Origin of the sequence: Halococcus sp. AFM35, assembly GCF_051195015.1 — an archaeon.
Taxonomy (GTDB): Archaea; Halobacteriota; Halobacteria; order Halobacteriales; family Halococcaceae; genus Halococcus.
Window position 1 is genome coordinate 1 of the sequence record NZ_JBNTJU010000006.1, and the last position, 109,910, is coordinate 109,910.

Annotated in this window: 108 protein-coding genes, 2 tRNA genes and 6 pseudogenes; 52 read left to right on the top strand and 64 right to left on the bottom strand. The window is 64.1% G+C overall.

What is annotated here, in order from left to right:
- The 5 genes and pseudogenes from ACQUQO_RS06285 to ACQUQO_RS06305 form a co-directional block, all read right to left on the bottom strand.
- A pseudogene (locus tag ACQUQO_RS06285) lies at nucleotides 1-203 on the bottom strand (betaine-aldehyde dehydrogenase); the annotation flags it as partial.
- 127 nt (nucleotides 204-330) lie between these two features.
- Nucleotides 331-906, bottom strand: coding sequence for a hypothetical protein (locus ACQUQO_RS06290; RefSeq protein ID WP_435077118.1), 576 nt, complete (start codon nucleotides 904-906; stop codon nucleotides 331-333).
- Nucleotides 907-1,142: 236 nt separating this feature from the next.
- The gene (locus ACQUQO_RS06295) at nucleotides 1,143-2,810 is read right to left on the bottom strand and encodes an acyl-CoA synthetase (protein WP_435077119.1); all 1,668 of its coding nucleotides are present in this window, start codon (nucleotides 2,808-2,810) and stop codon (nucleotides 1,143-1,145) included.
- Nucleotides 2,811-2,870: 60 nt separating this feature from the next.
- Nucleotides 2,871-3,659, bottom strand: a complete 789-nt coding sequence (locus tag ACQUQO_RS06300) for a CoA-transferase subunit beta (protein WP_435077120.1) — start codon at nucleotides 3,657-3,659, stop codon at nucleotides 2,871-2,873.
- Complete coding sequence (locus tag ACQUQO_RS06305) at nucleotides 3,649-4,545, bottom strand: CoA transferase subunit A (RefSeq protein ID WP_435077121.1); 897 nt, start codon at nucleotides 4,543-4,545, stop codon at nucleotides 3,649-3,651. Before ACQUQO_RS06305 ends, ACQUQO_RS06300 begins: the two co-directional genes overlap by 11 nt.
- A gap of 114 nt (nucleotides 4,546-4,659) precedes the next feature.
- Here ACQUQO_RS06305 and ACQUQO_RS06310 point away from each other — a divergent pair, with 114 nt between their 5' ends.
- Both ACQUQO_RS06310 and ACQUQO_RS06315 read left to right on the top strand, forming a co-directional pair.
- Entirely contained in the window at nucleotides 4,660-5,211 is a 552-nt protein-coding gene (locus tag ACQUQO_RS06310) for a gamma carbonic anhydrase family protein (RefSeq protein WP_435077122.1), read from the top strand.
- Nucleotides 5,208-6,014: an enoyl-CoA hydratase/isomerase family protein gene (locus ACQUQO_RS06315; RefSeq protein ID WP_435077123.1), complete on the top strand. Its 807-nt coding sequence runs from the start codon at nucleotides 5,208-5,210 to the stop codon at nucleotides 6,012-6,014. The genes ACQUQO_RS06310 and ACQUQO_RS06315 overlap by 4 nt, the downstream gene beginning before the upstream one ends.
- Before the next feature lie 41 nt (nucleotides 6,015-6,055).
- Here the strand turns inward: ACQUQO_RS06315 and ACQUQO_RS06320 are convergent, their stop codons facing one another.
- Both ACQUQO_RS06320 and ACQUQO_RS06325 read right to left on the bottom strand, forming a co-directional pair.
- On the bottom strand, nucleotides 6,056-7,648 hold the full coding sequence (locus ACQUQO_RS06320) for a long-chain-fatty-acid--CoA ligase (RefSeq protein WP_435077124.1): 1,593 nt from the start codon (nucleotides 7,646-7,648) through the stop codon (nucleotides 6,056-6,058).
- A gap of 121 nt (nucleotides 7,649-7,769) precedes the next feature.
- Nucleotides 7,770-8,216, bottom strand: a complete 447-nt coding sequence (locus ACQUQO_RS06325) for a MaoC family dehydratase (RefSeq protein ID WP_435077125.1) — start codon at nucleotides 8,214-8,216, stop codon at nucleotides 7,770-7,772.
- 330 nt (nucleotides 8,217-8,546) lie between these two features.
- On the opposite strand from ACQUQO_RS06325, the gene ACQUQO_RS06330 reads away from it, so the two are divergent.
- From ACQUQO_RS06330 to ACQUQO_RS06340, 3 genes are all read left to right on the top strand, one after another.
- A complete protein-coding gene (locus ACQUQO_RS06330; protein WP_435077126.1) occupies nucleotides 8,547-8,948 on the top strand; it encodes an acyl-CoA thioesterase in 402 nt (133 codons plus the stop codon).
- Nucleotides 8,949-9,047: 99 nt separating this feature from the next.
- A complete protein-coding gene (locus ACQUQO_RS06335) occupies nucleotides 9,048-10,220 on the top strand; it encodes a thiolase domain-containing protein (RefSeq protein WP_435077127.1) in 1,173 nt (390 codons plus the stop codon).
- Nucleotides 10,217-11,632 (top strand): zinc ribbon domain-containing protein, encoded by a 1,416-nt coding sequence (locus ACQUQO_RS06340; RefSeq protein WP_435077128.1) that lies wholly within the window; start codon nucleotides 10,217-10,219, stop codon nucleotides 11,630-11,632. The genes ACQUQO_RS06335 and ACQUQO_RS06340 overlap by 4 nt, the downstream gene beginning before the upstream one ends.
- Nucleotides 11,633-11,656: 24 nt before the next feature.
- Here the strand turns inward: ACQUQO_RS06340 and ACQUQO_RS06345 are convergent, their stop codons facing one another.
- From ACQUQO_RS06345 to ACQUQO_RS06365, 5 genes are all read right to left on the bottom strand, one after another.
- Complete coding sequence (locus ACQUQO_RS06345) at nucleotides 11,657-12,505, bottom strand: acyl-CoA thioesterase (RefSeq protein ID WP_435077129.1); 849 nt, start codon at nucleotides 12,503-12,505, stop codon at nucleotides 11,657-11,659.
- Between the two features lie 213 nt (nucleotides 12,506-12,718).
- Entirely contained in the window at nucleotides 12,719-13,759 is a 1,041-nt protein-coding gene (locus tag ACQUQO_RS06350; RefSeq protein ID WP_435077130.1) for a tyrosine-type recombinase/integrase, read from the bottom strand.
- Nucleotides 13,749-14,138 (bottom strand): DUF5805 domain-containing protein, encoded by a 390-nt coding sequence (locus ACQUQO_RS06355; protein ID WP_435077132.1) that lies wholly within the window; start codon nucleotides 14,136-14,138, stop codon nucleotides 13,749-13,751. Before ACQUQO_RS06355 ends, ACQUQO_RS06350 begins: the two co-directional genes overlap by 11 nt.
- 137 nt (nucleotides 14,139-14,275) lie before the next feature.
- A complete protein-coding gene (locus tag ACQUQO_RS06360) occupies nucleotides 14,276-14,896 on the bottom strand; it encodes a hypothetical protein (protein WP_435077133.1) in 621 nt (206 codons plus the stop codon).
- Nucleotides 14,893-15,174, bottom strand: coding sequence for an HNH endonuclease (locus tag ACQUQO_RS06365; RefSeq protein WP_435077134.1), 282 nt, complete (start codon nucleotides 15,172-15,174; stop codon nucleotides 14,893-14,895). The genes ACQUQO_RS06360 and ACQUQO_RS06365 overlap by 4 nt, the downstream gene beginning before the upstream one ends.
- 363 nt (nucleotides 15,175-15,537) lie before the next feature.
- On the opposite strand from ACQUQO_RS06365, the pseudogene ACQUQO_RS06370 reads away from it, so the two are divergent.
- Nucleotides 15,538-15,897 (top strand): annotated as a pseudogene (locus tag ACQUQO_RS06370) (amino acid permease); the annotation flags it as partial.
- A 98-nt stretch (nucleotides 15,898-15,995) separates the two neighbouring features.
- Here ACQUQO_RS06370 and ACQUQO_RS06375 read toward each other — a convergent pair.
- Nucleotides 15,996-16,364, bottom strand: coding sequence for a cupin domain-containing protein (locus ACQUQO_RS06375; protein ID WP_435077135.1), 369 nt, complete (start codon nucleotides 16,362-16,364; stop codon nucleotides 15,996-15,998).
- 206 nt (nucleotides 16,365-16,570) lie between these two features.
- Here ACQUQO_RS06375 and ACQUQO_RS06380 point away from each other — a divergent pair.
- From ACQUQO_RS06380 to ACQUQO_RS06395, 4 genes and pseudogenes are all read left to right on the top strand, one after another.
- A pseudogene (locus ACQUQO_RS06380) lies at nucleotides 16,571-17,727 on the top strand (low temperature requirement protein A).
- A 475-nt stretch (nucleotides 17,728-18,202) separates the two neighbouring features.
- Nucleotides 18,203-18,448 carry a hypothetical protein gene (locus ACQUQO_RS06385; protein ID WP_435077136.1) on the top strand — a complete coding sequence of 82 codons (246 nt, stop codon included), beginning with the start codon at nucleotides 18,203-18,205 and terminating at the stop codon, nucleotides 18,446-18,448.
- A gap of 187 nt (nucleotides 18,449-18,635) precedes the next feature.
- Entirely contained in the window at nucleotides 18,636-18,920 is a 285-nt protein-coding gene (locus ACQUQO_RS06390) for an AbrB/MazE/SpoVT family DNA-binding domain-containing protein (protein ID WP_435077137.1), read from the top strand.
- On the top strand, nucleotides 18,913-19,380 hold the full coding sequence (locus tag ACQUQO_RS06395; protein WP_435077138.1) for a type II toxin-antitoxin system VapC family toxin: 468 nt from the start codon (nucleotides 18,913-18,915) through the stop codon (nucleotides 19,378-19,380). The genes ACQUQO_RS06390 and ACQUQO_RS06395 overlap by 8 nt, the downstream gene beginning before the upstream one ends.
- 573 nt (nucleotides 19,381-19,953) lie before the next feature.
- On the opposite strand, the gene ACQUQO_RS06400 is transcribed toward ACQUQO_RS06395, so the two are convergent.
- Both ACQUQO_RS06400 and ACQUQO_RS06405 read right to left on the bottom strand, forming a co-directional pair.
- Nucleotides 19,954-20,124 carry a hypothetical protein gene (locus ACQUQO_RS06400; protein WP_435077139.1) on the bottom strand — a complete coding sequence of 57 codons (171 nt, stop codon included), beginning with the start codon at nucleotides 20,122-20,124 and terminating at the stop codon, nucleotides 19,954-19,956.
- 164 nt (nucleotides 20,125-20,288) lie between these two features.
- A pseudogene (locus tag ACQUQO_RS06405) lies at nucleotides 20,289-20,446 on the bottom strand (DUF1931 domain-containing protein).
- A 161-nt stretch (nucleotides 20,447-20,607) separates the two neighbouring features.
- On the opposite strand from ACQUQO_RS06405, the gene ACQUQO_RS06410 reads away from it, so the two are divergent.
- Entirely contained in the window at nucleotides 20,608-21,228 is a 621-nt protein-coding gene (locus tag ACQUQO_RS06410; RefSeq protein ID WP_435077140.1) for a ParA family protein, read from the top strand.
- 360 nt (nucleotides 21,229-21,588) lie between these two features.
- Here the strand turns inward: ACQUQO_RS06410 and ACQUQO_RS06415 are convergent, their stop codons facing one another.
- From ACQUQO_RS06415 to purH, 5 genes are all read right to left on the bottom strand, one after another.
- A complete protein-coding gene (locus ACQUQO_RS06415) occupies nucleotides 21,589-22,680 on the bottom strand; it encodes a TraM recognition domain-containing protein (protein WP_435077141.1) in 1,092 nt (363 codons plus the stop codon).
- 173 nt (nucleotides 22,681-22,853) lie between these two features.
- Complete coding sequence (locus tag ACQUQO_RS06420; protein ID WP_435077142.1) at nucleotides 22,854-23,348, bottom strand: monooxygenase family protein; 495 nt, start codon at nucleotides 23,346-23,348, stop codon at nucleotides 22,854-22,856.
- Nucleotides 23,349-23,474: 126 nt separating this feature from the next.
- Nucleotides 23,475-25,571 carry a PQQ-dependent sugar dehydrogenase gene (locus tag ACQUQO_RS06425; RefSeq protein WP_435077288.1) on the bottom strand — a complete coding sequence of 699 codons (2,097 nt, stop codon included), beginning with the start codon at nucleotides 25,569-25,571 and terminating at the stop codon, nucleotides 23,475-23,477.
- Between the two features lie 67 nt (nucleotides 25,572-25,638).
- Nucleotides 25,639-27,666 carry a PQQ-dependent sugar dehydrogenase gene (locus tag ACQUQO_RS06430; protein WP_435077143.1) on the bottom strand — a complete coding sequence of 676 codons (2,028 nt, stop codon included), beginning with the start codon at nucleotides 27,664-27,666 and terminating at the stop codon, nucleotides 25,639-25,641.
- Nucleotides 27,667-27,810: 144 nt separating this feature from the next.
- Nucleotides 27,811-29,397 (bottom strand): bifunctional phosphoribosylaminoimidazolecarboxamide formyltransferase/IMP cyclohydrolase, encoded by a 1,587-nt coding sequence (gene purH, locus ACQUQO_RS06435; protein WP_435077144.1) that lies wholly within the window; start codon nucleotides 29,395-29,397, stop codon nucleotides 27,811-27,813.
- A gap of 122 nt (nucleotides 29,398-29,519) precedes the next feature.
- Between purH and purB the strand changes: the two genes are divergently transcribed.
- Complete coding sequence (gene purB / locus ACQUQO_RS06440) at nucleotides 29,520-30,902, top strand: adenylosuccinate lyase (RefSeq protein ID WP_435077145.1); 1,383 nt, start codon at nucleotides 29,520-29,522, stop codon at nucleotides 30,900-30,902.
- Nucleotides 30,903-31,072: 170 nt separating this feature from the next.
- Here purB and ACQUQO_RS06445 read toward each other — a convergent pair whose 3' ends face one another.
- Genes ACQUQO_RS06445 through dapA form a run of 7 tightly spaced genes read right to left on the bottom strand, consistent with a single transcriptional unit; the run spans nucleotide 31,073 to nucleotide 37,257 of the window.
- A complete protein-coding gene (locus tag ACQUQO_RS06445; RefSeq protein ID WP_435077146.1) occupies nucleotides 31,073-31,534 on the bottom strand; it encodes a ferritin-like domain-containing protein in 462 nt (153 codons plus the stop codon).
- A 25-nt stretch (nucleotides 31,535-31,559) separates the two neighbouring features.
- Nucleotides 31,560-32,657 (bottom strand): M20 family metallopeptidase, encoded by a 1,098-nt coding sequence (locus ACQUQO_RS06450; protein ID WP_435077147.1) that lies wholly within the window; start codon nucleotides 32,655-32,657, stop codon nucleotides 31,560-31,562.
- The gene (gene dapF / locus ACQUQO_RS06455) at nucleotides 32,657-33,517 is read right to left on the bottom strand and encodes a diaminopimelate epimerase (protein WP_435077148.1); all 861 of its coding nucleotides are present in this window, start codon (nucleotides 33,515-33,517) and stop codon (nucleotides 32,657-32,659) included. Before dapF ends, ACQUQO_RS06450 begins: the two co-directional genes overlap by 1 nt.
- A complete protein-coding gene (gene lysA / locus ACQUQO_RS06460; protein WP_435077149.1) occupies nucleotides 33,514-34,764 on the bottom strand; it encodes a diaminopimelate decarboxylase in 1,251 nt (416 codons plus the stop codon). The genes dapF and lysA overlap by 4 nt, the downstream gene beginning before the upstream one ends.
- Nucleotides 34,761-35,588 (bottom strand): 2,3,4,5-tetrahydropyridine-2,6-dicarboxylate N-succinyltransferase, encoded by an 828-nt coding sequence (locus ACQUQO_RS06465; RefSeq protein WP_435077150.1) that lies wholly within the window; start codon nucleotides 35,586-35,588, stop codon nucleotides 34,761-34,763. Before ACQUQO_RS06465 ends, lysA begins: the two co-directional genes overlap by 4 nt.
- Complete coding sequence (gene dapB, locus ACQUQO_RS06470) at nucleotides 35,585-36,349, bottom strand: 4-hydroxy-tetrahydrodipicolinate reductase (protein WP_435077151.1); 765 nt, start codon at nucleotides 36,347-36,349, stop codon at nucleotides 35,585-35,587. Before dapB ends, ACQUQO_RS06465 begins: the two co-directional genes overlap by 4 nt.
- The gene (dapA, locus tag ACQUQO_RS06475; protein WP_435077152.1) at nucleotides 36,346-37,257 is read right to left on the bottom strand and encodes a 4-hydroxy-tetrahydrodipicolinate synthase; all 912 of its coding nucleotides are present in this window, start codon (nucleotides 37,255-37,257) and stop codon (nucleotides 36,346-36,348) included. Before dapA ends, dapB begins: the two co-directional genes overlap by 4 nt.
- Before the next feature lie 293 nt (nucleotides 37,258-37,550).
- On the opposite strand from dapA, the gene ACQUQO_RS06480 reads away from it, so the two are divergent.
- Nucleotides 37,551-38,051, top strand: a complete 501-nt coding sequence (locus ACQUQO_RS06480; protein WP_435077153.1) for an NYN domain-containing protein — start codon at nucleotides 37,551-37,553, stop codon at nucleotides 38,049-38,051.
- Here the strand turns inward: ACQUQO_RS06480 and ACQUQO_RS06485 are convergent.
- Nucleotides 38,048-38,233 carry a hypothetical protein gene (locus tag ACQUQO_RS06485; protein ID WP_435077154.1) on the bottom strand — a complete coding sequence of 62 codons (186 nt, stop codon included), beginning with the start codon at nucleotides 38,231-38,233 and terminating at the stop codon, nucleotides 38,048-38,050. The two genes, ACQUQO_RS06480 and ACQUQO_RS06485, sit on opposite strands and share 4 nt — an antisense overlap.
- Nucleotides 38,234-38,318: 85 nt before the next feature.
- Between ACQUQO_RS06485 and ACQUQO_RS06490 the strand changes: the two genes are divergently transcribed.
- Nucleotides 38,319-38,780 carry a PUA domain-containing protein gene (locus ACQUQO_RS06490; RefSeq protein ID WP_435077155.1) on the top strand — a complete coding sequence of 154 codons (462 nt, stop codon included), beginning with the start codon at nucleotides 38,319-38,321 and terminating at the stop codon, nucleotides 38,778-38,780.
- A 5-nt stretch (nucleotides 38,781-38,785) separates the two neighbouring features.
- Here ACQUQO_RS06490 and pan1 read toward each other — a convergent pair whose 3' ends face one another.
- Both pan1 and ACQUQO_RS06500 read right to left on the bottom strand, forming a co-directional pair.
- A complete protein-coding gene (gene pan1, locus ACQUQO_RS06495) occupies nucleotides 38,786-39,997 on the bottom strand; it encodes a proteasome-activating nucleotidase Pan1 (RefSeq protein ID WP_435077156.1) in 1,212 nt (403 codons plus the stop codon).
- Between the two features lie 73 nt (nucleotides 39,998-40,070).
- Nucleotides 40,071-41,288: a cytochrome P450 gene (locus ACQUQO_RS06500; protein ID WP_435077157.1), complete on the bottom strand. Its 1,218-nt coding sequence runs from the start codon at nucleotides 41,286-41,288 to the stop codon at nucleotides 40,071-40,073.
- A 204-nt stretch (nucleotides 41,289-41,492) separates the two neighbouring features.
- Here ACQUQO_RS06500 and ACQUQO_RS06505 point away from each other — a divergent pair, with 204 nt between their 5' ends.
- From ACQUQO_RS06505 to ACQUQO_RS06525, 5 genes are all read left to right on the top strand, one after another.
- Complete coding sequence (locus ACQUQO_RS06505) at nucleotides 41,493-42,497, top strand: transcription initiation factor IIB (protein WP_435077289.1); 1,005 nt, start codon at nucleotides 41,493-41,495, stop codon at nucleotides 42,495-42,497.
- A gap of 64 nt (nucleotides 42,498-42,561) precedes the next feature.
- The gene (locus ACQUQO_RS06510) at nucleotides 42,562-43,251 is read left to right on the top strand and encodes a metal-dependent transcriptional regulator (RefSeq protein WP_435077158.1); all 690 of its coding nucleotides are present in this window, start codon (nucleotides 42,562-42,564) and stop codon (nucleotides 43,249-43,251) included.
- A gap of 65 nt (nucleotides 43,252-43,316) precedes the next feature.
- Nucleotides 43,317-44,450 carry a thiamine ABC transporter substrate-binding protein gene (locus tag ACQUQO_RS06515; RefSeq protein ID WP_435077159.1) on the top strand — a complete coding sequence of 378 codons (1,134 nt, stop codon included), beginning with the start codon at nucleotides 43,317-43,319 and terminating at the stop codon, nucleotides 44,448-44,450.
- Complete coding sequence (locus tag ACQUQO_RS06520; RefSeq protein ID WP_435077160.1) at nucleotides 44,423-46,234, top strand: ABC transporter permease; 1,812 nt, start codon at nucleotides 44,423-44,425, stop codon at nucleotides 46,232-46,234. The genes ACQUQO_RS06515 and ACQUQO_RS06520 overlap by 28 nt, the downstream gene beginning before the upstream one ends.
- Nucleotides 46,231-47,319 carry an ABC transporter ATP-binding protein gene (locus tag ACQUQO_RS06525; protein WP_435077161.1) on the top strand — a complete coding sequence of 363 codons (1,089 nt, stop codon included), beginning with the start codon at nucleotides 46,231-46,233 and terminating at the stop codon, nucleotides 47,317-47,319. The genes ACQUQO_RS06520 and ACQUQO_RS06525 overlap by 4 nt, the downstream gene beginning before the upstream one ends.
- A 9-nt stretch (nucleotides 47,320-47,328) precedes the next feature.
- Here ACQUQO_RS06525 and ACQUQO_RS06530 read toward each other — a convergent pair whose 3' ends face one another.
- Together ACQUQO_RS06530 and ACQUQO_RS06535 are read right to left on the bottom strand one after the other, a co-directional pair.
- Nucleotides 47,329-47,985, bottom strand: a complete 657-nt coding sequence (locus ACQUQO_RS06530; protein ID WP_435077162.1) for a nucleotidyltransferase family protein — start codon at nucleotides 47,983-47,985, stop codon at nucleotides 47,329-47,331.
- Nucleotides 47,982-49,202: a molybdopterin molybdotransferase MoeA gene (locus ACQUQO_RS06535; protein ID WP_435077163.1), complete on the bottom strand. Its 1,221-nt coding sequence runs from the start codon at nucleotides 49,200-49,202 to the stop codon at nucleotides 47,982-47,984. The genes ACQUQO_RS06530 and ACQUQO_RS06535 overlap by 4 nt, the downstream gene beginning before the upstream one ends.
- Before the next feature lie 91 nt (nucleotides 49,203-49,293).
- On the opposite strand from ACQUQO_RS06535, the gene ACQUQO_RS06540 reads away from it, so the two are divergent.
- Together ACQUQO_RS06540 and ACQUQO_RS06545 are read left to right on the top strand one after the other, a co-directional pair.
- The gene (locus ACQUQO_RS06540; protein ID WP_435077164.1) at nucleotides 49,294-49,971 is read left to right on the top strand and encodes a helix-turn-helix domain-containing protein; all 678 of its coding nucleotides are present in this window, start codon (nucleotides 49,294-49,296) and stop codon (nucleotides 49,969-49,971) included.
- A complete protein-coding gene (locus ACQUQO_RS06545; protein ID WP_435077165.1) occupies nucleotides 49,971-50,336 on the top strand; it encodes a TetR/AcrR family transcriptional regulator in 366 nt (121 codons plus the stop codon). Before ACQUQO_RS06540 ends, ACQUQO_RS06545 begins: the two co-directional genes overlap by 1 nt.
- Here the strand turns inward: ACQUQO_RS06545 and ACQUQO_RS06550 are convergent.
- On the bottom strand, nucleotides 50,333-52,351 hold the full coding sequence (locus ACQUQO_RS06550; protein WP_435077166.1) for a PQQ-dependent sugar dehydrogenase: 2,019 nt from the start codon (nucleotides 52,349-52,351) through the stop codon (nucleotides 50,333-50,335). The two genes, ACQUQO_RS06545 and ACQUQO_RS06550, sit on opposite strands and share 4 nt — an antisense overlap.
- A gap of 444 nt (nucleotides 52,352-52,795) precedes the next feature.
- Between ACQUQO_RS06550 and ACQUQO_RS06555 the strand changes: the two genes are divergently transcribed.
- Nucleotides 52,796-55,114: a polysaccharide deacetylase family protein gene (locus ACQUQO_RS06555; protein WP_435077167.1), complete on the top strand. Its 2,319-nt coding sequence runs from the start codon at nucleotides 52,796-52,798 to the stop codon at nucleotides 55,112-55,114.
- A 3-nt stretch (nucleotides 55,115-55,117) separates the two neighbouring features.
- Here the strand turns inward: ACQUQO_RS06555 and ACQUQO_RS06560 are convergent, their stop codons facing one another.
- The 3 genes from ACQUQO_RS06560 to ACQUQO_RS06570 are packed head-to-tail and all read right to left on the bottom strand — an operon-like array spanning nucleotide 55,118 to nucleotide 58,587.
- Nucleotides 55,118-56,158 (bottom strand): zinc-binding dehydrogenase, encoded by a 1,041-nt coding sequence (locus tag ACQUQO_RS06560; RefSeq protein ID WP_435077168.1) that lies wholly within the window; start codon nucleotides 56,156-56,158, stop codon nucleotides 55,118-55,120.
- A 47-nt stretch (nucleotides 56,159-56,205) separates the two neighbouring features.
- Nucleotides 56,206-57,480 (bottom strand): MgtC/SapB family protein, encoded by a 1,275-nt coding sequence (locus tag ACQUQO_RS06565; protein WP_435077169.1) that lies wholly within the window; start codon nucleotides 57,478-57,480, stop codon nucleotides 56,206-56,208.
- A 42-nt stretch (nucleotides 57,481-57,522) separates the two neighbouring features.
- Complete coding sequence (locus ACQUQO_RS06570) at nucleotides 57,523-58,587, bottom strand: hypothetical protein (protein ID WP_435077170.1); 1,065 nt, start codon at nucleotides 58,585-58,587, stop codon at nucleotides 57,523-57,525.
- Nucleotides 58,588-58,698: 111 nt separating this feature from the next.
- Between ACQUQO_RS06570 and ACQUQO_RS06575 the strand changes: the two genes are divergently transcribed.
- Together ACQUQO_RS06575 and ACQUQO_RS06580 are read left to right on the top strand one after the other, a co-directional pair.
- Nucleotides 58,699-59,232: a cob(I)yrinic acid a,c-diamide adenosyltransferase gene (locus ACQUQO_RS06575; RefSeq protein WP_435077171.1), complete on the top strand. Its 534-nt coding sequence runs from the start codon at nucleotides 58,699-58,701 to the stop codon at nucleotides 59,230-59,232.
- 39 nt (nucleotides 59,233-59,271) lie between these two features.
- Nucleotides 59,272-59,346: transfer RNA gene (locus ACQUQO_RS06580), tRNA-Val, on the top strand.
- A gap of 210 nt (nucleotides 59,347-59,556) precedes the next feature.
- On the opposite strand, the gene ACQUQO_RS06585 is transcribed toward ACQUQO_RS06580, so the two are convergent.
- From ACQUQO_RS06585 to ACQUQO_RS06630, 10 genes are all read right to left on the bottom strand, one after another.
- A complete protein-coding gene (locus ACQUQO_RS06585) occupies nucleotides 59,557-60,621 on the bottom strand; it encodes a type I restriction enzyme HsdR N-terminal domain-containing protein (protein WP_435077172.1) in 1,065 nt (354 codons plus the stop codon).
- Nucleotides 60,622-60,677: 56 nt separating this feature from the next.
- The gene (locus ACQUQO_RS06590; protein WP_435077173.1) at nucleotides 60,678-62,342 is read right to left on the bottom strand and encodes an ATP-binding protein; all 1,665 of its coding nucleotides are present in this window, start codon (nucleotides 62,340-62,342) and stop codon (nucleotides 60,678-60,680) included.
- Nucleotides 62,339-63,028, bottom strand: coding sequence for a hypothetical protein (locus ACQUQO_RS06595; RefSeq protein ID WP_435077174.1), 690 nt, complete (start codon nucleotides 63,026-63,028; stop codon nucleotides 62,339-62,341). Before ACQUQO_RS06595 ends, ACQUQO_RS06590 begins: the two co-directional genes overlap by 4 nt.
- Nucleotides 63,025-64,254: a DNA double-strand break repair nuclease NurA gene (locus ACQUQO_RS06600; protein WP_435077175.1), complete on the bottom strand. Its 1,230-nt coding sequence runs from the start codon at nucleotides 64,252-64,254 to the stop codon at nucleotides 63,025-63,027. Before ACQUQO_RS06600 ends, ACQUQO_RS06595 begins: the two co-directional genes overlap by 4 nt.
- A complete protein-coding gene (locus ACQUQO_RS06605; protein ID WP_435077176.1) occupies nucleotides 64,254-66,977 on the bottom strand; it encodes an AAA family ATPase in 2,724 nt (907 codons plus the stop codon). The genes ACQUQO_RS06600 and ACQUQO_RS06605 overlap by 1 nt, the downstream gene beginning before the upstream one ends.
- A complete protein-coding gene (locus tag ACQUQO_RS06610; RefSeq protein ID WP_435077290.1) occupies nucleotides 66,974-68,428 on the bottom strand; it encodes a metallophosphoesterase family protein in 1,455 nt (484 codons plus the stop codon). Before ACQUQO_RS06610 ends, ACQUQO_RS06605 begins: the two co-directional genes overlap by 4 nt.
- A gap of 198 nt (nucleotides 68,429-68,626) precedes the next feature.
- Entirely contained in the window at nucleotides 68,627-69,379 is a 753-nt protein-coding gene (locus ACQUQO_RS06615; protein WP_435077177.1) for an ABC transporter permease, read from the bottom strand.
- Nucleotides 69,379-69,594 (bottom strand): hypothetical protein, encoded by a 216-nt coding sequence (locus tag ACQUQO_RS06620; RefSeq protein ID WP_435077178.1) that lies wholly within the window; start codon nucleotides 69,592-69,594, stop codon nucleotides 69,379-69,381. Before ACQUQO_RS06620 ends, ACQUQO_RS06615 begins: the two co-directional genes overlap by 1 nt.
- Nucleotides 69,591-70,445 carry an ABC transporter permease gene (locus ACQUQO_RS06625; protein WP_435077179.1) on the bottom strand — a complete coding sequence of 285 codons (855 nt, stop codon included), beginning with the start codon at nucleotides 70,443-70,445 and terminating at the stop codon, nucleotides 69,591-69,593. Before ACQUQO_RS06625 ends, ACQUQO_RS06620 begins: the two co-directional genes overlap by 4 nt.
- The gene (locus tag ACQUQO_RS06630; RefSeq protein WP_435077180.1) at nucleotides 70,442-71,683 is read right to left on the bottom strand and encodes an ABC transporter substrate-binding protein; all 1,242 of its coding nucleotides are present in this window, start codon (nucleotides 71,681-71,683) and stop codon (nucleotides 70,442-70,444) included. The genes ACQUQO_RS06625 and ACQUQO_RS06630 overlap by 4 nt, the downstream gene beginning before the upstream one ends.
- 375 nt (nucleotides 71,684-72,058) lie before the next feature.
- On the opposite strand from ACQUQO_RS06630, the gene ACQUQO_RS06635 reads away from it, so the two are divergent.
- Nucleotides 72,059-72,484 carry a helix-turn-helix domain-containing protein gene (locus ACQUQO_RS06635; RefSeq protein ID WP_435077181.1) on the top strand — a complete coding sequence of 142 codons (426 nt, stop codon included), beginning with the start codon at nucleotides 72,059-72,061 and terminating at the stop codon, nucleotides 72,482-72,484.
- Nucleotides 72,485-72,739: 255 nt separating this feature from the next.
- Here ACQUQO_RS06635 and hcsS read toward each other — a convergent pair whose 3' ends face one another.
- From hcsS to ACQUQO_RS06650, 3 genes and pseudogenes are all read right to left on the bottom strand, one after another.
- Complete coding sequence (hcsS, locus tag ACQUQO_RS06640; RefSeq protein ID WP_435077182.1) at nucleotides 72,740-72,931, bottom strand: halo-CC-star protein HcsS; 192 nt, start codon at nucleotides 72,929-72,931, stop codon at nucleotides 72,740-72,742.
- Nucleotides 72,928-73,296, bottom strand: coding sequence for a halo-CC-star protein HcsL (gene hcsL, locus ACQUQO_RS06645; RefSeq protein WP_435077183.1), 369 nt, complete (start codon nucleotides 73,294-73,296; stop codon nucleotides 72,928-72,930). The genes hcsS and hcsL overlap by 4 nt, the downstream gene beginning before the upstream one ends.
- A pseudogene (locus tag ACQUQO_RS06650) lies at nucleotides 73,293-74,097 on the bottom strand (ArsA-related P-loop ATPase); the annotation flags it as partial. The pseudogene ACQUQO_RS06650 and the gene hcsL, both read right to left, overlap by 4 nt.
- Before the next feature lie 2 nt (nucleotides 74,098-74,099).
- On the opposite strand from ACQUQO_RS06650, the gene ACQUQO_RS06655 reads away from it, so the two are divergent.
- Nucleotides 74,100-74,486 (top strand): hypothetical protein, encoded by a 387-nt coding sequence (locus tag ACQUQO_RS06655; RefSeq protein WP_435077184.1) that lies wholly within the window; start codon nucleotides 74,100-74,102, stop codon nucleotides 74,484-74,486.
- Between the two features lie 119 nt (nucleotides 74,487-74,605).
- Here the strand turns inward: ACQUQO_RS06655 and ACQUQO_RS06660 are convergent, their stop codons facing one another.
- Together ACQUQO_RS06660 and ACQUQO_RS06665 are read right to left on the bottom strand one after the other, a co-directional pair.
- Entirely contained in the window at nucleotides 74,606-75,952 is a 1,347-nt protein-coding gene (locus ACQUQO_RS06660; protein WP_435077185.1) for an alkaline phosphatase family protein, read from the bottom strand.
- Nucleotides 75,949-77,226 carry an inositol-3-phosphate synthase gene (locus tag ACQUQO_RS06665; protein ID WP_435077186.1) on the bottom strand — a complete coding sequence of 426 codons (1,278 nt, stop codon included), beginning with the start codon at nucleotides 77,224-77,226 and terminating at the stop codon, nucleotides 75,949-75,951. Before ACQUQO_RS06665 ends, ACQUQO_RS06660 begins: the two co-directional genes overlap by 4 nt.
- A gap of 519 nt (nucleotides 77,227-77,745) precedes the next feature.
- On the opposite strand from ACQUQO_RS06665, the gene ACQUQO_RS06670 reads away from it, so the two are divergent.
- From ACQUQO_RS06670 to ACQUQO_RS06695, 6 genes are all read left to right on the top strand, one after another.
- Entirely contained in the window at nucleotides 77,746-78,546 is an 801-nt protein-coding gene (locus tag ACQUQO_RS06670; protein ID WP_435077187.1) for a TatD family hydrolase, read from the top strand.
- Nucleotides 78,543-79,373 (top strand): sugar phosphate isomerase/epimerase family protein, encoded by an 831-nt coding sequence (locus tag ACQUQO_RS06675; protein WP_435077188.1) that lies wholly within the window; start codon nucleotides 78,543-78,545, stop codon nucleotides 79,371-79,373. Before ACQUQO_RS06670 ends, ACQUQO_RS06675 begins: the two co-directional genes overlap by 4 nt.
- Nucleotides 79,364-80,290 carry a UbiA family prenyltransferase gene (locus tag ACQUQO_RS06680; RefSeq protein ID WP_435077189.1) on the top strand — a complete coding sequence of 309 codons (927 nt, stop codon included), beginning with the start codon at nucleotides 79,364-79,366 and terminating at the stop codon, nucleotides 80,288-80,290. The genes ACQUQO_RS06675 and ACQUQO_RS06680 overlap by 10 nt, the downstream gene beginning before the upstream one ends.
- A gap of 44 nt (nucleotides 80,291-80,334) precedes the next feature.
- Nucleotides 80,335-81,183 carry a sugar phosphate isomerase/epimerase family protein gene (locus ACQUQO_RS06685; protein WP_435077190.1) on the top strand — a complete coding sequence of 283 codons (849 nt, stop codon included), beginning with the start codon at nucleotides 80,335-80,337 and terminating at the stop codon, nucleotides 81,181-81,183.
- 109 nt (nucleotides 81,184-81,292) lie between these two features.
- Nucleotides 81,293-81,835 carry a peptide-methionine (S)-S-oxide reductase MsrA gene (gene msrA / locus ACQUQO_RS06690; protein WP_435077191.1) on the top strand — a complete coding sequence of 181 codons (543 nt, stop codon included), beginning with the start codon at nucleotides 81,293-81,295 and terminating at the stop codon, nucleotides 81,833-81,835.
- A gap of 58 nt (nucleotides 81,836-81,893) precedes the next feature.
- Entirely contained in the window at nucleotides 81,894-82,931 is a 1,038-nt protein-coding gene (locus tag ACQUQO_RS06695; RefSeq protein ID WP_435077192.1) for a DNA-methyltransferase, read from the top strand.
- Between the two features lie 125 nt (nucleotides 82,932-83,056).
- Here the strand turns inward: ACQUQO_RS06695 and ACQUQO_RS06700 are convergent, their stop codons facing one another.
- Both ACQUQO_RS06700 and ACQUQO_RS06705 read right to left on the bottom strand, forming a co-directional pair.
- A complete protein-coding gene (locus ACQUQO_RS06700) occupies nucleotides 83,057-84,070 on the bottom strand; it encodes a TIGR04024 family LLM class F420-dependent oxidoreductase (RefSeq protein WP_435077193.1) in 1,014 nt (337 codons plus the stop codon).
- A complete protein-coding gene (locus ACQUQO_RS06705) occupies nucleotides 84,070-84,840 on the bottom strand; it encodes an SDR family NAD(P)-dependent oxidoreductase (protein WP_435077194.1) in 771 nt (256 codons plus the stop codon). Before ACQUQO_RS06705 ends, ACQUQO_RS06700 begins: the two co-directional genes overlap by 1 nt.
- 161 nt (nucleotides 84,841-85,001) lie before the next feature.
- Here ACQUQO_RS06705 and ACQUQO_RS06710 point away from each other — a divergent pair, with 161 nt between their 5' ends.
- Together ACQUQO_RS06710 and ACQUQO_RS06715 are read left to right on the top strand one after the other, a co-directional pair.
- Entirely contained in the window at nucleotides 85,002-85,694 is a 693-nt protein-coding gene (locus ACQUQO_RS06710) for an HAD family hydrolase (RefSeq protein ID WP_435077195.1), read from the top strand.
- 33 nt (nucleotides 85,695-85,727) lie between these two features.
- A complete protein-coding gene (locus ACQUQO_RS06715; protein WP_435077196.1) occupies nucleotides 85,728-86,930 on the top strand; it encodes an alpha-hydroxy-acid oxidizing protein in 1,203 nt (400 codons plus the stop codon).
- Here the strand turns inward: ACQUQO_RS06715 and ACQUQO_RS06720 are convergent, their stop codons facing one another.
- From ACQUQO_RS06720 to ACQUQO_RS06730, 3 genes are all read right to left on the bottom strand, one after another.
- A complete protein-coding gene (locus tag ACQUQO_RS06720) occupies nucleotides 86,931-88,100 on the bottom strand; it encodes a CaiB/BaiF CoA transferase family protein (RefSeq protein WP_435077198.1) in 1,170 nt (389 codons plus the stop codon).
- Nucleotides 88,101-88,177: 77 nt separating this feature from the next.
- Nucleotides 88,178-88,459, bottom strand: coding sequence for a BtrH N-terminal domain-containing protein (locus ACQUQO_RS06725; protein ID WP_435077291.1), 282 nt, complete (start codon nucleotides 88,457-88,459; stop codon nucleotides 88,178-88,180).
- A 54-nt stretch (nucleotides 88,460-88,513) separates the two neighbouring features.
- A complete protein-coding gene (locus tag ACQUQO_RS06730) occupies nucleotides 88,514-88,990 on the bottom strand; it encodes a peroxiredoxin family protein (protein ID WP_435077199.1) in 477 nt (158 codons plus the stop codon).
- A gap of 73 nt (nucleotides 88,991-89,063) precedes the next feature.
- Between ACQUQO_RS06730 and ACQUQO_RS06735 the strand changes: the two genes are divergently transcribed.
- Nucleotides 89,064-89,309 carry a glutaredoxin family protein gene (locus ACQUQO_RS06735; protein WP_435077200.1) on the top strand — a complete coding sequence of 82 codons (246 nt, stop codon included), beginning with the start codon at nucleotides 89,064-89,066 and terminating at the stop codon, nucleotides 89,307-89,309.
- A gap of 48 nt (nucleotides 89,310-89,357) precedes the next feature.
- Nucleotides 89,358-89,816, top strand: a complete 459-nt coding sequence (locus tag ACQUQO_RS06740; protein ID WP_435077201.1) for an HVO_2922 family protein — start codon at nucleotides 89,358-89,360, stop codon at nucleotides 89,814-89,816.
- Nucleotide 89,817: 1 nt separating this feature from the next.
- On the opposite strand, the gene ACQUQO_RS06745 is transcribed toward ACQUQO_RS06740, so the two are convergent.
- The 3 genes from ACQUQO_RS06745 to ACQUQO_RS06755 are packed head-to-tail and all read right to left on the bottom strand — an operon-like array spanning nucleotide 89,818 to nucleotide 92,277.
- The gene (locus tag ACQUQO_RS06745) at nucleotides 89,818-90,216 is read right to left on the bottom strand and encodes a cupin domain-containing protein (protein WP_435077202.1); all 399 of its coding nucleotides are present in this window, start codon (nucleotides 90,214-90,216) and stop codon (nucleotides 89,818-89,820) included.
- Between the two features lie 30 nt (nucleotides 90,217-90,246).
- Nucleotides 90,247-91,023 (bottom strand): SIR2 family NAD-dependent protein deacylase, encoded by a 777-nt coding sequence (locus ACQUQO_RS06750; protein WP_435077203.1) that lies wholly within the window; start codon nucleotides 91,021-91,023, stop codon nucleotides 90,247-90,249.
- A 42-nt stretch (nucleotides 91,024-91,065) separates the two neighbouring features.
- Nucleotides 91,066-92,277 (bottom strand): acyl-CoA dehydrogenase family protein, encoded by a 1,212-nt coding sequence (locus ACQUQO_RS06755; RefSeq protein ID WP_435077204.1) that lies wholly within the window; start codon nucleotides 92,275-92,277, stop codon nucleotides 91,066-91,068.
- A gap of 242 nt (nucleotides 92,278-92,519) precedes the next feature.
- Here ACQUQO_RS06755 and ACQUQO_RS06760 point away from each other — a divergent pair, with 242 nt between their 5' ends.
- The 5 genes and pseudogenes from ACQUQO_RS06760 to ACQUQO_RS06780 all read left to right on the top strand — a co-directional run bounded on the left by ACQUQO_RS06760 (nucleotide 92,520) and on the right by ACQUQO_RS06780 (nucleotide 96,186).
- Nucleotides 92,520-93,587 (top strand): phosphotransferase family protein, encoded by a 1,068-nt coding sequence (locus tag ACQUQO_RS06760; protein WP_435077292.1) that lies wholly within the window; start codon nucleotides 92,520-92,522, stop codon nucleotides 93,585-93,587.
- Between the two features lie 52 nt (nucleotides 93,588-93,639).
- A pseudogene (locus ACQUQO_RS06765) lies at nucleotides 93,640-94,815 on the top strand (3-hydroxyacyl-CoA dehydrogenase); the annotation flags it as partial.
- Nucleotides 94,816-94,832: 17 nt separating this feature from the next.
- Nucleotides 94,833-95,285, top strand: coding sequence for a PaaI family thioesterase (locus tag ACQUQO_RS06770; RefSeq protein WP_435077205.1), 453 nt, complete (start codon nucleotides 94,833-94,835; stop codon nucleotides 95,283-95,285).
- Nucleotides 95,282-95,722 (top strand): MaoC/PaaZ C-terminal domain-containing protein, encoded by a 441-nt coding sequence (locus ACQUQO_RS06775; RefSeq protein ID WP_435077206.1) that lies wholly within the window; start codon nucleotides 95,282-95,284, stop codon nucleotides 95,720-95,722. The genes ACQUQO_RS06770 and ACQUQO_RS06775 overlap by 4 nt, the downstream gene beginning before the upstream one ends.
- Before the next feature lie 41 nt (nucleotides 95,723-95,763).
- A complete protein-coding gene (locus ACQUQO_RS06780) occupies nucleotides 95,764-96,186 on the top strand; it encodes a universal stress protein (RefSeq protein ID WP_435077207.1) in 423 nt (140 codons plus the stop codon).
- Here the strand turns inward: ACQUQO_RS06780 and ACQUQO_RS06785 are convergent, their stop codons facing one another.
- The 3 genes from ACQUQO_RS06785 to ACQUQO_RS06795 are packed head-to-tail and all read right to left on the bottom strand — an operon-like array spanning nucleotide 96,187 to nucleotide 98,688.
- Nucleotides 96,187-96,714, bottom strand: a complete 528-nt coding sequence (locus tag ACQUQO_RS06785) for a winged helix-turn-helix domain-containing protein (RefSeq protein WP_435077208.1) — start codon at nucleotides 96,712-96,714, stop codon at nucleotides 96,187-96,189.
- Nucleotide 96,715: 1 nt separating this feature from the next.
- Entirely contained in the window at nucleotides 96,716-97,555 is an 840-nt protein-coding gene (locus tag ACQUQO_RS06790) for an alpha/beta fold hydrolase (RefSeq protein WP_435077209.1), read from the bottom strand.
- Nucleotides 97,552-98,688 (bottom strand): acyl-CoA dehydrogenase family protein, encoded by a 1,137-nt coding sequence (locus ACQUQO_RS06795; RefSeq protein ID WP_435077210.1) that lies wholly within the window; start codon nucleotides 98,686-98,688, stop codon nucleotides 97,552-97,554. Before ACQUQO_RS06795 ends, ACQUQO_RS06790 begins: the two co-directional genes overlap by 4 nt.
- Before the next feature lie 136 nt (nucleotides 98,689-98,824).
- Here ACQUQO_RS06795 and ACQUQO_RS06800 point away from each other — a divergent pair, with 136 nt between their 5' ends.
- The gene (locus ACQUQO_RS06800; protein WP_435077211.1) at nucleotides 98,825-99,886 is read left to right on the top strand and encodes a zinc-dependent alcohol dehydrogenase family protein; all 1,062 of its coding nucleotides are present in this window, start codon (nucleotides 98,825-98,827) and stop codon (nucleotides 99,884-99,886) included.
- A gap of 492 nt (nucleotides 99,887-100,378) precedes the next feature.
- Nucleotides 100,379-102,340 carry an AMP-dependent synthetase/ligase gene (locus ACQUQO_RS06805; RefSeq protein ID WP_435077212.1) on the top strand — a complete coding sequence of 654 codons (1,962 nt, stop codon included), beginning with the start codon at nucleotides 100,379-100,381 and terminating at the stop codon, nucleotides 102,338-102,340.
- A gap of 8 nt (nucleotides 102,341-102,348) precedes the next feature.
- Here ACQUQO_RS06805 and ACQUQO_RS06810 read toward each other — a convergent pair whose 3' ends face one another.
- Nucleotides 102,349-103,416 carry an NAD(P)-dependent glycerol-1-phosphate dehydrogenase gene (locus tag ACQUQO_RS06810; protein ID WP_435077213.1) on the bottom strand — a complete coding sequence of 356 codons (1,068 nt, stop codon included), beginning with the start codon at nucleotides 103,414-103,416 and terminating at the stop codon, nucleotides 102,349-102,351.
- A 245-nt stretch (nucleotides 103,417-103,661) separates the two neighbouring features.
- On the opposite strand from ACQUQO_RS06810, the gene ACQUQO_RS06815 reads away from it, so the two are divergent.
- From ACQUQO_RS06815 to ACQUQO_RS06835, 5 genes are read left to right on the top strand one after another with little or no spacing between them, the layout of a single operon-like run.
- Nucleotides 103,662-104,411 carry an NRDE family protein gene (locus ACQUQO_RS06815; RefSeq protein ID WP_435077214.1) on the top strand — a complete coding sequence of 250 codons (750 nt, stop codon included), beginning with the start codon at nucleotides 103,662-103,664 and terminating at the stop codon, nucleotides 104,409-104,411.
- Between the two features lie 24 nt (nucleotides 104,412-104,435).
- On the top strand, nucleotides 104,436-104,780 hold the full coding sequence (locus ACQUQO_RS06820; RefSeq protein ID WP_435077215.1) for a helix-turn-helix transcriptional regulator: 345 nt from the start codon (nucleotides 104,436-104,438) through the stop codon (nucleotides 104,778-104,780).
- Between the two features lie 42 nt (nucleotides 104,781-104,822).
- On the top strand, nucleotides 104,823-105,692 hold the full coding sequence (locus ACQUQO_RS06825; protein WP_435077216.1) for a DUF5791 family protein: 870 nt from the start codon (nucleotides 104,823-104,825) through the stop codon (nucleotides 105,690-105,692).
- Nucleotides 105,689-106,576 carry an SDR family oxidoreductase gene (locus tag ACQUQO_RS06830; protein ID WP_435077217.1) on the top strand — a complete coding sequence of 296 codons (888 nt, stop codon included), beginning with the start codon at nucleotides 105,689-105,691 and terminating at the stop codon, nucleotides 106,574-106,576. The genes ACQUQO_RS06825 and ACQUQO_RS06830 overlap by 4 nt, the downstream gene beginning before the upstream one ends.
- 48 nt (nucleotides 106,577-106,624) lie before the next feature.
- Complete coding sequence (locus tag ACQUQO_RS06835) at nucleotides 106,625-107,416, top strand: helix-turn-helix transcriptional regulator (RefSeq protein ID WP_435077218.1); 792 nt, start codon at nucleotides 106,625-106,627, stop codon at nucleotides 107,414-107,416.
- Here the strand turns inward: ACQUQO_RS06835 and ACQUQO_RS06840 are convergent.
- On the bottom strand, nucleotides 107,400-107,699 hold the full coding sequence (locus ACQUQO_RS06840) for a transcriptional regulator (protein ID WP_435077219.1): 300 nt from the start codon (nucleotides 107,697-107,699) through the stop codon (nucleotides 107,400-107,402). The genes ACQUQO_RS06835 and ACQUQO_RS06840 overlap by 17 nt on opposite strands.
- Nucleotides 107,700-107,791: 92 nt before the next feature.
- Here ACQUQO_RS06840 and ACQUQO_RS06845 point away from each other — a divergent pair, with 92 nt between their 5' ends.
- The 4 genes from ACQUQO_RS06845 to ACQUQO_RS06860 all read left to right on the top strand — a co-directional run bounded on the left by ACQUQO_RS06845 (nucleotide 107,792) and on the right by ACQUQO_RS06860 (nucleotide 109,909).
- Nucleotides 107,792-108,181, top strand: coding sequence for a nascent polypeptide-associated complex protein (locus tag ACQUQO_RS06845; protein ID WP_435077220.1), 390 nt, complete (start codon nucleotides 107,792-107,794; stop codon nucleotides 108,179-108,181).
- A complete protein-coding gene (locus ACQUQO_RS06850) occupies nucleotides 108,178-108,912 on the top strand; it encodes a methyltransferase domain-containing protein (RefSeq protein ID WP_435077221.1) in 735 nt (244 codons plus the stop codon). Before ACQUQO_RS06845 ends, ACQUQO_RS06850 begins: the two co-directional genes overlap by 4 nt.
- Before the next feature lie 291 nt (nucleotides 108,913-109,203).
- Nucleotides 109,204-109,788: a 2Fe-2S iron-sulfur cluster-binding protein gene (locus ACQUQO_RS06855; protein ID WP_435077222.1), complete on the top strand. Its 585-nt coding sequence runs from the start codon at nucleotides 109,204-109,206 to the stop codon at nucleotides 109,786-109,788.
- A gap of 48 nt (nucleotides 109,789-109,836) precedes the next feature.
- Nucleotides 109,837-109,909 (top strand) — tRNA-Arg (locus ACQUQO_RS06860).
- Nucleotide 109,910: the final 1 nt, after the last annotated feature.

The window sequence follows — 109,910 nt, forward strand, 5'->3', positions numbered from 1 at the left end:
CTGTTTCCTGCCTGTGCTTCGGCGAGCACCTCACCCGTCGTGGGGTCGCGCGTCTCGAAGGTCTCGCCCGAGGCACTTTCGACCCACTCGCCGCCGATGTAGAGTTTGTCCGGTTCGTCGGCAAGCAGTTCCTCGCGCGCCTCGCGGTGGCGCTCTCTGATCTCGTCGCGGCTCTCGTCGGTCACCGCTGGTTCGGTTGACATACACACCCTCGTTTGAGACCACGAGGTAAAAAGCAATCGTGACACCAACATCGTAGCCAGCCACAGTACGCCTCGAAACGCATTGTTGTGCTAGGCAAGAAACCGTTCGTCGAGCCGGAAAACAGTACTACGAAGTCTCGGACACTTCCATCTGAGTGTCGCTCGGTTCGGGTGGGGTCCCGATTTCCAGAATGTCCTCGACCGCGAGTAGCCAGACGAACAGCGCCGACACCCACGCGAACACGCCGGCAACCAGACCGAAGATACCGTTTGCGAGCACGAAGTTCAAACCCGCAAAGACGACGAGCAAGAACAGCGCGACGAACGCACCTCGGATTGGCCATCCCATTCCGTTTTTGAAGGCTGGAATGGCGAGCAGGGCGATGGGAATGAGAAGAACCAAGAAGTACGTTGCCAGCGTCGGCGGTGTAACCAATCCCAACACGCTACCCAGGGTTTCGAGCAAGAACAGCCCGAGTAACCAGATGCCGAACGTGGTAACGATGGTTCCGATGTATGTCTCTCCTCGTGCGAGTTCCCAGAGTCCTCCAACGGTCTCACCGACCGCTGCGACGAAAATGGCGAACGCCAGCGCGCCTGCTGCGGCGGGCGTAACGAGAAGCTCGACCCCCAACACGGCGAGTGAGTACCCGAACAGTAGTAAGGGGAAGATACCAGGGTTGACTGAATCGTCTCGTGACATGGCTTGTGTACCCACACCACCCCACATATCGGGCACTATTAAACCTATTGGTGAACGAAGAACGGGTGACTATCGCCCGTCGGTCGATGGTGCTGTTGTGAAGCCCCCGATTCGTTGTATAGCCTCCTTGCTGACTCAGCTTGAGAACCGCAGTTGAAGTCGAAAAGCTAGTCCTGCCGGATACAGCGAAGAGACAGTTCGTACGTCCAGCAGTTACCGGATTCGTATTCGTCCGCTCAGTCGCCCGCGGATTGCTCGGCCTGCTCGGCCGCTTCCTGTTCGCGCTCGCGGAGCTTGATGCGCTGAATCTTGCCGGTTTCGGTCCGCGGCAACTCATCGACGAACTCGATTTCGCGCGGGTACTTGTACGGCGCAAGCGTGTTCTTCACGTGGTCCTGTAGCTCGTCAACCAGCTCTGCGCCCGTGTCAGCGCCCTCGCTCGGGACGACGAACGCCTTGACGATTGTTCCTCGGTCCTCGTCCGGCGACCCGACGACGGCGACCTCCCCCACGGACTCGTGTTCTTCGAGTACTGCCTCGACCTCCGGCCCGGGGATGTTGTACCCGCTCGAAATGATGAGGTCGTCACGGCGGGACTTGTACTCGAATCTCCCGTCCTCGCGGTGGACGAAGATGTCTCCGGGCAGGCTCCAGCCGTCGGCCACGACCTCGTCCTGTTTGTCGGGGCGGTTCCAGTAGGTCATGCCGGTCGGCCCGCGGACCGCGAGCAGGCCGGCCTCCCCCCGAGGAAGTTCCTCGCCGGTATCGGGGTCGATGACTTTACACTCGTAGCCCGGCACGGCAAATCCCGTCGCATCCGGTGCGACCTCCTCGTCGTGACGATGGCTGACGAAGATGTGGAGCATCTCCGTCGTGCCGATACCGTCCAGAATCTTCATGTCGTACTCCTCCTCGAAGCGCTCGTAGGTCGTCGGCGTGAGCGGCTCGCCCGCGCTCGCCCCGACACGAAGCGAGGAGACGTCGTACTTCTCGGGTCCGTCCGGATGCTTCGAGAGGATCTGGTTGTACGCCGTTGGAATCGACGAGAAGACGGTGATGCCATGCTTGTCGATGGCCTCCAGCAACGTCTCCGGTGTCGCGTCCTCGACGAGGCTCACGCTCGCACCGAAGCGCAGCGGGAACGTGACGAGCGCGCCGTACCCGTACGCGAACGGTAGCGGCGGATTCCCGCCGAAGACGTCCTTCTCCGTGGGTTCGAGGCAGTAACGAGCATACGTGTCCGCCGTCGCAAGCAGCTGCCGGTGGGTGTGGAACGTTCCCTTCGGCTGACCGGTCGTCCCGGAGGTGTAGAGCATCAACGCGAGGTCGTCGCGCTCGGTCTCGTACGCATCGAGTTCGTCACTCGCTTCCTCCACGAGTTCGTCGTAGCTGTGATGGTCGTGTTCGACGCCCGTGCGCTCGACGACGACCACCTCTTCGACCGTTTCGAGGTCGGGAAGCGCGTTTTCGATCTCGTCGAGGAGGTCGTCATAGACGATGGCAACGGTCGCCTCCGCATCATTGAGGATGTAGGTGAGTTCCTTCGCCCGGAGCAGTTTCATCGATGGTAGCGCGACGGCACCGATCTTCTGAACCGCGAGACAGGAAACGACTGCCTCGGGCCGATTCGAAAAGCGCACGAGCACGCGGTCGCCCGGCCCGACCCCGAGGTCGAGCAAGGCGTTGCCGAGACGGTTGACCCGTTCTTGGAGTTCGGCGTAGGGTATCGTCTCGTCCCCAAAGTGGATGGCGGCGTTGTCGCCGCGGCCCGCTGCGACGTGGCGGTCCACGAGTTCCGTGGCGACGTTCACTTGCGGGAGATAGTGGACTTCCGGCACCGAATGAACGAACTCCGGGGTTTCACCGTCCCCGGGTAGGCGTTCCTGTGGGAGATGTTCTTGCATACACAGGGTACTCATAGTTCATAGATATATGTTTTTCGGTGGCGAACGCGCGATCCCGGCTCAGTGCGTCCAGAAGCCCTCGGGGTCGAACGTTCGGACGAGGTCGAGTTCCTTGCCCGAGGGCTCTGACGTTCGTTCGACCTCATCCCCGCCGACATCGACGGCGGTCTGGAGATCCCACGGGAAGTCATCGTGGATGTCATCGACCGCGACGCCGGGATGCACAGTCCGAAGGTAGAGTTCGCCGTCCCCGTCGAAGCCGAACGTTGCCTTCGAGGTGACGAGCGCGGACGGACCGCCGCCGGGGAGTTCGTTCTCCTGTCGCCAGTCTCCACCGGAGCCGTGTCCCGGACTCGTGTTGTAGTGAACCGACTCGACGAACCGCCGGGGTTCGTGGGCCATCAAGATGACCGTCCGTCCGGACATACAGGCGATATCGCACGCACCGCCGCTTCCCGGCAGTCGAATCTCGCGGTCGCCAGCGCTCATCCGCGTCGTGTTGAGGTTCCCATACCTATCGATTTCGGCCCCGCCGAGGAATCCCACGTCAACGTCGCCGCGCTGGAGACGGCTCATGATATCTATCATTCCAGTCGTCGAGACGGCGCGGTTGAGGTTCGGCAGGTCACACATCGTGTGGAGGAAGCCGTCGGCGGGGTCGTCACGGACGACGCCGCTCTCATAGACCGCCATCGCGTTCGGCGCGTGCGTGCTCACCGCGAGTTGGAACGCGATGAGCGGCAGGCGCATCCCGACGAACGCCGTGTCGCCGTCCTCGATTTCGGCGGCCGCGGCGCTCACCATGAGTTCGCGGTCGGTGTACTCCCGCTCGGTGTTCTCACTGGCCATAGGTCACCTCCGCGGCGACCGTGGGCTCGGTAATCTCCGGAATCCCATCGAGCAGTTCGAGATAGTCCGAACGGTCGGCGACGCCGTGAACCCACTGCTCGGCCCAGTCGTCGTAGTCGTCCAGCGTTTTCGTCCACTCGTGATAGTCGAGGTAGTAGTCGTTGTCCCGGTCGTAACGGCCGGCCAGCGGCGAGGGATGTGCGCCGTAGGGGCACTCCACGACGGCGGCGACCTGCTCGCGGGTTGCGAACACTCTGCTGGGGTCGCTTTTGATTAGTTCTGGCTCGACGACCTCTTCGGCGACGACGAGGACGTTCTCGGCGGCTCCAACGGCAGGCTCCATCACACCTGAACTGCCCCAGAAGTGTGCGTCGCCGTACGGGTCCGCGCGCTGGACGTGGATGATGGTCCAGTCCGGTTCGATGGCCGGCACCAACACGAGTTGGTCGCCCGAAAACGGGTCCTCAGCCTCGCGGAACAGGTCACTTTCGACGAGTATATCGCTGCCGTGGAGCGAGCGCGTCGGGAGATACGGAACGCCCATCTTTGCCGCTTGTAACGCGAGCGCGATGGAGAAATTCGAGTGATTCTCCGTTGCGATTTCGTCGTTTTCGACGGCTTCGCGGAACCGATAGCCCGTTCCGGCGCTGACGTTGCCAACCCACGCCGCCCGGACGCGCTCTGCGAGACCGGCTCCGACGAGTTGGTCGAACAGGAGATCACTGATGGGGCCGATGAGCGTGAGGTCGTCGGTTCCCTGTCGGATGAGTTCGTGACCGGCCGCGAACGGAATCGCATGTTCGAGCGCGAGTCCCGCAGCAATCGAATCTCCGGACTCGATGCGCCCGATTGCGTCGGCCATCGTCGTGGTCTTCGAACGTGGCATGCAGTCGGTTCCGACACGGGTGACTGTATAAAGTGTTACTCCGGACCGCGTGTTCCTGTTGTCCTTCGTCACCGCCGGAAGAGCTATGTTCATGCCGGTGGATGCCGTGGACACATGATTAGAACGTTCCGGGAGCACACCCCTCTGGTTCCCGACTCGGCGTTCATCTCGGAGATGGCCTATCTGGTCGGCGACGTGACCCTCGGCGAGCGGACGAGCGTGTGGCCGTTCTGCTGTCTCCGTGGTGACTTCGAACCGACGACCGTCGGCGACGAGACGAACGTTCAAGAGTTCACGATGCTCCACGGAGCCGACATCGGCTCGCGCGTGAGTATCGGCCACGGCGTCGTCGTGGACGAAGCAATCGTCGGCGACGAAACCCTGATTGGGATATCGAGTGCGGTGCTCGGGGATGCAGTCGTCGGCTCGAACTGCATCGTCGCCGCGGGGGCGCTGGTTCGGGAGGGACAAGAGATTCCCGACGGGCACATCGCCTACGGCGTCCCGGCGGAAACCCAGCCACTCACCGACGACCACCGGGAGCTGATTTCATGGATCTGTGACGAGTATCTCGGAATGATGGAGCAGTACAAATCCCACGACGGACTGGCCGCGCGTGATTCATCGCCAACTGCGCCGGCTAACCACGGCGGACAGAGCCAATGAGTACAGCCGAGCGGTATCACGAGCACGTTCGGGTAGAGTGGCCGAGCGAAAGCGCACGTGTGGCGTGGCTCGTCATGGAGTCGGACGACAGACCGAGCAATTCGTTCACGCCATCGATGGTCGATGCGATGACCGAAGCAGTCGAAACTATCAATGGGGAAGTAGATGCGGTGGTGCTGTACGGGGAAGGACAGTTCTCGGTCGGTGCCGACCTCGGGATGGTGCGCGATGCGCCGGCCGAGATGCGTCCAGCCGTCATCAACAATATTGCTACAGCATCAAATCGATTCATCCGTGCGCTCCGTCTGCTCGATGCGCCAGTGGTCGCGGCTGTGTACGGGACTGCCGCTGGCGGTGGCTTCGGATTCGCGCTTTCCTGTGACCTCATCGCACTGCACGCGGATGCAACCCTCGATACTGCATATGCTCGCATCGGATTGACGCCCGACAACGCATCGCCGTATTTTCTCACACAGACCGTCGGTCCGTACCGTGCACGTGAACTGTTCTTCGACCCAGAAGCGCTCTCCGCCGAGGAGGCGAGTGCTCTCGGATTGACGAACGTCGTCTTCGATGGCGAACCGGACGACTTTCGTAAACGAGTGAGTGAGTACGTGGCCGGCTTCACGCAGTATCCGACGGGCGTCCACGCACGGACGAAGTCCCTCGTCGACACCGCGCTCGAATCCGGATTGACCGAGCATCTCGAACACGAGCGTGACGCCATCAAGCGCATCAGCGATTCGGCGGCGTTCGACGAAGGACTGTCAGCGTTCTTCGAGAACCGCCGCCCCGAGTGGTGAGATGACTGACGATAGCTGTGACGGAAATCTAGAGCGGTGGGTCAGCCGACGTTGCGCTCTGCGTCCTCCCAGTACTCCTCGCGCAGTTCGTACTTCTGAATCTTTCCCGTGGCGGTCTGCGGGAGGGCGTCGCGGAACTCCACGCTTGTCGGGCACTTGTAGCCCGCGAGATGCTCGCGCGTGAACTCGATGAGTCCCTCTTCAGTGAGATTTGAGTCTTCGTGTGTGACCACCAGCGCCTTCGGCGTCTCGCCCCATCTCTCGTCGGGAACGGCGATGACCGCCGCGACTCGTACAGCAGGATGGTCGTAAATCACGTCTTGGACTTCGATGGAAGAGATGTTCTCGCCACCGCTGATGATGACGTCCTTTTTCCTGTCCACGACAGTGAGCATGTGGTTTTCGTCCATCGTGGCGATGTCGCCGGTGTGAAACCAGCCGTCGGCGCGGTCGTGGAAGGCTCTCTCGGTTGCTTCGGGTTTGTTCCAGTAGCGGTCGAGCATCTGGTTGCCGCGGGCGACCACCTCGCCTTTGGTTTCGTCGTCGAGCGGAACGTCCTCGCCGTCTTCGTTCACGACTCGAACTTCCGTGTTCAGCGTGGCGAATCCGGGCTTGTTGACGATATCGTATTTGTCCCCCTGTTCGATTTTGCGTTTCGAATTGCTGGTGGTCACAATCGGGCCCGTTTCCGTGAGTCCATAGGCATGGAGGGTTCGCCAGCCGAGCTCGTCCTCGACGCGCCTGATGGTCTGTTTCGGCGGTGGACTGGCGGCGACCTCAACGCGAACGGGCTTTTCTCCCGATGTCGGTACATCGGCGTCCTCGTAGTATTCGAGCAGCATATTCAACACGGTGGGTGCGCCGCCGAGAAAGGACACGTCGCATTCACTGACCCGCTCGAACACTGATTCCGGGTCGAACTGGCGTTGGATGACGTGTGTCCCACCAATTCCAGTCAATCCATAGATATGTCCCCAACCGTTGATGTGGAACATCGGAGAGGTCCAGAGGAGGGTATCGTCGTCTTCGAACTCCATGTGGTGGGCGTGGAGCAGTGCGTGGTAGTGCTGAATTCGGTGGGTGTGGACGACGCCCTTCGGGTCGCCGGTCGTCCCGCTGGTGTAGAGGATGGTCGCGTCGTCGGTTTCGCTGAGGTCCGGTCGGTCGGGTTGGTCGGGTGAGGACTCCGCGAGAACGGTCTCGTAGTCGTCCCACCAATCCGCAACATCCTCAGTATCGTATGCGACCCAATGCTCGACGGATGTCTCACCGCGGAGCGGTTGAACCTTCTCTGCGTACTCATAATCTGCGATGAGTACCCTCGGAGACGAGTCAGTGAGTAGGTACTCGTACTCGCCGGGCTGAAGCCGAAAATTCAGGGGCACGAACAGCGCGCCCAGTTGCATCGTCGCGTACAGCGTCTCGATGAAGTAATGAGAATTTGGCGACAGCAGCGCCACGCGGTCGCCCTTCTCGATACCCCACTCGTGGAGCGCGTTCGAGAGGCGATTGATTCGCTCACCGAGTTCCGCATAGGTATATTCGGTGCCATCGTCAGCAACGACGCCGGTGTCGTCGCCGTACAGTTCGACTGCTCTGTCCAGATAATCGGTCGTGAGTAGGGGTCGATGCATGAGTGGATTTTGGTTTGTCAGGGTCGTACACTGGATTGAAACGACCCATGCGACCTGCCTTCTGATACGACTACACATACCACTGTTTACCGCTCAATTTAATCTTTCGGTGAGCGGAGAATCACGGTCGCTTCCCGAAGATGTTCGTCGCACGCCAGAAGACGACCTCCTCGCCGTTTTGGTTGTGAGCGGTCAGTTCGTTCTCGACGTATCCGCGGTCGTCCCGACTCTCCGATTCGCGCTTGTCGGTGATCTCGTTGCGAACGGTTATCGTATCGCCCGGACGGACCGGCGCTCGCCACCGGAGTTCGTCGAGTCCGAACGACCCCATGCTCGCCGCGTCGTTCAGGAATCCATCCACCAGCAGTCGCATACAGACGCTGGCGGTGTACCAGCCACTGGCGATGATACCATCGTGAATCGACTCGCGTGCCGCCGCCTCGCTGACGTGGATGGGCTGGGGGTCGTATCGCTCTGCGAATGCCATGAGTTCGTCCTCTGGTGCGCGATAGCTTCCGAGGTCCCGGACCTCGCCTACCTCGATGTCTTCGTAGTGGAGTTTCGCCATACTGTGTAGTGAGGCTCGGCGGCAATACCAAAAACCTGTAGTTCCTACATGGAAGACGAACGGCACGAAAGTCCTTGCCGAGCCGAGTGAAACAGCATGAGAATTACGGCATCCAGGCAAATGTGTTTGCATATAACCAATCGACTCGTAGTTGGTGGGTACTCCACTATCGCGTTCAGGGACTGGTGATTCACGGCACCATCCGCGAGGGAAGAACCTGCCGCCGAAAGTGATTACAACACCTTCTGCGTAGTGTCGGTATGACACACGACGAGCTGTTCGACCCGGTGTCCATCGCAGCCACTGTCCACCTGGGGTTTGGGAACTGAAATGTTCGAACACGAGTGGACAGTTCGGTTTTCGGATACTGATCCGTTCGGTATCGCCTTCTATCCGGATATCGTGAACACTGTCCACGAGACCGCAGACGTGTTCATGCAGGACATCGGATTCCCTCTCTGGGAGCTGTCACAGGACCACGGTATCGGACTTCCCATCGCCGAAATCGACCTCTCGTTTTCTCAACCGCTGCGAGCGGGCGATGTTGTTCGTATCACCCTGACGACCGAGGTCGGTCGTCAGAGCGTTCGCTTCGATTACGTCGGCGAATGCGATGGGGTGAAAGCGTTCTCCGGGTTCGAACAGCGCGTCTGCGTGCCTGTCGGCGGCGATAGTGCTATCGAACTCCCCGAGGACCTCCGCACGGCGATGGAGCGGGGTGGGGACGGCTGAGCGATGTCTCCAGCCGGTCGCTGTGGCCGACCAACCTGAAGTGGGCGAGAGATCGACCGGAATCCCCACCTTTACTAGCTCCCATCGCTATCACGAGGTATGACCGATGCATATATCATCGGGGCTGGACAGTCCGATTTCGGCTCCTTTCCGGGGGAGTCCTATCGGTCGCTGTTCGATGCCGCGTTCGACGAGGCGGTAGACAGTATCGACGCCGACTTCGACACCGAAAAAATCGACGAGGCGTTTTTGGGGACGCTCGGCGTCGGCGGCCGCCAACTCGGCCTAAGCGGTCCCGCCGTCACCGAACACCTCGGACTCCACGGGGTGGCGACGACGCGCGTCGAGAACGCCTGTGCCGCCTCGGGATACGCGCTCAGAAACGCCGCCATGGCTGTGCGCGCCGGCATGGCCGACGTGGCGCTGGCGGGCGGCTACGAGGTGATGACCGACATGAGCGGCGACCACACGAAGTGGTGGCTCGGCGTCTCCGGCGAGACCGAGTGGGAACGGCTCTCGGGCACCACATTTGCGGGCGTCTATGCCCAGATGGCGAGTGCGTACCTACAGGAATTCGACGCCACCGTCGAGGACCTCTCCCGGGTCGCGGTGAAGAACCACGGCAATGGAGCGAAGAACCCCCACGCACAGCTCGGCTTCGAGTGTACGCTCGACGAGGCGGTGAACGCACCCGACGTAGCCGCCCCCCTAAATCTCTATCACTGCTGTCCGACGACCGACGGCGCGAGCGCGGTGCTGGTCGCCAACGAGAGGGTCGCCCGCGAGCTATCCGACGCGCCGATTCGTGTCGCGGGCGCGGGTGCGGCGAGCGGGCAGGTCGGACTGTTCCAGCGCGACTCGCTCACCAGTATCCCGGCCACTCGAACTGCGGCCGAGCGGGCCTACGAGGAGGCCGGCGTCGGTCCCGCGGACCTCGATATCGCGGAGGTCCACGACTGCTTCGCCATCGCGGAACTGCTCGCCTACGAGGACCTCGGGTTCTGTGACCGTGGCGAGGCCGCCCGCTTGCTCCGCGAGGGTGCTACCGACCCCGAAGGACGGCTCCCGGTGAACACCTCCGGAGGGCTGAAATCGAAGGGCCATCCCATCGGAGCGACGGGAACGGGACAGGTCGTCGAGATGTTCGACCAACTCCGTGGCGAGGCACACGTCCAGGTGGATGACGCTCGCGTCGGTCTCACTCACAACGTCGGCGGCTCCGGCGGTGGCGTGGCGGTTCACGTCTTCGAGCGCGAGGGGGGAGCGACATGAGCGCCGACCGCGGCATCGTCTCGACCGGCGTGTACGTCCCCCGCCAGCGTCTCGACAGCGAGGAAATCGAAAGCGCGTGGGACACGTCGCCGCCAGTCTCGCGAGTAGCCGTTCCGGTCGCCGACGAGGACGCCATCACGATGACGGTCGCGGCCGCACGTGACGCGCTCGAAGACGCCGCCGTGGACCCCTCGACTGTGCGCCACCTCGCCATCGGCACGACGACGCCACCGCTTGAGGAGGAAGCGCTCGCGCCGCGTGCCGCCGATGCCCTCGGTCTGGACGACCCCCGACTCCTCTCAGCGACGCAGAGCACCGTCGCCGGCGCTGACGTGCTCCTCGCGGCCGCCGAGACCGATGGTCCGGCCCTCGCTGTCGTCGCCGATACTCCCCAGAGCGATCCGGACGAAATCGGTCGTCGTCTCGGCGCGGGCGCGGCGGCGTTCCTGTTCGACACCGATGGTGCAATCGTTCTCGACGACGCCACGACGCGCTCGCGGGACGCGCCGGGACTCAGGTTCCGCGAGCGCGGCAGCGACAACGTGGCCGAACTCGACATCACGACCTACGAACGCGACACCACCCGCGCCCTCGTGTCCGGTGCAATCGAGGCGCTCGATGGAGACGCGAGCGCCGCAAACGCCGCCGTGTTGCATCAGCCCACGCCGGACATTCCACATCGTATCGCCCGCGCGCTCCCGCTCGACGGCGAGGTCATCGAGCGCGGAAGCGTCGTGGACGATATCGGTGACGCGGGAGCGGCGACGCCGGCCATCGGCCTGCTCGCCGCGTTGGATGCCTGCGAGTCCGGCGACACCACCATCGCAGGTTTTTTCGGAAGCGGTTCGACCGCCGTTGCGCTATCCTTCGAGTCGCGGCGGGAAATCGAAACGGGCGTCGCCGCCGCGCTCGACGATGGCGAACTCGTTTCGTATCCGGACGCACTCCGCGAGCGCGGAACGCTCGGCGAGCCGGCGGTCGCGGGCGGTGGCGCACACGTGAGCCTCCCCTCGTGGCAGCGGACCCTTCCCCAGCGCTATCACCTCATTGCAGGGAAATGTCCCGACTGTGACGCGGTTTCCTTCCCCCCTGAAGGAGCGTGTGGGAACTGTCGCAAGCGCGTCGAATTCCAGCGTTTCGAACTCCCGTCGACGGGTGAAATCGTCGCCAAAACCGTCATCGGGCAGGGCGGTGCGCCGCCGGAGTTCGTTTCCCAACAGCACCGGGATGGACCCTTCGCCGTCGCAATCGTCGAAATCGTCGTAGAGGGTGAATCGGTGCGTCTGCCAGCCCAACTCACCGACTGCGACCCACAGAAACCAGCCGTGGGCGACGCCGTGACCGCGACCTTCCGTCGTATCTACGAAATCGAGGGCGTCACGCGCTACGGACTGAAGTTCACGCCCGAGTAGCGGTCGTTCGGCTGAATGTGGCGCTCAGTCCGCGGACAGTGCCTCACGGATGCACTCCGCGAACGCGACTGGTTCGCCGTCCGCATCGAAACAGCCGTACTCCGTTACCCCTTCGATCAATGCTCGTCCCTCCTGTTCGAACGTGTGCGCGACGAGAACCCTCTCTTTCGAAATATCGACGACCTCCGCGTTCACAGTGAGGACCGTCCCGTAGGAGACGGGCGCATTGAAACTCCACTCCCATCGCCGGAGTCGGAAGGGGTGTCGATTGTCGTCGATTGCAGGGAGCGAGACGCCCTGTCCGTCGAGATATCGCTCCAGCGCGATGGTGGCAAACCGAGGATACTCCTCGAAGTAGGCCAGCGCCGACCCCTCGATGAGCGGCCGACGAATCTCGAACGAATCGCTGTACGTTGGGTCGGCGTTGCCCGGCTGTTCAGCACCGAACTCGAACCCGAGACCCTCGGTATCAGTAGTGGCGTCTTCGCTCGCCCGCGTCCGTACAGCCTCCGGAAGTGGCTTTGCAGTTCCATCAGGGCTAATGGTGACATGGGTAATGCGACTATCGCCGTATGATTCGCCCGTGCCGTCGAGAAACTCGTAGCGGAGAACCATACGATGCTCGCCGACCTGAAGTGGGGTCGTCTCGACAGCGATACGGTCGCCGACACCGGGATATCGGTCGATGCGTGTCTGGACAGAGACAGGTGCGTAGGGGATTTCATCGGCAACAAGTAACTGTTCGAACGAATAGTCGATAGCCGAAGCGAATTCCTGCGTCGAGAGTAGCTGCCAATCAAAGAATACAGACCCCTGAACGAGTGGGCCGGCGAGCTCGCCGAAGCGGACAGCACGTGTATCGAGTGTGCGCATACGAACTGCATCCTCACTGGCCCGATATAATGATTGTGAATGGGATGTCATCAACGAGTCGCGCGATTCGCGGCCTAGCGATTTCTGAAATATATCTCTTGGAGGGTCATGGCCTTCGTGTCATTCCGAGATGAAACGGCGATATCAGTCCCTGACCGATATTTCAGTATAGCGGATTAAAGTTTATAGATTCGGCATATGACAATCACGCTTTCACGAGAGCTCGTAGATATGTTCGAGATAGCGCTCACGAACACGGTCTCCCCAGTTGTGAGTGTAGGTGTCGATGATATCGTCGGCGACGTCGCCACGGAGATACTTCACGACGCCGCGGTCGCCGGTGCGGTCGCGGAGATGTGTCGTGAAGAAGTGCCGAAAGTAGTGCGGCGTGACGTTTTCGGCCGCATCGCCACCCGAGTGGTACCATCCCATCGAGCGGGCGTATTTCGTGACGAGCGAGCGCACCATCGGTGGTGTGAGACGCTCACCCCAGCCGTCCCTCGTGCTGAGAAATAGCGGCTCGGCAGCCGAAATGGTGTTCGGACGAACAGCAAGCCACCGGTAGAGCGCGTGACGAAGCTCTGTATCGACGGGAACGACCGTCGGACGCCGTCGTTTGTTCGATGCGTGGCGTCTCTCGCCGTTGACCACGCTACCGCGATTCACGTCGCTTGCGACATACAACGAATCTGCGCGTCCGCTCAACTGGCCGCGAGTGCCGAGCGGATACACCGCTTCGAGGTCCTCTGCATCGAGTGTGAGGTCCCGCAGGTCGAGGTTACAGAGTTCGCCGACGCGCATGCCCGTTTTCAGCAGCAGTACGACCACCCCTCGGTCGAGTGGGTGGACGATCTGTCCCACGAACTCGCGCATAGCAGTTAGCGAAACTTCTCGCCGTTGCGGGTCCTTCTCGATGGTTTCGTCCATCTCCTCGACGACGAGCGCCATTGGATTCGATTCGAACGCCTCGACCTGCATCATGTAGGCATAGAACCGATGCAGATAGGATGCGTAGGTCGCCACCGTACTTTGGCTGTGTGCGTCCCGAAGCGAGTGAACCCACGCCATGCACTCGCGCTGGCCCGCCTCGGCGGGCGTGAGCGCGCGCTCGCTTGGGCATCGAGGCCCATCAAGGAACGTCTCGAATCTCCGGAGAACACGCTCGTAGGCCTCGCGCGTGCGCTCCGAGCGACCGTGGTACTCGAGGTCCTCGACGAAGTACGCAATCGCGTCGTCGGTCGCCTCAGCGGTCATCTTCCTGGATGGTGTACCCTCCGTGCCGACCGCTGTAGCGGATGCGGTTCCCGCGTTGGAGGCATTGAAGAGTATTTTCGAGCCGCTCCTCGATATCGTCGGTGAGCGCTTCGACGAGTTCGTCCCACGAACAGTAGTCGTCGTCGAGAACGTCGAACACACGGTCTTCGAGGTCGTCGACCCTTGGGGTTTCGTCCTCAGTATCGGCTTCCGCCGCTTCATCGCCGAGGTCGAAATCGCGCCGGCCAGCCTGTATCATCAGCCGTACGAACTCGCTTTGGCTCATTTCCAGCTCGTCGGCGTGTTCGCGCCACCGCTCTTTTTGGTGTGCTGGAACGTACGTTTTGACGACTTTCCGTTCGGTATCGCTCTCGCCCATCCTCAGCCGAACGACCGCCCTCACCATCAACGTTCTCCTTCACTCTATAAGCGTTCTTATACCGCAGTAAAGACCGCCATTCTCGATGTGTTTTCGTAGACTCAGTATATATGGTCCCCTAGATCTGATGCAACAGTCTACTTGGATGGATAAGGATTGAATACAGGATAGATGTTGTCCCGGTAGTGGGCCACCAGTTGCTCGAACGAGAACGTCGTCGACACCCCTTCGAGTATATACTTACGGACGGCTGGCTGGCCCGGGAACCGCTCGGTGAAGAAGTATCGAAGTGTGTATGGTGTGAAGTTGTTCAACTCGGACTCTCCGTCAGCAAATCCCAACGCTGTGGCCCGCGATTCGACCAGATTCCCGACGGCAAGCGGAGACAGCTGTTCGCCCCACGAGTGCGTACTGACGAACAGTGGTCGAGACCGTCGTCGTGTATCGGGACGGACAGCCAACCAGCGCTTGAGAACTCGACACGTCGGATCGTCGAGCGGGACGAGGGTCGTTTCGATACGCTCTCTCCGTTGAGAGTACGGTTCGTCTCCCTTGACGCGGATTCGAAGCGCACGGAGGTCGTTTTTCACCCACTCGAACTCCCTGTCGCTGTACGCTTCGGAAACGTCCTCATCGTCGAGAAAGACATCCCCCATACAGAGATTACAGAGCTCGCCGACACCGATTCCCGTCTTAGCAAACAATCCGAGGACTGCTCGTTTGAGCGGATGACGAGTCGTCCGGACCAGCCTGCTCACTTCCCCGACCGTCGGAGCCAGCGTTCGTTCTCGGTTTCGCTGTTCGGGTCATGCACGTTCTGCTCGTGAGAACCTGCATGGCACGACCGACAGACCGTCACCAGGTTCGTCGGTCTGTTCGTCCCACCTCGATGGAGCGGCACGACGTGATGCACTTCGAGGTTCGTCTGCGCACCACAGTTGACACACTGGCGGCCGTCTCGGGAGAGGATTTCCTCTCGCAATCGATTCCACATGGCGGAGTCTAAACGCTGACCCGGAGTCGTCTCCTCGTCCATCTGCCTGCTACTGAGTGCGCCGGATGTCACTTATCGATACCGATGCGACACCCGGCAGCGGACATCGTCGTTCGATGCGCCCAGCCGACTGCAACGCAAAAGTGGTCCGTTCTCCCAGCCTCGAATGGACTCGTATCGAAATCCGAACGGAAGACAGTTCCAATCCAAACTTATAAATTCTATTTCGCTATATCATATCGCGATTCACACCTCCAGAACTTCGGCGTTTGGATTTCTACAAACCACCTGTTCGATTATAAGTCGATTTCAAAAGATTTTCTACGCCGAGTCGCCGGTAGTGATGGTCAGGTCGTGAGTCCGGGTGTTCCGAACATACAGCACGGTCCCGTCGGGTGTTGGGTAATGGCCGATGACAAGATCGGGCTGATGGAGTCGATCTCGATGGCTATCGAGGGGATGGTGGGTGGAGGAATCTTCGCCGCGCTCGGAATCGTCGCCGTTACTGCCGATACGCTTGCGTGGCTCGCGTTCGTTGCGGCCGGGATCATCGCTCTCTGTGCAGGGTACTCCTTCGTCCGTCTCAACCGCCTGCTCGATGACCACGCGGGACCGATGACCTATGTCAAACAATTCACCGGCAATACCACGCTCGCCGGGATGCTCGGCTGGACGTTCATCATCGGGTACGTGGGCACGATGGCACTGTACTCGTATGCTTTCGGCGGGTATTTCACCGGCCTCATCGGCGTTGAGACGGTCGCAGGATTCCACTTCGGCCGGTCGTCACGATGGGTCGATGAATGACGAATCGAGCCGGCCGACTTCAGGCTGACTGTAGGAAAATCGTTTTTGCTGTTCGGTCAGACTTCGTCAGGCTTGGTGATTTCATGCGTCCCGGATGATCCTTGGTCCCCGGCTGATCTGGCGGGAGCGATCAGACACGTCGTGTTGGCGGGTTCGTTCCCAACCACTTCGAACATGTGCTCGGTCTCAGGCGGAGTGACGACCGTGTCACCGGCTTCCGCGTGGAATTCTTCACCGTCGACTTCCCAGCGCATCTCGCCGGTACGCACGAAGATGATGTGCGTCTCGTTGTGAGAGTGTGGTTCGCTGGCTTTGTCTGCACCGTGAGCGCGTATGTCCATCTCACAGTCTGCAAGCACCATGTGTTCGTCCTCGTCTTCGCTTCCGATGAACGGGTGGTACTCTGTTATGTCGGATTCAGTCATTGTGTCTTCCTGTATGACCGCAACTGCTCATCAGAGTCCGCGTTGTGGGCTGTTAACCCTTCTACTGAACCGAATAGTCTCGACACTGGGATCGGAATGAGTCTGAAGACTCGATGAGCCGGGAGGTGGAGCGTACGGTCCTCGGGCAGAAGACAACCGTCTCTGATGACAAAATTTGAAGCCCCTACTATTCTACGGAAGAGTTGATGAGTACAAACGAATCGGCGTTTACAGAACAAGACGCCGCCGAACAAGAACAGGATGTCACTCCTTTAGAGCTGTTTTTCGACCTCGTGTTCGTGTTCGCGTTCACCCAGGTCACCGGCTTCCTCGTCGAGCATCTCACGTGGGCTGGCATGGCGCGCGGCGCGGCGTTGCTCGCAGCGCTATGGTGGGCGTGGGTCACCTACTCGTGGCTCACAGGTGCTGTGCCCGCCGAGGAGGCTCTACCTGCACGATCGGTCATTCTCACTGCAATGGCCGCCATGCTCGTCGTTGCGCTTTCTGTGCCCGGCGCGTTCGGCGACGACGCGGTACTCTTCGGGGTCGCCTACTTCGTGGTCCGGCTGTTGCACGTCGCACTCCACGCGGTCGCCACCCCGCCCGAAACGCACGACGCGGTCCTCCGAGCCGCGCCGGGTTTTTTAGGTGGTCCGGTGCTGCTCATCCTCGCCGGTCTCTTCGATGGACCGCTCGAAGGGGTACTCTGGATTGCGGCACTCGCAATCGATTACGGTATCGTGTTCATCCGCGGCGTCGAAGGGTTTCACGTCAACGTTGGACACTTCGTTGAGCGCCACCGCCTCGTCCTTATCATCGCGTTGGGCGAGTCGATTGTAGCGATTGGCGTCGGGGCAGAGGGCTTGGAACTCGGTTTCAGTGTCGTCCTCGCCGCCCTGCTTGGCATCGTACTCGTCATCGCGCTGTGGTGGCTCTACTTCGACTACGTTGTGCTTGCCGCAGAACGCACGCTCGCCGCAGTCAGCGGTCACGAACAAACACGGATGGCGCGCGATTCGTACAGCTACATCCACCTCCTGATGGTCGGGAGCATCATCTTCGTCGCGCTTGGTATCGAGCAGACCTCGCACACACCGGCGAGGCGCTCGGGATAATCGCTGCCGTCGCTCTATTTGGTGGGGGTGCGCTCTATTTGCTTGGGCACAACGCCTTCCGATACCGCGACCACGGCAACATCAGCGTCCTCCGGCTCGTCGTGGCAATCATTGCTCTCGCATTGATTCCAATAGCAATACGAGTTCCCGCGATTGCTGCTCTCGTGGTTCTCACGACGTTGTTCGTTGGACTTGCGACCTACGAGACGGTACGATCTGAAGACCGGAACGCACTCCGTGGTGGCTGAACCGCTCGCTGTGTTGAGCGGACTACCGTTTCGAACCGCATGTCGTCATACTCACGAACGAACCCACCTGCTATGTATTTCACCAGTAACTCGATGACGACTGGAGTACTCGTTCTTTCTCTCGATACCGCTGCGATGGAACGGCCGTCACCTGTCCATGGCACGGCTCACAGTTCGATATCACCTCCGTTGAGGTACTCGAACCACCTGTCGATGATCCGGAACCGGGGTATGAAGTCCGTATCGACGGTGACGAGGTCCTAGTCGGCGTTTGAGTCACACTCGATATTTGGAATTTCAAGAGGAGTATGAGTCGTCCACCAAACTGGTTCCGTTTCTGGGAGAAACAAGCGTCTTTTCGTGACTTGCGGATTTTCGTTTCTGTACAGCCCAAAGCGACCTCACGCTGATGTAGGTAGAACATCCATCACGTCCAATGGCAACACGGACCAGGAATCGAGTACTGGAATGTTCGATGTCGACCCGAGAGTCCTCACACTCGCGCTGGCGCGGTGGTCGACTCGTTCGGCAATTCGTTCCTGATCGTGGTGCTGCCGCTATACATCGCCAGCGGCGCGGTCTCGGGACCGCCATCGGCCCGCTCTCGTCGGGCTTTCTGATTCGGTTCGGCTTCGTCGTGCCGTCCGCGTTCGGCGCGGCGCTTGCGGCTGTCGCGGTGGTACTCGTCTACACAGGTAAAGGAGACGGTCGAGACCGGTGAGGAGCCGATTCGAGAGCGCGAGAGCGACCAAGACAGCGATCATCACGCCTGTCGGTCGGTTATGAGTCACGAAGGCTGAGCCGATCAATCATCAGTAAATAGTAATACAATCTCTCCACTCAGAGTAAGGGCTGGAAACGGTGGTCTAAGCAAAACGGTTATATCTACTCCCACACTTGGTGGGAATATGGCGAAGGTGGATTCAAAAGGGCGAATCGTTCTCCCGCAGGAGGTGCGAGAGCAGCTCGGTATTACTCCCGGTACAGAAGTAGCCATCCACGAAGAAGAGGGGAAGGCGGTGGTTGAACCTGAAGATGATCCCGAACAAATCATCGAACGCATGGAGCGACTCATCGAAGAAACGTCCTCAGAGCGTGGGGAGACGACTCCGCTCGATGAAGGGACCGACCCAATTGCCCAGAAGCATCGAGACGCTATTCGGAGAGGAGCGGAGAAAAGCAGCGATGAGTGACGCTGGTGGCCCGTATCTTTTCGATGTCGGAGTGATTGCCCTTGCACACACGGAGGCCCCTGTTCGTGATGCTGCACTCTCGTACGTCCGAGAGGCCATCGTTGGCGATATTGATGCTGTTGTTCCGTATCCTGCGCTGTTCGGAGCGCACACCGTCTTGACGACGTACTACGGACGCTCAAACGCAGACGCCTCTCGGCTCCTCCAGAATTTTATGGGCGCGAAGCGAATCCATTGGTACGACGGGGTATCCGAAGACGTAGTTCGAGGTGGGTTTTCTCAGGCGAGCGAAGCAAATGTCAGTGGCTGGGATGGATACTATGCTCAGGTAGCGATCGTCGAAGGAGTGAATACTGTTTTGACGATTGACGACGACTTCGAACGGTTTGATGCGTTCGATACCGAAGTCATTCTCTCTATCGACGATTTTAGCGAACTGAACCGTTTTCTGGGGTGCTGATCTCGCCTCACATTCTGAATGATTTGCTCTGTTGATCGCCGGTTCCGTCCGGCGATTCTACCGATGAGTTCAGGGGAATTGGACGCCTTCGTGCGATATGGAACGTTTACGACAACGCGCCAAGAAATACTGAGAACTCGGGAAAGAACATACGGACGATCCAGACGCGCCTGCTGTCGCCGACGAAGCCGGCGACAGTGAGCACGCTGAGTGGAACAAAATCGCGTTACTGCTCCTGCGTGAAGACATCGGAAGCCGCTTCGCCATCTTGAAGATCAACTCAACGAGATACCTTGGATTCTCGACGTGTTCGGACTGGAGAAATCGCTAGATTTCACCTCGTTCTGCAAGTGGGACAAAGAGATATCGATGCGGACGCCAGCCTGCTCCTTTTCTGCCCGTATCGAGGAGAGCCATCGCCAGCGACTGATTCGGAGAGTTACCGATTCTTACCGAATCTGTCAGGATTGACCTGATTATCGCGCTATCAGTTGCATCGCCTGTCCCAGCGAATCAGCATCGAGAGCCGCTACAAGATGGGTTCACGCACCCCACCCCGCTGTCGTCTTGCGATCAACAGAGCAAAATATCACGCTCGTCAGACATCGAGTACCCATAGATGCTCACCGGCGACCCTTCGCCAACTGACCGTCCACAGAGCGCGTGTTCGCCATCGCTGATCGTGGCTTCGGTGACCGCACGTTCGATAGGCACGGTGATCGAGCGGTGCGTCTCGACGTTCATCGATTGCCTCCGCTTCTATGGGCCCTACTCGTTACACTCGGCCGTCACCCCACCGGCTACCGCTGGCTATTGCTCGCTGGCAGTCCGGTCGGCCGTCACGCTGTTTCGGAAGAAGATGCCCGCTATTTGCTCAGTTCGGTTCGCTACTGGTCTTGGCGTGCTGCCTACAGGTCGCGCGCCTGTACTGTCTTCCGCTCGCTCGCCGTGCGGCATCTTCGAGCAATTCGCTCACTTCTTCGTCGAGAGCGTCGTAGAAATCGCTGGACACGTTCATCTCGTTCAATTCGTTCTTCACAGCCGCCTTGACAATGGTATCCGTCACAGACTCCCTCTCACATCCATTTCCTTCAAACTGTCCATTTTCACCACTCTCGCAGGTGCCCGCAGGTCCATTACACTCGGAATCTGGTGTGGTGTCTGACGTAGAACTAAGTAGTTCTCCTATGAAAACCAGTTGAGAAAGGAGAACCTATTATACTTGCAGTGAGCAACCAGAAGGATAGTGTCGGAAAAGTAACTATTGCAGTGAACGTGGCCGGCGCGTTGAACCAGCGCGGGCGCGACGTACTATTAGTTGACCTCGACCCGCAAGGTAATGCTACGGAAGGCCTTGGATTCGCCGATGCGTACGATGCAGAGCCACCTAGCCTGTTCAACGTGTTGACGGACTCGGAGCAGCGCGGAGAAATCAAGCGCCTCGTGAGAGAGCACCCGGAGATGGACGTCATACCCAGCAACGTCGACCATCACCACACGGAGCGGGAGATGACCCACGTCCGTCGGCCCACGGAGCAGCTGGCGCTCGCGCTTGAAGACATCGGCCAGCACTATAACTACGTGCTGATTGACTGCCCACCGTCGCTGGGCCACCTGACGGACAACGCGCTCTACGCTGGATGGTTCGCCCGCGCGTTCGATGACATACCTCGTTTCGAGGTTCGGAAACGGGTTGCCCTTCAGCGCGCTCACAGCGCCGGCAGTTCGCTCTTCGAGTATGACCCGGAGATCGACATGTGCGATGTCTTCCTGGAGATCGCCGCCGCGCTCGATGAGCAGTTTGGACTGTCCCCGGCAGAAACAGCATCCACCCGAGAGGTCCAGTAATGGGTGACCGCGCTGATAGACTCAGCAGTCGTCGGAAGGGCCGCTCGTCAGAAGAAAAACCGGAACAACCAGCAGAACAAGAACAACAAGAGGACCCCAGAGCGCCAAGGACCTCTATCAAGGAACGTATATGTACCTGCCTGAAAACCTCCGTCAGGAGTTCGACCTCGTCGCCAGTGAGGTGGACACACAGCGTCAGCGTCGGAACGGAAAACAGGCCGAGAAGACACCTCTCGCTCGAAGTGATACTCGGGGATGAACGGCCGGTAGACGGGTACGTACTTGTCGCGCTGGTCATCGGGCACGACCTCGCTCGTCGCCGGGTACTTTTTGGGCTGCTCGAAGACCGCCTCGGCACTCTCAGAGCAGTCGCGCTTCGTCCGGGTGGCCGGGGTCGTAGGCGATGAGCGAATTGCAATTGCCGAGAATCGCGTCTTGGGCATCTTGGTCCAACTGCCGCAGCTGCTGGGTGGCAATGGTCAGACCCAGCCGCTTCGAGCGTGCCTTCGCGAGCATCTTCTCGACCTTGCTCCCCTCGGTGAGCACGTCGTGGACCTCGTCGATAACGAGGAAGTACGGCGTGTAGTCAGCGTCGAGCGAACCACCTTCCGCCTCGTGCTCTCGCACAGCCTCGTCCACGGCCTCCTCGGCGAACTCGCCCACGCCCCCGTCGTCGGCGTCGGCCATGTCCTGCATCAACTGGTCGCGCTGGGAGGGCCGCGAGTCCACGGCGGTCCAAATCTGCCGGAGGATGGCCGTGACGACTGCCTCATTCGGCTCGTCGGGGAGGTTGTTGTTCACGAGAATGATTTTCTCGTCTTCGACGGCTTGTGGAATGGAGATCGTGGCGTCGCGCTGGGCGACGATTTGGCGCATCGTTGGCTCCTCCACCCAGCCTTTGAGCCGGCGGCGAATCGCATCGAGGTCCGTATCCTCTAACCCGGCGATTTTGTTGGTGCAGCCCTGAATGAACGAGAGGTCGCTGTCACTCGCCTCGATCAGGTTCGCATACTCCGCCCGGCTTTCCTCATCGAGCAGCGCGTCGAACATATCCGTGACCGTGAACTCGAAATCGCGGTCACGAATCATCCCGCGCAGTATATTCGACGCGACGCCATCCATACGATTCCCCCAGTAGTTGTCGCCGGCGAATAGCGCCTTCATGTCGTTGACGATGCCCTCTACCTCGGCGTTGAACGGGTCTCCGGGGTCAGAATGGGTCTCCAGCAGGTTGAATCCGACCTGTTTCTCGAAAGCGTCGCTACTGGGTGAAATGTAAATCACATCGTCCCAGCGCTCCTTCGGTATCGACATCAGGATGTCGAGCACGTCGTCACCCTCCGGATCGATATAGCAGACGCCCTTCCCAGCGTAGATATTGCCGTTCTCGGCTTTCATCTTCATCTCGCGGCGCGTGAACTGGCGCTGTTCTTCTTCACCCCCCGGCGTCACGGCGTAGGGCCAATCTTCGGTCTCTGCCTCTGGCTTGGTATCGGCTGTTCACTCATAGATCTGAAGTCGGCTAGGTAGGATTCGTCATGCATAGCCACTTATGAATTTTACCCAGACAGTCCAGATTTCGCAGTAGACCGTGCATTAGGAATCTCACTTGCCATCATCGGATATTAACCGTTTCGTGGTGGGGTCTCCGTATCGGAGAGTCCGAGGCGTCGGTGATGGTCTCCCATCGGAACGAGCGACCCGTGTTCGCCGAATCCGGTGGGTGGCATGTTGCGGTAGAACGTTTCGAAACTGCCGTCTTTGACGACGTAGAGTTCGGCCCAGAACCCAAGCTCGCCGTCGTTTCCGACTTCCTCGTCGTACCACTGCCACGCCGGAACGTGAAGGTCATTCGGGTCCTGTGCGAACCGCTTGATGTCGTCGAGCGACCGCCAGTATTGGATGGCTGCGCCGCTCCGTAGACTCATATACGCCGGCAGATAGCCGAGAAACCCGCTGTCCGGGTCCGCCTCCAACTGCTCGAACATCTTTGCGGCTTTGAGTCCAGCGCGGAGGTACTTCGGCAACGCGCGGAGCTTGTTGAGCCGCATTCCGTTAATGTAGACCACGTACTCACCGTCGATTTCGGCCACCATCCGCTCTCTGTTGATCGGGACCATCCATTAGAGTAGGTGCTGGCCGATAATCCACTTGTCGGGTGAAAGCTGGCCTCTATCCGCCGATTGGGGCGAGTGATGGCAGCTGTATTTCCGATACGGCCGTCGATGATGGGGTCCGGTCGCCCCTCAGTCCTCACGTCCGGAGAGCAATCGGGCCGCGCCAATCGTCAGTCCCGACAGTGCCGCCAGCACACCGAACCCGGGCCCCGACTCGCCGCTCGTGCCCGCCGAGACGCCACCCTCGCCGGTCGTCTGCGATTCCTCAGTCGCCGTTGGAGCCGTCCCGTCGGTTGCCGACGGTGTGGCCGTGACACTCGTCGGTTCGGTGGCCGTTGCGTTCGCGGTGGGCCGTGTGGTCGTGGCGCTCGTCGCCGTGCCGTTCGTCGCGGTTGCGGTGGTGTTCGCCGTTGGCGTCGCGGTCGCGTTGCCGGTAGTGCTCGCGTTCGTCCCAGTTGTCCGCTGGGGTTGGCTCGGCGGCACGATACGGTGGACCGCGCCGGTCGCCTCGCTGCCCGGATTGGCCGTCGTCAGCACGTAGAGCCGTCCCTGGTTGTCCCGACCCATCGCGAGAATGTAGCCGCCGACGAACCCGCTGTCGGTGTTTGCGACTGTGAGTTCCGCGACGTCCCAGAGACCACCGTCCTCGGATGGTGTGGCCGCGAGCAGCGACCCCGTCGGCGTCTCGGTCTCCTGTGTTTTACGGAAATCGCCGAAGACGTACTTGCCGTTGAGGGCGGGAATATCGTCGCGCCCGTAGATGTATCCGCCGATGGCCGCCGAGCCGACACCCTCACCCTTGTAGGTGTGTGGATACTCGATAATCGGCGGGATGAGGCGCTCGCCACCGCGGACATCGGGTGGAAGTTTGCTCGGACACTCCTCGGGCGGATTGCGACTGCCCTCGGGACCCGGTTTGAAACAGTGGGTCCCCTCGCGGACGTTCCAGCCGTAGTTCTTGTCCTTTTCGACGATATCTATCTCCTCGAAGCCGTTCTGGCCGACGTCCGAGGCGAACAGTTTGCCGTTGGAAAAGCCCATTCTCCAGGGGTTGCGAAAGCCCCACGCGAACTGCTCGTCGAGTCCCGCCTTCCCGACGAGTGGATTGTCGTCGGGAATCCCGTAGGGCTTGTCGCCTTCCCGGCTATCCACGTCGATGCGCAGAATCGACCCGAGCAGGTTCTCGGTCACGTCCTGGCCGTTGCCACCCTCGTTTCGCTCGTACCAGTCGCTCACGTGGCCCGTTCCGGTATCGTGTGCGCCGCCGCCATCGCCCATCGCCACGTAGAGGAGACCGTCGGGACCGAAGACGATTGCGCCGGCGTTGTGGGTATCGCGCGGCGAGGGTACTTCGAGCAACAATCGTTCGGAGTCGACTTGTCCCTTGCCATCGTCGCTCGCGGTGAATTCGGCGAGCACCTCCGTGTGGGAATACTCATCGGGCATCCCGTCGCGAAGCGGCGCGCTGTATCGCAGGTAGAACTTTCTATTTTCCGTATAGTTCGGATGGAACACCATCCCCAACAGCCCCATTTCGCCGGTGATTTCGGTCAACTTTCCGCTGACGTCGATGAACGGCTCCTCGTTCAAACCCCCCGACTCGTAGACATAGACCTGTCCGAGACGGTCGGCGATGAACGTACGCGAGCTACCGGCTGGGACGCCATAGTCGAGCGGTGCGGTGAGCGTCCCCTCCGTCAGCGTCTCGATGGCCACCGTGGGACCGTCGCCGAAGTACGACGTCGAGTCGTCCGCGCTCTCGCCACCGCTTTCGGTCGTGGTCTGGGTGGTCGTTCCCTCACCGAAGGAAACCGAGCCGTGCATCGACGTGATGTGTGGCTCACAGACGTACTCGGCCATCGTCTCGCTCGCGGTAAACTCGATGGTCTGGGTCGCGCCCTGCTCGCTCATCACCTCGGTCCGTTGCAGGACCTCGCCCGCATCGTCGAGCAGCGCGAGGTTGTGGCCCCGTCCGTCGAGGTTCTTCCACGTCACCCGATAATCGACCCCGGCGTCGAGTTCGAGGGTGGGATTGCTCTCGCCGGTTATCGATTCCGGGGCACGGCCCTGCCAGCCGGCGATCTCGCCGCCGAGGCGGATCGCTTTTGGCTGTGACTGTGCGCCGGCGAGACCACTCGTCCCGACGAGCGTGCCGGCCGCGGCGCTCGCACGGAGGAATCGTCTGCGGGTCGTTGCGGGCCGGTCGGTCCTGTAATTCGTTGTCATTGCAGTTGCGAAGTCCTCGGTTGCACGCTGGTCGTCGCGTCGCTGCGGTGGGACGGGGCGGCGGCGTTCACCGCTCCTCACCACGTAGTAGGCGGGCAGCGCCGAGCGCCAGTCCCGCAAGCCCAGCGAGGATGCCGAATCCCGGTCCGTCACCGGTCACGATGCCGCCGCTCTCGCCGCTGCGGGCCGTGTCGGTACTGCTGGTCGTCTCGGTGGCCGTCGGGGTCGCCGTTGCGGTCGGCGTCGGTGTCGGCTCCGGCGTCGCCGTTGCGGTCGGTGGTCGGACCGGCGTTTCGGTACTCGGCGTTTCGCGCGCCTCGGCTTCCGGCGGCCGGAGACGATGGACCGCCCCCGTCTCGCCCTCGACGCCGAGGTTGTCGGTCGTCAGCGCGTAGAGTTCGCCGTCGTTGTCGCGGCCGACACAGAGGAGGTAGGCGTTGAGTTCGCCGTTCTCGCCGTTGGCTATCGACAGCTCCTCGACCGACCACGAGTCGCCCTCCACAGGAGTCGCGGCGAACAGCGAGCCGCGCGGCTTGCCGTTCTTGCTGTAATCACCGAAGACGTATTTGTCCTGTAGGGCGGGAATCGTGGCGTTCTCGTAGATGTAGCCGCCGATGACGGCGACGCCGACGCCCTTCGTCTCGTAGGTGTGTGGATACTGGATGACGGGGTCGATGAGCGGCTCGCCGCCGCGGACGTCCGGCGGCGTGTTCGTAGGGCAGTTTGCTCGATAGGGGTCCCGCCCTTTGGTGGCGACGAAACACTGGCCACCCTCACGGACGTTCCAGCCGTAGTTGCCGCCCTTGCGGACAGCGTTCACCTCCTCGTAGCGGCGTTGCCCGACGTCGGCGGCCATCAATGTCCCACCCGAGAAGCCGATGCGCCACGGGTTACGGAAGCCCCACGCATACTGTTCGTCGAGTCCCGCCTGCCCGACGAGGGGATTGTCGTCGGGGATTCCGTAGGGCTTGTCGCCCTCGCGGCTGTCGACATCGATGCGCAGAATCGATCCCATGAGGTTCTCCCTGACGTCCTGACCGTTGCCGCCGAGGTTCGCGCCGTACCAGTCGTTTGGCTGCTTGGGGGATTCGAGCGCGCCGCCGCCGTTTCCCTGCCCGATGTAGAGGTAGCCATCGGGACCGAAGACGATTGCGCCGCCGTTGTGGGTGTAGTACGGCGAGGGGATTTCGAGCAGCGTTCGTTCGGTCTCCGGCAGCGCTTCGGTCGCGTCCTCGTTGGTCTCGAACTCCGAGATGACCTGCGTGTGCGTGAAGTTCGCGGGCGTTCCGGGACGTGATTTCGCGCTGTAGTGGACGTAGAATTTCCGGTTGTTCTGAAAGTTCGGATGGAAGGCCAACCCGAGCAGCCCGCGCTCGTCGATGGTCTTGATTTCCGGCAGGTTATCGAAATCGATGAGCTGGTCGCGGATATCGAGAAACACGTCGCCGCCGCTGCCGTCGCTCCCGTATCGGCGGACCAGCCCTATCTGGTCGAGGACGAACAGTTCGTCGCGCTCGCCGGGCGGGACTTCGAGACCGAGCGGCGCGGTGAGTCCACCGTCGATGATGGTGTCGGTTCTGACCGTCGGTCCTTCAGCGAAGAACCCCTTCGGCTCACCCGACTCGTCGGTGGTCGTCTCGGTCGTTTCGCTCCCGCTCGAAAATTCGATGTCGCCGCGCATCCGGGAGAGGTGAGCCTGACAGACGTACTCGTCCATCGCCTCGGTCGCGGTGAACTCGATTGTCTGGGTCGCCCCCTCCTCGGTGACGTACTCGGTGCGCTTGAGGACGGTATCGTTGCCGTCGAGCAGCGCGACGTTGTGCTGTGCGCCGTCGATGTTCTTCCACGTCAGCCGATAGGTCGTGCCGACTTCGAGTTCGAGCGTGGGATTGATGGTGCCCTGAATCCGTGACGGTGCGCGCCCGACCCAGCCGGTGGTCTCGCCGCCGAGGCGTATCTCCTGGGGCTGGGATTGGGCCTGAGCACCGGTGAAACTACCGATGCCGGCGAGACCGGTCATGCCCGCGGCGGTGGCGGCGAGAAAACGCCGGCGGGACGGGATGGAGGGGTCGGTATCGAGTGTTCCCTTTGTCATATATTGTCGGGCTGCCCCGCGCTCCGACGGGGCGTTCGTCGTTGATGGGGACTACGAGAAACGGGGGCCGGTGTTCACTTATGGGTTGTGATACGCCAACCGACGGCCGAAAATCGCCCGCCAGAGCGGTGGTCTCCCATTTGATCAGTCGTGGCGAAACGCGCGTTGGCCGGTGTGAGCCATCGCAATGTCCGCCTCGTCGGCGGCGGCGATGACGTCCTCGTCGTTCACGGAGCCACCGGGCTGGACGACCGCCTCGATGCCCACCTCGACCGCGGCCTCGATACCATCGGGGAACGGGAAGAAAGCGTCGGAAGCCATCACCGCACCCGCCGCCGATTTCCCCTCGGCGTGCTCGTCGGCCTTCATCGCCGCGAGGCGCACCGCGTCCACCCGCGAGACCTGTCCCATGCCGATGCCCACGGTTTCAGTGCCGTCAGCGAAGACGATGGCGTTCGACTTGACGTGTTTGATGACCTGCCACGCGAAACACATCGTTGCCAGCTGTTCGTCGGTCGGCTCGCGTTCAGTGACGACTTCCAACTCCTCGGGCGCAATCGTCTGCTCGTCGCGCTCCTGCATCAATCGCCCGCCGGCGAGGGGCTTCTCGACCAGTTCGGATGGGTCGGTATCGAACGCCCCGATGTCGAGCACCCGGAGGTCGTCCTCCTCGCGGAGCACCGCGAGCGCGTCCTCGGTGTAGCCCGGCGCACAGACGACCTCCTTGAACGATTCGATGACCTGCTCGGCGGTCGCCTCGTCGCATTCGCGGTTCAGCGCGACGATGCCCCCGAACGCGCTCATCGGGTCGGTGGCGAGCGCGCGCTCGTAGGCGGCTGCGAGCGTGTCGGCGGTCGCACAGCCGGCGGGGTTGGTGTGTTTGATGACTGCGGCCGCCGGCTCGTCGAACTCCCGAACCAGTCCGAGCGCCCCGTCGGCGTCGTTGTAGTTGTTGTACGAGAGGTTCTTCGCCCCCGAGTTCAGCTGTGGTGCACCGACGACGCTCGCTCCATCACTGACATCGGCGTAGAGCGCGGCCGATTGGTGTGGGTTCTCGCCATAGCGGAGGTCCGCCGCGCGCTCGCTACCCTGCACGCGCCGGGTTGGGAACGGACAGTTTTCATCGCCCGTGATGGTGACCTCGCGCTCGTCGCCCTCGCCGTCGATGGCCAGAGTCCCTTCGGCGAACCACCTGACTGCGCGCGGATAGGCCGCGAACTCGGCCTCGTGGAGCACGCGCTCTTTCAGCGATTCTGGGTCGTCGTCGGGATAGACCGCGACCGGCTCCTGGGTAACGATTGGGCCGGCATCGATGTCCTCGGCCACGAGATGGACCGTGCAGCCGGTGACGCCCACGCCGGCGTCGAGGACCTGCTCGTGGGCGTTCGTTCCCGGGAACGCGGGCAGCAGCGACGGATGGACGTTGAACGCCGGCGGTGCAGCCTCGATGAACTGCCGGGTGAGTACGCGCATGTACCCATCCAAACAGACCAGTTCGACGTCGTACTCGTCGAGTCGGTCGAGCAGTCGCCGCTCGTGGGCCGCGCGCGATTCGTCTTCGTTCTGTTCGACGACTTCCGTGGGAATCCCACGCTCGGCAGCCGCGTCGAGCACCGGCGCGTCGGCGTCGTTCGTGAGAATGACGCTCAGTTCCGCGCCGCCGGGCGCGTGGTCGGCGATGTGGAGGAGGTTGCGACCGCGATTGCCTGCCAGCCCCGCAATCGGTGTCATGGCTGAAGGGGACGTGCGCCGGCCAAAGTGCGTTCGGGTTCGAGAGCGCGGACGTGCTGGCATCCCTCGGGAACGACCGGCGATTCGACACGCCTTTCACCGGACTCGGTTCAGTCGTAGCCATGACAGACCGCGGCTCGCTTTCGGCCGTCTCGCCGCTCGATGGCCGCTACGCACGCTACACCGAACCGCTCGTCGAGTACGCGAGCGAGGCGGCCCTGCTGCGCGCTCGCGTCCGCGTCGAAGTCGAGTACCTCCTCGCGCTCGCGGACCTCGATGCTACCCCCATCGAAATCGATGCCAGCGACCGTGACGTTCTCAGAGGGCTTTACGAGGAGTTCACCGAAGCGGACGCGGCGCGAATCAAGCGCATCGAGACCGAGGGAACCGCCGAACGCGCGGCGACCAACCACGACGTGAAGGCCGTCGAATACTTCGTCCGCGACGGTCTCCCCGACGCGGACGCCACGCCGTGGGTTCATTTCGGCCTCACGAGCGAGGACGTCAACAACCTCGCGCGCCGACTGCTGCTCAAGCCTGCTGTCAAGGAAGTGCTGCTTCCCGAACTCGATGCGATTCGAAACTCGTTCGCGGGGATGGCCCGCGAGTACGGCGACACCCCGATGCTGGCGCGCACGCACGGCCAGCCCGCAACGCCGACGACCTTCGGCAAGGAGATGGGCGTCTATGCCGGCCGACTGGAGAGGGCCATCGGACGCATCGGGCGCGCCGCCGACGGTCTCGCGGGCAAACTCGCCGGCGCGAGCGGGACCTACGCCGCCCACCACGCCGCCTATCCCGCCGTCGACTGGCGGGAATTCTCCGAGGAGTTCGTCCACTCGCTCGGACTCGAACACGTCGAACCCGTCACCCAAATCAACCCGTGTGACGACCTCGCGGCGCTGTTCGACGCGCTCCGGGGAGCCAACGCCGTGCTCCTCGATGCCGACCGCGACATGTGGCGCTACGTCTCCGACGGCTATCTCGGCCAAGAGAGCGACGCGGGCGAGACGGGGTCGTCGACGATGCCGCACAAGGTCAACCCAATCGACTTCGAGAACGGCGAGGGCAACCTCGAAAAGGCCAACAGCGACTTCTCCTTTCTCGCCGAGTCGCTCACGACCTCACGCCTCCAGCGCGACCTCTCGGATTCGACGGTGAAACGGAACGTGGGCGCGGCGCTGGCCCACAGTCTCATCGGCTACCGGAAAACCCAGACCGGTCTCTCGAAGGTCGTGCCGAACGAGCAGGCCATGCGCGAAGAACTCGAAGACAATCCCGAGGTCATCGGCGAAGCCGTGCAGACAATCCTTCGCCGCGAGGGCCACACCGACGCCTACGAGCGGGTGAAGGACCTCACGCGCGGACGACGAACGAGTTTGACGGAGTTCCACGACCTCTTCGATGACCTCGACGTGAGCGAGCCGGTCCGCGAGGAGTTACACGCCCTCACGCCCGCTGGCTACACGGGACTGGCGAGCGAGTTGGCCGATAGCTCGGAATAAATCACTGATTTCGAATCCATACTCACGGACCGCAAAACCACACCGCACCACGTACCTCCCCAACCGATTCGCTCACTTCGTTCGCTCACCCCTCGCGCGAGTCGCGCGGAGCGCGACCGCGCGCCATCAGCAACGAAACCGCACGGCAAGACCGCACCGCGGCCGCGCCGTCAGTTCTCGTACTCCTTCCGGTAGCCTTCGAACTCGGTGAGGTGTTCTTCCTCGTCGGCGAGCAGTTCGGTGGCGAGGTCCTCGGTCACGGGGTCGTCGGCCTCTTCGGCGACGCTGACGAGTTCGCGGTAGGTCTCGACGGCCCCTTTCTCCGCCTCGATGACGCCGTCGATAACGTCGAGGGTGTCGGTCGGGTCCTCGGGCGGCTGGAGGCTCTGTTGGCTCATCTCCATCTCGAACGAGCCTTCGGGCTGACCGCCCAACTGGACGATGCGCTCGCCGAGTTCTTCGGCGTGACCCAACTCCTCCTGCACATCCGCACTCAGGCTTTCCGCGACCTCCTCTGCGGCGACGCCGGCGAGCGCGATGGCGTCGGTCTGGTAGTTGATCACCGTTTCGAACTCGTCATTTCTGGCTTCGGCGAGCAGGTCGAGCACCTGCTCGTCACCGTCGGTACTCATGTGCCCTCGTCCGAGCGCCGAGTGCTTAAACGTGGTTCTCCCGGAGAAGCTCCGCGAGCACATCGTTGAGACGGTCGGCTGCGCGCTCGACCTCGGGACGGCGGACGTACTCCCGGTCGGCGTGGGCCACCGGACCCTCGGCATCCGCGAGGTCGCCCGGCCCGAACACCACTGTGGGGACCTCGCGGGCGAAATACGACGCCTCGGTCGCGGCCGTGAACGGCCGCATCTCACACTCGGCGTCCCGAAACGCACCCACCACCCGCGAGTCGACCGACGTCTCGAACGCCGCCAGAAACGGCGTCTCGCGCTCGGTGAGCGCGAACGAAATCGTGGAGTCGAGCCGCTCGCGGAGGTACTCGTCGAGGGCGTTCTCGAAACCTCCCGCCGTCTCGGGCGGGACGCTCCGCCGGTCGACGACCACCTCACACGCGGCTGGCACCTGATTGGTCGCGTCGCCACCCTCGATGACCGTCGGGGTGAGCGTCGCCGCGCCGAGGTCGGGATGCACAGGTAAACTCCCGGGACGCTCGCCGAAGTCGGTGAGGGCGTCGATGACGGGCGCAGCCCGCTCGATGGCGTTTGCACCAGTATGGGGTTCGGCGGCGTGTGCGCTCTCGCCCTCGACCCGCACCGTGCCCTCGAAACGTCCCTTGCCAGCGGTACAGACGTCCAGTCCGGTGGGTTCGCCGACGATGACCGCGTCGCCGCGTTCGCCGTCGAGGTCGAGGCGTGGGACGAGTGCTGCCGCCCCCGTCGAGTACGTCTCCTCGTCGGATGTCACCGCGAGCGTGAGTCGCCCCCAGTCGGGGTCGCAGTCGAGAAACGCCGCCACCATCGCCGCGAGCGGTCCCTTCGCGTCACAGGCCCCTCGTCCGTGAAGCACGTCGCCCTCCCGCTCGGCGGGTACATGGGGCGCGACCGTATCGAGATGCGTGTTCAGGACGACATGCGGCCCGTCCGCCGCGTCCTTGCTCGCCAGTACGTTTCCCGCCCCGTCGACGGTCGGCTCGATGCCGTGTGCGGCGAGTCGGTCACACAGCAGCGCGCGCATCGGGTCGACGTCCTCGTGAGACGGGGTTTCGACCGCCGTTTCGAGGAACGCGAGCGGGTCGAACGCCATCAGTCGCCGGCGGCCTCGTCGGCTTCGACGGTCGGCGAGGTCCCTATCGAAACCCGACCCGCGAACTCCCGTTCGGTCGGCCCGGCGAGGGTCGCCCCGCGGTCGGTGAATCGAACGTCGAGTCGGCCACCCGGCGGATGGATAGGGATGGATTCGTGTTCGGTGAGACCGAGTTCGCGGGCGACCGCCGCGACCGCTACCGCCCCGGTGCCACACGAGCGGGTCTCGCCCTCGACGCCGCGCTCGTAGGTGCGCTGGTCGAACCCGTCCCCACGAGAACTGGCAAGCGTGACGTTCGTCCCGCGCGGGAACCGGTCGGCGTGGCGCACCGGCGGCGCGAGCGACGGGAGGTCAGTATGCGAGACGTCGTCGACGAACGCCACCGCGTGGGGAACACCCGTATCGACCGCCGTCACGGTCAGGCCCTCGACTGACTGCTCGACCAGCGGCTCGTTGCCGGCGAGCGGCACGGCGTCGGGTGCGAAACTCGCTCGTCCCATCTCGATGGTCACGTCCTCTTCGTCGATGGTCGCGCGCCGCGTGCCGGCCTGCGTGTCGACCATCACCGTGTCCGAATCCGTTCGCTCGGCCGCCCACGCCGCCGCACACCGCGCGCCGTTGCCACACATCGGCGCGGTCGAGCCGTCGGGCTGGACGAGCGTCATCACCACCCGCGGCGATGCGTAGCGCTCTTCGAGTGCGAGAAAGAGCACGCCGTCGGCTCCCGCTCGCTCGCCGACTGCAATCCCGCTCTCGCCGTCACAGAACTCGATGGCGAGCCGCCGCCGGTCGGCGACGGGTTCGCTCGCGTCAACGACGAAGAAGTCGTTGCCCGTGCCGTGGTACTTTTCGACGTTCATCGCTCGTACCTCCCGAGGTCCGCAATCGTCTCGCGGCGCACGCACCGTTCGGCGTCCGCGCCGTCGAGCGCGACGACCGCCGGTCGGGGACGGGAGTTGTAGGTGTTCGCCATCTCGTAGCCATAGGCTCCGGCGTTCCCGATGGCAAAGAGGTCACCGCGTTCGGGGGCGGGAAGTGCGCGGTCGCGCCCGAGCACGTCGCTCGATTCACAGACCGGACCCGCAATAGTCGCCTCGACCGTCTCGCGCCCTCCACTATCGGCCGCGAGCGAACGAATCTCGTGAAAGGCATCGTACAGCGCCGGGCGAGCCAGTACCGTCATCCCGGCATCGACACCGACGACCGTCGTCTCAGGTGTTGGCTTCATGGTGTTCACCGTAGTAAGGAGTACGCCAGCGTCCGCGACGCAGTACCGCCCCGGCTCGATACCCAATCGAGCGTCGGCGGAGAACGCCTCGCGGGTCGCGCGGGCGAGCGCATCGAGGTCGAGCGGCGCTTCGGAGTCGCGGTAGGGAACCCCGAACCCGCCGCCGATGCTCACGGCGTCGATAACGATGCCCGCGTCGGCGATTTCGCCCGCGAGTTCGCTCAGTCGTTCGACCAGCGCGCGGTGGGCGGCGAGGTCCTCGCTGTCGAGGATGCCGCTGCCGGCGTGGGCGTGGATTCCCTCGACCGTGAAACCGCGCTCGTCGGCTTCGGCGACCGCAGCCACCGCTCGCCCAGCTGGAATCCCGAACTTCGGGTCGGTGCCCGTCCGCACCTTCGTGTGGTGGCCCACGCCGATATCGGGATTCACACGCACGTAGAGCGACCCCGACCAGCCGCGCTCTTCGAGCCTGTCGAGCGTGTCGAGCGCACCGATTGTGATGGTGATGTCGTAATCGTCGGCGAGTTCGACCACTCTGTCGAGGTCCCTCGACGGAGGATTGACCGCCGTGTAGCGCACGTCGGAGAACCCCGCCTCGCACGCGCGGACGACCTCGCCCGCCGACGCGCATTCGGCCCCGAAGCCCGCCTCGGCGATGGCTTCCAATACTGGCCGTCGGGCGTTGGCCTTCACCGCGTAGTCGATGGCAGCGTCGGGAAACGCCTCTCGGAGGCGCGCGGCGTTCTCGCGCACGCGCTCGATGTCGATAACGTACAGCGGCGTCTCGTACTCCGCTGCGAGGTCGCGCAGGCGCGCCGCCGACCAGTCGGCGAGCCGCCGGATGGGTGAGTTCTCGACGGCCGCAGCGGTCCCCGTCATCGGAGCGCGTCCTCGCGTTCGGTCGCTTCCAAAGTCCTATCCTCGACGGCCGTCGCCACCACCGCGGGCTTGTACGCCCCGCCGTCGAAGAGGTCGTGCTCGCCAATCGAGGACTCGACGAAGCGGGTGAACGCACGGCGCTCGGGCGGCAGTTCGCCGTAGATGACCTCCTCCTCAACGAGGTCGTAGACCGGAATCCGTGGCGTGAGCAGCGTGTTCTCGCCGACCACCGAGTCGTGACCGACGACGAACCCCGAGGTGACGCGACAGCCGGCACCCAGCGAGACGCCCTCCTCGACGATGACAGGAGTGTCCTCGACCGGTTCGAGCACGCCGCCGACGAGCGTGTTCGCGCCCAGCTTCACGTCCGCACCGACCTGTGCACAGGAGCCGACCGTATCACACGAATCGACCAAGGTCCCGTCGCCGACGTACGCGCCAGCGTTGACGAAGCTCGGACTCATCATGATGGCATCGCTGCCCAGATGCGCACCACGCCGTACGACCGTGCCGTCGGGCGTGTTTCGGGTGCCGCGCTCGCCGAGGTCGCCCGTCGAACGGAGCGGGAGCACGTCGTGGTATCCCACGCCGCCGTACTCCCGACGCTGGGTTTCGCGCAGGCTGAAATTGAGGAGAATTCCTTGTTTGACCCACTCGTTCGCCTCCCATCCGTCACTCCCCTGCTCGGCGGCACGCACCGCGCCGGCTTCGAGCGCGTCGAGGAACGAATCGAGCGTCGCGCGCTCGTCCGGACCGGCGTCGCTCGCCGTCAGGCCATCCGCCGAGCGCTCCCAGAGGGTCTCGACGTCCGATTGGAGGCTCATGCGAGCACCTCCGCGAACTCGTAGGAACCGGGGTCGCGCCCGGCGAGCCAGACCGCCGCATCGAGCGCACCCGACGCGAACACCGCCCGGCTCTCGGCGCGGTGGGTGAACGTGAGCACCTCGTCGTTGCCCGCAAAGAGCACCTCGTGTTCGCCGCGAATCCCGCCCGCACGGCGGACGTGAACGCCGATTTCGCCGTCCGCGCGTGGCTGTTCGCCCTCGCGGCCGTAGGTTCGTTCGTACTCCTGTCCGCTCGCCGCATCGATGCCGTCGAGCAGCGTCTTCGCGGTGCCGCTCGGCGCGTCCCGTTTGCGATTGTGATGGGTTTCAGTCATTTCGATGTCGTAGTCCGAAAGCGTTTCCGCGACGTCGGCGAGCGCCCCGCCCAGCGCGTGGATGCCCTGCGAGAAGTTCGTCGCCCACAGCAGAGGGGTGCGTTCGGCGTGCTCGCGGAGTGCGGCGCGCTCGTCAGCGTCGAAGCCCGTCGTCCCGCTGACGAATCCAACGCCGGCCTCCGCACAGGCCGCGGCGTACTCGATGGCCGATTCGGGACCCGTGAAATCGACCACCACGTCGGGGGAGTGCTCGGCGAGCAGGTCGGGCACGTCGGCCGCCGCGCGGACTTCTCGACCGGCGACGCGCTCGTCGCCGGGCGAGCGATTGACCGCGAAGTTCACGCTCATGTCCTCGCGTTCGGCGGCCATCTCGACTACTGCGCGCCCCATCGTGCCCGTTGCGCCCGTGACACCGACTGTCGTCACCGTTCGGCCTCCAGCACCCGGTCGGCATCTTCGAGGTCGTCGAGCACCGATTCGAGCGCCTCGCGGTGCTCGGCGGAGAGCCGCGACAGCGGTGCGCGCATCCGCGGCGAGACGTGCCCACGAATCGACAGTGCCTCCTTCAGCGGGATGGGGTTGGTCTCCCAGAACAGCGCTCGAAAGAGCGGCCCGAGTTCGTGATGGTACTCGCGTGCCCGCTCGAACTCGCCATCGAGCGCGGCGTGGACCATCTCGCCAACGCGCTCGGGTTCGACGTTCGCTGCGACGCTGATGGTGCCGCGCCCGCCCGCCGCGAGCATCGGCAGCGTGAGTGCATCCTCGCCCGATAGTACTGTGAACTCCACCTCGCGTGTGCGCTCTGCGAGTTCGCTCACCCGGCCGAGATCGCCGCTTGCGGACTTGTACCCCGCTATGTTCTCGTGGTCGGCAAGCGCTGCCGCCGTGTCGATGTCGATGGTTCGTCCTGTGCGCCCGGGGACGTTGTAGACGATTTGGGGCAGGTCCACGGCGTCGGCAATCGTCCGGTAGTGCTCCTCCATGCCGGCTGGCTCGGGCTTGTTGTAGTACGGCGAAATCAAAAGGAGTGCGTCCGCGCCGGCTTCTCGGGTCCGCTCGGCGAGGTCGAGCGCCTCGTGGGTGGCGTTCGAGCCGGCTCCGGCAATCACGGGAATCGAGACCGTCTCCGCCACCGTCTCGACGACCGAAACGTGCTCGTCGTGTGAGAGGGTCGCGCTTTCGCCGGTGGTGCCGACGGGGACGAGTCCGTCGACGCCTGCCCGTTCGAGTCGTTGGGCTTCCGCACGGAGTTCGTCGAAATCGATGCTGTCGTCGGAACTGAATGGCGTGACCATCGCGGGGAACACGCCGTCGAGGTCGATTGTGTCTGTCATGTGGATGGTGTCGCTACTCGGTAAACGATACAGTCGAAAACAGCGCGCGACGGGACGCTACGCCCGCCGCGAGCTACCCGCTGCCCGTTTTGTATCCGCACGAGCGCGAGTGCCACACCCACCGCTCGGCCCGGTCGACTGCTGGGGTGTAGCGCGTCGCATACCCGATGCACCGCGCCCAGTGCATTTATGCGTTGCGTCGGCTGCGATACCTGCCGGCCGGCGTTCATACGTCGGAAAGGGTCCTCTCCATGACGAAACGCTTTAGCGGCCGGTCTGAGGAGTCTCCCCGTATGTCGAACGTCGTGCAGCCGGCCCAGCGCGTCGCGGTGCTGGTCGACTCCCAAAACCTCTATCACACCACTCAGAGCGTCTATTCGCGCAACATCGACTACGACGAACTCCTCGATGAAGCTGTGAATGGCCGCGAACTCACCCGCGCCATCGCCTACGTCATCCGAGCGAACTCGCCAGAGGAGGACAGCTTCTTCGAGGCGCTCGAAAACATCGGTTTCGAGACCAAGATCAAGGAGATAAAGACCCACGCCGACGGCTCGAAATCGGCCGACTGGGACGTCGGGATGATCCTCGATGCGGTGACGCTCGCGCCGCATCTCGACACCCTCGTCATCTGTACGGGCGATGGCGACTTCTCCAGACTCTGTTCACATCTGCGCCACGCGGGCGTCCGCGTCGAGGCGATGGCCTTCGGCGAATCGACCTCCGAGGAACTCGTCGACGCCGCCGACGCCTTCACCGACCTCTCGGCGCGCTCCGAGCGCTTTCTCCTTTAGACCGTTCCCTCGGACGTACCGATGAGCAGCGAGCCGATGGCCATGGCGAGCGCGGCGAGGACGGCCAGCGGGACCGGTACCGCGAAGCCGAGCGTCGAGGCGGGAAACGCGAACAGCAGGATGAGTATCGCCCCGATGACCAAGAGCACGCCACCCGCGCCGATCTGTGTCCGTTCGTTCATGGGTGTCCCTGCGACCCGCGGGATATAAATGGCTTCGAAAGACGGCGATGAGCGCGCTTTTGCCGGCCGCCACGCAAACGGATTCATGGACGACTTCGCGCGGCTGCGCACGATTGCCGACTACCAGTTCGGCGCGGGGGCCGGGAGGGCGCTGTTCCCTGAAGAGGAAACCATCGCGGTGCGGCGCTCGCGGACCGGTCGGCCACAGCAGGTCTTCGCCGACGACGAGCGACTCGTCTCGTATGGTACCGATGGCCGCTTCACGCTCGGGCTGGCCGGCGGCGAACGGCTCAGCGCCGCACTCGTCGCGCCACGAGCGCGCGTCGTCGTCGGCGCGGAGAGCGACCCGTTCGTCAGGGAGGGGAAAAACGCCTTCGCGAAGTTCGTCCGCGAGGTCGACCCGGCCATCCGCCCGGGCGATGCGGTCTGTATCGTCGGCCCGGACGACAGTCTCTACGGCGTGGGACAGGCGAAGCTATCGGCTGGTGCGATGGCGGATTTCGAAACCGGTGTCGCCGTCGAGACGCGCGAGGGGGCCGAAAAGTAGGCCGCTCAGGCGAACGTCTTCGAGACTTCCTCGCTTTCCTCGTCGGCATCGATCTTCGCCCACGCCTCGTGGAAGTCCTCCATCCGCACCTCGGTCCGGTCGTCGCGGATGGCGAACATCCCGGCCTCCGTACAGATTGCCTTGATGTCAGCACCGCTGGCCTCGGCGATGTCCGAAGCGAGCTGTCCGAACTCGACGTCTTCGGCGAGGTTCATCCCGCGTGTGTGGATTTCGAAGATCTTCTCGCGGCCCTCGGCGTTCGGCTTGGGGACCTCGATGAGGCGGTCGAACCGACCGGGTCGGAGAATCGCTCGGTCGAGCATGTCGAAGCGGTTCGTCGCGGCGATAATTCTGACCTCGCCGCGTTCCTCGAAGCCGTCCATCTCGCTGAGCAGCTGCATCATGGTGCGCTGGACCTCGGCGTCGCCGGAGGTCTTCGAATCCGTTCGCTTGGAGGCGATGGCGTCGATTTCGTCGATGAAGATGACGGCGGGTTCGTGCTCGCGGGCGACCTCGAAGAGGTCCCGCACCAGTTTCGCACCCTCGCCGATGAATTTATGTACCAACTCGGAGCCAGCCATCTTGATGAACGTCGCGTCGGTCTGGTTGGCGACGGCCTTGGCGAGCATCGTTTTACCTGTGCCGGGCGGGCCGTGCAGCAGCACACCCGAGGGGGGTTCGATACCGACATCCGAGAACATTTCCGGACTCTGGAGCGGCAGCTCGACGGTCTCGCGGACTTCGTTCATCTGCTCTTCGAGACCACCGATGTCCTCGTAGTTCACGCCGGGGCTTTCCTCGACTTCCATCACGCGCGCCCGGACGTCGGTCTCCTCGGAAAGGTCGGTGACGACCGACAGCGAGTTGTTCACCGCCACCCGGGAGCCGGGTTCGATGCGCTCGCGGGTCTCCTCGGTGACTTCGGTGAGCGCCTCCTGATTGTTGCCGTGCTGTTTGATGATGACGCCGTCGTCGGTCATCTCCTGGACCGTAGCGACGAACAGCGGCGACTGTTTCAGCTTCTTGTTCTCGTGGGTGAGCCGTTCGAGCTTCTGTTTGTACTTGTTGTTCTCGGCGTTCGCATCGAGCAACTTGTCGCGCATCTCCTCGTTCTGGCTGTCGAGGATGTCGATGCGGTCTTCGAGCGATTCGATCTTCTCCTGTTGTGAGGCGTCGGTATCGTACGGCTGGTCCACGTCGTCGACCGTATCGGTCATTGCCCGCGATAGGGCACACTTTCTTAAGAGCGTTCGGGTCGCCACGACCGCTCGACCCGCGCGATGGCCCGGTTCAGCGTCCCTCGTAGCCGACCGGCAGCGACTCGACGCCGTAGATGAACGAACTCCGGGTCGGCGAGAGGCCGGCATCGGCGAGTTCCAGCCCGTCGAGCGAGAGCAGTTCCGAGAGGGCGACCCGGGCTTCGAGGCGGGCCAGCGGCGCGCCGAGACAGTAGTGGGTGCCGTTGCCGAAGCCGAGATGGCCGGTCGGCGCGCGGTCGACGACGAACTCGTCGGCGTTCTCGAAGGCGCGCTCGTCGCGGTTCGCCGAACCGAGCCACGCCACGACCCGGTCGCCCTCCTCGATGGTCGCGTCGCCGAGCGTGACGTCGCTGCGCGCGATGCGCGTCATCGCTTGGACGGGTGCACGATAGCGTAACACCTCCTCGATGGCCGTCCCGATGGCGTTCTCGTCGCCGGCGAGTTCGGAGAGAACGCCCTGATTGCCGAAACAGCGCATCGCGTTCGTGATGAGGTTCGTGGTGGTGATGTTGCCGGCGATGAGCAACAGCATGCACATCCCGAGCGCCTCGTCCTGTGGGAGTTTGCTGCCGTCGGAGAGTTCGGCGGTCGCAATCGTCGAGAGGAGGTCGTCGCGCGGCTCCTCGCGGCGCTGCTGGAGCAGGTCGAGGAAGTACATCGCCATCTCGCGCTGGCTCTGCTGCTGGCGCTCGGCTGTCTTCTCGTCGCTCGCGGCCGCGACGAGCGACTCCGACCACTCCTTGAACTGGGCGCGGTCCTCCGTCGGCACGCCCAACAGTTCGGCGATGACGATGACCGGAAACGGGTAGGAAATCTCCGCGACGAGGTCCATCTCGCCGTCGTTCGCCGCGAGCGCGTCCTCGATGAGGTCGTCCATGAGGTCGCGCAGGCGCGGCTCCAACTCCGCCACCGTCCGCGGGCTGAAGGCGTCGTCGACCACCGCCCGAAGCTCGTCGTGGCGCGGCGGGTCCTGAAACAGCATCGTATCGAGGATGAGACCCTCGCCCTCGCCGCTCAAGCCCTCGAAGTCGCTCGCCATGCGCGGGTTCACCGAGAACGTCCCGTCGTCGCCGATGACCCGTTTGACGTCCGCGTGCCGGAAGACGTCCCACGAGCCGCGCGAAGGGTCGTAGCGCACGGGCGACCCCTCGCGCATCGTTTCGTACCAATCGAACGGTTCGAGCCACGCATCCGGCTCCGAAAGCGCCTCGGGAAACGCCTGCAGTCCCTGCGGGTCGGCGGAACTCATATCTGTCAGTAGTAATCTACTGACTATCAATCTTTCCCGTCGTGGGACGAGCACGAATCGTGCCTGTGAGGGCTTTCCGTGCCGATTTCCGGCCCGACGGCGACCAAGGGTTTAAATACTCCCGTCCCTTACCCATCGTTGTCGAACGACCCGTTGTACCGTCAGTCAATCCACCCATCCGAGCACGCGCTCACCCACCCGATATTGGAAGGCACTACACACACCCGACAGCGAGACCCGAGCGAACAGGACGAACGAGCCACCGAAGACACCCACACGGACGAGGCAGAACGCGTCTGTCCGGAGTGTGGCGGCCGGCTGGTCGAGGACTCGGCCCACGGCGAGACCACCTGCGCCGAGTGTGGGCTGGTCGTCTCCGCCGAGGAAATCGACCACGGTCCCGAGTGGCGCGCCTTCGACAGCGCCGAGCGCGACCGGAAGAAACGCACCGGCGCGCCCACCACGAAGATGATGCACGACAAGGGGCTGTCGAGCCAGATCGGCTGGCAGAACAAGGACGCCTACGGCAACGCGCTGAGTTCGCGCAAGCGCCAGCAGATGCAGCGTCTCAGGACGTGGGACGAACGCTTCCGCACCCGTGACTCGAAGGAGCGCAACCTGAAGCAGGCCCTCGGCGAAATCGAGCGCATGGCCTCTGCACTGGGGGTCCCGGAGGACGTCCGCGAGACCGCGAGCGTCATCTACCGTCGGGCGCTCGCCGAGGACCTCCTCCCTGGGCGCTCCATCGAGGGCGTTTCGACCGCGGCGCTGTATGCAGGGGTTCGCCAGACGGGACTCCCGCGCAGCGTCTCGGAGGTCGGGGCGGTCTCACGGGTCGACGAGATGGAGTTCAAGCGCGCCTACCGCTACATCAATCAGGAACTCGACCTCGAAATCGGCCCACCGAACCCCAAACAGTACGTCTCCCGGTTCGCTTCGGACCTCGGCGTGAGTGAGGAGACCGAGCGTCGGGCGCGCGAACTGCTTGCGGCGGCCGAGGAGCAGGCCGTCCACAGCGGGAAGAGTCCCGTGGGGCTGGCCGGCGCGGCGCTGTACGCCGCCGGCATCCTCACCAACCGCAAGCTCACTCAGGACGAGGTCAGCGAGGTCGCGGAAGTCAGTAACGTGACCATCAGAAATCGCTATCACGAACTCATGGAGGTCGCCGAGGACACTGATGCCAACGGTCCCTCCGCGGCGGCTGCCTAGACCGGCCGCCCGGACCGACGTAACCGACAGCAACCGTTTTGTGGTCCTGATACAACAATCGAGTATGCCGAGCGCGAAGGCCGAGGACTATCTCAAAGCGGTTTATCAGCTCCGTGAGGGCGAGGAGCCGGTCGCCACCTCGACCATCGCCGAGGCGCTTGACGTCACGGCTCCGACCGTCACGGCGACGATGAAGCGCCTCGAAGACCACGGACTCGTCGCACGCGAGGAGTACAAAGGTGTGCGACTCACCGAGGACGGCGAGTTGGTCGCGCTCGAAACCATCCGCCATCACCGCCTGCTCGAACTGTTTCTCGCCGAACACCTGAACTACGATTGGGCGGAGGTCCACGACGAAGCGGACAGGTTGGAACACCACATCAGCGAGCGCCTCGAAACCGAACTCGCCGCAAGCCTCGGCGACCCGAGCGCCGACCCCCACGGCGCACCCATTCCGAACGAAAAGTTAGAACCGACCGAGGCCGACGACGAGCCGCTGACCGAGTACGAGGCGGGCGAGACGCTGGTCGTCACGCAGGTCGCCGACAGCGACCCTGAAATCCTCTCCTATCTCGCCGACGCCGGCATCCGGCCCGACACCCGACTCACCATCCGCGAAGTCGCACCCTTCGGCATGCTCACCGTCGCGCCCGAGAACGCCGACGAAACCGTCTCGCTACCGGCCGAAATCGCCGCCGAAGTCCGCGTGCGGGCCGGCGAGCGCTCGACGGACGAGCCGGCGACCGCCGACTGACTCGCCGCATCCGCGGACGGTCCGTGACGACAGTTTTAATTATCACTCGGTGAAATCCTTCGGTAATGAAGCGACGAGGGTTTCTCCGGCGGACGAGTGCCGGGGTCGCCGGGCTGGCGATGCTTGCGGGCTGTACCGGCACCGATGGCGGAGCCAACGGCTCCGAGGCAAACGCCTCGGGGACCGCCGGCGGCTCGACCATTGGCACGGCGACCACCGCAAGCGCCTCCTCCGGCGGCACGCTACAGGTGGCCACCTACTCGTCGTTCACCGGCAAGGGCACGGCGGGCAACTGGCTCAAATCAGCCTTCGAGAAGCGACATTCGAACGCCACGGTCGAGTTCCTCACCCCCGAAAACGGGGTCAACCAGTACGCCCAGCGCGCTTCTCAGGGTGCGCCAATCGATGCCGACCTCTACGTGGGGCTGAACACGGCCGAACTCGTCAGGATACGGAAGAAACTCGACGAGCCGCTCTTCCGGTCGGTCGGCGGGCGTCTCGACGGTCTCGACAGGGTGAAGAAGCCGCTGCGTATCGACCCGCAAGGGCGTGCCGTGCCGTACGATACGGGTTACATCTCGCTGGTCTACAACGCGAACGAGGTGACGGAGCCGAAGACGTTCGATTCGCTTCTCGAATCGCGCTACGAGGGCGACCTCATCACCGAGAACGCCCAGCAATCGGACCCCGGCCGGGCGTTCCTGCTCTGGTCGGTCATCACGCAGGGCGAGGAGAACTATCTCGATTACTGGAAGAAGCTCCTCGACAACGGCGTGAAAGTGCTTGCCGACTGGGAACCCGCCTATCAGGCCTACACGAACGGCGAGGCACCGATGGTCGTGTCCTATTCGACCGACCAAGTGTACTACCACGGCCCGGATGTCGACATCTCGAAACACCAAATCGGCTTCCTCAACGGGCAGGGCTACGCGAATCCCGAGACGATGGCGCTGTTCGAGAGTGCCGACAACCCGCAACTCGGCCGACGGTTCATGGAGTTCGTGCTCACCGAGAAAGCCCAGTCGAACATCGCCGTCAAGAACGTCCAGTTTCCCGCAGTGCGAGGCGTCACGCCGAGCCAGGAGTTCGCAAAGTACGCCAAGGAGCCGCCCGAGGTGGTCACGCACTCCTACGACGAACTCGCTGGCTCGGTCGAAACGTGGGTCGAGGAGTGGTCGCGGCTGGTCGCAAGCGCGTGAGCGCACGGCGATGGGCCGAGCGGCTCGTCTTACCCGCTGCGTTCGCGCTCACCGTTGGAGTGTTGGCAGTCGTCTTCTACTATCCAGTCCTGAGCGTGCTGCGCGAGGCGGTCGTCCGCGCCGGCTCGCTGACGCTGGCTCCGCTGCTCGACGTGCTTGCCGACCCCTTCTACACCGGCGTCGCTCACTCCCTGTTTACCGCGCCGCTCTCGATTCCGGCCGGCGTGCTCGAATGGGTGCGGGCCGGGGTTCCACCCGTGGAGTTCGGCCTGTTCGGTTTTACCGTCTATCAGGCGCTGCTCTCGACGCTGGCGAGCGTTTTGATTGGGCTGCCGGGCGCGTATCTGCTCGCGCGATTCGAGTTCCGTGGCCGGCGGACGCTCCGCTCGCTGACCATCCTCCCGTTCGTGCTGCCCTCGATCATGGTCGCGGTCGGCTTCCTCGCCATGTTCGGTCAAAGTGGGCTGCTCAACGACGTGCTGGGCGCGCTCGGCATTGGGCAGGTGAACCTGCTGTTCACGCTCGAAATCATCGTCCTTGCCCACGCCTTCTACAACGCGCCGCTCGTGACGCGGCTGGTGACCACCGCGTGGGAGACCGTCGATGCCCGCCGTGTCGAGACGGCCCGCGCGCTCGGTGCCGGTCCGTTCCGCGCGTTCCGCGATATCGTGCTGCCACAACTGCTCCCCGCTCTCCTGACTGCCGCACTGCTCACGTTCGTGTTCACATTTTTATCCTTTCCCATCGTGCTCGCGCTCGGGGGGTTGCGCCTCGCCACCGTCGAGGTCTGGCTCTACGCGCGCGTCCAAGACCTCGAACTCGCCGAGGCCGCGACGCTCGGCACCATCGAAACGGTCCTGTCGCTCGCGCTCACGTATCTCTATCTCCGGTACGAGGCGCGACAGACGACCGCGAGCAGCGCCATCGCACCCTCCAGACGGCCGCTCTCGCTCGGCTGGAAAACCCTCCGCGACCCGGTTCGTGTGGGTCTCGCAGTGTACGGTATCGTGGTTCTCGTGCTGTTCGTCGGCCCACTCGTGAGCATGCTCGTCGAGAGCGTCACCGGTCCCGGTGGGCTGACGACGGCGTACTACGAGTTCCTGCTCGCCCAGCAGACGACGACGGCGGTCGGGACGACGAGGCCGCTACCGGCAATCGTGAACTCGCTGACGTTCGGCGTCGGGACGCTCGCGCTCGCGGTGCCGATGGGCATCGTCGTCTCGGTGATGGCGACCCGCGGCGGTTCCGGGAGTCGGGTAGCCGAGACGCTGATGAGCGCACCGCTTGCGGTCAGCGGCGTCGTCGTCGGGCTGGGATTGCTCCAGACGCTCGTCTTCGGCACCACGATAGCGGGCTATCGGTTCACCGCTGGCGGCGCGCTCGCCATCGTCCTCGCGCACGCGGTCGCAGCGTACCCATTTGTAACACGAAACGTCACTCCGGCGCTCGCCGGCATCGACTCCCAGTTAGTCGATTCGGCGCGCTCGCTCGGCGCGAGCCGCTTCCGTGCCCTGCTCGATATCGAGCTCCCGTTGATTTCGACGGCAGTGCTCGCCGGCGGCGCGTTCGCCTTCGCCATCTCCATCGGCGAGTTCGATACGACGGTCTTACTCGCCGAAGGCGTCGATAGCTACACGATGCCGGTCGCGCTCGAACGTTACATCGGCAATCGTTCGCTCGGGCCGAGTCTCGGGCCGGCGACCGCGATGGGCACAGTATTGTTGGTGGTGACGGCAGCGAGCTTCCTCGTCATCGAGCGCCTCGACGGGCGGTGGGAGCAATGACGCTCACCGAACCCACAGCATCACCCGGCGTCGAACTCGACGACGTCACCGTTGCGTTCGGTGACGTCACCGCGCTCGACGACGTCTCGATAGCGGTCGATGAGGGCGAGTTCTTCACGCTCGTCGGGCCATCGGGCTGTGGGAAGACCACTACCCTCCGGACCGTTGCTGGCTTCGAGACACCGGCCACGGGCGAAATCTACATCGACGGCGAGCGAGTCACCGACCTCGCACCCGAACGGCGCGACGTCGGCGTCGTCTTCCAACACTACGCCCTCTTCCCGCACATGAGTGTGCGCGAGAACGTCGCTTACGGGCTTCGCTTCCGCGACCCGCCCGGCGATGTCTCGACGCGCGAGCGAGTCGACGAACTGCTCGCGCTGGTCGATATGGGGGGAATGGGCGAGCGCGAGCCGACACAGCTGTCGGGCGGCCAGCAGCAACGCATCGCGCTCGCGCGGGCGCTGGCTCCCGGCCCGGACGTCCTATTATTAGATGAGCCGCTGTCGGCACTCGACGCGCGCCTCCGCGAGCGCCTTCGGGTGACCATCCGAACCATCCAGCAGGAACTAGGGATTACAACCATCTACGTCACCCACGACCAGAGCGAGGCGCTGGCCATCAGCGACCGCGTCGCGGTCGTCGACGACGGGACCATCGAGCAGATCGCTACCCCCGAAACCGTCTATCGAAATCCGGGTTCGCGGTTCGTCGCGGAATTCGTCGGCGAGAACAACCTCCTCGATGGCGAGGTACGTTCGACGACCCCGCCGCGTGCCAGCGTGAACGGTGTCGCCATCGCGTTGCCCGAAACGATGTCAGCCACGGCCGGCGAGTCGGTGACACTCTGTGTGCGCCCCGAGGCGATTGCCATCAGCGAACGAAACGAGGCGTTCGGTGGGGAGACGATGCTGACGGCGACCGTCGAAAACAGCGAATTCCTCGGCGACGCCTACCGGGTGCACTGCTCGTGGAACGACCACTCGCTACTGGTCAAAACCGATGGTCACGACCCGCCGACGGGAACGGTCCGGTTGCGTATCGACGCGGCGGATATCCACCTGTTCGCGGGCGCAGCAGACTGAACGCGGCGGTCACTCCCGCCGAGCACGTTCGAGGTCCTCGCGCGTGTCGATATCCGTGAGGACTCCCACATCGTCGGTTTCGAGCAGCGCACCGTCGCTGTCGAGCAGAATGCGCCGACCACCCACGTCGCCGCTCACCGCCCGGAGCGCATCGAAGTGCGTCCGTCCGAACAGGACAGGGTTGCCACGCTGGTTCTCGAAAACGGGAGCCACGGCGTCGGCGACGTCTGCATGGAAGACATCGACGAGCGAGTCCACAGTCGCGCTATCGACCAACGGCATGTCGCCGGGGAGGAAGACCGCCGCGTCCGCACCGTTTCCGGCGGCCACACGCGCGCCACGCTCGACCGAGGTCGACAGCCCCCGTTCATAAGAATCGTTCTCGACGAACGCCACGTCGAGGTCGGCGAGCGCGTCACGGACGGCGTTCGGTTGGTGGCCGAGCACAGCGATGACACGCGACACGCGCGAGTCGAGCAGCGTGTGGGCAGCACGACGGACGAGCGGTTCGCCGTCGATTTCGGCGAGGAGCTTGTTTCGTTCGCCGAAGCGGCTGCTCCCGCCCGCCGCGAGCAACACGCCGAGCACAGTACCATCGCGTGCCGAGTGCGCTGAAAGCGCCTCTTCGATGTCCTCGTCGGTGATGCGGCGCAACTGCTCGCTCATTCGAGCACCCGATACGGAACGGTCTCCACTACTTCGCCGGCGGCGAGCGAGCGCCCGGTGAGCACGATTCCGTCCGCGGTCGTAACCCGTGTGTTGGCCGCAACGAGACCGGACGCAAACTGTTCGTCATAGATGGAAAGCGCCGAATCGGCGTGACCGAGCGGGACGACGGTACCGTCGTCGAAGACGACCGGCACCGCGTATTCGCGGTCGTCGTCGGGAATTTCGACACGGTGGGCAAGCCCCATCGTGACGGATGGCAACCGCTGCTCGCCGGTGAAAAACGGGCGCGCGACGAGCACGGCGGCGGTGTGGGCGGCGAGCGGCTTGCCCGGCAGACCGACGGCGAGTGCACCATCGACGACCGCCGCCATCACCGGACGGCCCGGCCGGAGGCGCACGCTCTCGAACAGCGGGTCGTGGTCGCCGAGCACCGTGGCGACGTGGTCGGCGCTGCCGACGCTCGTGCCACCCGTCGTGAGAACGGTGTCGTACGCTTCGGCCGCGCTCTCGATGGTCTCGCACACGGCGTCCGGGTCGTCGGGAACGCTCTCATGGATGGTCGGCTCGTGACCCCATGCCCGGACGAGACCAGCAAGAAACTCCGAGTCGCGGTCGGGCTGGCGGTTCTCGTGAATCTCGGTGCCGGTCGCCACGATGGCCACGGAGAACCGCTCGTGAACGGCCACCGATTCGATGCCGACGTCACGCAACAGTGCTGCGTGCCGCGGGGCGAGTCGCGTGCCGGCGTCGAACAGCACCTCGTCCGCTTTCGCCGTACCGCCGCACGGTGAGACGTTCGTTCCCGGGGCGAGTTCCGGTCCCGAAAGCCACCCATCCGTCACGGTGGCGTCCTCACGTTTCACCACGGCGTCGGTCCGGGCGGGCAGCGGTGCGCCGGTGGCGATGCGTGCGGCCTCGTCGTCGGCGAGTTCCGGGGGTTCGTCCTCCGGGAAGACCTCCCCGACGACTGCCGGCGACTCGTCGTCGGTGGCGACGGCGAAGCCGTCCATCGTCGCGTAGTCGTGCGGCGGTACGTCTCTCGGTGCGCGCACGTCCGCGGCGAGCGTGCGGCCGGCGAGCGCGTCGAGGGGGACGCTTTCAGCGGGAAGTGCGTCGAGAGCGGCCGTGCGGCGGGCGAGCAGTCGCTCGATAGCGTCCGTACGGGCGACCGTTCCTGTCGAGGGCATGTCCCATCGAGAGGCGAGCACAGTCATATCGTTTCCCCCGACAGCGACTCATGTCCGCCAGTCACCGTGTGGAGGACCGTGTCGGGAGGTTTTTGCTGAGCGGATGTGAACGGCGGCTATGGCCAACGCCTGTATCGTCCGGGGAGAAATCCCGGCCGAGGAGTTCGCGCTGTACGAGGCACTCAGTTCGTTATCCGATGTCGAATTCGAGGTCGAGCGCATCGTCCAGAGCGGCGACGAGGCGGCCATGCCGCTGATGTGGATCCGCAACGCCCCTCTTGCGGCCGTCGAGGAGGCCGTCGAGCGCGACCCGAGCATCGAGGACCTCGAATTGCTCTCGGAGTTCGACGACGAACAGCTCTATCGCATGCAGTGGGTCTCCGAGGTCGAGATGGTGCTCCAGATGCTGACGAACTCGCAGGCGACCATCACCGACGCCTATGGGACCGACGGCCGGTGGTATCTCCGCGTGCTCTACCCCGACCGCGACTCGCTGTCGAAGACGGTTCAGTTCGCCGAGGACAACGGGCTGACCTTCGACGTCAAGGCCATCCGGCAGCTCGACGGCCAGCCGGCCGGCCGCTACGGGCTGACCGAGGCCCAGTTCGAGGCGCTCGAAACCGCCCTCGAAGCGGGCTACTACGAAGTGCCCCGCGAGACCGACCAGAGCGACCTCGCCGAGGAACTCGACATCTCCCATCAGGCGCTCTCCGAACGGCTGCGCCGGGCGACCGGCGCGCTCATCGAGGACACGCTGCTGGTCGGTGGGGTCGAAGCACGCCGCGACGATTCCTGATGCAAGCGACAGGAGATAACCGTTCGCCGCCGAACGTTCGGGGAAATGGGTTCGACAGGGACGGAACGGCCGACCGACACCCGCGAGGATATCATGGCGGGACCTATCGTGCGCTCTCTAAACACGGCTACGCGAACCTCACGATGCAGGCCATCGCCGACGAGTTCGAGAAGACCAAGGCCGTCCTGCACTACCACTACGACACGAAAGACCGGCTGCTCGCGGCCTTCCTCGGATACATCCTCGACCGGTTCATGGACCGTTCCGACGTTGCCGATGACGACCCGGACGCGCGCCTCGACGTGCGCGATGCCCTCGAAGCGGAGGTCCTCACGAACCTCCGAAAGGAGCAGAACAACTCTTAGCGCCCGAGACGACGCACAGCGAGACCGCCAATACCGGCGAGCGCGGCGAACACGCCGAAGCCGGCTCCGTCGGCGCTCGTTTCGGTTCGATTCGTCGTCCCCGATTCGTTCGCGGTGGGTTCCGTTGCGGTCGCCGCCCCGCTCGTCGTTTCCGTACCGGCTGTGACGGTCGTTTCGGTCGTACCTTCGCCCGTCGTGGCCGCATCCGTTCGCGTTCGGGCCATCGTGGTCGTCTGGGTGACCGTCGTGTTCGCCGTCGCTCGGGCGGACGTCTCGGCAGTCGCCGTTTTCGTCGTTTCCGTCGCAGTGATGCGGTTCACCGAGCCACCGAGGTCGCCGGCGGAGGTCAGCGCGAAGAGTTCGCCTTCCTCGTCGCGGGCGATGGCGATGAGATAGCCCTCGACCGCACCGCCTTCCGCGCCCTCGACCTGCAACTCCTCGAACTCCCAGAGACCCTGTTGGCTGGGAGTGGCCGCGAACAGCGACCCGCGCGGTTCGCCTTCTTTACTATAGTCGCCGAAGACGAACTTCCCGTCGAGGGCGTCGATGCTTCCATCGTAGAGATAGCCGCCGATGACCGAGATGCCGATGGTCTCGCCGTTGCGGGCGTGGGGGTATTCGATGACCGGCTTACGGAGCGGTTCGCCACCCCGAACATCGGGCGGGGTCGCCGTTGGGCAGGTCTCGGGCATGTCGCTCAGGCTCTCGGTCCCATAGCAGTGGGTTCCCTCGCGGACGTTCCAGCCGTAGTTGCCGCCTTTCACCACGCGGTCGATTTCCTCGTAGCGATTCTGGCCGACATCGGCGGCGTAGAGAGTACCATTGGAGAATCCCATCCGCCAGGGATTGCGAAAGCCCCACGCGTAGTGTTCGTCGAGACCAGCTTTCCCGACCAGAGGGTTGTCGTCGGGAATCCGATAGGGCTTGTTTCCCTCGCGGCTATCGACGTCGAGACGGAGAATCGAGCCGAGCAGGTTGTCGGTCACGTCCTGACCGTTGCCGCCGCGATTTTCCTCGTACCAGTCGCTGGCGTGGCCGGGACCCGTATCCCGCGGGCCGCCACCGTCGCCGTAGGAGGTGTAGAGATAGCCGTCGGGACCGAACGCGACCGCGCCGCCGTTGTGGACCTTCCGGGGTTCGTGAACCTCCAGAAGAACGCGCTCGGAGTCGGGGCGGGCGCTCGTCCTGTCCGCGTTCGCCTCGAACTCGGCGAGGACTTCGGTGTGGGAGAACTCCTCGGGTGCGTCGTCGGCCAGCGGGGCGCTGTAGCGCACGTAAAAGCGCCGGTTTTGCGCGAAGTTCGGATGGGGTGCGAGACCGAGCAGGCCGCGCTCGCCGACGAGTTCGGCGAGGCGATCACGCAGGTCGAGGAACGGCTCCTCGCGCAGTTCGTCACCTTCGTTGAGATAGACGATGCCGGGGAGGTCGACGACGAGCCGCCGATTATCACCGGGCAGGAGCGCCATGTCCGTCGGGACCTGAAAGCCGCCGACGACCCGTTCGAGACCGACCGTCGGCCCGGTCGGAACGGCGTTCTCGGTGGTGGTATCGGTCGTGGCATTCGCTGCGGGCGTGTCAGCGCCGAAGCTCACGGCACCGCGCATCGAGGCACGGTGTGGCTCACAGATGTATTCGGCCATTGCCTCGCGCGCGGTGAACGCGATGGTCTGGGTCGCGCCCTGCTCGCTCATCACGCTCGTGCGCTTGAGTACCTCGCCGTTTTTGTCGAGCAGCGCGATGTTGTGGCCCATCCCGTCGAGGTTCGTCCACGTGATTTGGTAGTCGACGCCGGCTTCGAGTTCGAGCGTCGGGTTCTCCTCGCCGGCGATGGCTTCGGGACTACGTCCCTGCCAGCCGGCTATCTTTCCCCCGAGTTCGATGGTCCGGGTGTCCTGTGCGCGTCCACGCCCGCTGGCGACGCCCGCGAGCGCGCCGGCCGCCGTCAGTCCGAGAAACCGCCGCCGGCCGACGGCCCGTCGCCTCCGCCGATTCTGTGTGTGCTGTATCGGGTTCACGTGAGGGTTCGCTCACAGCGAGTGGCGCTCGGAACAAAATCGTGACGACTTCGTCGGCCATCCGCGCCGAAACCGATACTGGGGATGTCGTCTCAATCCCTACCCAACCGCTCGCGTATCGCACCGGGATGTGGGTGTCGTCCGATGCTGTCGGTCGAAGGCATTTACTGGATGTCTTCTATTGGTCGCTTCGCTCGCTCCCCCTCTTGATTTCTCTATGTGGAGGACGCAACAATCCCCGACTGGCAGTATATCGAGTAGGGTGATTCCTCTTCAGAATTCACCGACTTCGCTCACGACGCCATGCTTGGAAGACGCACAGACTCCCCACCGACAGCACACGTCCGGCGGGAACTCTGAACTGTTGTTTTCATATTTTAGCCATTTGAGACTCTTAAACAGTTAGTGTGAACCTATAGGCAATACGACTTCCCATCTCTATCCATGGGTGGCTTTTCCTCAGCTGATGGTTGGAAACCTCGGCATACAAACGACACTACGCGACGCGCGTATCTTCGCGGTGCGGGCACGGCAGGTATCGGCGTTCTGAGCCTCCCGTTGCTCGCCAGTCGCGGACGGGCGGCACTTTCACAAACACTTACCATCGAGGGAACTGGTTCGCGGGCGAGTTATCGCTTCAGCGTCTCGGGTGACCTCGAAAAGAGTACAGCAAACGGCGCGAACATCAACGGTAACGACGAGATTTCCGGGTCGAGCGCTTCGGGTGTGGTCGGCATCTCCGCCGACAGCTACACGTTCTCCGGTGAACTCATTGCGTTCGATTTGGATGGAAGGGCGAACGTCACCCTCGACGGCGAACCGGCACACGTTGGCCAGCGGCCCGACCACGTGCTGACGATTCAGGGGACAGGTTCGCGAGCGACCTACACCTTCAGCGTCTCGAACGAGTTGGAAAAGATCACGGCCAACGGCGCGAATATCAACACCGGTGATGAGATATCCGAGTCAACTGCTACTGGTGAGGTGGGAATCAGTGCCGACAGCTACGTATTTTCGGGCGAACTGGAGGCGTTCGCTCTCGACGAGGAGGCAAACGTTATCCTCGATGGCGAACCGCTCAACCCCGACGATTATCCCGAGCATGTGCTGACTATCGAGGGAACCGGTTCGCGGGCGAGTTATCGCTTCAGCGTCTCGGATGACCTCGAGAAGAGTACAGCAAACGGCGCGAACATCAACTCCGGTGACGAGATCTCCGAATCGAGCGCCACCGGTGTGGTCGGCATCTCAGCCGACAGTTACTCTTTTTCCGGCGACCTCACCAGCTTTGAACTGGGCGGTGAGGCGAACGTGACCCTTGACGGTGAACCGTTCGATTCGACTCAATATTCGAGCCATATACTCACTATCGAGGGGACCGGTTCACGGGCGACCTACCGCTTCAGCGTCTCGGGTGAGTTAGCGAAGAGCACGGCCAACGGCGCGAATATCAACGGCAACGACGAGATTTCCGGGTCGAGCGCCACCGGCGAGGTGGGAATCAGTGCCGACAGCTATCGATTCTCGGGGACACTCACCGATATCAGCCTCGATGGCGATGCGAACGTGTTCGTCGATGGTGAGCTGATGGACACAGGTCCGGGCAATACCGACGACGCCAACGACCTGAAACTCGGCTACGACGCCCGTGCTCGGTCGCATGACCTCGGCAACACCTACGAGGACTTCGGCGACTTCAGCGCGGGCTGGGAGCCCAAGCAGGGTGAGATAGCATCCAACGGCGGCCCCGGCGGCGACTGGGAGGACCCCGCGGACGACGCGGGCCACGCCACGCTCATCTCGGACGGGTCGAACAACCGCGTCGAGATGGTCAACGACACCTTCTCGGAGAACTTCGCGTACCGCGACGTGTCGATGGCAGTGCGCTTGCGCGGCGTCTCGAACGAGACGCTTCGCGTCGAGCTTGCCGCGGGCGACGGGAGCGAGAAGCAGGTCACGACGCGCTACCTGAGCGAGAAACACGGCTGGGTCCGCATGAGCCTCTCGCCGAGTGCATGGACCGGGACGCCAGACATGGCCGACATCAACGAGTTCTCCATCTCGTGCTACACGGGCGGGAAGTCATGTGAAATCGATGTCGACGACATCCGCACGACGCCAAAGCGCGACAACGGCGCGGTCCTCTTTACGTTCGACGACGGTAACGAGACGGACTCCACCATCGCCTACGACGAACTCTCCGCGCGTGGCATGGCCGGCACGAGCGCCGTCATTCCGCGCATGGTTGGCAACGACGGGAAGCTCTCGACCGACCAGCTCGATGCGATGCACGGCGACGACTGGGCCGTCTGCCTCCATCCACAACACGGTCAGGGTCTCGGGAGCGTCTCGGAGGACCAAGCCCGCGAGTGGATAGAGGAGAACAAGCAATGGCAACTCGACAACGGCTACACGCGCGGCGCGAACACGCTCATCTGGCCGTTCGGCGACTTCGACGAGGACGCGATGAATATCGCCGGCGAGTACTGCAACCTGAGCTTCGGCGGCGGCTCCTCCTCGGTCGGCGGAACCATCACTGAGGCGTCGTGGGTCCCGCGCGTCGAACTCAACGAAGACGACGACGCGGCGAAGGCCCACGAGATGATAGAGCTCGCCTACAAGACGGATACGGTGGTCGTCTTCATGACCCACCGCATGGGCGGGTCGAACCTATCGCGCTCGACGTTCGCCGACCTGCTCGACCAAGTCGAGTACCGCGGCCTCGACGTGCTGACCACCGCCGATTTCGCCGGCGAGCAGTGAACGTCAGCGCTCGCTGTCGGGAATCACGACGACCTTACCGAAGCCCTCGCGCTCTTCTAACATCTCGTGGGCACGGGTGGCCTCGCTCATCGGCAGCGTCTCCCGAACCCGTGGCTCGAAGGTCCCGTCCCAGACCAGCGAGAGCACGTCGTCGACCTCGCCGAGCGTGGCCATCGTCGACCCCAGAATATCGAACTGATTCCAGAAGAGACGGTTGATGTTGGTCTCGGCGTTCGGACCGGTGGTCGCCCCGCAGGTCACGAGCCGACCACCCTTGGCGAGGCATTTCGTGGAGTCGTCCCACGTCGCCTCGCCGATGTAGTCCACGACGACATCGACGCCGCGGCCGTTCGTGCGGTCGCGCATCTCGCTCGCGAAGTCCTTTTCGGCGTAGTTGATGGTGTGGTCGGCTCCACACGCTTCGGCGTACCTCAACTTCTCGTCGGTGCTCGCGGTCGCGTACACCTCCGCGCCGGCGTAGTCGGCGATTTGGACGGCTGCCTGTCCCACTCCCCCGGAAGCGCCGAGCACCAGTATCGACTCGCCAGCCTCGATGTCGGCACGGGTCATCAGCATGCGCCACGCGGTCTGAAACGTGAGCGGCGCGGCCGCCGCCGTCTCCCAGTCCACGTCGTCGGGAACGTGAACGAGGTTGTCGGCCGGAACGACCGCCTGCTCGGCGTGCACCCCACGAACGTGCTCGCCGATGAGGTGGTAGCTCTCACACAGCGAGTGTTCGCCGTGGCGGCAGAACTCGCACTCGCCACACGAGATGCCCGCCGTGACCGCCACGCGGTCGCCGATGTCGACACGCGTGACGTCCTCGCCCACCGCTTCGACAATGCCGGCGGCGTCGCTGCCGGGGATGTGAGGCATTTCGAGGTCGACACCCGGCAGTCCGCGGCGCGTGAAGACATCGAGGTGGTTCAACGCACCGGCCTTCACGTCGATGAGCGCTTCGTCCCTGTCGGGTTCGGGGTCGGGGAAGTCCCCGTACTCGATGACGTCGCGGTCGCCGTGTTCGATGAACTGGACTGCCTGCATGGTGTCGGATGCACGCGACGCGCGCAAAGCGGTTTCGGTATTTTCACTCACAGCGTCACGAGCACCGCCGACACCAGTGAGGCGACCAGGAGGACGGTACTCCAAAGCGCGACACGGGTGGCGAAGCGGCGGCTCGGCCCGACGACGGTGAGCGCGGCCTTGACGACGATGCTCGACGCGGTGGCGAGCAACACGGCGATGACGGCGGTCTCGCCGGCCAAACTCCCCGTTCGATAGAGCGACACCGTCGAAGCGGTCGCGCCGGCGCTCGAAACCAGTCCCGAGAGCACTGCGGTCACGTAGAAACCCACCTGACCGAACTCCGATTGAGCGATGCCGCCGGCGAGAATGATGACGGCGAACATCGCGCCGAAGGCGAGCACGTTGCGCAGCGAGAAGGGGCTATCGAGATCCATCTCGACAGGCGTGTTCCAGTCGGCGGTGCCGGCGGCGACCGCGACGCTGCCGACGACGACCACCGCGAGCGGGACGAGTGCGCCCACGAGCACGTTCGGCAGCGTGAACGCGAGCACGATGGCGAGGTTGCGAAGCGCCATCGCCGCATCCGCGAGCAACACGGCAGCGACGGCATACGAGGTCGCCGAGGGATGCTGGCGCACCGACTCCAGCATCGTTCCCACTACTGCGGTCGAGGAGGCCAATCCCCCGAAGAAGCCTGTGACGGCGATACCCCTGCCCCCGTAGTTCCTGACGATGGCGTAGTTCACGATGCCGATGGCGGCGACCGCGACCACCATCAGCCAGACGACTCGGGGCTCGATTTCGACCGCCAACTGCCCGGTGCCGACCGTGACGCGCCCCGTCGGCAGCAGCGGATAGATGACGAAGGCAAGAATGGCGAACTCGGTCGTCGAGCGGAGTTCCTCGCGGGAGAGACCGCCCGCGAACGTGTGGAGTTCGCGCTTGAGTACGAGCAGCAGCGAGGAGAGAACGGCGACGGTAACGCTCTCGATGACGTAGCCGGCAGCCGTGAGCGCGCCGATGCCGTAGGCGACCAGCATCGACACTGACGTAGTGAGCGACAGCCCGAGGTCCTCGTCGCGCAGCCCCTGTATCGCCAATACCGTGCCTTGGACGATGACGAGCACGCCACCGACCGCCAGCAATCCGTCGCGGCCGAGCGTGGTGAAGACCGCGCCGAGCAGGCTGATGAGCGAAAACGTGCGGATGCCGGCCGGTTTGTCCGACCACTCGCGTTCGAGACCCAGAAACAGCCCGAGCGCGCCGGCGAGCGCGATGTGGGCGACCGGGGTGTCGAGCGGGGCGGCGAACTGCAAGGGGACGGGCACAGACAGAACCATCTCAGCCGACGAATAAACGTCCGTCGGCATCCTGCCGGTTCGCTACGTGCCCTCGTCGGCGAAGCCGAGTCCGGCGGGGGCGGCGGGCGCGACGAGCGGACTCTCGGGAAGCCCAGTCGTGGGTTCGGGGTCGTTGTAGCCACCGGGAGCGACGTCGTTCGGCCCATCGGGATAGAACAGCGAGGCGAGCGTCTGGATGTGCTCGCGCCCGACGCCGAGTTCGAACTGGCCACCGCCGTAGAGGTGGATGTCGCGTTCGAGGCAGTGTTCGATACTATCGAATAAGCTCTCGACGGTACCGAATCGGGAGGGTTTGATGTTGAGCCAGTGCGGCTCGAAGGGCAACGATTCGATGCTTTCGATGCCGGTGATGGGATGGTCCCAGCTCACCCGGCCTTCCTCGCCCGCGAACAGTTCGCGGGTTTCGTCGGTGAGTCGGGGGTCCTCGACGAGTGCCTCGGGGAAGCCCTCGACGATGCGCCGATAGAGGTCGCTGTCGGCAGGGTTGTCGACCTCAGTACCCTCGTAGGCGCCCTTCAAATCGGCAATTCGTACTGCACCGGTGGCTGCGATGCTCTCGACCAGTTCGTCGGTCCAGTCGGGCGTCGGGTCGAGTTTGAACTCCGCCTCGGGCTGGATGGCCAGCCACTCGTCGACGCGGTCGGTCGCGGGCGGGTCCCCGAGTCGCGTGCTGATGACGAAGCGCACAGGGCTATATCGCCGGTCGAGTGCCGCCCCGAGGTTCGTTTCGGACTGGCGAAGCGCCAGATCGAGCGCGGCGCTTTCGAGCGCCCACCGGCGATAGCTGTGGAAGTCCTCACGGTCGGGGTCGCGACCGATGAAGAGGTCGACGTTCTCAAGCGCCGCCGAAAACGATTCGATGGTGTACTCGCCAGCGAGGTCCCAGTCGGGGTCCGTGTCGTGGAGGGCGTCGTGCTCCGCGGTGTCGTAGGTCACGTCCTCGCCGCGGCCCACGTGGCCACCGCTGCGGAGCGTCACGACCGTGGTCGCCCGCGCGAACCCGCTCGACGTCTCGCGTTCGTGGCGTTCGAAACCGTGTCCGTCGACGCGCAGCGGCAGGTCGGCGACGTGCTCGTACAGCGTCATTCGTGCCCGTTCGCGCCCTTGGCCAATGAGGATACCGGCGCTCGCGCGATCCGACTCGCTCGGTGACGCTGCGACGACCGACTATAAGTCCTCGGCGATTGTGGATGGGTCATGACCATCTACACCGGTCGTGGCGACGAGGGTCAGACGGACCTCCGGACGATGGAGCGCGTCTCGAAGAGTAGTCCACGCATCGAGGCCTATGGGGCCGTCGATGAGGTGAATGCAACCGTGGGCCGAGTGCGCCCGACGGGCTACGACGACGTGGACGAGCAGCTCCGCAAGGTGCAGAACCACCTCCACGTCGTGCAGGCCGACCTCGCCAATCCCGATCCCGATGCCGAGGACCCGCGGATGACCGCCGCGCGCGTCGAGCGCTTGGAGGAGTGGATGGATTCGTACGACGACGAACTCGAACCCCTCCAGTCGTTCATCCTGCCCGGCGGTGGCGACAGCGGGGCGCGACTCCATCATGCCAGAGCGGTCTGTCGGCGGGCCGAGCGCCGCGCGGTCGCGCTCGCAAGCGAGGAGGAAATCAACGAACAGGCGGTGGTCTACCTGAACCGACTCTCGGACGCCCTGTTCACCCTCGCGCGCGTGGTGAACGGGCGCGATGGAGTGGGTGAGGAAGCGCCCGACTACTGAAGGCAACGTTTATACTCGACGGTCGGGAAGTACCCCTGCGGGTCGGTGATCTAGGCTGGTTATGATACCTCCTTCACACGGAGGAAGTCGGCGGTTCAAATCCGCCCCGACCCATCCACCTTTTGCTGCGCTCGGCCGCAAAGCGGCCTCGCTGGCAAAATCTGGACCAAAAGCCTCCTCGCTCCCGTTGGTCGCTCGTCGGCCCCGCTCGCTTACTGCGTTCGCTCGCGGTCGGAACGCTAACACAAGTCCGCCCCAATTCATATCCACGCCGTACAGCCAGTCGTTCGCTGTATCGTAGTATGAAATGAAGTCACCGCCGACTTACCAAACCCCATCAAATTCAACGGATAAACCACACTGCTCCGCGAATCGCCGAAGATTTCGCCGTTTCTGTTGTGCATTCATATTCGTGTCAAGGTAATAACTGCCAGATACCTCTCGATACTGTTTCATTTCTTCACCTGAAGGATGCTCCGGCTCTGTATTCAGGACTGCATTCTTTCGGCCGGGAACGTACGGAAGGGTTCCAAGTTCGTCTATCAGATCGTGTTTGTCGATTAGATGATTGGTAGCAGCTGCCATTACTGTGCTTTGATTTGGCTCGCTGAATGACTCGACGACTGTTCCGTTGTCGTCAAGTGTAATCACGTACTGCGACTCGTTTTCGGTTTCGTCACGCTGTTCTCCGTCACCGTTTCTGCGCTCCCCCTGCGCGTCGCTCGGGCTTTCAAGTGTATCGACCAGTTCGTCGATATACTTTTTCGATACAGCCTGGATTTCCTGTGCCGGAATATCACCTATCTCGTCCGTGATGGTTTGCGTCACTCGCTCAGCGATGCGTTCTTTTTCACTCCTGAGCGTTCGGGTGGCGTTTCTCGTCGCTTCCATGCGTTCGGCGATACTGCTCGCTTCACCCGATTCGACGAGTTCTTTCGAGAGAAGTTCGAGCAGTTCTCGATTCTCGGTGAGTTCCGTAAGCGGGAACGTTCCCAAGAGGATTTCTTCCGGGCGATTGCTGTCAGTTCGCCGTTTCAGTATCTCGAAGGTGGTTCCGTTCGTCAGCAGTCCCCAATCGACGCCGGTCTGTCGCATGTAGCTCGCCAGTTGGCTCCTATCGGAATCGGTTAACGTGCTATCGCACCCCTTGGCTTCGATGAATACGACCGGTGTTCCTTCCAGTATGAGAGCGTAGTCCGCCCGCGTGTTCCCACGGCCGATCTGCATCGAATATTCGAGTTCGACTTCCGAAGAATACACGTCCCAGCCAAGCAGTTCGATCAGTGGTCTGATGAGTTTCGCCTTCGTGTTTTGCTCGTCCATCTGTGGCGACGACTCGATAAGTGGTACCGAACGTTCGACGTACGCCGCTACGTCGCTCTCGTCCATTCTTACTCCCGAAAACTACCGCATGTGATTTAAATCATTGTTTGGAAAGCCACGACTCAAAAAAGCGGCGTGTCGTCCACTTCCTCTTCATCATCTTCGTATGGATCAACGACCTTACGATTTTGTTCCTTATGTCGGATTTTCCAACTGTCGCGCCACTCGTTGGTCGCGTCCAGACTTTGCCCTCCAGGTTTCGTGTGGCGCTTCCGAATCCGGGTCAGCACGGGCGTGTTCATCGCATCGCCGGCGATGACGGCCTGTCCGGGCGTCAGCCCCGGGAGTTCGTCCAGCACGTCCTCGCCGGCGCTCTCGACCGATTGGCGGATCGCCTGCTGGTCGTTCGGGTTCTGAATCTGCATGATTATCTGGGTGCCACATTGGGAGAGCACGTCGGCATCGAGTTTCGAGGGCCGCTGTGAGATGATGCCCACGCCGAAGCCGAACTTCCGACCCTCCGAGAGGATGGTCCGCAGAATCGGCAGCGAGCGGGCGCTGCCGTCGGGCGCGAAGCGATGGCCCTCCTCCAAGAGCGTAAAGAGCGGGAAATCGAGGTCGTCGCCGTCGCCGCGCATCGCGTCCTTGCGCGCCTCGTAGAGCTTGCGAAGCAGCGCCGCGGCGAGCATCTGCTGGTCGTCCTCCGAGAGCCGGTTCAACTGGAGGACCGTCACTTGGCCCGGCGCGACGAGGTCGGTGAGGTCCTCCCGCGCCGCGCTGGCGAACAGGTCGCGGTTGAGTGCGCGATTGAGCCGCCATGCGAGCGCGCTGGCGGTCCCGTGGTCGCCCTCGTCGAGTTCTTCGCACTTGCTGATGATGTCCCGAACGCCGATCTGGTTCGATTCCTTCTGGAGGTCGCGCCATGCCCTGTCAAGCAGTTCCTTCATCCGCTCGCTCGGCTCGTCGAGCAGCGCGAGGAGATCGCCGTAGTTCAAATCGGGAATCGCGACGGTGATCTCCTCGGGAGTGACGATGTTGACCTCCGGCGTGTACGCCCCGTCCTGGAATACCGACGAATGGTCGTCCTCTCGCATCCCGTCGAGGGTGTCGTACTCGCCGTGGGGGTCGAAGACGCACATTGCGGCCCGCGACTGCGGGCGCAGCATCTCCTCGATGACGACGCTCGCGGTGTAGGACTTTCCGCTGCCCGTCGAGGCGAGGATTGCGAGATGGGTTGCGGCGAACGAATCGACCGGGAGAAAGACGTTCGCGGCCCGCGTCTCGCGGTTGAGCAGCCAGCCGACGTGAGCCGTCCCGGCCTCGCGCTCCCAGTCCGCGCTCGGGAGCACGGCCTCAAGGAACTCGTCGTTCGCAAGCGCAACTCTCGAACCGGGGTCCGGCAGCGACCGTGGATTGGCGAACGTTGCCATGTCCTTGTCGAAATACCCGACCACGCGAGCGGTCACGCGGTCGATTTCCACGTCGCCGCTCGGCACCCCGAGCGCGCCCGCGATGGCCTCTGGGTCCACGGTCGGGTCCGCGAGGAACTCCCCGGGCAGGCCGCGCTCCTGTTCGGTGTTGGTGACGCGGGCGAGCACGTCGCGCGCCTCGCCCTCAACGACCGTCTCGTAGACCACGAACTCGCCGGTGCGAACCTCGACTTCAGTGGGCGCGATGAACGCGAACTCGTCGGCGCTCTCACCGGGTTTCTCGACCGTGCCGACCACGGTGTCGGAGGCAGCGGCCACGTTCCGTCCCGTGGGCGGGTCGGGGAGGTCGTCGGTCACCTGACCACCCCGCGGTCGGAACTCGCCTCCCACCGGACCTTCTGTTCGATGACGTCGAGCGTGTTCTCGTTACTCGCCCCCTCACGAAGCCGTTCGATGAGCGAGAGCGTCACCTCCGCGCCGAACTGGCCGGCCGTTTCGATGAGCCGGTCGTAGTATCGCAGCTGGAGACTATCGTCGGGATAGTGGAACTGCCTGAACCCCTCGCCCGAGAGCTTCGAGACCGAATCGTCGATATCGAGCGTCCACCGCGGCAGCTCCTGGGACACCGACGCGAACCCCTGCCCACCCTCGGCCGACGTCAGCTCCGCGACCCCGAGCAGCGCGATGCCGAGCAGCGTCTGCTTCTCGTCGACGTAGCCGGGAACGAACAGCTCCTGATCGGGCGTCGAGAGCCGCGGCCCGTCGCGGCCTTGGTCGGGGTCAACGAGCTGTGAATCGTAGACGACCCCCACGAGCGCGCGCTCGTCACCACGAACGGTGGTCGTGACGTAGACGGGCTGGCCGAACTCGTAGTCCTGTTTTTCGGGCACGCGCTCGCGCTCGTGGTTGCGGTACACCTCGGCGACGTAATCCATCTGGCCGTTCGACGTGACGATGCTCGCAATCGTGAGGTCATCGTCGTCGATGACCGGCTCGTGGGCTGTCATGTCTGTGTGGTCTCCGTGGTCGGTCTCGCTGCTCATCGGCGTCGTCGCTCCTTGCTGAGTGTCTTCGCGTCCCACTCGATGGGGAGATTCTCCTCGTCGGCGAACTCCTGGACCAGCGAGAGGAACCGCTCCTTCGCGCCGATGTCCAGCACGGCGTTGGCGTCGGCTTGCTGGAGGATTTCGGGATAGCCGCGCCCGACGCCGGTCTCGGCGCGAACGATGTCGAGCACGTCGTCGACCCGTTCCTCACGCTGGACCCATTCGGGAAATTCGAGGTAGTCCATCGCGTCGCCGCCCGGCACGTCGAGATACGTGAACAACACCTCCTCGGCGAAGCCGTACTCCGTCCCCTCGTAGGTCGTCGCCAGTTCGTCGACGGTCTCGCCCCAGCGGTTGACGAACGTCAACGAGCGGTCGCCCCACCCCCCGGAGAACGCGCTGAGAACCCGCGCGTCGGCGATGAGTGGTTCGTCACCGAGGCGCTCGCTGTAGGCCTGCTGGAGCATCTTCGCGAGGTTCGTCCGCTTGGTGCCGGCGGTGTAGCCGACGACCGGCACCTCGTGATGTTCGCTCGCCGCCAACACCCGCGCCATCGTCTCGCGATAATACTCGTCGCGCACCTCGGGGGCGTATGTGTTGGCGAACAGCGGGACGAGCGGTCCGTCGTAGACGACGACCGTCGTTCGGTCGCGGTCGGCGAAGCGCCGGATGCACTCGACGACCGCACGGCCTTCCGCACGGTAGCGCTCGTGACCCGGTATGCGACCATCGACGTAACGCATGCCCCCTTCTTCAGCCTGTTCGGTGACCGTCTGCGGGCCGAGGACGTGACTGGACACGTCACCGTCGTAGTCGCCGTCGGGATGATGATGGTTGGCGCTCCACGCGACCTGGACGAGTCCGAAGGGAACGGTGAACTCCTCGGTCGGGCCGATTTCGGAGCCGTCGGCAGCGATTGTCGTCTTTCCCTCCAATACTTCCTTCGCGAACCGATTGACGGCTTCGTGGTTCTCCCACGACGTCGACCGCTCGAACCGCACGACCGGACTTTCGGACCGGTCCCACTCGTCGGTCGGTGCCGCGCCGGGCTGAGGATGGGGGCCGATTTCCGCACCGAGGCGGTCGGCGTCGTATTCGGCGAGCGCATCACGGAGCGCATCGCGATAGCTCGCCACGACGTGCTCGTCGTCGCCAGCGTATTCCCGAATCTCCTCGGTGTAGTGCTGGAGGTCGTTCGCCACCTCGCCGGGATAGAACGGCATCAGTCGCTCACCACCCGCGTCAGCTCTCGGTCGTCGTCCTTTTCGAGTTCGACCGTCCGCTCGGTCATCGACTCAAAAGTTCTATCGTGGCTGATGACGAGCAACTGGTTCAACTGGTCGAAGCGCTCCAGTTGGCTCACGAGGTTCTCACGCTTACCCCGGTCGAGGTTCGCGGTCGGTTCGTCGAGAAACGCCATCCCGACCGTGGCGAGCCGTTCGAGAACCGCAAGCCGAACCGACAGCGCCGCGGCCATCTTCTCGCCACCCGAGAGCGTATCGAACGGCTTGTTCTGCCCGCGCACGCGAACCCGGAGGTTGTACGTTCGGTCCCAGACCAGCGTCTCGGTCGGGGCGGCACGCAACGCCTGATAGATGTCGTTCGCCCGGTCGCCGATTTCGCTGGTCGTGAGGTCCCGGAGGTCTTCAGCACCCTGCTGGAGGCTGTCGCGCGCCCACCGGGCGAACTCCCTGTCGCGTTCGAGTTCGGTCACCTCCGACTCCAGTTCGGCCTTTCGCCCACGCTTTTCTTCGAGTTCGTCGAGGCGCTCGCGGGCGTCCGCGAGGCCGTCTTCACTGTTCTGGCGCTGCTGTTCGCGCTTGGCACGGGTCTCTCGGCGCTCGCCCAGTTCCTCCTTGATGTCGTCGAGTCGTGCCGCATCGAACTCGTCATCGAGTTCCGCGACCTGCTCTTGGACTTCTTGTCGCTCGGCGCGCAGCGATGCCAGCGCCTCGCCCTCGTCGTCGACCGCCGCCTGTCGTTCGTCGAGGCTCTCGGCGACGGGTTCGTTCTGGATGTAGGTCCGATGGGGCTCCTCGGTTTCGGCGATTGTCTCCTTCGTCGTCTCGATATCCCCGTCGAGACCGTCGAAGTCGGCGAGTTCGTCGCCGAGCTGCCGGTAGGCGACGAGTCGCTCGCCAAGTCTCTCTCGCGCATCACGGAGCGTTTCGGCGGTTCCGTCGGCGCTCTCGATGGTCGCCTTCGCGGTGTGGTAGTCCTCGCTGACGCCCTCGCGGTCGGCCATCGCCTCGCGCTTGTCGGGCAGTTCGTCGACGCGCGCTTCGAGGTCGTCGCGCTCGGCCTCGTACTCGAGCTTTTCGGTTTTCAGTTCGTCGATCTCCTCCTCGATGGACTCGTGCTCGCGTTCGAGCCGTGGAATCCGGTCGGTCGCTTCCTTTGCCGCCCGCGCCGCCTCGATGCGCTCCTCGACGGTCGAGATTTCCTCCGCGATGGCCGGCAGTCGCTCCGCCGTGAGTTCCTCGATGCGCTCGCGGTTGCGTTCGATGACGCTCTCGCGGTGGTCGGCGGTCACGGGCTGGTCGCAGGTCGGACACGAGACTGCCGAACCGTCGCCGATGTCGATGGCCCGGAGTTCCTCGTTCTGCTCGCGCAACTCGTCGCGCTCGGCCTCCAAGGACTTTCGCTCGGCCAGGAGGTCCTGACGTTCGTCCTGCCGTGCAGCGAGCGTTTCGGCCTCCTCGCGTCGTGTTTCGGCCTCCTCGATAGCCGCCTCGCGGTCGGCAGCCTCCGCGCGCAGCTCCTCGATATCGGCGTCGATATCCGCCAGTTCGTCCTCAATGTCGTCGAGACGCTCTGCATCGTCCTCCAGCTGAGACACCACCTCTTGCAGCTCCTCGTAGCGCTCCTTTTCGGGTTCGAGTTCGCGCACGCGCTCGCGTGCCCGCTCGGCCGCACGGCGGTCGTCTTTGGCATCGGCGACCCGATGTTTGAGCAGGTCGATTTCGTTTCCGAGGTCGTTGCGCTCGTCTTCGAGGGCCTCGCGTTCACTCCGGCGCTCCTGCAACTCATCGAGACGGTCCTGTGCGGCCTCGTTGCGCTCGTAGCCCTCACGAACCGCTTCGAGCGTCTCGCTGGCCTTTTTCGCCTCGTCGCGGCGCTCCTTTGCGGATTCGAGGTTCTCCTCCTGTGCTGGAATCTTCGTCTCTTCGAGCGCCGCCAACTCCTGTTCGGCGTCGCGGAGGTCCTCTTCGATGGCTTCGAGCCGTTCGCGTTCGTCCTCGAACTCCTCGATATCGGCGTCCAACTGCTCGATGTCGTCGGCAAGCTCCGCGATGGTCGTCTCGTGTTCCTCGACGCGCGCCTCCACATCCGGGAGTTCCTCCAGTTTGGCGTCGAGACCGATGATTTCGTCGCGGTGGTCCCGAATGTCGTCGTCGAACGCCTCGTCGAGCCCGCCGAGGGACTTGTAGGCCTCGCGGTAGCGTTCGATGTCGAACAGCGGGTCGAACGTGTCGATGCGCTCGGTCTCGGTCTTCGTGAAGTCCGCGAGGAAGTCGGTCTGGGCGACGCCGACGCTTCGCTCCCAGACCTCGGCGAGGTCCTCGGCGTCGTCGATGCCGAGCTGGTCGCAAATCCAGCCTTTGATCTCGCTCGTCCCGTCGAGCGAGAGGTTATCCCCGTCCCCGTCGTGGACCTCGTACTTCGACCGGCCGGCCCATCGACGGACCGTGTACTGTGCGCCGGTCGTGCGGTTCGTGAACGTCACGGCGATCTCGCCGGAGGATTCACCGTCGCGCACGAGTCGGTCCTGATTGGTGAACGGATGGCTGTCGAACAGCGCGTAGCCGACGGCCTCCTGAATCGTGCTCTTGCCGGCCCCGTTGTCGCCGAGGATGGCCGTCACGCCCGCCCCGAGGTCGATGGTCGTCTTCTCGCCGTAGCTCTTGATGCCCTCCAAACACACCCGCTCGATGACGATGCTCATTCGCTCCCCCGCGCGTCGAGCGTCTGTTGACTCGTTCGCTCCTCGTTTGCCGCCTCCGTACCGTCATTCGTCTCCACGTCGTCACTCGCCGACTCGTCGCCGGACTCGGCTGCCCCCTCGGGGAACAGTTCGCGCCGACGCTCGCCGAGATACGCCGCGACCTCGCTCGCGCCCTGTCCATCGTCGGTGACGAGTCCTTCGAGTTCGTCGAGCGTCCGCGCGACGGCCTCGGTTTCGGCGCTGTAGCGCGATTCACCGGCGATGGTGGTGAACACCCGCTCCTGAAGCACATCGGTATTGACGGTACCGTCGGCGTCGAAGGCTTCGTCGCGCTCGATATCGCCGAGCAGTTCCGCGATGGCCTTGCGCTCGGTGTTGTTCGTCGGCTGGACGTGCAGCGCATCGAGGCATTCGGCGGCGAGTTCGCGCAGCGCCTCGACGTCGAAGCTCCCGTGGTCGAGGAGAAGTGTGCCGACGAAGCGCACGTTCACGACCGGCTCGCGGCGATTGCCACCGCCATCGCGGTGAATTTTACGCTCACAGGACCGTTCGACCGATGGGCGTTCGTCTTCAAGCGCCGCCGCGAACTCGCCACGGAGGTCCTCGAAGGTGCGATAGCCCGACACGTCGAAGCTCATGGTGTGATACGGCCGGCGATGCGAGAGATGATGATTGGCCGTCCCGTCCTCGGTATCGAAGACGTAGTAGCCGTGGCTTTCGTCCCACCGCCCTTCCTGGATGTCGAGCGCTTCGAGACTGCCCGGGTTCCGGCCAACGGTGCCGGTCTCGTACCGTTTGTGGATGTGCCCGAGCGCGAGATAATCCACGCAGTCCTCGATTGGCGTCAGCCACGCGCGCTTGACCGTTGCGCCGAGGTCCGGCACCGCGTCGTCGACGCCGAAGTGGGCGAGCAACACCGTCGTGTCGGGCGCGCCCTCGCGCTCGTTGACCGCTCGGATACCGTCGGCGATGGGTTCGATGTCGCGCTCGATGTACGCGCCGCGATACGGCACGCCGAAACAGCGCACCGTCTCGCCGCCGTCCTCGATATCGACGAACCCGCCGCCGCCCTGCCGTGGGTCGGCGAGGTCGGTTCGGACGAACGCCGGGTCGTCGCTCGGGTTCCCCGACAGCAGCGTGATGAGACCGTTGTCGTTGAGATACTGCAACCACGTCAGCTCGCGGCGGGTGCCCATGCTCTGGTCGTGATTGCCCGGCGAAACGACGACGGGAACGTCGACATCGGCGAGAACGGATTCGGCCTCGTTGAGGGTTTTGGGACTCACGTCACGGGAATCGAAAAGGTCGCCCGGCAGCAGGATGGCCGTCACGTCGTGCTCGCCAACCGTCCCGAGGAAGTGCTCGAAGGCGAGTTTGACGTCCGTCTCGCGCTGTGGGTTGTCGTACTGTCTGTGGCCGAGATGGATGTCGGCGGCGTGTGCCAGCCGCATGCTCACCACCCCGAGCGAGGTGAAACTGTTCGACCGAACGAACGATACGACATGGAGGGCGGACGAATCGACACGATAGTGATAGCGCCCACGCGGCGAGTCATAAATCTGGGCAAACCGGAGCGAAAGTGAAGCTCCCGACGGCGACAGCGGTCGCCCGAAACCGACGAATCACCCCGAGTGTCCTCACGGAGGGAATCAGCCGGTGGTCTGGAGCCACGCTATCCGGCGCGAGCCGAGCCGGCGGAGCAGCGCCGAGGAGCCATAGCCCAACACGCCGACCGCTATCATCCCGACGATGATGTTCGAGTACGCGCCCGCGGTGAAGGCGTTCCAGATGAAGTAGCCGAGACCGCTGCTCGACAGCAACTCGGCGGCGACGAGGCTCACCCACGCCAGCCCCATCGCGTTCACCAGCCCCGTGTATATCGACGGGAGCGCGCCCGGCAAAATCACGTGTCGCAGCGTCTGCGTTTGTGAGGCCCCGAGCGAGCGCGCCGCCTGCGGGTACTCCTCCTCGACGCCGCGCACGCCCTCGACGGTGTTCAGCAGTATCGGGAAGAAGGCCGCCAGAAAGATGATGAACCGGACGATGTTCGCGGGCGTGAGCAGGATTATCGTCAGCGCCGGATACCACGCAATCGGCGGAATCGGCCGAAGCACTTCGAGCGCCGGGAACGTCAGGTCCGAGATGGTCTCGCTGCGCCCGATGAGCAGTCCCAGCGGAATCGCGACGACCGCCGCGACGACGAAGGAGAGGTACACCCGGAACGTGCTGCGGGCGACTTCCTCCCAGAACGAGCCGCTGGCGGCCGCATCGACGAACGCAACCCCCACCTCGACGGGCGAGGGAAGGCTCGGGACGACCTCCACGACCATCGTCACGAGCGCCCAGACGACCAGTATCGAAAGCAGCGACGCCGCCTGTTGGAGGCGCTGTTCGTACGCCATCAGGCCCGCCCCTCCGCCTGCTCCATCGCGCGCTCGGCCTCGATGTGGAGGTCCATGCCGTCGACGGCGACGAGTTCGTCCTCGCCCTCGCCGTAGACCTTCGTCAGGTCCTCGATGTTGACCGTCCCGGTGCCGCTCGATTCGGTCCACGAGCGGAACTCCTCGGTGCGCTGTGCGTCCGTGTCGGTGTCTGTCGTGGTGTCGTGTTCACTCATGATTGCTCCATCGACCACGGCGTCAGCCAGCGACCGAGCGCCTCGACGAGCGCCGAAGAGGCGTAGCCGAGCGCGCCGACGGCGAGCATGCCGATGACGACGACCTGATTCTGTAGCAGTCGTGAGCCTTGGATGATGATGTAGCCGAGTCCCGGCCCGCCAGTCAGCAGTTCGGCGGCGACGACGGTGATCCAACCGAGACCGATGCCGAGGGAGAGACCCGTGATGATCGAGGGCAGCGTCGCCGGCAGGATTACGTGCCGGAAGACGTCGCCCGAGGAGGCCCCGAGCGAGCGCGCCGCCTGCGTGTACTCGGTCTCGATGGTGCGTGCGCCCTCGATGGTGTTCGTGAAGATTGGGAAGAAGGCCCCGATGAACACCACGAACAGCGCGGGCAGCGGCACCGATAGCGACCCCAGCGCGAGCGCCGGAAAGACGATGATGGCGATTGGCAGCCACGAGATGGGCGGGATGGGACGAAGCGCTTCGAGTGCCGGGTAGAGCAGGTTCTCCCAGCGGTCGCTCGTCCCCACGACGAGACCGAGCGGGATGGCGAGCAGCGCCGCCCCCACGACGCCGACCGCGACCCGCGCACCCGAGTAGACCGCATGGAGATAGATGGTGTCGCCACCCTCGGTCAGTGGCTGGCCGGCGAGCGCGCCGACGAACTCGACGATGGTCGTCGTGGGGCTGACGAAGTGCTCGAAGTTGAGCACGCCGAACTGATACAGCAGCCACCAGACCGCGATGAAGCCAACGAGTGAGATGAGCTTGCGAACACCGCGTACTGGCGACGGCAGGTATCCGGTGAACTGCTCGACGAGGCGCTCGCTCACCGAACTGGTGCTCATCGTCGTCCTCCGGAGGCGTTGCCGCCCGAGGCGTTTGTCGCACCGGTGACGTTGCCGCCACCCGAGGCGCTGTCAGCGGTCTCACCCGAGGCGTTGTCGGCACCCGGTTCGAACGACGTGTTCGGGGCGTTACCGGCCCGGCGTGGCGACCACTTGACCGCATCGTCGAGTTCGGCTGCCGCCTCGTCGAGGATTTCGGGCTTGTAGCGGTCGGGCGGCGGCGGCGCTTCGAGTGCCCCCAGGCGAGTGAGGAACTGCGGGCCGGTCTTCTTCATCAGTCGTCCCGGGGCCTTCGCCTGCTCGTAGTCGGTCGCATACTCCAATCGTTGAATGTCCTCGCCGATTGGCGGGTCCTTGTAGACACCCCATCTGAGCGTCGAACGGTCGAAATACCGGAGGTCTTCCTCCTGTGCGACGAGGTCGAGCGTCCGCTCGTGGTCGGTAGCGAGGACCCGCGTCGACTCAAGCTCAGCTTTCAGGATTCCTTTCGCGGCCTCGCGGTGGTTGTTGATCAGGTTATCGGTCATCGGGATGCCGCCAGCGTCGATGACGCCGTACTCCGCACCGGTCGAGACGTATCGCGTTACCTCGTCCTGGAACACCGATTTGGCAATCGAGGGCTCCCAGCCCAGCCCTGCGGCAATCCGGTTCTCACGGAGGTTGGCGAGGATGGTCGAGATGCCGGTATCCTCGATTGTGACGTCGATGTTCTCGGCTTCGAGCAGTCGGAGGAGGTACCGATGGGTGCAGGAACCTGTGGTGACGCCGACGGTCTTACCGGCGATATCGGACGTCTCCTGAATAGGGGAGCCACGAGGCACCACCAGCAGGTTACACTGTTGGCCGCGCGACCAGTTGGCAAGCCCGACGAGGCTCGCCGGCGTCTCGTTCTGGGCGATGGTCACCAGCGCCGGCATGTCGCCCATCCAGCCCACTTGATTCTTCCCGACGCTGATGCGGTTGGCGATGACCGCACCCTGCAGGGCCGACTGCCACTCCAAGGAGTAGCCATCGGGGAGGTATTTCTGTGGGATGTCGCTGTGTTTCATGATGAGTGCCTCCCATGCGTGGGCCGAAAACGGCTGATAGCCCATCGTCAGCGTCGTTCCGGTGCCGCTGGCCGACCCGAGACAGCCAGCCAACAGCCCGGTTCCCCCGATGGCCGCCCCGCGAAGGAATCGCCGTCGGGAACTGCTGCTCGATACCCCAGCCAATCGTTGTCGATAGTCGTCTTTCATGGATGAATCGTCATTGCTTGCCACCAGATACGTTCCCGCCGGCCCCATGCCAGCCCTCTTCGGGGATGGCAACCGCCCATCCCGTCGTGTAAGTTACGTATTGGATATTTTTGCATTGACTTATCTAAATCTGTTGCCTTCAAGCACAAGCAACGGTCGATGACGACCCGTCGACTCGACCCGGACGGTAGCGCCTTTCGAAGCGCACCGCGATACTGTCGAGTTCGCTATCGCAATCGGTCATCCTATCCGCTGTGCGTGAGGACGATACCGGCTGACGAGCCAACGACGGTCGTTCGTCCACTGTATCGGAGCATGAGAGCCGGATGTCGGACAAAAGTATTTATATATTCGTGACGATTCGCTCGATGGGAGATGAACAAGCTCTCGGACGTCGACACCGACCAGCTACGGGCGGCGCTCGCTACCGTCTCGGATGCGAAAGCGGCGAAGCGACTGATGGTCGCGCTCGCCTATGCGGACGGCGTCCGCGTCGAGACGCTCAGCGAGCGGTACGACATCCCGCGAGCGACGGTCTACTCGTGGCTCGACCGATTCGAACGGCAGCCGGTCCGGGAAGCCATCACCGACGACCATCGTCCGGGGCGGCCACCGAAACTCGGCGAGCGACAGCGCGAGCGGCTGGCCGCTGCACTGGCCGATTCGCCCGACGAGCACGGTCACGAGACCGCGGAGTGGAACCCCGCACTCGTTCGCCGACACATCGAACGAGAGTACGGCGTCACGTACTCGCTGGGCCACGCGCGCCGCCTCTACAACGAGATTCGGGACCCGAGTTAGCAGCCGTCCTGAAACGGTCCGGTTCCGTGATACGGACCACAGGTTGGCAGACGGTCCAAATATCCACTATATTATGTAGCTTTGGCGTGGAGCCGTTCGCGCACACTGCCCCAAGAACAGACGGTGAAGTAGATACTCCGATAGAATCTGAACTCAGCTAGGTCGATTTGTCATTCATTCCCTCGGCGAAATTTATGCTGTCAATATAAGTTTTATTTTTAGAATATAATGAACCCATCTGTCTGAATTCAGAGATCAACAACAATCGCTGCTGGTCTCGCAGACCTCGCCGTACTCGACACCAGTCGTGTTACTGATCGCTTCGTTGCACTGTTCCAGTAGCGGTTCGAATTCGAATTCGGATTCCGTCGATTCGGCTTGCGTGTCGGCAAGTGCCTCACCGAGGTTTTCGGCGGCAGCCAAAACGTCGCTCTCGGTGGTGCTCAACAGCAGCCACCTCCGGTAGACTGGGCGAACTCCTGCCCGATCCGATCGCTGATTATATCGTTGGTCTTCTGTAACAATTCGGTGAGCTCTTCCTGGGAAGCCTGCTGTCGTTGGATGGTCTCGTTGTCGGCTATCTCGGTCTGAAGCCCTTTGAGTTCGCTCATCACCGACTGGTCGAATTCCTCGAGTTGCATCTGTTGCTGTTTTTGCTGGAAGTCCTGGAGCAACGCCGACGCCTCCGGGTCGTTTTTGAGTGCTTCGCTGGCCTCACTGAACTGTTGATAGGTCCCGGAGTCGGTGAGCGTCTCGATGAACGTCCGGAGTTCGGCTTCGACAGCTGTCCCTTCTGATTGGACCTCGCTCATGAGATCATCACCTCCTCGTGTTTCTTCGAGAGCTCCGAGAGTCCAGTAAGCTCTTCACCGAACGCGCTCAATTCATCCGATCCGACCGGCTCGTCCCGACGCAACGGCGCAAGCATCATCGGCGTTTCGAAGCGTTCCTTGATTTCGCCGAGATACTTCTTCTGTTGGGCCCGTCGATTTGCGAAAAAGGTGTTGTCGCCGTACTCCTCGGGGAGCAGGTAGTTCGCAACGACGAAGGCCGTCTCGATACCGACCTGCTCTTTGAGGTCCTCAGCAGCGCGATAGGCCTCCATCATCGGGGTGAATTCAGGGGACATGACGAAGGCGAAGGAACTTTTCGTCGGGTTTTGCATCGTCTCGATGACTTCGTCGTACTGATCGCCTTTCGAAGGAGCGCCTCCCTTCGTCAGCGATTCCAAGTCCATGAAGCCTTCCAGTCCGAGGGCAGTTCCAGCAATCGGAGCGTATGGCCAGTCGGGCAGTGTCGAAGACGACGATGTCGTAGCCGTCTTCCTGGAAGTAGCTCACGAACTTTTCAAGGGCCGCCATCTCTTCGGCACATGGATATTCTAGTTCTTCCTCAACGTTGGAGATGGCGGCCTCGACGTCCAACTCGGTGTCTTTCTTGTTCTCTCACATCTCGTGGACGTGATCAAGCACCTGCGTGCGGTACTCTTCGAGTGCCTGCTCTTGGTCGATACGGGCCGCATCGAGGTTCGTCTGACTCACTGACGTGGGGTCGTAGCCGACTGGCTCGCCGAAGATGTCTTCGAGGTGTGCAGCCGGATCGGTCGTGACGACGCATGCTGAATCGAGACCCCACGCTGCTCCCGCGAGGCCGCCGCCGGCTGGTCACCATCGCGGAGGCGCTCGTCCTCGATTCGGAGATCGTCCTGCTTGACGAACCGATGGTTGGATTCGACGCTGCCGCCCGCCACCGGATTCGAAACACTATCGAGCGCCTCACGGCCGACGGTAAGACGGTGGTACTCGTGGAGCACGACATGGATCTCGTCTGTGCGGCGGCTGACACCGTGACGGTGCTCGCTGACGGGCAGGTGGAGACCACGGGCGAGACCCGAATGGTGTTCGCTCCCGAGCGGTGGGACGACCTTGCGGAGCACGACATCCGACCGCCGCGAGCGGCCCGGCTCGCCCAGCGGGTCGGGGTTGATGCACTCGATGAATAGCCAGTCTGTGCATAACAAATCTAGCTAGCCGACATCAGGTTAATACGAAATCGAACTGACCCGCAGAACATCTACCAGTCGCTTCACTACTCGGAGCGTGTTTTCGGGACCAACGGGTCTCAGAGCGCGTCGTGTTCGAAGTTCATCGCCACGTCAACGTCGAGCAGGTCGGTCAGCGTCGGCGCGACCGCGCGGGCGTCCACATCGTCGGGCACCGAGTCGGGGGCTGCCGGACCACCAAGGCCGTAGAACCCGTCGACGTCGGCACGGCCGTGCGAGCCACCGACCTTCGAGGCGTCCAGCGAGACCAGTCCCTCCTCGCCGAAGAACAGCTCGACGGGGTCGAAACCGGGTTTCGCGTGGATATCCATGTCGCGGGCGTAGTACGGCGCGTTCGCATCGTCGTGCCACCAGTAGTATTGAAACCACGCCGACGGCTCGGCGACACAGACGAGTTCGCCAGCGTTGGGATGAGCGACGCCGTACTCTTTTTTCCCTTCGTCGCCGAGCACGCGCTCGACGCCATCGAGTCCGGAGAGTGCCTCGCGGGCCTCCCCGACGACGCTCTCATCGGCATAGACGTGGGTTATTTGGTGGTCGACCATCGCGAACGCTTTCGAGTTCTTCAGGTCGACCTCCTCGCCACCCTCGCCATCGTCTTTCACCGAGAGCAAACCCGTCTCGCGCAGCGCACGGTTCGGGAACACAGGCATATCGACGTCGTTGAACCCGTACTCGCTGACGACGTTTATCACCGTCTCATCCCAGCGCTCGCCGTCGCGCAGGAAGTCGACGAACTCGCCAATGAGGTCGTCAGCGACGCCGATTGCCTCGCGGAGTTCGTCACTATCCGGTCCGTGGGCGAGTCCGGCGTAGTCGAGATAGGGGACGTATATCCACAGCAGGTCGGGGTCGTAGCGAGTGAGTGCCTCGCGGGCGGCATCGAGAATCCACGCGGTCGATTCCTCGTTCGCGCCGGGACCCCAGTAGCTGTGTAGCGGGAAGTGGCCGTACTCGGCTTCGAGGTCGTCGTAGAAACCATCCGGATTCGTCCAGCAGTTCATCTCTAGAATGGTATTTTCCTCGTCCTCGATGGGCGAGGGCGTGAGCGCGACGTCCGCGCTCGTCCCGATGAGATGCTGGAAGCAGAACACGCCCGTGGTGAGTCCCGCCTCGCTCGCGCTCTCCCAGAGGCGGTTTCGCTCCTCGCGCTCGCGCTCCCAGAGCGCCACTTCGTCTCTCTCCCTGTCGTATTCACCGTTCGCCACGTCACCGTGATTTTCGGGTGATTGGCCCGTCGCGAGCGTGCTTTGGACGGGCAGCGTGACGGCCGGGAACGGCGACCGGAGGTCAGCGCGCGCACTCTCGCCCGCGAGGTCGGCGATGTTCGGCGCGAGGCCGGCCGCGACATGTTCGCGTTCGAGACCGATGACGTCGAGGACGATGGCCCGTCCGGCGTCGCTCATCGCTCGCCCTCCGCGCCGATGGCGGCCTGCTGTGTGGTGTGGGCTTCGACGTACTCGGCAAGCATTCCGAACTGCTCCGAGAGGTCGTGTTCGTCGACACCGAGCGGGTCCTTGAAGAACGAGGCGAGGTGGGGCTGCAAGCCGCTCTCGCCCTGCTCGTCGGCAAAGGCGAGCAACCGTGCGAGGTCGAGCACCAGGGGTGCGGCGAGCGCCGAATCGGAGCCTTCCCACGTGAACTGGAGTTTCATATCGGTATCGAGAAAGCCGCGGAAGCGCACGTCGTCCCACGCGGTCTTCCAGTCGCCGAGCGCGGGCGTGTAGTCGATGCGCACCCGGTTGTGGGTGTCGTCATCGAGGATGCCGTCGAGCACGCCGCCCTTGCTCGCCAGCTTGCCGGCCTTGTTCGCGTCGTCTTCGAGCACCTCGCCATCCCGGTTGCCGAGGATGTTGTGCCCCTCCCACGAGCGAACCCGAAGGTTGCGCCCGGCGAACATCGGCGCGAGCGCGGACTTCATGAGCGTCTCGCCCGTCTTGCCATCTCGTCCCATGTGCGGGACGCCCTCGCGCTCGGCGAGGTCTCGGAGGCCGCCGAGTGCGTTCGCTGCGTTCGGCGTGAAGTTCACGAACGGATGCCCATCGGCGAGTGCGGCGTAGGCGTACAGCGAACTCGCCGGCAGCGGGTCGTCGTCATCGAGCGCGCGCTCGATGGTCTCGATGGAATCGTATTTCTCGGGGTCTGCGGGCATCGGCTCCGAGGAAGCGACGTTCACGACCACCACCCTGTCCACGTCGTTGTCCTCGCGGAAGGCATCGTAATCGCTCCGAATGTCCTCGACGACCTCCCGCAGCGAGAGCGCGTCGTCGGTTCCCTCGTCGGCGAGGTCCGCAACCGCCTGCCCGCAGTTGCGGGCCGTGCCGGTCTCGATGCGGTCGTCGATTGCGTCCAACTCCTCGCGGACGGCATCGAGCGTTGTGGGGTCGGGAATCCCGTTTCGCTCGCTGAGTCGCTCTGCGGTCTCGACGACGCTGCCGGTCTGCACGTCGTGACCACCGAAGACCAACGAATCCACCGAGGGTAGGTCGAGGCTGTCACACGGCGCGCGCTCGGTGACCATCCCCGTCGTATCGGTCGCGTCGCGGGCGATGGCGCGTGCCCCGACCATCGCCGTGGTGGCGACGTTCCCGCGCGCGCCGACGAGCCAGACGCCGGTCGTGCCCGTACTCACGGAGACCACCCGCCGGACGAGTCGGCACTCGGCTCGCTCTCCGGCCACGGCTGCGATTCGTTCTCTCCTGACTCGATTGACTCGAAACTCCGTCGCTGCATCTACTACTGAGATGGCTCGGAGACACACCTACTTTGCGATATGAACACCGAATACGGCCCAGTATCGAGATTACTCCACAGTAACGGTCTCGTCGAAAATCGACCATGTTCGATGGCTGATCACGCACCGCAACAGCCACACCCTCCCCAGCCGATTCGTTCATGGTTCGAGAGAGCTTCGCTCTCTCGTCATCACGAAAGGCTCCGCCTTTCGAACGACTCCGTTCGCTCATCCACCGTCAGAGCGAAGTCGTCCGGAAGAGCGAAGCTCTTCCGTGATGACGGAAGACGCTACGCGTCTTCCGAACCACTCTGACGAGCCTGCACTCGCTACGCTCGTGCAGACCTCGCGCGAGTCGCGTGTCTTCGACACGCTCCCGCGCGCCACCGCGACGATGGTACGCGGAGTACGAACCGACGATAGCACAATCAGTACATAGTAGTGCGCTCGACCCCCACAGGAGCTATGGAGATAATCGACCCGCACATGCACATGGTCTCGCGCTCGGCCGACGACTACGAACGCGCCCGGAGGGCCGGCATCGAGTGCTGCATCGAACCCGCGTTCTGGAGCGGCACCGACAAACAGTATGCGGGGTCCTTTTTCGATTACTTCGAGCAGATCATCGACTTCGAGACCGACCGCGCCGAGCGAGCAGGGGGGATGGACCACTACGTCACGATTGGACTCGAACCCAAGGAAGCGAACTACCGCGAGATGGCCGAGGAGGTCCTCGAACGAGTTCCCGAGTACCTCGACCGCGCAAACGTCGTCGGCCTCGGCGAGATCGGCTTCGACCAGGGCACCGACGACGAGGAGTGGGCCTTCCGCACCCAGTTGCGGATGGCCGAGGAGCGCGAACTCCCCGTCATCATCCACACGCCCCACACCGACAAACCCGAAGGCACCGAGCGCATCGTCGACATCATCGAAGACGAAGGTGTCACACAGGAACGCATCGTCATCGACCACAATACTGAAGACACTATCGAGACCTCCCTCACCACCGACTGCTGGGTCGGATTCACGCTCTATCCGGGAAAAATCGAAGACGAGGCGGCAATCGACCTCCTCGAAGAGTACGGCACCGAGAAGATGCTCTTCAACAGCGCCGCCGACTGGGACCCCTCTGACCCGCTCGCAGTGCCGAAAGCGCGCGACAAGATGCTCGACCGCGGCTGGTCCCGCGAGGAAGTCAAAAAAGTGGTATTCGACAACCCCTACGCATTCTTCGACCAGTCGCCGAACTTCGAGTACGAGCCATGAAATTCGGCTTCTCGGCCAACGCGTTCCGCGAGTACGACGCACTCGAAGCCATCGACATCGTCGCCGATGCAGGCTACGACGGCATCGAACTCCTGTTCGACCAGCCCCATCTCTATCCACCCGAGGCGAACGAAACGGACATCGAGCGGGTTCGTGAGGCGCTCGACGACCACGACCTCGCCATCAGCAACTGCAACGCGTTCATGCTGACGGCCATCGAGGGGTTTCACCACCCATCGTACATCGAGACCGACCCCGACTACCGCCAGCAACGCATCGACTACACGAAGGCAGCACTGCGGACGGCGGCCGCGCTCGGCCATGGCTACATCTCCATCGAACCCGGTGGACCTGTTCCTGAGAGCGAATCACGCGAGTGGGCGCTCGAAACCTTCATCGAGAGCCTCCGTGAGGTCCTGCCGGTCGCCGAGGAAGTCGGTGTGGATTTGCACGTCGAACCCGAACCAGAGTTGCTCATCGAAACCTCCGCGGAGTTCCTGGACTTCGCCGAGCGTATCGACCACTCCCGGGTTCGGTGTAACTTCGATGTGGGTCATCTCTTCAGCGTCGGCGAGGACCCCACGGAGGCGTTCGACCGGCTTGCGGAGTATGTCGACCACGTTCATCTGGAGGACATCCCCGCAGACCGGCGTCACGAACACACCCAACTCGGCGACGGCACGATGGACATCGACGGATTCCTCGACGCGCTCGACTCGCGGGGTTACGACGGTTTCGTGACGGTCGAACTCTACCCCTACGAGGAAACGGCAGCCGAGACCGCCCGCGAGGCGATGGCCTACCTCGACGACGGCGGGTGGGTCTGAGACGGGTGGACGAGTCGCGCCTTCGAGACCGACTCGCGGCTGTCGCGGCGCTCGTGCGCGTTCCAAATCTCTTCAGCGCTCCACCCGATGTCCTGCTCGGTGGCGCGCTCGTCGCGGCCGCAGGCGCATCGGTCTCGCTGCCGGCACTCGCCGGTCTCGCGGTCGCGTCGGTGTTGCTGTACGCCGGCGGCACGACGCTGAACGACTACTTCGATGCGGCAGTCGACGCCCGCGAGCGCCCGGAGCGTCCGATTCCCGCCGGCGAGGTGTCGCGGCGGGTGGCGGGCGTGCTCGGCGCGGCGTTGCTGGTCGGCGGCGTTCTCGTGGCACTCGTGGCGGCCGGCTCGCGTGCTGGCGTGCTTGCGGCAGCGCTTGCGGCGGTCGTCGCGCTCTACGATGGCGTTCTCAAGGGTGGTCCCGCGGGTTTTCTCGCGATGGGAAGCGCCCGTGGACTCAACGTACTGCTCGGGATGACAGCTGTGGACGGTCTCGACTCCCCGGTGTGGGGACTTGTCGTTCCGGTCGTCGTCGCGCTGTATATCGCCCTCGTGACGTACATGGCCGCCAACGAGGCGGCCACGACCGAGCGCGGCGCGGTCGTGGCGGCGGCTGCCGGCGTCGTGCTGGCCGTCCTTGGAGTGCTCGGGATGGTCGTGATGGCTCGGCCACCCCTCGCCCGGAGTGCGCTCGCGGTCGCGCTCGCCGGCGGCTTCCTCGCATGGACCGGGCGCGCGCTTGGGCCGGCGTATACGGACCCACGACCGAAGACCGTTGGGCCGGCGGTCGGGACCTGTGTTCTCGCGCTCGTCGTGCTCGACGGGGCCTTTGCGGCGCTCGCCGGTGTCGACTGGGCGCTCGCCACGCTCGCCTTCCTCGTTCCTGCGGTCGGGCTTGCCCGTGTCTTCGACGTTTCCTAGTCCACTGTCGGAAGGTGTTTCGGGTCGGCGGTCGTTCGTCGGGTATGGTCGAACTCGCCTTTTCGACGAACGCCTACACCCGCCACGCGCTGCCGGAGGCGGTCGAGCGCATCGCCGACTACGGTTACGCTGGTGTCGAGATTCTGGGCGACGAACCACACGCGTACTTCCCCGCGTTCGGCGATACTGAACGGGAGGAGCTGTTGGCGGTGCTCGACGGGACAGGTATCGACGTTTCGAACGTCAACGCGAACACTGCGACGGGCTACTACGATGACGCACCGCCGTCCTCCTTTTTCGAGCCAAGCGTCGTCACGGCCGACGACGAGCAGCGGGAGTGGCGCATCGACTACACGAAACGGGCAATCGACCTCGCCTCTCGAACTGGTGCGCCGGCAGTCTGTCTCGCCACCGGCCGCCCGTTGCCCGGAAATCCGCCCGAACGCGCTTACGAGTACCTGCTCGATTCGCTCGATGCCATCTGTGGGTACGCCGACGAGCGCGGTGTCGACGTGGGCATCGAGTACGAACCGGAACTGCTCGTCGAGTGCACCGAGGAAGCCCTCGCGCTCGTCGATGACGTCGGCCACGACGCGCTCGGAATCAACCTCGACGTCGGCCATGCGGCCGTCTACGGCGAGGACCCCGCCGAGGCCATCCGGCGGAGTGCGGGACACATCACCGGGGTTCACGTCGAGGACATCGTCGGCGGGGTTCGTGGCAAACACTATCACCGCATCCCCAGTGAGGGCGACCTCGACTTCCGGGCGATATTCGATGCGCTCGACGACATCGGCTATGATGGGTTCGCCACGCTCGAACTCTATACGTATCCCGGCGAACCGGACACGGCCGCACGCGAGGCCTACGACGCGCTATCGGCGTACTGCTGAGAAGGGTAGTTGATTTTCCGGGGGTGAGGCGGCGTTTTCGTTACTCGCGATACTGCGGTCGACGACCCGTGGCCGATGGGTTTTCCCCCGAGCGTATCCAACCCTTCCTATGGCAACCCAAACGGAGAAAGCGACGCTCGCCGGCGGCTGTTTCTGGTGTATCGAGGCCCCGATGGAGGAACTCGACGGCGTGCGCGAGGTGACCGCGGGCTATGCGGGCGGCCACACCGAGAATCCGACCTACCGCGAGGTCTGTACCGGCGACACCGGCCATGCGGAGGTCGTACAGGTCGAGTACGACTCCGAGCGCATCGCCTACGAGGACCTCTTGGATGTGTTTTTCACCGTCCACGACCCCACTCAACTCAACCGGCAGGGACCTGATGTGGGCACCCAGTACCGCTCGGCGGTCTTCACCCATAACGACGACCAACAGGAAACGGCCGAAGCCTACGTCGAAGCGCTCGACGCCGAGGGTGGCTATGAGGACTCGGTCGTGACCGAAATCGAACCGCTCGACACGTTCTACGAGGCGAGCGAGGAACACCAGAACTACTACGCAAAGAACCCCGACGACGCCTACTGCACGATTCACGCCCAGCCGAAAATCGAGAAAGTCAGGGAGAAGTTCGCCGAGAAGCTCGCGGCCTGACGAACGGCGCTCTCCCGTCTCCGCGGACGTTTTCAGCGGTGGCGTAGTGGAGTCGCCAATGGAGACCAGCCATCGCGTCATCGTCGGCGACTCCCGGCGACTCGACGGGGTCGACGACGACAGTGTCGAACTCGTCGTCACCTCGCCACCCTATCCGATGATCGAGATGTGGGACGAGCCGTTCGCCGAGCTTGACCCTGTAATCGGCGAGCATCTCGACGCGGGCGAGGGACGAGCGGCGTTCGAGCTGATGCACGACCAGCTCGATGCGGTGTGGGACGAACTCGCGCGTGTGCTCGTCGACGGCGGCATCGCCTGCATCAACGTCGGTGATGCAACTCGAAAAGTCGACGGGAGTTTTCGCGTCTGGCAGAACCACTCCCGGGTTATCGATGCCTTCGAGGGACGCGGATTCGAGCCGCTCCCCGAAATCCTCTGGCGAAAGCCGACCAACTCGGGCGCGAAGTTCATGGGCAGCGGGATGCTCCCGCCGAACGCCTACGTCACGCTCGAACACGAGTATATTCTAGTCTTTCGCAACGGCGGAACGCGGCGGTTCGAACCGAACGCCGAGCATCGTTACGAATCCGCGTACTTCTGGGAGGAGCGCAATCGGTGGTTTTCGGACCTCTGGACCGACGTCTCGGGAGAACTCCAAGTGCTCGGCGGTGACGAACTCCGGGACCGCTCTGGAGCCTACCCGCTCGAAATTCCCCGCCGGCTCATCGCCATGTACAGCATCTACGGGGATACCGTGCTCGACCCGTTCTGGGGGACGGGAACCACGTCCCTCGCCGCGATGGTTGCCGCCCGTGACTCCATCGGCTACGAACGCGAGGCGGCCTTGGTCTCCGTCTTCGAAGGCTCCGTGGCCGACGTTCCATCCGTTTCTCGGACCGTCGGTCGTCAGCGGCTCGACGACCACCGCGCGTTCGTCGACGAGCACGGCCCGGAGAGCTTCGAATACGAGGCCACCCACTACGACTTTCCCGTCACCACGAGACAGGAACGACCGATGCGCCTCTACGCGGTCGAGAGCCTAACTGAGACCGACGACGGCTACCGCGCCGTTCACGAACCCATCGATACCGGCTGAACCAAGCCCGTTCGAGCGGTTCGTCGTCGGGTCGCTCAGTCGTCGGCTCACCTCTCTCCGCCTGATTCGCCCATCGTCGGTGCCTGTCACCGCTCCGGCGGCGGATCGGTGACGATTTGGACCGGTTATGGCGGAAGCGCTTCGGGAGCCAGCGCCGCGGTGGTCGCTTCGATTTCCTCACGGCTCGCGTCCCGCGGGAACGACACCGAAACCGTATCCACGCCATCGATGGCGGCGAAGCGCCCGAATCGCTCGCGGGCGTGCTCGGGCGTACCGGCGACCGCGATGGCATCGAGCAGTTCGTCATCGATGGCCGCCATCGCCGCCTCGCGCTCGCCGGCCTGCCAGTAGTCGTAGATCTCTTCGGCGGTCGCCTCGTGGCCGCTGCGCGCGAGGCTGTCCCGGTAGAAGGTGCCCATCCCCCCAACGTAGAAGGCGAGATGCTGACGGACGGACTCGCGGGCGCGCTCGCCGTTTTCGAGTGCTGCACAGGTCAGCGAGAGCGTCACGCGCACGTCGTCGGGGTCGCGGTCCGCGAGGTCCGCCCCGCGACGGAGGTCGTTGAGGCGCTCGCGGACCCCCTCGCGGGTGAGCATGAGCGCGTGCCAGCCGTCGGCGAAGCGCCCCGCGAGTTCCACACTCTTTGGACCCATACCGGCCGCATCGACTTCCGGTGGGGTCTCCGGTGGCTCACACCGCAGGCGAAAGCCAGAGAGGTCGAAATACTCGCCGTCGTACTCGATTTCCTCGCCCGCGAGCACTGCTTTCACGATTTCGACGGTCTCGCGCGTTCGACGCAGCGGGTTGCCATACTCGACGCCGTGCCAGTTCTCGATGACGATGGGTCCCGACGGCCCGAGACCCAGCCGAAAGCGCCCGTCCGAAACTTCTTGCAGGGTGGCGGCGGTCTGGCCGAGCAGGACTGGTGACCGCGAGTAAATCGGGAGAATCGAGGTGCCGATGCCGATGTCGTCGGTGCGGTGGGCGATTGACGTGAGCACCGTCACGGCATCGCGGCCCCACGTCTCGGGCAGCCACGCCCGATTGTAGCCCAGTTCTTCGGCGCGCTCGGCCTGCTCGCAGAGCGCGTCGATGCTCGGCTGTGCGCCCACCGGGAGGAACACGTCGCGGTCGGTCATCACTCGGGCGATTCCATGATGTCGGGCACGCCACGGGCGGTGATGGTCTCGCCAGTGAGATACGACGAGGCGGGGCTGGCAAGGAACTGGGCGACGTCGGCGATCTCCTCGCTCGTGCCGATCTTGCGGTCCACCTCGTCCCTACTGATTTCGTCGGCGGTGACGCCCATCTGACTTGCCACCCCGGGCGTGGCGACGAATCCGGGTGCGATGCAGTTCACGCGGACGCCGTCGTCGGCCCACTCGTAGGCGAGCGTCGAAGTGAGGTTCACCACGCCCGCTTTGGCGGCGGCGTAGTGACTCATATAGGGTGCACCCTCCTGACCGGCGACGCTGGCGAAGTTCACAATCGTACCGCCACCGGCCTCGCGCATCACCTCGCCGGCGACCTGCGTGCAGTGGTAGGTTCCGTGCAGGTTGATGTCGACGATGGTCTTCCACCCGTTCTCGGAGATACCCTCGAAGTTCGCCATGAAGCTCGCGCCCGCGTTGTTCACGAGCGTGTCGAGCCCGCCGAACTCCTCGACTGTTGCCTCGACCAATGCCTCGACCGAATCGCGTTCTCGGACATCGCACTCGACGGCCAGCGCCGACCCGCCGGCCTCTTCGATTTCGTCTGCGACGGGGTCGACGTTGTCCTGTTCGCGCGAGCAGACGACGACCTCGGCCCCGTCGTCGGCGAAGCGTTCGGCGATGGCTCGCCCGATACCGCTCGATGCGCCCGTGACGAGGACGGTGTCGCCGGCGACGCTGAACTGTTCGGTGGTCATCGCAGCCTCCGCGTGGTGGTTCTCATCACACCACCTGTTACCGATGGCATACTAATAAATCCCGCCGTCACCATCGATGACAGTGAACGACTATCCGTTTACCACTGGTAACACCTCGCCGCGAGCGGAAGACACTCGTGCCGTCGATGAGTGGCCATGGCATGGACTATGAGGCGATCTTCTGGGACATCGGTGGCGTCATCTTGGACCTTCAGTCGGTCCGGGCGGGCCACCGCGCGTTCGTCGAGTCTCTCGCCGACGAGCACGACCTCGGCACGGAACGAGCGCTCGAAACGTGGCGCGAGGAGCTGGGAACGCATTTCACGACCCGGGAGGGCACCGAGTTCCGCAGCGCGCGGGTCGGCTACCATCGAGCGGTCGCGGCAATGGTCGGCCACGAGATACCGGAAGAAAAGTGGCTGCCGGCCTTCGAGCGCGCGACCCGCGAGAGCCTCGAACCGGTCGACGAAACGGTCGAAGCCATCCGCCGGCTCGACGGTCATCTGCATCAGGGCGTCCTCAGCGATATCGACACGTGGGAGGGCGAGCGCCTGCTTTCCCAGTTCGGCGTCGCCGACCATCTCGACGCGGTGACGACCTCCGAGGAGGTCGGCCGCACCAAACCCGACCCGGCGATGTTCGAGACTGCCCTCGACAAGGCGGATGTCGACCCTGCGCGGGCGCTGATGGTCGGCGACCGCTACACCAATGACATGGAGGGCGCATCACGGGCCGGGGTTCACTCCGTCGCCTTCGGCGGCAGCGCGAGCGAGGCCGATTCTGACGACCCAGCAGTCACGTATCGCATCGCATCCCCCACCGAAATCCTCGATATCGTCGGCGTCCGCGGGTAAATCTACTTACGATGGCCGAGTACAGAGGAAGCCATGAGTGACGAGCCGTCCGAACCCTACGGCGAACACCGCCAGCAGAACGTCTATGCTGCGGGGATGCTCGCAAACGACCCGCCCGAGCATCCGGTACAGTACGAGAAACTCAAGCACCGAGCGATAGAGGCGATGAGCGACGAGGCGGCGGCCTACGTCGCCGGCGGGGCCGGGAGCGAGGACACCATCGATGAGAACCGGCGCGCGTTCGCCGATTGGCGCATCGTCCCGCGGGTGCTTCGAGATGTCTCAGAGCGCGACCTCCGCGTCAGCCCGTTCGGCCGCGAGTTCGAACTCCCCGTTCTCCTCGCGCCGCTCGGCGTGCTCTCCATCGTCCACGAGGCGGGTGAACTCGCCGTCGCGCGGGCCGCCGCCGACTGCGATATTCCGATGGTGCTCAGCTCGGCGTCGTCGTACACGATGGAGGAGGTCGCCGACGAGTTGGGAGACACCCCGAAATGGTTCCAGCTCTACTGGTCGGCCGACCAGAAAATCGCCAGCAGTTTCGTCGACCGCGCCGAGGACGCTGGCTACGACGGTATCGTGGTCACGCTCGATACGCCCCTGCTCGGCTGGCGCGAACGCGACATCGAACAGGGCTATCTCCCGTTCCTCGACGGCGAGGGCGTGGCGAACTACTTTTCGGACCCGGCCTTCCGCGAGCGCCTCAACGCCTCGCCCGAGGAAAACGAGGGGTCGGCCGTCATGGAGTTCATCGATGTCTTCGGCGACCCCTCGCTGACGTGGGAGGATTTGGCGAACCTCCGCGAGGAGACCGACCTCCCGCTGGTCGTCAAGGGTGTGCTCCATCCCGACGACGCCGAACGCGCAGTCGAGTGCGGTGCCGATGGTGTGGTCGTCTCGAACCACGGCGGTCGGCAGGTCGATGGTGCAGTCGGCGCGCTCACCGCGCTGCCGAGCATCGTCGAGGCGGTCGGGGACACACCCGTGCTCTTCGACAGCGGGGTCCGCGGCGGTGCGGACGCGGTCAAAGCGATTGCGCTCGGAGCCGATAGCGTCCTGCTCGGGCGACCCTACGCCTACGGGCTGGCACTCGACGGCGAGGCGGGCGTCCGAAGCGTGCTGGAGAACTTCCGCGCCGACCTCGACCTGACGCTCGCGCTCACCGGCCACACGAGCTTCGAGGACCTCGATAGGTCGATACTCCTCGACCGCCGGCCGCCGGGTTCGGGCGGTCCCTGATCACTCGCCGAACGCCGCGGCTCCCGATTCACGCAGTTCTGCGAGACCGTCGTCGGTGTAACCCGCTTCGCGGAGGACTTCGGCTGTGTGCGCGCCGTGTTTTGGTACGCCCGCCGCGGGGTCGGCGTGGTTCGAGGAGCGTGCCGGAAACCCGATTCGCATCGGGTTCTGGGGGTGGACCACTCCGCGAGAATCGGTCTGTGGATGGTCGAGCGCCTCCGAAAGGGTGCGAATGGGTTCGACGGTCGCGTCGCTGTCTTCGAACTCCGTTTCCCATTCCTCGCGGGTCCTCGCGGCAAATATCTCGACCAGTTCGTCGCGCAGCGCCGCGCGGGTCGCCCCGTCCTCGCTCATGTGCGCGTCGATGAGGTCCTCGCGGTCGACGGTCTCGCAGAACGCTCTCCAAAATGCGGGTTCGAGCGCCGCGATGGTGACGTACTTTCCGTCGGCGGTCTCGTAGACGCCGTACCACGGTAGCTCACCCGTGAGCGCCGTTTCTCCGGGGCGTGGCGTCTCGCCGCCGAGCGCGTCGGGCGCGAGCGCCTGTGAAAACGAGAGCAGCACGTCGGTCATGGCGACGTCGATGTACTCCCCGCCGGTGTTGCCGAGTGCGCGCGAACAGAGCGCGCCCACGATGGAGAACGCTGCGAAGAGACCGCCGGCCATGTCGCCGACCGGAACGCCCGGAATCTCCGGCTTTGTATCTCCGTCGGCACGTGTCATGTCGAGCAAGCCCGAGAAGGCGGCGTAGTTCAGGTCGTGGCCTGCGCGCGTTCGATACGGACCAGTCTGGCCATAGCCCGACAGCGAACAGTAGACGATGTCGGGGATGTGCTCACAAAGGGAGTCGTAATCGACGCCGAGGCGCTCGGTGACGCCCGGCCGGAACCCCTCGATGAGCGCGTCGGCCTCGCTTGCGAGGTCGAAGAACGCTTCACGCCCTGCTGCGGATTTCAAATCGAGCGCGACGCTTCGCTTGCCGCGGTTGACTGCCGCAAACAGCGTTCCGTCGCTTCCGTCGCTCTCGAAGTGCATCCAGCGCGTCGGGTCCCCTGTACTGATGTCCTCGATCTTGAGGACGTCCGCACCGGCGTCGGCGAGCAGTTGGGTGGCGTACGGGCCGGGCAGATACCGCGTCAAATCGAGCACGCGAACGCCGTCGAGTTGCATGTTCCACCCTCCGGCGGTCGCGCCATAATCCTTCGTGTCGGTCCCTCGGAGTTCCTCACGAAGGTCGACGAACAACATCACTGGAGTGTCGTCCACGAGCCGCGCCCTGACGGCCTTCCACGCCGTCTCTCGGTCCCCACCACCGTCTTCAGTGAATGGGATATCGAGCGGAAGAGCGTCGATTCGAGCCACGAGGTCCGGCTCATGATGGTGCTGCGGCTGGCGGGGCTGGTCTCGTAGTAGCTGAAACCGATGCCGGCCCCGAGGCCGAAACAGAGCGGTTCGTCGAAGTCACACCCACGATATGCCGAGAGATTGCGCAGCGAGACCGAGCCGCAGGTGCGCCCGGCCGTGTGGATGGTCGATGACCCTCATACCGGCCCCTCCGTGTGTGCGCCATGGCCGAGTCGAGACTACCCGGACAACTCCGCGACCGCCGCCTCGATGTCCGTACGCGGCACGGGCGAAATCCAGTCCTCGCCGAGCCAGCGATGGGTCACGCGCCGGTCGCCGTCGAGGACGAAGACGGCGCGGCGGGCGGTTTTCGTTCGCCCCATTCCCCCGCGCGCCGTGAGTAGGTCGTAGCTCTCGGCGGCGGTCCCCTCGCCGTCGCTGAACAGTCGAAAGGGACCGTCGAGATACCGCAAGAACGCGTTCTGAGCGTAGGGACCGTCGCGGCTCACACCCACCACAGGAACTTCGAAATCGTCCCAGCCGGCCCGTTCGTAGCGCTTCCACCAGTTCTCGGCGATGGCGCTGAACGAAAATCCATAAAAGACGAGCACGCAACCGCCGTCGAGCACGGCCGAGAGGTGGATGGGTCGGAAGGTCTCGCCGTCACAGAGAAGCGCCTCGAAGTCCGGGGCGCGCTCGCCCTCGCTCGGTGGCATACCCGATGGTCGACGGTTGGACACAAAACGCCATCGGCAGGAGGCTTTTGTTCGTGGCCGACGGAGCATGGTCATGGCCATCACGCTCTATCGTCTCGAAGGCTGCCCGCACTGTGAGTACGTCGTCGACCGACTCGACGAACTGGATATCGGCTTCGAGAGCGTCTGGGTCGAGGGACTGCACTCCAAACGCGACGAGGTGAAACGGGTCTCGGGCCAGCGCGACGTTCCAGTCCTCATCGACGACGAGCGCGGCATTACGATGAGCGAATCCGAGCGCATCGTCGAGCATCTCGACCGCTCGTACGCACCTGCCTGAGTCGCTCCCGACGCCTCGTTTTATACTTCCGCCGAGTAAAGGGGCCGTATGGCAGACGAGACTTTGTTCGAAAGCGAGCGCCGACGGAGCCGCACCGACATCGCCGCCGTCTTCCGGTCGTTGGCGACGGCGCTCGAAAACGACGGCCCGGTGACGCTCGAAGACGGCCCAGAGTCGGTACAGGTCGATCCGCCGGAATCCCCTCTTTTCGAAATCGAAGTCGAGCGCGAGTCAGGAGAAATGAGCCTCGAACTTGAACTCGAATGGGGCGAAAACGAATCTTCGACCGCTGCGAGCACGGTGGCCGGTAACGATGATGCCGTCCACAGCCTCGGACGCTTCGAAATCTTCCGGGATAGGGCGAGCGAGTGGCGCTGGCGGCTCGTCCATCGCAACGGCAACATCATCGCCACCAGCGGCGAGGGCTACACCAGCAAACAGAACGCGCTCAAAGGGATGCGAAGCGTGATGAAAAACGCCCCCGACGCCGAAGTCGTCTCGAAATAGGTCAATCGAGGTCGTGCGGGTCGAGTCCAGGGTCTTCGACCGCCGGCGTGCCGATGGCGAGGACGATACCGCGGTCGTCACCCATGTATTGGTGGCCGTGGCCGGTCTCTGGCCCGGCGGCGTAGAACGTTCCCGGTCCGACCTCGTGAGTTTCCTCCTCGCCGGAGGGACCGACCTTCACCGAGAACTCGCCTTCCAGTATATAGTAGAGTTCCTCCTGTTCGGAATGGGCGTGATACTGGATTTCCTCGCCGGGGTCGAAATACCAGAGCTTGACGTTCATCTCGTCCGTTCCGAGCGCCTCGTCGAGCGAGCGGACGTCGAGGTCCGGCGGGATCTCATCGACCTCCGAGAGGTCACTCACGCGCACGTCGTCGGTGCGGACGATGCCGTAGTCCATACGGCGGAAACGAGGGGCCAGCGCAAAAGTCTATGCCCGATTCGAGTCGGGTGCGGTGGTCGAGGCGACCGCCCCCTCCAGTCGCGGGAGCGCGTCGGTCACGTCTATCCGAAAGTCGTAGTCGGCACGCTCGGCGAGCGTGGTTCGGTCGAGATTCACGACGATGGTCGTCGCACCGTTGTCGGCGGCGGTGTGGGGTAGCGACGCGGCCGGCTCGACGGTGAGCGAAGAGCCGGCGACGAGAAACACGTCACTCTTCTCGGCGAGCGCGTGCGAGCGGTAGAGTGCGTGCTCGGTCAGTTGCTCGCCGAACAGCACCACATCGGGTTTGAGAAGTCCACCGCACTCACAGCGCGGCGGACAGTCGCCGTCCCGGACGCGCTCGCGGACCGGTTCCGCCGGAGCGCGCCGCCCGCAGTCTCGACAGACGACGCGCTCGCCGGAGCCGTGAATCTCGACGACCTCTTCGGAGCCGGCAGCGTGGTGCAACCCGTCGATGTTCTGGGTGATGAGTGCGTCGAGATGTCCTTGTGATTCGAGGTCGACGAGCGCCACGTGGGCGGCGTTCGGTTCGGGGTCCGCTTCGTGTAGCGTCTCCCGAAGGTCGAGACGGTCGCGCCAGAACTCTTCAGGACTGGTCTCGAACCGCGAGAGGTGGAAGTCAGTCGGGTCGTGAGTCTCCCAGAGTCCGCCGTCGCCACGGAAATCAGGGATGCCCGAGGCGGTGCTGACGCCCGCGCCGGTCATCACTACTGTACTGTGGGCCTCGCGGATGGCGTCGGCGGCGAACCGAAGCTCTCGGTCCATGTGTGGCGATACCGTCGAGCGACCAAAACACCTCGGCCCGAGTCAGCCGTCGAACCGCGGAATCGTCTCTATTTCCGCTGAATTCGTCTCCTCGAACGCTTCGCGCGCGATGGTCCGCTTGTGAACCTCGTCGGCGCCGTCGACGATGCGGAAGGCGCGTACGGCGTCGTAGAAGTCCGCCAGCGGCAGGTCCCGGCTGATGCCGGCCCCGCCACAGCACTGGATGGCGAGGTCGATGGTCTCTTGGGCGACGTTCGCGGCGAAGACCTTGCTCATCGAGACCTCGATACGGGCCTCCCCGCCGGCGTCGAGTTTTTCGGCGGCATCGCGGACCATCGTCCGCGCGGCGTGCAGGCGGGTTTCGGCCTCCGCAATCGCAAAGCGCTGGGCCTGCTTTTCGGAGAGGTCGGAGCCGAACGCCTCTCGTTCACTCATGTAGGCTTTCGCCACGTCGAGCGCGCGGTCGGCCATGCCCGAAAACCGCATGCAGTGGGTGAGTCTGGCCGGGCCGAGGCGCTGCTGAGCGACCGTGAAGCCCTCGTTTTCGTCCCCGAGGAGATTCTCTTCGGGCACGCGAACGCCGTCGAAACGGATTTCGGCGTGGCTCTCGGGCATGAAGCTCTGGCCGAGATGCGGGATGTCCCGGACGATGTCGACGCCCTCGGCCTCCGTCGGCACGAGAATAATCGAGCAGCCGGCGTAGGGATGGGCCTCCTCGTCGGTGCGGGCCATCACCAGCAGGACGTCGGCGTCGCTGCCCTGCGTGGTCCACCACTTGTGGCCGTCGATGACCCACTCGCCGTCCTCTTTCTCGGCGGTCGTCCGGAGCATCTTCGGGTCCGACCCACCACCGGGAGCGGGTTCGGTCATCGCAAAGCCCGACCGAATCTCGCCCGCGACGAGTGGGTCGAGCCACTCCTCTTTCTGTGCCTCGGTGCCGACGAGTTCGAGCGTGTGCATGTTCCCCTCGTCCGGTGCGTCGACGCGCATCGCGGGCGCGCCCAGCAGGCTTCTGCCTGCTTCCTCGAACAGCGGCAGCACGTCTCGGAGCGCGATGCCCATTCCACCGTGTGCTTCGGAAATTTGGGGTGCATAGACGTCGTACTCGCGGGCCTGTTCGCGCAGGTCGTCGATGGTCTCGCGCCCGATGCTGCCGCCGGCGTGGGCGCGCTCCTCTGGCAGGACGACCTCCGCCATGAACTCGTGGGCACGTTCTCGTAGCTCCCGAGCGGTCGCCGAATCGTTGTACTCCATGCACACCCTTCTCGACACTACATTGTAAAACGATAGGGCCGATAGTGAAAATAGAACGTACAGACATGAATTACGATATTTTTTGGTCCGATAGCAGTGCCGGCCGCTCGCGGCCACAAACCCGAAATCGCCGCCGAACGTGTCGACTCGGTTTGGTGTACCCAGCAGTTATTCGTACCTCGATGCACAATCGGTCTACCAATGGTAACGAAATCATCGCCGCGACCGAACCGGAGCGACCGATGAGCGACGAGTATTTCGCACGCATCGTCGACGAGGAGTCGCTGGCGAACCACTTCGAGCGAGAGTTGGGGGCGGTCGAGGAGTACGAGGTCCACCACCATCAGGAGGGTCACTCGAACGAGACGCTGTTCGTCGAATGGGGCGACCGCGACCTCGTGGTCCGTCGCCCGCCGCCCGGCGAAGTGGCCGACACCGCCCACGACGTGCTCCGGGAGTATCGCGTGATGGACGCCTTGCAGGACACGGCGGTCAGGGTGCCACCCACCGTGTTGGCCTGTGAGGACCACTCGGTGCTGGGCTGTGACTTCTACGTGATGGAGCGCGTCGCCGGCGACGTGCTGCGCGAGGACGAACCCGACCGCTTCGCCACGCCCGATCATCGCCGGCGAATCGGCGAGGAACTCGTGGATGGTCTCTGTGAAATCCACGCCGTCGATTACGAGGACGTGGGTCTCGGCGAGTTCGGCCATCCCGAGGGGTTCACCGAGCGCCAAGTCGAACGCTGGTCCGAGCAGTTGACGTGGGCGTTCGACGTCACGACCGACGAACGCGAGGTCCCCGAACTCTACGACGTGATGGAATGGCTCACCGAGAACGTCCCCGACGCGCCGACCCACACGCTCGTGCAGGGCGATTACAAGCTCGACAACGTGATGTTCGCACCGGGCACACCCCCCGAAATCGTCGCCGTCTTCGACTGGGAACTGAGTACCCTCGGCAATCCGCTCGTGGACCTCGGCTGGATGCTCTCGTACTGGTGGGACGAGGGTGACCCCGACCCCCCGGCGGCGACCGACTCGCTCAATTCGACGTTCATGACGCGCGAGGGCTATCCCACCAGACGGGAGTTGGTCGAACGGTACGAGCAACAGACGGGAATCGCCTACGAGAACGACCGCTTCTATCGTGCGCTCGCAGTCTACAAACTCGCGGGGTTGGGCGAGATGTTCTTCCGGCGCTATCTGGAGGACAACGCCGACGACCCACTGTATCCGAAGATGGAATCGGGAGTCCCTGAACTCGCCGACCGAGCGGTGCGCATCATCGAGGGCGAGGAGCCGCTATGAACCGGTCGCCGATTGCGGGGGTATTAAGCCGACGGCGAACGCCGGAACGACCATGACGAACGACATCGAACGGGTGGCGGTGCTCGGCGCGGGCAACATGGGCCACGGCATCACCGAGGTCGTCGCGCTCGCGGGCTACGACGTGACGATGCGCGACGTCGAGAAGGAGTTCGTCGACTCCGGCTACGAGGACATCGAGTGGAGCCTCGACAAACTCGCCGAGAACGGGGCGGTCGATGACCCCGACGAAGTGCTCGCACACATCGACACGACGACCGACCTCGACGAAGCAGTGAGAGACGTCGATCTGGTCGTCGAGGCCGCGCCCGAGCGGATGGACCTGAAAAAGGAAATCTATTCCGACCTCGACGACCTCGCGCCCGATGAGGCAATTCTCGCCTCGAACACCTCTTCGCTGTCGATCACCGAAATCGCAAGCGCTACCGACAGGGAGGGACAGGTCGTCGGCACCCACTACTTCAATCCTCCTGTGAAGATGGACCTCGTGGAGGTCATCTACGGCGAGCACACGACCGACGACACCGCAGAAACTGCCCACGGGTTCGTCGAGTCGCTCGGCAAGACCCCCATCTACGTCCGCAAGGACGTCAACGGCTTCGTCGTCAACAGCGTCCTCTGGCCGTTCATGGTCGAACCCGCGTGGATGGTCTCCGATGGCGAGGCGACCATCCGGGAGGCCGACGCCGCGATGGTCCACCGGCGAGGCTACCCGATGGGACCGTTCGAACTCGGCGACCTGACGGGTATCGACATCGGCTACTCGGTGCGCGAGGAGGCCGGCATCGAGAACCCACCGCTCATCGAGGAGAAAGTCGAGGCCGAAGAGTTGGGTCGCAAGACCGGAAAGGGCTACTACGACTACGAGGAGGGCGACGGCGCGGACTACGAGGAGGGCGACGGCGAGGGCTTCGACACGCTTCGCGTGGAAGCGTGCATGGTCAACGAGGCCGCGAAACTCATCGGCGGGGACGTGGCGACCGCCGCAGCCATCGACACCGGCATGCGCCTCGGCACCGGCTTTCCCGAAGGGACGTGCCGACGAGGGGACGACATCGGTCTCGATACGATACTGGAAAAGCTCGAATCGCTTCGGGAGGAGACTGGCCAGCAGCGTTTCGAACCCGCCGACTACCTCGTCGAACTGGTCGAATCGGGGAACACTGGCGTGGAGAGCGGGGCCGGCTTCCACGACTACGAGGGCGGCGAACCAGTCACAGCGGAGCGATGACCGAACTCTCGGCCACCGAGCGGAGCCGACTCGAAGCCATCGTCGACGAGCACGGGCTGTTCGCGTGGCTCGGTCTCGAAATCGAGACAATCGAGCACGGTCACGTCGTCCTCCGCGTGCCCTACGACGAGAAGTTCACCAATCTCGTGCCCGGTGGCGAGGCGAACGTCCACGGCGGGGTGGCGGCCACGCTCGTCGACTCGGCGAGCGGGTTCGCGCTCCGCTCGACGTTCGACAACCCCGAGGACGCGACGCTCACCACCACCGACCTGAACGTCTCGTATCTCCGCCCCGCGACCGACGATTTGACCGTGGAGGCCGAAGTCGTCCGCGCGGGCGGGTCGATGGGCGTCACCGATGCGACCGTATCGAGCGTTGCACCTGACGGTGAGGAGGAGGCGGTCGCGGTCGGCCGCACCAGCTATCGGCTGTTTCGGGAGGACCGATGAGCACCTTCGAGTCAGTCGAAGCGGGCGAGACGGGAGAGACGGCGCGGCGGACGATAACGGAAGCCGATGTCGTGAACTTCGCCGGTGTGAGTGGTGATTTCAACCACCACCACACCGACGAGGAGCGGATGGAGAGTACCGAATACGGCGAGCGCATCGTCCATGGCGCGTTCGTCTTTGCGGCGATGACGGGCCTGCTCTGGCAGTCGCGCACGCCCGACGAGCGCGACGACGTCATCGCCTTCTACGGGGTCGATTCGCTTCGGTTCGCCGCACCCACCTTCATCGGCGACACCATCCACGTCGAGACCGAGGTGCTCGAAACGGTCGAGCGCGACCATCCGCGTGCGAGTGGGACGGTCAGATACGGGGCAGGAGTGGTGAACCAGGACGACGAGACCGTCCTCTCGTGTGAACTGCTCTCGCTGGTGCGCTGAGCCGGCAGCAGACTCTTTGGTGACCTCGCTATAGAGTGGGTATGAGCAAACGCGTTCTGGTGCCGTTCGACGACTCCGAACAGGCCCACGAGGCGCTCGAATACGCCCTCACCGAGCACTCGGGGGACGAACTCACGGTTATCCACGCCATCGACCCCGCCGAATGGGGTTACGGCGCGCCGGGCAACACCCTCGGGGAGCGCTGGCAGCAGCAGGCACGCGAGAAGAGCGAGGAGGTCCAGTCGAGCGCACAGACAGTAGCCGAGGAGTACGGCGTCGCCGTCACGACCGCGGCCGAAAGCGGCGTACCGAGCGACGTCGTCATCCAGTACGCCGACGACAACGACGTCGACCACATCGTCATCGGCAGCCACGGTCGCTCCGGCACCAAACGCCTGCTGCTGGGAAGCGTCGCCGAGGAGGTCGCGCGCAAGGTCTCGATTCCGGTGACGATAATCGGCTGATTATTCCCGGGTTCGCGGGCCGTCGTTCAGGCTTTCGAGAAGCTCGGGGTCGGTACCGAACTTGAGGACGTTCGTCACGACGGAGTTGCGGATGTTCGAAACCACGCTTCCGTGTTCCTTGTAGAACTCGTGTATCCAGCGCGATTCCGCCTCACGAGTCGGGAACATCATCACTGTCTTCCACTGGTATTCACCATCCGACAGGAAATAGAACAGGGTATTCGGCGAATCGCGGATGTACTCCATCGCCGCGCGCCACTCCTCGGCGAAGTGCTCGGCGTTGAACTTGAACTCGAACAGTCCGAAGATGAAAAAGTCCTCGTTGGGGATGACCGCCTCGCGGAAGACGCCCTCCTCGCGCATCCGTCGAATCGACTCGCTGACCGTGACGTGCGAGACCTCGATACCGTATTTGTCGGCGAGGATGTCGGTGAGTTGGCGCGAGGAGACCTGTGGGTCGCCCGCGAGCTCGCGCAGAATCACCACGTCGCGTTCGGTGAACTCCCACTCCGGTGTGTCTCCCTGCATCTCACTCCTCCACGAGAAACTCCCGGAGCTCGTCGATGTACGCATCGGTGCGGTCTTCCATCACCCAGTGGTAGGCCTCGTCGAGTGCGGCCACCTCGCCGCCGGTCTCCGCAGCGAGACGCTCGCCGTATTCGATTGGCTGGAAGGAATCGTCCGCGCCCCACAGACAGAGTACGTCGGTCTCGATGTTACCGTAATCGAGTTCGGTCGTGTGATTCGTGTTCGTCGCCACTGCACACCGCGAGAGCGACGTTCGTCCCTCCTCCGTGAGCCACGGCGCGGTGAGTCCTTCGACGAACTCCTCGTCGGGGTCGTCGTAAGTTCCTTGCGAGAACGCCGAACTCACCCGTGCTTCGAGGTCATCGAGGTCGGTCTCCATCGTATCGGGCAGTCCGAGGTCGGAGATGAACTCGACGGGCCACGAATCGTAGCAGACCGCGTTCGAGCAGACGAGTTTCGAGACATTCTCGGGATTGTGGGCGGCGTACCGGAGCGCGACCCCGCCCCCGATGTCGTGGCTGACCAGCGAGACGCGCTCGATGCCCAACTGTGAAAGGAAGTCGTCGAGCATCGCCTCCTGTGCGCGTATCGACCTATCGAAGCCGTCGTGCATGGCGGAGTTGCCATACCCCAACAGGTCGGGCGTAATCACCCGGCGCTCCTCGGCAATCGGTGGGGCGATATCGCGCCAGAGGAACGACCACGTCGGAATGCCGTGCAGGAAGACCACGGGCGGTTCGCCGTCCTCCTCGCCGTCATCGCGGTAGGCCACCGATAGCTCGTGACCGTCAACTGTGACGGTCGTTTCTTCCTGTCCGGCGGCCCAGTCGTTGTGATTCATAGCAGTTGGTCGGCGATGATGTTCTTCTGGATTTCGCTCGTCCCCTCGTAGATCTTCGTGATGCGCGCGTCGCGGTAGTAGCGTTCGGCGGGGTGGTCGGTGACGTAGCCTGCACCGCCGAACACCTGAATCGCCTCGTCGGCCACGTCGACGGCGTGCTCGCTGGCGAACAGCTTTGCCATACTCGCCAGCCGCACCGCGTCGTCGGCGTCGCTCTCGACCGCGGTGGCGGCCCGGTAGGCCAGCGAGCGCGCGGCGTCCACATCGGTCGCCATCTCGGCGAGTTTGTGCTGGATGGCCTGAAATTCACTAATTGGCTGGTCGAACTGCTCGCGCTCGCCCGCGTACTCCTTGGCAGCATCGAGCGCGCCCTGTGCGGCCCCCACCGCTTGGGCGGCGACGCTCGCTCTCCCCGACGCGAAGAAGTTCATCAGCTGGTAGAATCCTTCATCGACCTCGCCGACGACGTTTTCCTCCGAGACCCTGACGTCGTCGAGACGTAACTCCGCGAGGTCCGACGCGCGAATCCCGAGTTTGTTGTCGATCTTCTCCGCCGAGAATCCCTCGGTGTCGGTGGGGACGAGGAAGGCCGTGATGCCCCGATGGCCCGCCTCGGGGTCGGTCTTGGCCATCACGATGGCGATGTCGGCGACAGTACCGTTGGTAATCCACATCTTGTTGCCATTCAATACGTAGTCGTCACCGTCCTGCTCGGCACGAGTCTCGATGCCCGCCACGTTCGAGCCGTGGGCGGGTTCGGAGATGGCGCTCGCCGAGGCTGACTCGCCGGCCGCAATCGGCGGCAGCCACTCCTCTTTCATCCACTCCTCCCCATAGGCGATGAGCATACTGCTGCCGAACCCGGCCGAGCCGACCGCGCTCCCGATGCCGGGGTCGGCACGCCAGAGTTCCTCGGTCACGAGCGTCGACGCGAGCGCGTCCATGCCCGCGCCGCCGTATTCTTCGGGAATGTTCGGCGCGACGAAGTCGTATTCTGCGGCCTCCCGTCTGAGTTCTTCGGGGTACTCTCCAGTTTCGTCGTGTTCGCGCGCAACAGGCACGATTTCGTCTTCGGCGAACTCGCGGACGGCTTTGCGGATGGCCTCGTGTTCTCCCGATAGCTGGAACGCCATAGGTGGTCATGGGTTTCCAGCGAAAAGTATCTTCCTGCCGAGCGTGAACGACGGAAAATTCGATGGCCGGTCGAATCGCTTGCCGGTCGGCGTCGGCGGAACAGTTATGACTGTGGCAGACAGTGACACAGAGGCTATGCGAGCAGCAGTCCTCGAAGAACACGGCGAACCGCTCGACATCCGGGACGTGGACGCACCCGACCCCGACCCCACGGGTGCGGTGGTCGAAATGGAGGCCTGTGGCATCTGTCGGAGCGACTGGCACGGCTGGCAGGGCGACTGGGACTGGCTCGGCATCCAGCCTCAACAGGGCCAAATCCTCGGCCACGAGCCGGCGGGCACGGTCGTCGCGGTCGGCGACGAGGTCGAGCATCTATCGGAGGGCCAGCAGGTCACGGTCCCGTTCAACCTCGGCGACGGGACCTGCAAGCAGTGTCGCACCGGCCACGGCAACACCTGCGAGAACATCCGCCCGCTCGGCTTCGTCGAATCGGTGCCCGGTGCGTTCGCCGAACAACTCCACGTCCCGGCCGCCGAACACAACGCCGTCCCGCTGCCCGACGGCGTCTCGTCGGTCGACATGGCCGGACTTGGCTGTCGGTTCATGACTTCCTTCCACGCGCTTGCCCATCGGGCCGACATCGGCGGTGGCGACTGGGTGGCGGTGCATGGCTGCGGTGGCGTTGGCCTTTCCGCTGTGCACATCGCCAGCGCGCTCGGCGGGAACGTCATCGCGGTCGATTTACAGGACGAAAAGCTCGAAAAGGCCGAAGCACTCGGTGCGAGCGCGACGGTCAACGCGAGCGACGTCGAGGACACACCCAACGAGGTCAAATCCATTGCCGACGGCGGCGCGGCGGTCTCGGTCGATGCGCTCGGCATCGAGACCACCTGTCGGAACTCGGTGCTGAGTCTCGGGACCCGCGGCCAGCACATCCAGGTCGGCCTCTCGACGCAGGACGAACAGGGGATGGTCTCGCTGCCGACCGACATGATGGTGATGGGTGAAATCGAGTTCATCGGCTCGCTCGGGATGGCCCCGACCAACTACGACGAGATATTTCGAATGGTCGGCGACGGCAAACTCGACCCGAGCGCGGTGGTCTCGGAAACCGTGACACTCGACGACGTCTCGGCGAAACTGGCGGCGATGGACGACTTCGAGACGATGGGCATCCCCGTCATCGACAGTTTCTAACACCCACCTTTTTACTTCGGGGTTCGCGCTCGCGTTGCTCGCGCTCAACTCTCTGCTCACGGGCGCTTCGCGCCCGTTCACACGGTCCGAGGGAGCTTCACTCCCTCGCTCCTCGCAAAAATCTGGACCAAAAACTCCCGCTCGCAAACCGCGCTCGCTACGCTCACACGGACAGTACTGCACCACCAACCACTACCCAGCACCGCAGAAGCCCTCACTCGCTATCTTCTCGCGGGCCGGGAGACGGCTTCGCCGTCTCCTTCGAGGCGGTTTCACCGCCTCGCTGCCCGCTCGAACGGTCAGCGGCGCGGAGCGCTGCTCGACGCTCGCTCGTCCTTCGTCCGCCGAGGGACCGCCACACCGCAAACCGCAGCCGCTACGGTGGCCACACCGCGACCGCCACCGCAGCCGCGCCGCCACCGCACCGCGACCACCACACCTACCGCCTGTTTTCGGGCCAACACCTATGGTCTCCGCGCGATATCGACAGCCATGACCGACGGGGATTGGCGCGCGGCCGAGCGCGAACACACCGACGAAGTCATCGGCACCGACACCATCCCACGACTGTTCGAGCGGAGCGCGACACGCAACGCCGACCAGCCCGCTCAGCGGTACAAGGGTGGCGTCCACGAGCGTTCACTCGCCGGCAGCGTCGTCAAACGGGCCGACCCCGGCGAGTACGTGACGCTCACCTACGAGGAGTTCCAATCAATCGTCCGCTCGCTCGCGGCCGGCTTCCGCGACCTCGGCGTCGAAGCCGACGACCGGGTTGGCATCTTCTCGCCGTCGCGCATGGAGTGGGCACAGGCCGACTTCGCCCTGCTGGCGGCGGGCGCGGTCGTCACCACTGTGTATAAAGAATCCTCGCCACGACAGGTCGAGTACCTGCTCGCCGACCCCGGAGCCACGGGGGTAATCGTCGACGACCGCGACCGATTGGAGCGCGTGATGGCAGTCGAGGACGCGCTCGACCTCGAATTCGTCGTCGTGCTTGACGACGTTTCGACCACTCGTGAAGACGTGTTCACGCTCGCCGACATCTACGAGCGCGGCGAGCAAGCCTTCGACCGCGCGGCCTACGAGGGCTGGCTGAGCGAGCGCACCCCCAAGGATTTGGCGAGTCTCATCTACACCTCCGGAACGACGGGCAAACCGAAGGGCGTCCGCATGACCCATCGCAACTTCCGGGCGAACATCAACCAGCTCAGAAAGCGCTTCGGCGACCGGCCCGACAGATCCACCGGCCTCCCTTCGGTGGGCCGCGAGACGGTCGCCCTGTCCTTTCTCCCGCTCGCGCACGTCTTCGAGCGCCTCGCGGGCCACTTCTTCCTGTTTGCGAGCGGCGCGACCGTCGCCTACGCCGAGAGCGCCGACACGGTGGCCGAAGACATCGAAACCGTCCGGCCGACGACCGCCATCAGCGTTCCACGAATTTACGAGCGCATCTTCGACTCGATGCGTGAGGACGCCGATTCGGCCGTGAAACGTCGCATCTTCGAGCGCGCGGTCGCGGCGGCAAAGCGCACCAGTCGAGAGGAGAAACCGGGGCGGACACTCCGGGTCGAGCGCGCGCTCGCCAACCGCCTCGTCTACAGCACTGTGAAGGAAGCGATGGGCGGCAATATCGACTTTTTCATCAGCGGCGGCGGCAGCCTCTCACCGGAACTGGCTCGCCTATTCGACGGGATGGACCTCCCCATCTACGAGGGCTACGGACTCACCGAGGCCGCACCCGTCGTCTCGGTCAACCCACCAGAAGCGCCGAAGCCCGGAACGCTGGGGCCGCCGCTCACTGGCGTCGAGACGAAACTCGATTCGGACGTTCTGCCACCCGAACAGCGCGACCGCGAGGGCGACCGTGGCGAACTCTTGGTACGGGGGCCGAACGTCACCGATGGCTACTGGGAGAACCCGGAGGAAACCGACGCCACCTTCGAAGAAGGGGGTTGGCTGCGGACCGGCGACATCGTCGAACGCGATGCCGATGGGTATCTCGTCTATCACGAGCGGCTGAAACAGCTGTTGGTGCTCACCACGGGCAAGAACGTCGCGCCCGGACCCATCGAGGACGCCTTCGCCACCTCCGAGCGGGTCGAACAGGCGATGGTGCTCGGCGACGACGAGAAGTTCGTGAGCGCCCTGTTGGTCCCGAACTTCGAGAAACTGCGTGCGTGGGCCGCCCGAAAGGGAATCGAACTCCCGAGCGACCGCGCGGCGCTCTGCCGCGACGAGAACGCCCGCGCGTGGGTCGAAGCACACGTCGAGAACGTCAACGACGAGCTGGAACCCCACGAGCGCATCAAGCGCTTCGAACTCGTTCCCCTCGAATGGACGCCCGAAAACGACCTGCTCACGCCGTCACTGAAGAAAAAGCGCCGCAACATCGAGGCGCGATTCGACGACCAGATAGACCGCATCTACGCCGCCGGGCGGCCGGCGGCCGACGACTGACGCCCGTATTACTTCCCGCCGATGACGCCCGTCGTCGTGGCGACTTCGCGGGCGGCGCTCTCGTTCATCCCGTTACCGAGGATGGTGTAGCGGTCGCGGATGGCGTGGGCAGTCGTGAGCGCCTCGACGATGGCGGTCTCGTCGATACCGAGTTCGGCAGCGGCCGTCGGAGCACCGAGACCGGCGAGTGCATCCCGGATGTTCTTCCATCTGCCTGCCTCGCCGCTGTGGAGGTATTCGGTCAGAATCGAGCCGACACCCACCTGATGGCCGTGCAGCGCCGCGCCGGGGGCGATGCGGTCGAGTTGGTGGGAAAAGAGGTGTTCGGCCCCGCTCGCCGGCCGTGAGGAGCCGGCGATGGACATCGCCACGCCCGAGGAGACGAGCGCCTTGACGACGACCCACGCCGACTCCTCCAACCCTCGTTTGATGGAGTCGGCGTTGTCGACGAGCATCTCGGCGGTCATCTGACTGAGTGCGCCCGCGTACTCCGAATACTCGACGTTCTGGAGGCGGTTGGCGAGCTGCCAGTCGCGGACGGCAGTGTAGTTCGAGATGATGTCCGCACACCCGGCGGTGGTGAGTTCCCACGGCGCGTCGGCGATGATTTCGGTATCAGCGACGACAGCTAAGGGAGGTTCGGCGGCGACGCTGTGACGGCTGTCGCCTTCGGGGACGCTCCCGCGTCCGGAGACGATGCCGTCGTGGCTCGCCGCCGTCGGTACCGAGACGAAGCCCATGTCGAGCGAGTCGCTCGCCATCTTGGCGATGTCGATTGGTTTGCCGCCACCGACGCCCACCAGAAAGCCCGCCTCGGTCTCGCGGGCGGTCTCGATGACGCGCTCGACGGCTCCGAAACTCGCCCGCTCGACGACGACCGTCGCCGGTTCCGTTCCCCCATCGGCGAAATCCGCGACGACGCGCTCGCCGGCGACCTCGCGGGCCGTGGGACTGGTCACGACGAGCGGGCGGCCACCGAGATGGAGCTCGGCGATGGCGTCGGTGGTCTCGGAGAGCACGCCGTGGCCGACCACGACGTTGCGTGGCAGACGAATCCACGTGGTCTTGTCGAACATGACCCCTCTCGCTTCCGGGTCGGCAAACCGTTTGCCCTCCGTCCTCAGCGCGTATCGAGCACCGAGAGCACGCGCTCTTCGCGCTCGCAGCCGGGACCGTTCTCGGGGCTGGCGCTCGGCTCCGTTCGCCCACACTCGTATTCACCATCGCCCACGGACCTTCCCAACTGACTCCTTCGTGCGCCGCCGCGCCACCACCCACGGCGACCGGCGGGGTTTAGGCTTCCCGGTCCCTCCATCGACCCATGTGCACCCTCGTGCTCGCGTGGCAGGTCTTCGCCGACCGGCCGGTGGTGGTGGCGGCCAACCGCGACGAAGCCGTCGACCGCGAGTCGAACGCGCCCGGACTGCTCTCGGAAGACCCGAAAGTCCTCGCCCCGAGCGACGCCGAGGCGGGCGGGACGTGGATCGGCTACAACGCACATGGATTGTTCGTTGCGGTCACGAACCGCTGGACGGACAGGGAGTTGGCGGGCGAGCGCTCGCGCGGGCTGCTCGTCCGTGACGCGCTCGAAGCCGATTCGGCGGAAACGGCGGCCCGTCACGTCGAGCGTGCGGTCGAGACTGACGAGTACGAGGGGTTCAACCTCGTGGTGGCCGACGAGCGGGCGGCGGTCCTGCTCGAATGGGATGAACAGTTACGAGTTCGCAACCTCGATCCCGGCGTCCACGTCGTCATGAACACCGGCGAAATCGGCGACGTCGACATCTCCGAGTCGTGGCCCGAACGCGGCGAGCGACAGGCCGCAAATGGCAGAAAGGTGCGTGAAGCGCTCCAGCCCGACCCCGGCGAGGGGAGCGAGGAGTGGCTCGACCGCGCGGCCGACGTCCTCGGCGACCACGACTACGGCGTCTGCGTCCACCACGAGGAGTTCGGCTTCGGCACGCGCTCGTCGTCGCTCATCGCCATCGACGAGGAGGGCAACGGCGAGTACGAGTTCGCCGACGGACCGCCCTGTCGAACCGCTTTCGAGCGGGTCGAACGCCGGATTTAACCCCTCCGGCGGTGTGGATAGCGTATGAGCACGACGGCCGAAGACGACCTCTCGGAGGACGAGCGCGCCGCCCTCGAACTCGTCCGCTCCACAGGAGGAATCCACCAGAGCGACTTCTGGAAGGAACTCGACGTTGACTCGCGCACCGGTAGCCGTATGGCCGAGCGCCTCGAAGAGCGCGGTCTCGTCGAGCGCGAGGACACCGTCTATGAAGGTCACAACACCTACTACATCGCGCCGGCGGCGCGCGACCTCGATTTCTCACTGCTGATGGCCGGCAACGAACTCTCGCCGCTGGTCGGCGAGGAGGACGTCGAACCGGAAAGCGACGCCTTCTCCCAGTGGATCATGCAGTTGGCCTACCAGTAGTCGTCCGAGGGTTCAAAGCCGAAGCCGCGACCAGTCGGCGGCGTGCAGCGGACGAGCCGGACGGTCGGGGCGGGTACACGCTGTGAGTGCGAGCCACATGTCGAAAACCGACGGCTTCACATCAACGCGACCGACTGTGCCGGACGCGGCCGGCTCTCGAATCGGGCCTGTCGGACGACGGCCATCGCGGCGCTCGACGGCTCCATCGTCGGAATCGAAACCCATAGCGAGGGCAGCGAGCGCCATCACGACGAGGGAACGGTCGGCGTTCTCGTGGCTGCGGCCCGGTTCGCCGCTATCGTCGGCGAACACGACGCGGCACTGGCCCAACGAGCATATCGAGAGCCGTTCGGGGCCGCCCGCGCGGCGCTCGCCCGTGGCGGACGAGTGGGCGAACTCGCCGCCGTCACAGGAATGGCCGAGGCGCTCGCTCGGGATGGCTACGGTGTCGGGCACGAACTCAATTCACTTACGTCGGCGGCGGCTATCGGGGCCATGCTTCACGACATCGACGATGCTGGCGACCTCACGCCCGAGGAACTGCGTGCGCGCTACGACGAGCGACTGCGAGCGGTCATCGAGAGCCACGGCGTCGAGACGGTACGCGAGGAGACGGGTGTCGAGAGCGAGGCGCTCGCAAACAGTGAATCGCCAGCCATGACGCTCGAAGATGCCGCGGCCGTGCTCGCGCTCGACCCGGACGAACCCGACGCCGACGCCATCGCCACGGAGACCCGTGACCACCTCCTGATGGGGATGACGACCGCCGTGCTCGACGTCGAGGCGGTCGAGTCGGGCATCAACGGGTCGTTCGACGCACGGGAAATCCAGCAGAAGATCGAGGGACGACTCCCGATGGACCTCGACGAACTCGCCATGATTCACGGCTACATCGAGCAGCGAAAGCCATGAGGGTCGCGGTCCTCGGCTGTGGCTACGTGGGTCTCGAACTCGGGCGCAGGCTCGTCCCCGACCACGACGTCGTCGGCGTGCGCCGTTCCGCCGACGGCCACGAGGCAATCGAACGCGCCGGCTTCGACGCCATCGAAGCTGACCTCACCAACCCCGAGGACCTCACGGCCGTCCCGGACGTCGATACCCTAATTTTCGCGGCGAGTTCCGGCGGTCGCGGAGCGGCGGCCGCACGCGAAATCTACGTCGATGGACTTCGAACCGTCATCGAAACCTTCGGCGCGCGCGAGGACTCGCCCGACCGCCTCGTCTACACCTCCTCGACGGGTGTCTACGGCGACCACGGTGGCGACTGGGTGGACGAGAGCACTCCTCTGGAGCCGACGACCGAGAAGACCGTAGTGCTTGCCGAGGCCGAGCGAGTCGCGCTCGAAGACGCGAGCGAGCACGGTATCGACGGCACGGTCGTGCGATTCGCTGGTTTGTACGGCCCGGAGCGCTACCGACTTGAGCGCTATCTCGACGGTCCCGTGACGGAGGGCTATCTCAACATGCTCCATCGGGCGGATGCCGCCGGCGCGATTCGATTCCTGCTCGACAGTGATGCCGGGCGTGGGGAGGCAGTGCTCGCCGTCGATGACGAACCAGTGGAGAAATGCGACTTTGCTGACTGGCTGGCCGACGAGTGTGACGTGCCCCGCCCGGACAAGCGGACGACCGCCGAGCGCCTTAGAGAGGGCGACCTCTCGGAGCCGGCACGGCGGCGCATCGAGACCTCCAAACGCTGCTCGAACGCCAAACTCAGGGAGTTGGGCTACGAGTTCGCGTATCCGACCCACCGCGAGGGCTATCGGGCGGCCATCGAGGAGTATCGCCACGGCTGAGCCAGCACGGCGGAAGACTCTTTTTTCTGGAGGATAAGCCGCAATCGAATGGGGACTTGGGAACACGTCGCGTTTCTCGCCGGCTCGGAAAACCGCGTTCGGGTTCTCGAAGCCCTCCGCGAACGGCCGCGCCGCCAGTGCGAACTCGTCGATGCGTGTGGGCTGTCGCGCTCGACGGTCCACCGGACGCTCGACGGACTCGGAGAGCGTGAGTGGGTTCACAGCGAGGGTGGCGAGTACCGACTCACGGTCGGCGGCCGGCTCGTACTCGACCAGTTCGACGCCCTCGAAACGGCCATCGAGCGCGTCGACGAGTGGGGACCGTTCCTCCAGCGCCTCGGCTCGGTCGGCGCGACGCTGCCGACGGCAGCGCTCGACGACGCACGGCTGGTGACGAACGCCCCCGAGAACCCCCACGCCACGATGAGCCACGTCACCGACGTGCTCGCCGCAGCCGATGGCGAGACGTTTCGGGGCATTTCCCCGGTCGTCAGCCCCGTGACCAACGAGGCCGCCCGCGAGCCGCTCGCAGCCGGTGTGGCGATGGAACTCGTCATCGACGAGTCGGTGCTTGAGACCTCGCAGGCGGCCTACCCCGATGCGTTCGCGGCCGCCCACGACTTCGAGAACTTCAAACTGTTCCTCTCACCTGACGAAATCACGTTCGGGCTCACGGTTTTGGACGACCGCGCGCTGGTCTGTGCCCACGACGAACAGGGCACGCTATATGGGTGTCTCGACGGCACGAACGAGGCGCTCGTGCGGTGGGCGAACGACGTCTACGAAGACCATCGGGCGGCTGCCCGGCGTATCGATACTGTCCCTAGCCCTCGACAGTGAATCGCGGCTCTTCGATGGCCTCGCTCTTGCAGTCGGGGCAGCGCGAGGGCCGGTTGATTCGGTCGTCGAAGCCCGCGAAGCCACAGTCACGACACTCCGGCGGGGCGACCAGCAGTTCTTCGTCGGTCGAATCGAGCGACTGAGCGACGTGTTCGACGTGGTCGAGGGCCGTCTCGGTCGTGATGGCGAACTCGCTGGCGAGGGTGCTCGCGGCGGCCGGCTGTTCGCGGAGGTGGTCGGCGATGCGCTGGCGCGTCGTCGCGTCGGCATCCGCTCGGCGCATGCATCCAATCGGACCCGGTGGCGCAAAACCGTTTGCCCGGCGCGCCCGGCGCGGGTCGGAAGCCACAAGGCGCTGGCTGTCCACCCGCAGATATGTTCGGAGGAGGCGGCGGTCTGAACCCGCAGAAGATGCAGCAGATGATGAAACAGATGGGCATCGACATCGAGGAGATCGATGCCGAGGAGATAATCATCCGCACCGGTGACGAGGAACTCGTCTTCGACGATGCCGAGGTCCAGCGGATGGACGCCCAAGGACAGGCGACCTACACCATCACGGGCGAGCCGGAGACGCGCGCGGCGGACGAGGAGGCGATACCGCTCGGCGAGGGCGACGAAGAGGATGCGGGCAGTGGGGATGCGGTTCCCGACTCGGACGTCGAAATCGTCTCTCAGCGCACGGGTGCGAGCGAGGACGCCGCACGCGAGGCGCTCGAAGCCGCAGACGGGGACCTCGCGGCGGCGGTCTCGCGGCTGGAGTGACGGCCGTTTTGCTCGTCGGCGAGGGCCGCGAGTATCTCCGCGAGCCGGGCGCGAGGTTGGAGACGGACCTCGGCGTGCTCGACGTGCCAGAAGACGTAGCCTCCGGGGCGGTGCTCGAAACCCATCTCGGGACCGAGTTCGTGGTGCGGGACCTCCGTGGTCCGGACCTCTTCCATCACTTCGAGCGGACCGGCGCGCCGATGCTACCCCGGGATGTGGGTCTCGTGATGGGTCACACCGGCGTTGCAGCGGGCGACAGGGTGCTCGATGCTGGGACCGGAACTGGCGTGCTCGCCGCCGCGCTCGGGCGTGTGGGTGCGTCGGTGGTGAGCTATGAGCGCGACCCGGAGTTCGCCGATGTCGCCCGCGAGAACATGACGCTGGCCGGTGTCGGTGAGGGGTCGGCTGGCGGTGGTGTCGAAGTGCGGACCGGCGACGTGCTCGACGACGCCGCCGCGCTCGGGGAGTTCGACCTGCTCACGCTCGACACCGAGGACGCGCCGGCGGTCGTCGAACACGCTCCTGAACTCTTGGTTCCCGGCGGGTTCGTCGCGGTCTATTCGCCGTTCGTCGAGAGCGCGCGCGAAGTCGTTGAAACACTCGACTCAGTGGGTCTCGACGCCGAAACCTACGAGACCATCCAGCGCGAGATGGACTTCGACGAGCGCGGGACGCGCCCCTCGACGGCCGGTGTCGGCCACACGGGCTATCTGATTTTCGCGCGTAACTAGCGGTCGCGGCGGTTGCTGCCGCGGTGCGGTCGCCACGGCGGCTGCGGTGCTGTGCGGAACGGTGGCTGTGGCGGAGCGTCGATGACTGTGTCGCGGGGTGCGAGCGGGCTGCGGAATCCCCAAGCCAGCGGGGTAGTGACGCCGGCTTTTGCCAGCGATGGGTCGCCGAAGAGGAGTCGGAGTCGTCCGAGACGGGGCCGTCTCGTGATGCCGAAAACGCCCTGCATCTTCGAGCACGCAGCAAAAGTCGGGAATCAATAGGTAGTTAAACCATCCTTCCATACCCCGGGCATGGTCGAGGTATTCGGGCTGTCGATAGGCGTCCTCTTGGTGGTGGTGATGGTGGCGTTGCACTTCTCGTCTGGCACCGAGCGGACCATCCCGGACGATATCTCCCAGTCGGTCCTCGAACGGCGTGCCGAGAGCGTGCCGGAGACGAACTTCCCCGAGCCGATGAACCGCTCCATCGGGGGCGGAGCAGCCCCGGCCGGGGCGGTCGGCGGCGAGGGCGAGGCCGAAGGCGAACTCGGCGAGGGCGGCGAAAGCGAAGAATCGTCGAGTCCGGCGGACATCCCCGACGACGAGGCCGAGGTCTTCGAAATCAACTACGAGAAGGAAGGCGAGACCCTCGAAGTACCCGAAAACCAGACACTGCTCGAAGCTGGCGAAGAGCAGGGCTGGGACCTGCCCTACGCCTGTCGGGCCGGCCAGTGTCTCTCCTGTGGCGGCCACGTCGCCGACGGTCCCTCCGAGGACTATCTCACCCACGACGGCCAGGAGATGCTCGACGAGGACGAACTCGGCGACGGCTACACGCTGACCTGTGTTGCCTACCCGACCGCCGACATGACGCTCGAAACGAACGAGACGCCCTGAGCGGACTTTCACAACGCCTAAACCACCGACCTCCCTGTCCGTTTCCGTGGGCGCGTAGCTCAGTGGATAGAGTTCTTGGTTCCGGACCAAGACGTCGCGGGTTCAAATCCCGTCGCGCCCGT

Bases quoted from the DNA above. Each gene is read 5' to 3' on its own strand.
- ACQUQO_RS06840 (WP_435077219.1), bottom strand. From the start codon at position 107,699: ATGCGCCGAGCGGATGCCGACGCGACGACGCGCCAGCGCATCGCCGAC.
- dapF (WP_435077148.1), bottom strand. From the start codon at position 33,517: ATGAACGTCGAAAAGTACCACGGCACGGGCAACGACTTCTTCGTCGTT.
- ACQUQO_RS06655 (WP_435077184.1), top strand. From the start codon at position 74,100: ATGCTGAATCGAGACCCCACGCTGCTCCCGCGAGGCCGCCGCCGGCTG.
- ACQUQO_RS06855 (WP_435077222.1), top strand. From the start codon at position 109,204: ATGGTCGAGGTATTCGGGCTGTCGATAGGCGTCCTCTTGGTGGTGGTG.
- ACQUQO_RS06775 (WP_435077206.1), top strand. From the start codon at position 95,282: ATGAGCACCTTCGAGTCAGTCGAAGCGGGCGAGACGGGAGAGACGGCG.
- ACQUQO_RS06740 (WP_435077201.1), top strand. From the start codon at position 89,358: ATGGCAGACGAGACTTTGTTCGAAAGCGAGCGCCGACGGAGCCGCACC.
- ACQUQO_RS06675 (WP_435077188.1), top strand. From the start codon at position 78,543: ATGAAATTCGGCTTCTCGGCCAACGCGTTCCGCGAGTACGACGCACTC.
- dapA (WP_435077152.1), bottom strand. From the start codon at position 37,257: ATGACAGACACAATCGACCTCGACGGCGTGTTCCCCGCGATGGTCACG.
- ACQUQO_RS06400 (WP_435077139.1), bottom strand. From the start codon at position 20,124: ATGAACGTCGAGACGCACCGCTCGATCACCGTGCCTATCGAACGTGCG.
- ACQUQO_RS06340 (WP_435077128.1), top strand. From the start codon at position 10,217: ATGAGCGCCGACCGCGGCATCGTCTCGACCGGCGTGTACGTCCCCCGC.
- ACQUQO_RS06745 (WP_435077202.1), bottom strand. From the start codon at position 90,216: ATGGACTACGGCATCGTCCGCACCGACGACGTGCGCGTGAGTGACCTC.
- ACQUQO_RS06530 (WP_435077162.1), bottom strand. From the start codon at position 47,985: ATGAGCGAGCAGTTGCGCCGCATCACCGACGAGGACATCGAAGAGGCG.
- ACQUQO_RS06450 (WP_435077147.1), bottom strand. From the start codon at position 32,657: ATGGCGTTCGACCCGCTCGCGTTCCTCGAAACGGCGGTCGAAACCCCG.
- purB (WP_435077145.1), top strand. From the start codon at position 29,520: ATGACAGACCGCGGCTCGCTTTCGGCCGTCTCGCCGCTCGATGGCCGC.
- ACQUQO_RS06300 (WP_435077120.1), bottom strand. From the start codon at position 3,659: ATGGCCAGTGAGAACACCGAGCGGGAGTACACCGACCGCGAACTCATG.
- ACQUQO_RS06790 (WP_435077209.1), bottom strand. From the start codon at position 97,555: ATGAATCACAACGACTGGGCCGCCGGACAGGAAGAAACGACCGTCACA.
- ACQUQO_RS06620 (WP_435077178.1), bottom strand. From the start codon at position 69,594: ATGAGTGAACACGACACCACGACAGACACCGACACGGACGCACAGCGC.
- ACQUQO_RS06565 (WP_435077169.1), bottom strand. From the start codon at position 57,480: ATGGTTCTGTCTGTGCCCGTCCCCTTGCAGTTCGCCGCCCCGCTCGAC.
- ACQUQO_RS06350 (WP_435077130.1), bottom strand. From the start codon at position 13,759: ATGACCGCTGAGGCGACCGACGACGCGATTGCGTACTTCGTCGAGGAC.
- ACQUQO_RS06830 (WP_435077217.1), top strand. From the start codon at position 105,689: ATGAGGGTCGCGGTCCTCGGCTGTGGCTACGTGGGTCTCGAACTCGGG.
- ACQUQO_RS06755 (WP_435077204.1), bottom strand. From the start codon at position 92,277: ATGGAGTACAACGATTCGGCGACCGCTCGGGAGCTACGAGAACGTGCC.
- ACQUQO_RS06730 (WP_435077199.1), bottom strand. From the start codon at position 88,990: ATGCCACCGAGCGAGGGCGAGCGCGCCCCGGACTTCGAGGCGCTTCTC.
- ACQUQO_RS06295 (WP_435077119.1), bottom strand. From the start codon at position 2,810: ATGCAAGAACATCTCCCACAGGAACGCCTACCCGGGGACGGTGAAACC.
- ACQUQO_RS06315 (WP_435077123.1), top strand. From the start codon at position 5,208: ATGAGTACAGCCGAGCGGTATCACGAGCACGTTCGGGTAGAGTGGCCG.
- ACQUQO_RS06760 (WP_435077292.1), top strand. From the start codon at position 92,520: ATGAGCGACGAGTATTTCGCACGCATCGTCGACGAGGAGTCGCTGGCG.
- ACQUQO_RS06320 (WP_435077124.1), bottom strand. From the start codon at position 7,648: ATGCATCGACCCCTACTCACGACCGATTATCTGGACAGAGCAGTCGAA.
- ACQUQO_RS06375 (WP_435077135.1), bottom strand. From the start codon at position 16,364: ATGACTGAATCCGACATAACAGAGTACCACCCGTTCATCGGAAGCGAA.
- ACQUQO_RS06715 (WP_435077196.1), top strand. From the start codon at position 85,728: ATGAGTGACGAGCCGTCCGAACCCTACGGCGAACACCGCCAGCAGAAC.
- ACQUQO_RS06610 (WP_435077290.1), bottom strand. From the start codon at position 68,428: ATGCGGCTGGCACACGCCGCCGACATCCATCTCGGCCACAGACAGTAC.
- ACQUQO_RS06770 (WP_435077205.1), top strand. From the start codon at position 94,833: ATGACCGAACTCTCGGCCACCGAGCGGAGCCGACTCGAAGCCATCGTC.
- ACQUQO_RS06815 (WP_435077214.1), top strand. From the start codon at position 103,662: ATGTGCACCCTCGTGCTCGCGTGGCAGGTCTTCGCCGACCGGCCGGTG.
- ACQUQO_RS06575 (WP_435077171.1), top strand. From the start codon at position 58,699: ATGACCATCTACACCGGTCGTGGCGACGAGGGTCAGACGGACCTCCGG.
- ACQUQO_RS06560 (WP_435077168.1), bottom strand. From the start codon at position 56,158: ATGCAGGCAGTCCAGTTCATCGAACACGGCGACCGCGACGTCATCGAG.
- ACQUQO_RS06780 (WP_435077207.1), top strand. From the start codon at position 95,764: ATGAGCAAACGCGTTCTGGTGCCGTTCGACGACTCCGAACAGGCCCAC.
- ACQUQO_RS06335 (WP_435077127.1), top strand. From the start codon at position 9,048: ATGACCGATGCATATATCATCGGGGCTGGACAGTCCGATTTCGGCTCC.
- ACQUQO_RS06705 (WP_435077194.1), bottom strand. From the start codon at position 84,840: ATGACCACCGAACAGTTCAGCGTCGCCGGCGACACCGTCCTCGTCACG.
- ACQUQO_RS06625 (WP_435077179.1), bottom strand. From the start codon at position 70,445: ATGAGCACCAGTTCGGTGAGCGAGCGCCTCGTCGAGCAGTTCACCGGA.
- ACQUQO_RS06685 (WP_435077190.1), top strand. From the start codon at position 80,335: ATGGTCGAACTCGCCTTTTCGACGAACGCCTACACCCGCCACGCGCTG.
- ACQUQO_RS06425 (WP_435077288.1), bottom strand. From the start codon at position 25,571: ATGACAACGAATTACAGGACCGACCGGCCCGCAACGACCCGCAGACGA.
- ACQUQO_RS06595 (WP_435077174.1), bottom strand. From the start codon at position 63,028: ATGAGCAGCGAGACCGACCACGGAGACCACACAGACATGACAGCCCAC.
- hcsL (WP_435077183.1), bottom strand. From the start codon at position 73,296: ATGAGCGAGGTCCAATCAGAAGGGACAGCTGTCGAAGCCGAACTCCGG.
- ACQUQO_RS06355 (WP_435077132.1), bottom strand. From the start codon at position 14,138: ATGGGCGAGAGCGATACCGAACGGAAAGTCGTCAAAACGTACGTTCCA.
- ACQUQO_RS06345 (WP_435077129.1), bottom strand. From the start codon at position 12,505: ATGCGCACACTCGATACACGTGCTGTCCGCTTCGGCGAGCTCGCCGGC.
- ACQUQO_RS06785 (WP_435077208.1), bottom strand. From the start codon at position 96,714: ATGCAGGGAGACACACCGGAGTGGGAGTTCACCGAACGCGACGTGGTG.
- ACQUQO_RS06805 (WP_435077212.1), top strand. From the start codon at position 100,379: ATGACCGACGGGGATTGGCGCGCGGCCGAGCGCGAACACACCGACGAA.
- ACQUQO_RS06585 (WP_435077172.1), bottom strand. From the start codon at position 60,621: ATGGACGAGAGCGACGTAGCGGCGTACGTCGAACGTTCGGTACCACTT.
- ACQUQO_RS06465 (WP_435077150.1), bottom strand. From the start codon at position 35,588: ATGAGCCTCCAATCGGACGTCGAGACCCTCTGGGAGCGCTCGGCGGAT.
- ACQUQO_RS06515 (WP_435077159.1), top strand. From the start codon at position 43,317: ATGAAGCGACGAGGGTTTCTCCGGCGGACGAGTGCCGGGGTCGCCGGG.
- ACQUQO_RS06385 (WP_435077136.1), top strand. From the start codon at position 18,203: ATGTCGACCCGAGAGTCCTCACACTCGCGCTGGCGCGGTGGTCGACTC.
- lysA (WP_435077149.1), bottom strand. From the start codon at position 34,764: ATGACGGGGACCGCTGCGGCCGTCGAGAACTCACCCATCCGGCGGCTC.
- pan1 (WP_435077156.1), bottom strand. From the start codon at position 39,997: ATGACCGATACGGTCGACGACGTGGACCAGCCGTACGATACCGACGCC.
- ACQUQO_RS06290 (WP_435077118.1), bottom strand. From the start codon at position 906: ATGTCACGAGACGATTCAGTCAACCCTGGTATCTTCCCCTTACTACTG.
- ACQUQO_RS06485 (WP_435077154.1), bottom strand. From the start codon at position 38,233: ATGAACGAACGGACACAGATCGGCGCGGGTGGCGTGCTCTTGGTCATC.
- ACQUQO_RS06500 (WP_435077157.1), bottom strand. From the start codon at position 41,288: ATGAGTTCCGCCGACCCGCAGGGACTGCAGGCGTTTCCCGAGGCGCTT.
- ACQUQO_RS06835 (WP_435077218.1), top strand. From the start codon at position 106,625: ATGGGGACTTGGGAACACGTCGCGTTTCTCGCCGGCTCGGAAAACCGC.
- ACQUQO_RS06700 (WP_435077193.1), bottom strand. From the start codon at position 84,070: ATGACCGACCGCGACGTGTTCCTCCCGGTGGGCGCACAGCCGAGCATC.
- ACQUQO_RS06820 (WP_435077215.1), top strand. From the start codon at position 104,436: ATGAGCACGACGGCCGAAGACGACCTCTCGGAGGACGAGCGCGCCGCC.
- ACQUQO_RS06720 (WP_435077198.1), bottom strand. From the start codon at position 88,100: ATGCAACTCGACGGCGTTCGCGTGCTCGATTTGACGCGGTATCTGCCC.
- purH (WP_435077144.1), bottom strand. From the start codon at position 29,397: ATGACACCGATTGCGGGGCTGGCAGGCAATCGCGGTCGCAACCTCCTC.
- ACQUQO_RS06330 (WP_435077126.1), top strand. From the start codon at position 8,547: ATGTTCGAACACGAGTGGACAGTTCGGTTTTCGGATACTGATCCGTTC.
- ACQUQO_RS06615 (WP_435077177.1), bottom strand. From the start codon at position 69,379: ATGGCGTACGAACAGCGCCTCCAACAGGCGGCGTCGCTGCTTTCGATA.
- ACQUQO_RS06535 (WP_435077163.1), bottom strand. From the start codon at position 49,202: ATGACTGTGCTCGCCTCTCGATGGGACATGCCCTCGACAGGAACGGTC.
- ACQUQO_RS06555 (WP_435077167.1), top strand. From the start codon at position 52,796: ATGGGTGGCTTTTCCTCAGCTGATGGTTGGAAACCTCGGCATACAAAC.
- ACQUQO_RS06545 (WP_435077165.1), top strand. From the start codon at position 49,971: ATGCAAGCGACAGGAGATAACCGTTCGCCGCCGAACGTTCGGGGAAAT.
- ACQUQO_RS06570 (WP_435077170.1), bottom strand. From the start codon at position 58,587: ATGACGCTGTACGAGCACGTCGCCGACCTGCCGCTGCGCGTCGACGGA.
- ACQUQO_RS06430 (WP_435077143.1), bottom strand. From the start codon at position 27,666: ATGACAAAGGGAACACTCGATACCGACCCCTCCATCCCGTCCCGCCGG.
- ACQUQO_RS06795 (WP_435077210.1), bottom strand. From the start codon at position 98,688: ATGGCGTTCCAGCTATCGGGAGAACACGAGGCCATCCGCAAAGCCGTC.
- ACQUQO_RS06445 (WP_435077146.1), bottom strand. From the start codon at position 31,534: ATGAGTACCGACGGTGACGAGCAGGTGCTCGACCTGCTCGCCGAAGCC.
- ACQUQO_RS06800 (WP_435077211.1), top strand. From the start codon at position 98,825: ATGCGAGCAGCAGTCCTCGAAGAACACGGCGAACCGCTCGACATCCGG.
- ACQUQO_RS06365 (WP_435077134.1), bottom strand. From the start codon at position 15,174: ATGGACGAGGAGACGACTCCGGGTCAGCGTTTAGACTCCGCCATGTGG.
- ACQUQO_RS06845 (WP_435077220.1), top strand. From the start codon at position 107,792: ATGTTCGGAGGAGGCGGCGGTCTGAACCCGCAGAAGATGCAGCAGATG.
- ACQUQO_RS06600 (WP_435077175.1), bottom strand. From the start codon at position 64,254: ATGCCGTTCTATCCCGGCGAGGTGGCGAACGACCTCCAGCACTACACC.
- ACQUQO_RS06490 (WP_435077155.1), top strand. From the start codon at position 38,319: ATGGACGACTTCGCGCGGCTGCGCACGATTGCCGACTACCAGTTCGGC.
- ACQUQO_RS06660 (WP_435077185.1), bottom strand. From the start codon at position 75,952: ATGAGCGACGCCGGACGGGCCATCGTCCTCGACGTCATCGGTCTCGAA.
- ACQUQO_RS06395 (WP_435077138.1), top strand. From the start codon at position 18,913: ATGAGTGACGCTGGTGGCCCGTATCTTTTCGATGTCGGAGTGATTGCC.
- ACQUQO_RS06630 (WP_435077180.1), bottom strand. From the start codon at position 71,683: ATGAAAGACGACTATCGACAACGATTGGCTGGGGTATCGAGCAGCAGT.
- ACQUQO_RS06605 (WP_435077176.1), bottom strand. From the start codon at position 66,977: ATGAGCATCGTCATCGAGCGGGTGTGTTTGGAGGGCATCAAGAGCTAC.
- ACQUQO_RS06635 (WP_435077181.1), top strand. From the start codon at position 72,059: ATGAACAAGCTCTCGGACGTCGACACCGACCAGCTACGGGCGGCGCTC.
- ACQUQO_RS06310 (WP_435077122.1), top strand. From the start codon at position 4,660: ATGATTAGAACGTTCCGGGAGCACACCCCTCTGGTTCCCGACTCGGCG.
- ACQUQO_RS06420 (WP_435077142.1), bottom strand. From the start codon at position 23,348: ATGGTCCCGATCAACAGAGAGCGGATGGTGGCCGAAATCGACGGTGAG.
- msrA (WP_435077191.1), top strand. From the start codon at position 81,293: ATGGCAACCCAAACGGAGAAAGCGACGCTCGCCGGCGGCTGTTTCTGG.
- ACQUQO_RS06710 (WP_435077195.1), top strand. From the start codon at position 85,002: ATGGACTATGAGGCGATCTTCTGGGACATCGGTGGCGTCATCTTGGAC.
- ACQUQO_RS06305 (WP_435077121.1), bottom strand. From the start codon at position 4,545: ATGCCACGTTCGAAGACCACGACGATGGCCGACGCAATCGGGCGCATC.
- ACQUQO_RS06750 (WP_435077203.1), bottom strand. From the start codon at position 91,023: ATGGACCGAGAGCTTCGGTTCGCCGCCGACGCCATCCGCGAGGCCCAC.
- ACQUQO_RS06735 (WP_435077200.1), top strand. From the start codon at position 89,064: ATGGCCATCACGCTCTATCGTCTCGAAGGCTGCCCGCACTGTGAGTAC.
- ACQUQO_RS06670 (WP_435077187.1), top strand. From the start codon at position 77,746: ATGGAGATAATCGACCCGCACATGCACATGGTCTCGCGCTCGGCCGAC.
- ACQUQO_RS06480 (WP_435077153.1), top strand. From the start codon at position 37,551: ATGTCGAACGTCGTGCAGCCGGCCCAGCGCGTCGCGGTGCTGGTCGAC.
- ACQUQO_RS06540 (WP_435077164.1), top strand. From the start codon at position 49,294: ATGGCCAACGCCTGTATCGTCCGGGGAGAAATCCCGGCCGAGGAGTTC.
- ACQUQO_RS06525 (WP_435077161.1), top strand. From the start codon at position 46,231: ATGACGCTCACCGAACCCACAGCATCACCCGGCGTCGAACTCGACGAC.
- ACQUQO_RS06695 (WP_435077192.1), top strand. From the start codon at position 81,894: ATGGAGACCAGCCATCGCGTCATCGTCGGCGACTCCCGGCGACTCGAC.
- ACQUQO_RS06810 (WP_435077213.1), bottom strand. From the start codon at position 103,416: ATGTTCGACAAGACCACGTGGATTCGTCTGCCACGCAACGTCGTGGTC.
- ACQUQO_RS06510 (WP_435077158.1), top strand. From the start codon at position 42,562: ATGCCGAGCGCGAAGGCCGAGGACTATCTCAAAGCGGTTTATCAGCTC.
- ACQUQO_RS06325 (WP_435077125.1), bottom strand. From the start codon at position 8,216: ATGGCGAAACTCCACTACGAAGACATCGAGGTAGGCGAGGTCCGGGAC.
- ACQUQO_RS06390 (WP_435077137.1), top strand. From the start codon at position 18,636: ATGGCGAAGGTGGATTCAAAAGGGCGAATCGTTCTCCCGCAGGAGGTG.